Annotated in this window: 108 protein-coding genes (2 of these 108 only partly in view); 7 read left to right on the top strand and 101 right to left on the bottom strand. The window is 40.6% G+C overall.

What is annotated here, in order from left to right; translation table 11 throughout:
• The 23 genes from minD to rlmH all read right to left on the bottom strand — a co-directional run.
• Positions 1-54, bottom strand: partial view of a septum site-determining protein MinD gene (gene minD, locus DXB39_RS02605; protein WP_022243811.1) — the start only. The gene continues 738 nt to the left of window position 1, outside the view; 54 of the gene's 792 nt are visible here — the first part of the coding sequence; the start codon lies at positions 52-54; the stop codon falls past the left edge of the window.
• A 22-nt stretch (positions 55-76) separates the two neighbouring features.
• Positions 77-754: a septum site-determining protein MinC gene (minC, locus tag DXB39_RS02610; RefSeq protein WP_117841052.1), complete on the bottom strand. Its 678-nt coding sequence runs from the start codon at positions 752-754 to the stop codon at positions 77-79.
• Between the two features lie 18 nt (positions 755-772).
• The gene (locus tag DXB39_RS02615) at positions 773-3634 is read right to left on the bottom strand and encodes a penicillin-binding transpeptidase domain-containing protein (protein WP_117841051.1); all 2862 of its coding nucleotides are present in this window, start codon (positions 3632-3634) and stop codon (positions 773-775) included.
• Positions 3627-4145 (bottom strand): rod shape-determining protein MreD, encoded by a 519-nt coding sequence (mreD, locus tag DXB39_RS02620; RefSeq protein WP_022243808.1) that lies wholly within the window; start codon positions 4143-4145, stop codon positions 3627-3629. Before mreD ends, DXB39_RS02615 begins: the two co-directional genes overlap by 8 nt.
• Positions 4145-5002: a rod shape-determining protein MreC gene (gene mreC, locus DXB39_RS02625; protein WP_117698377.1), complete on the bottom strand. Its 858-nt coding sequence runs from the start codon at positions 5000-5002 to the stop codon at positions 4145-4147. The genes mreD and mreC overlap by 1 nt, the downstream gene beginning before the upstream one ends.
• A 9-nt stretch (positions 5003-5011) precedes the next feature.
• Complete coding sequence (locus tag DXB39_RS02630) at positions 5012-6028, bottom strand: rod shape-determining protein (RefSeq protein WP_022243806.1); 1017 nt, start codon at positions 6026-6028, stop codon at positions 5012-5014.
• 19 nt (positions 6029-6047) lie between these two features.
• Entirely contained in the window at positions 6048-6725 is a 678-nt protein-coding gene (gene radC, locus DXB39_RS02635) for a RadC family protein (RefSeq protein ID WP_117698378.1), read from the bottom strand.
• A 62-nt stretch (positions 6726-6787) separates the two neighbouring features.
• Positions 6788-8089: a methionine gamma-lyase family protein gene (locus DXB39_RS02640; RefSeq protein ID WP_117841050.1), complete on the bottom strand. Its 1302-nt coding sequence runs from the start codon at positions 8087-8089 to the stop codon at positions 6788-6790.
• A 90-nt stretch (positions 8090-8179) separates the two neighbouring features.
• Positions 8180-9130 (bottom strand): tRNA (adenosine(37)-N6)-dimethylallyltransferase MiaA, encoded by a 951-nt coding sequence (gene miaA, locus DXB39_RS02645; protein ID WP_117841049.1) that lies wholly within the window; start codon positions 9128-9130, stop codon positions 8180-8182.
• A gap of 6 nt (positions 9131-9136) precedes the next feature.
• Positions 9137-11110, bottom strand: a complete 1974-nt coding sequence (gene mutL, locus DXB39_RS02650) for a DNA mismatch repair endonuclease MutL (protein ID WP_117841048.1) — start codon at positions 11108-11110, stop codon at positions 9137-9139.
• A gap of 17 nt (positions 11111-11127) precedes the next feature.
• The gene (mutS, locus tag DXB39_RS02655; protein ID WP_117841248.1) at positions 11128-13752 is read right to left on the bottom strand and encodes a DNA mismatch repair protein MutS; all 2625 of its coding nucleotides are present in this window, start codon (positions 13750-13752) and stop codon (positions 11128-11130) included.
• Positions 13753-13810: 58 nt separating this feature from the next.
• Positions 13811-15418, bottom strand: coding sequence for an NAD(P)/FAD-dependent oxidoreductase (locus DXB39_RS02660; RefSeq protein WP_117841047.1), 1608 nt, complete (start codon positions 15416-15418; stop codon positions 13811-13813).
• Complete coding sequence (locus tag DXB39_RS02665) at positions 15415-16659, bottom strand: NAD(P)/FAD-dependent oxidoreductase (protein WP_117841046.1); 1245 nt, start codon at positions 16657-16659, stop codon at positions 15415-15417. Before DXB39_RS02665 ends, DXB39_RS02660 begins: the two co-directional genes overlap by 4 nt.
• 101 nt (positions 16660-16760) lie before the next feature.
• A complete protein-coding gene (locus tag DXB39_RS02670; protein WP_117841045.1) occupies positions 16761-17138 on the bottom strand; it encodes a hypothetical protein in 378 nt (125 codons plus the stop codon).
• Between the two features lie 85 nt (positions 17139-17223).
• A complete protein-coding gene (locus DXB39_RS02675; protein WP_117841044.1) occupies positions 17224-18882 on the bottom strand; it encodes a putative polysaccharide biosynthesis protein in 1659 nt (552 codons plus the stop codon).
• A gap of 29 nt (positions 18883-18911) precedes the next feature.
• Positions 18912-20024 (bottom strand): DUF3048 domain-containing protein, encoded by a 1113-nt coding sequence (locus DXB39_RS02680; RefSeq protein WP_117841043.1) that lies wholly within the window; start codon positions 20022-20024, stop codon positions 18912-18914.
• A 15-nt stretch (positions 20025-20039) separates the two neighbouring features.
• Positions 20040-20537 (bottom strand): rRNA maturation RNase YbeY, encoded by a 498-nt coding sequence (ybeY, locus tag DXB39_RS02685; protein WP_022243795.1) that lies wholly within the window; start codon positions 20535-20537, stop codon positions 20040-20042.
• Positions 20534-21715, bottom strand: coding sequence for a hypothetical protein (locus DXB39_RS02690; protein WP_117841042.1), 1182 nt, complete (start codon positions 21713-21715; stop codon positions 20534-20536). Before DXB39_RS02690 ends, ybeY begins: the two co-directional genes overlap by 4 nt.
• A complete protein-coding gene (locus DXB39_RS02695) occupies positions 21702-22700 on the bottom strand; it encodes a PhoH family protein (protein WP_022243793.1) in 999 nt (332 codons plus the stop codon). The genes DXB39_RS02690 and DXB39_RS02695 overlap by 14 nt, the downstream gene beginning before the upstream one ends.
• Positions 22687-23946 (bottom strand): sporulation protein YqfD, encoded by a 1260-nt coding sequence (locus DXB39_RS02700; RefSeq protein ID WP_117841041.1) that lies wholly within the window; start codon positions 23944-23946, stop codon positions 22687-22689. The genes DXB39_RS02695 and DXB39_RS02700 overlap by 14 nt, the downstream gene beginning before the upstream one ends.
• A 9-nt stretch (positions 23947-23955) precedes the next feature.
• Positions 23956-24246 (bottom strand): YabP/YqfC family sporulation protein, encoded by a 291-nt coding sequence (locus DXB39_RS02705; protein ID WP_227700104.1) that lies wholly within the window; start codon positions 24244-24246, stop codon positions 23956-23958.
• 27 nt (positions 24247-24273) lie between these two features.
• Entirely contained in the window at positions 24274-25581 is a 1308-nt protein-coding gene (locus DXB39_RS02710) for a pyrimidine-nucleoside phosphorylase (protein ID WP_199534928.1), read from the bottom strand.
• Positions 25582-25627: 46 nt separating this feature from the next.
• Positions 25628-26110 carry a 23S rRNA (pseudouridine(1915)-N(3))-methyltransferase RlmH gene (gene rlmH / locus DXB39_RS02715; protein ID WP_117841040.1) on the bottom strand — a complete coding sequence of 161 codons (483 nt, stop codon included), beginning with the start codon at positions 26108-26110 and terminating at the stop codon, positions 25628-25630.
• 102 nt (positions 26111-26212) lie between these two features.
• Here rlmH and DXB39_RS02720 point away from each other — a divergent pair, with 102 nt between their 5' ends.
• Positions 26213-26692 carry a hypothetical protein gene (locus DXB39_RS02720; RefSeq protein WP_022243788.1) on the top strand — a complete coding sequence of 160 codons (480 nt, stop codon included), beginning with the start codon at positions 26213-26215 and terminating at the stop codon, positions 26690-26692.
• Between the two features lie 46 nt (positions 26693-26738).
• Entirely contained in the window at positions 26739-27317 is a 579-nt protein-coding gene (locus tag DXB39_RS02725) for a xanthine phosphoribosyltransferase (protein ID WP_117698389.1), read from the top strand.
• Positions 27318-27385: 68 nt separating this feature from the next.
• Here the strand turns inward: DXB39_RS02725 and DXB39_RS02730 are convergent, their stop codons facing one another.
• The 19 genes from DXB39_RS02730 to DXB39_RS02820 form a co-directional block, all read right to left on the bottom strand.
• Positions 27386-28513, bottom strand: coding sequence for a chitobiase/beta-hexosaminidase C-terminal domain-containing protein (locus DXB39_RS02730; RefSeq protein ID WP_117841039.1), 1128 nt, complete (start codon positions 28511-28513; stop codon positions 27386-27388).
• Between the two features lie 9 nt (positions 28514-28522).
• Positions 28523-29365, bottom strand: coding sequence for a bifunctional methylenetetrahydrofolate dehydrogenase/methenyltetrahydrofolate cyclohydrolase FolD (gene folD / locus DXB39_RS02735; protein WP_117841038.1), 843 nt, complete (start codon positions 29363-29365; stop codon positions 28523-28525).
• Between the two features lie 8 nt (positions 29366-29373).
• A complete protein-coding gene (locus DXB39_RS02740) occupies positions 29374-31044 on the bottom strand; it encodes a formate--tetrahydrofolate ligase (protein WP_117841037.1) in 1671 nt (556 codons plus the stop codon).
• A gap of 40 nt (positions 31045-31084) precedes the next feature.
• Entirely contained in the window at positions 31085-33712 is a 2628-nt protein-coding gene (locus tag DXB39_RS02745) for a DNA translocase FtsK (protein ID WP_117841036.1), read from the bottom strand.
• A 13-nt stretch (positions 33713-33725) separates the two neighbouring features.
• Positions 33726-34598, bottom strand: coding sequence for an undecaprenyl-diphosphate phosphatase (locus DXB39_RS02750; protein WP_199535111.1), 873 nt, complete (start codon positions 34596-34598; stop codon positions 33726-33728).
• Between the two features lie 89 nt (positions 34599-34687).
• Positions 34688-35515: a ClpP family protease gene (locus DXB39_RS02755; RefSeq protein WP_117841035.1), complete on the bottom strand. Its 828-nt coding sequence runs from the start codon at positions 35513-35515 to the stop codon at positions 34688-34690.
• A 106-nt stretch (positions 35516-35621) separates the two neighbouring features.
• Positions 35622-37079 (bottom strand): glycogen synthase GlgA, encoded by a 1458-nt coding sequence (glgA, locus tag DXB39_RS02760; protein ID WP_117841034.1) that lies wholly within the window; start codon positions 37077-37079, stop codon positions 35622-35624.
• Between the two features lie 18 nt (positions 37080-37097).
• On the bottom strand, positions 37098-38381 hold the full coding sequence (locus tag DXB39_RS02765; RefSeq protein ID WP_022243779.1) for an O-acetylhomoserine aminocarboxypropyltransferase/cysteine synthase family protein: 1284 nt from the start codon (positions 38379-38381) through the stop codon (positions 37098-37100).
• 90 nt (positions 38382-38471) lie between these two features.
• The gene (locus DXB39_RS02770) at positions 38472-39200 is read right to left on the bottom strand and encodes a YebC/PmpR family DNA-binding transcriptional regulator (RefSeq protein ID WP_022243778.1); all 729 of its coding nucleotides are present in this window, start codon (positions 39198-39200) and stop codon (positions 38472-38474) included.
• 33 nt (positions 39201-39233) lie between these two features.
• A complete protein-coding gene (locus DXB39_RS02775) occupies positions 39234-40142 on the bottom strand; it encodes a hemolysin family protein (protein ID WP_022243777.1) in 909 nt (302 codons plus the stop codon).
• Positions 40143-40208: 66 nt separating this feature from the next.
• Positions 40209-40556, bottom strand: a complete 348-nt coding sequence (locus DXB39_RS02780) for a type II toxin-antitoxin system PemK/MazF family toxin (protein ID WP_022243776.1) — start codon at positions 40554-40556, stop codon at positions 40209-40211.
• A gap of 64 nt (positions 40557-40620) precedes the next feature.
• A complete protein-coding gene (gene alr, locus DXB39_RS02785; RefSeq protein WP_117841033.1) occupies positions 40621-41790 on the bottom strand; it encodes an alanine racemase in 1170 nt (389 codons plus the stop codon).
• Between the two features lie 21 nt (positions 41791-41811).
• Positions 41812-43299 (bottom strand): NAD(P)H-hydrate dehydratase, encoded by a 1488-nt coding sequence (locus tag DXB39_RS02790; protein ID WP_117841032.1) that lies wholly within the window; start codon positions 43297-43299, stop codon positions 41812-41814.
• Between the two features lie 3 nt (positions 43300-43302).
• Complete coding sequence (locus tag DXB39_RS02795; protein WP_022243773.1) at positions 43303-43956, bottom strand: hypothetical protein; 654 nt, start codon at positions 43954-43956, stop codon at positions 43303-43305.
• A gap of 11 nt (positions 43957-43967) precedes the next feature.
• Positions 43968-44618, bottom strand: a complete 651-nt coding sequence (locus tag DXB39_RS02800; RefSeq protein WP_022243772.1) for a redox-sensing transcriptional repressor Rex — start codon at positions 44616-44618, stop codon at positions 43968-43970.
• A 77-nt stretch (positions 44619-44695) separates the two neighbouring features.
• Positions 44696-46684, bottom strand: a complete 1989-nt coding sequence (gene abc-f / locus DXB39_RS02805) for a ribosomal protection-like ABC-F family protein (RefSeq protein WP_117841031.1) — start codon at positions 46682-46684, stop codon at positions 44696-44698.
• 115 nt (positions 46685-46799) lie between these two features.
• Entirely contained in the window at positions 46800-48008 is a 1209-nt protein-coding gene (locus DXB39_RS02810; protein WP_117841030.1) for an NADP-dependent isocitrate dehydrogenase, read from the bottom strand.
• 18 nt (positions 48009-48026) lie between these two features.
• Complete coding sequence (locus tag DXB39_RS02815) at positions 48027-48686, bottom strand: GntR family transcriptional regulator (protein WP_117698399.1); 660 nt, start codon at positions 48684-48686, stop codon at positions 48027-48029.
• A 17-nt stretch (positions 48687-48703) separates the two neighbouring features.
• Entirely contained in the window at positions 48704-50086 is a 1383-nt protein-coding gene (locus tag DXB39_RS02820; RefSeq protein ID WP_022243768.1) for an isopropylmalate/homocitrate/citramalate synthase, read from the bottom strand.
• Between the two features lie 186 nt (positions 50087-50272).
• Here DXB39_RS02820 and DXB39_RS02825 point away from each other — a divergent pair, with 186 nt between their 5' ends.
• Complete coding sequence (locus DXB39_RS02825) at positions 50273-50476, top strand: alpha/beta-type small acid-soluble spore protein (RefSeq protein ID WP_022243767.1); 204 nt, start codon at positions 50273-50275, stop codon at positions 50474-50476.
• Between the two features lie 130 nt (positions 50477-50606).
• On the opposite strand, the gene DXB39_RS02830 is transcribed toward DXB39_RS02825, so the two are convergent.
• From DXB39_RS02830 to DXB39_RS02845, 4 genes are all read right to left on the bottom strand, one after another.
• On the bottom strand, positions 50607-52673 hold the full coding sequence (locus DXB39_RS02830) for a methyl-accepting chemotaxis protein (protein WP_117841029.1): 2067 nt from the start codon (positions 52671-52673) through the stop codon (positions 50607-50609).
• Positions 52674-52815: 142 nt separating this feature from the next.
• Positions 52816-54876 carry an ATP-dependent DNA helicase RecG gene (gene recG, locus DXB39_RS02835; RefSeq protein ID WP_117841028.1) on the bottom strand — a complete coding sequence of 687 codons (2061 nt, stop codon included), beginning with the start codon at positions 54874-54876 and terminating at the stop codon, positions 52816-52818.
• Positions 54877-54887: 11 nt separating this feature from the next.
• Complete coding sequence (locus tag DXB39_RS02840) at positions 54888-56567, bottom strand: DAK2 domain-containing protein (RefSeq protein WP_117841027.1); 1680 nt, start codon at positions 56565-56567, stop codon at positions 54888-54890.
• 15 nt (positions 56568-56582) lie between these two features.
• Complete coding sequence (locus DXB39_RS02845; protein WP_022243764.1) at positions 56583-56942, bottom strand: Asp23/Gls24 family envelope stress response protein; 360 nt, start codon at positions 56940-56942, stop codon at positions 56583-56585.
• Between the two features lie 222 nt (positions 56943-57164).
• Between DXB39_RS02845 and rpmB the strand changes: the two genes are divergently transcribed.
• A complete protein-coding gene (gene rpmB / locus DXB39_RS02850; RefSeq protein WP_117698403.1) occupies positions 57165-57350 on the top strand; it encodes a 50S ribosomal protein L28 in 186 nt (61 codons plus the stop codon).
• Between the two features lie 298 nt (positions 57351-57648).
• Here the strand turns inward: rpmB and DXB39_RS02855 are convergent, their stop codons facing one another.
• The 17 genes from DXB39_RS02855 to proB form a co-directional block, all read right to left on the bottom strand.
• Complete coding sequence (locus tag DXB39_RS02855; protein ID WP_022243763.1) at positions 57649-58095, bottom strand: GerW family sporulation protein; 447 nt, start codon at positions 58093-58095, stop codon at positions 57649-57651.
• 36 nt (positions 58096-58131) lie between these two features.
• Complete coding sequence (locus DXB39_RS02860; protein WP_117841026.1) at positions 58132-59100, bottom strand: DUF2953 domain-containing protein; 969 nt, start codon at positions 59098-59100, stop codon at positions 58132-58134.
• 2 nt (positions 59101-59102) lie between these two features.
• Complete coding sequence (locus tag DXB39_RS02865; protein WP_022243761.1) at positions 59103-59444, bottom strand: hypothetical protein; 342 nt, start codon at positions 59442-59444, stop codon at positions 59103-59105.
• A 44-nt stretch (positions 59445-59488) separates the two neighbouring features.
• Positions 59489-59941, bottom strand: a complete 453-nt coding sequence (locus tag DXB39_RS02870) for an NUDIX hydrolase (protein WP_022243760.1) — start codon at positions 59939-59941, stop codon at positions 59489-59491.
• Between the two features lie 133 nt (positions 59942-60074).
• Positions 60075-61553, bottom strand: coding sequence for a peptidoglycan D,D-transpeptidase FtsI family protein (locus DXB39_RS02875; RefSeq protein WP_117841025.1), 1479 nt, complete (start codon positions 61551-61553; stop codon positions 60075-60077).
• On the bottom strand, positions 61477-62865 hold the full coding sequence (locus DXB39_RS02880; RefSeq protein WP_117841024.1) for an FtsW/RodA/SpoVE family cell cycle protein: 1389 nt from the start codon (positions 62863-62865) through the stop codon (positions 61477-61479). The genes DXB39_RS02875 and DXB39_RS02880 overlap by 77 nt, the downstream gene beginning before the upstream one ends.
• A gap of 13 nt (positions 62866-62878) precedes the next feature.
• The gene (locus tag DXB39_RS02885) at positions 62879-65131 is read right to left on the bottom strand and encodes a peptidase U32 family protein (protein ID WP_117841023.1); all 2253 of its coding nucleotides are present in this window, start codon (positions 65129-65131) and stop codon (positions 62879-62881) included.
• A gap of 71 nt (positions 65132-65202) precedes the next feature.
• Entirely contained in the window at positions 65203-65718 is a 516-nt protein-coding gene (locus DXB39_RS02890) for a cell division protein ZapA (protein WP_117698409.1), read from the bottom strand.
• Positions 65719-65813: 95 nt separating this feature from the next.
• Positions 65814-66806, bottom strand: a complete 993-nt coding sequence (ruvB, locus tag DXB39_RS02895; RefSeq protein ID WP_022243755.1) for a Holliday junction branch migration DNA helicase RuvB — start codon at positions 66804-66806, stop codon at positions 65814-65816.
• A gap of 12 nt (positions 66807-66818) precedes the next feature.
• On the bottom strand, positions 66819-67436 hold the full coding sequence (ruvA, locus tag DXB39_RS02900) for a Holliday junction branch migration protein RuvA (RefSeq protein WP_117841022.1): 618 nt from the start codon (positions 67434-67436) through the stop codon (positions 66819-66821).
• Positions 67400-67909 carry a Gx transporter family protein gene (locus DXB39_RS02905; protein WP_117841021.1) on the bottom strand — a complete coding sequence of 170 codons (510 nt, stop codon included), beginning with the start codon at positions 67907-67909 and terminating at the stop codon, positions 67400-67402. The genes ruvA and DXB39_RS02905 overlap by 37 nt, the downstream gene beginning before the upstream one ends.
• Before the next feature lie 8 nt (positions 67910-67917).
• On the bottom strand, positions 67918-68295 hold the full coding sequence (locus DXB39_RS02910) for a NusG domain II-containing protein (protein ID WP_117841020.1): 378 nt from the start codon (positions 68293-68295) through the stop codon (positions 67918-67920).
• A complete protein-coding gene (gene miaB, locus DXB39_RS02915) occupies positions 68296-69735 on the bottom strand; it encodes a tRNA (N6-isopentenyl adenosine(37)-C2)-methylthiotransferase MiaB (RefSeq protein ID WP_117841245.1) in 1440 nt (479 codons plus the stop codon).
• Positions 69736-69766: 31 nt separating this feature from the next.
• Positions 69767-71011, bottom strand: a complete 1245-nt coding sequence (locus tag DXB39_RS02920; protein WP_117841019.1) for a glutamate-5-semialdehyde dehydrogenase — start codon at positions 71009-71011, stop codon at positions 69767-69769.
• Between the two features lie 12 nt (positions 71012-71023).
• Positions 71024-71611, bottom strand: a complete 588-nt coding sequence (locus tag DXB39_RS02925; protein WP_117841018.1) for a 5-formyltetrahydrofolate cyclo-ligase — start codon at positions 71609-71611, stop codon at positions 71024-71026.
• A complete protein-coding gene (locus DXB39_RS02930; RefSeq protein ID WP_022243748.1) occupies positions 71583-71810 on the bottom strand; it encodes a DUF896 domain-containing protein in 228 nt (75 codons plus the stop codon). Before DXB39_RS02930 ends, DXB39_RS02925 begins: the two co-directional genes overlap by 29 nt.
• A gap of 4 nt (positions 71811-71814) precedes the next feature.
• Entirely contained in the window at positions 71815-72669 is an 855-nt protein-coding gene (gene proB / locus DXB39_RS02935) for a glutamate 5-kinase (RefSeq protein ID WP_117698413.1), read from the bottom strand.
• A 174-nt stretch (positions 72670-72843) separates the two neighbouring features.
• On the opposite strand from proB, the gene DXB39_RS02940 reads away from it, so the two are divergent.
• Positions 72844-73875, top strand: coding sequence for an FAD:protein FMN transferase (locus DXB39_RS02940; protein ID WP_330416447.1), 1032 nt, complete (start codon positions 72844-72846; stop codon positions 73873-73875).
• An 8-nt stretch (positions 73876-73883) separates the two neighbouring features.
• Here the strand turns inward: DXB39_RS02940 and DXB39_RS02945 are convergent, their stop codons facing one another.
• The 7 genes from DXB39_RS02945 to rsxC form a co-directional block, all read right to left on the bottom strand.
• Complete coding sequence (locus DXB39_RS02945; RefSeq protein ID WP_117841016.1) at positions 73884-75281, bottom strand: MATE family efflux transporter; 1398 nt, start codon at positions 75279-75281, stop codon at positions 73884-73886.
• Between the two features lie 82 nt (positions 75282-75363).
• The gene (locus tag DXB39_RS02950; RefSeq protein ID WP_117698415.1) at positions 75364-76155 is read right to left on the bottom strand and encodes an RnfABCDGE type electron transport complex subunit B; all 792 of its coding nucleotides are present in this window, start codon (positions 76153-76155) and stop codon (positions 75364-75366) included.
• A gap of 13 nt (positions 76156-76168) precedes the next feature.
• Positions 76169-76744, bottom strand: a complete 576-nt coding sequence (rsxA, locus tag DXB39_RS02955) for an electron transport complex subunit RsxA (protein ID WP_022243743.1) — start codon at positions 76742-76744, stop codon at positions 76169-76171.
• A gap of 14 nt (positions 76745-76758) precedes the next feature.
• Entirely contained in the window at positions 76759-77481 is a 723-nt protein-coding gene (gene rsxE, locus DXB39_RS02960; RefSeq protein WP_022243742.1) for an electron transport complex subunit RsxE, read from the bottom strand.
• Positions 77481-78089 (bottom strand): RnfABCDGE type electron transport complex subunit G, encoded by a 609-nt coding sequence (locus tag DXB39_RS02965; protein WP_117841015.1) that lies wholly within the window; start codon positions 78087-78089, stop codon positions 77481-77483. Before DXB39_RS02965 ends, rsxE begins: the two co-directional genes overlap by 1 nt.
• Positions 78082-79029, bottom strand: a complete 948-nt coding sequence (locus DXB39_RS02970; protein ID WP_022243740.1) for an RnfABCDGE type electron transport complex subunit D — start codon at positions 79027-79029, stop codon at positions 78082-78084. Before DXB39_RS02970 ends, DXB39_RS02965 begins: the two co-directional genes overlap by 8 nt.
• Before the next feature lie 21 nt (positions 79030-79050).
• A complete protein-coding gene (gene rsxC / locus DXB39_RS02975) occupies positions 79051-80379 on the bottom strand; it encodes an electron transport complex subunit RsxC (RefSeq protein ID WP_117841014.1) in 1329 nt (442 codons plus the stop codon).
• Positions 80380-80575: 196 nt separating this feature from the next.
• On the opposite strand from rsxC, the gene DXB39_RS02980 reads away from it, so the two are divergent.
• A complete protein-coding gene (locus DXB39_RS02980) occupies positions 80576-81682 on the top strand; it encodes a ribonuclease H-like domain-containing protein (protein ID WP_117841013.1) in 1107 nt (368 codons plus the stop codon).
• 123 nt (positions 81683-81805) lie between these two features.
• On the opposite strand, the gene DXB39_RS02985 is transcribed toward DXB39_RS02980, so the two are convergent.
• From DXB39_RS02985 to DXB39_RS03060, 16 genes are all read right to left on the bottom strand, one after another.
• On the bottom strand, positions 81806-82579 hold the full coding sequence (locus DXB39_RS02985) for a CheR family methyltransferase (RefSeq protein WP_022243737.1): 774 nt from the start codon (positions 82577-82579) through the stop codon (positions 81806-81808).
• A 20-nt stretch (positions 82580-82599) separates the two neighbouring features.
• Positions 82600-83691 carry a 30S ribosomal protein S1 gene (gene rpsA, locus DXB39_RS02990; protein ID WP_117841012.1) on the bottom strand — a complete coding sequence of 364 codons (1092 nt, stop codon included), beginning with the start codon at positions 83689-83691 and terminating at the stop codon, positions 82600-82602.
• Entirely contained in the window at positions 83672-84550 is an 879-nt protein-coding gene (ispH, locus tag DXB39_RS02995; protein ID WP_022243735.1) for a 4-hydroxy-3-methylbut-2-enyl diphosphate reductase, read from the bottom strand. The genes rpsA and ispH overlap by 20 nt, the downstream gene beginning before the upstream one ends.
• Position 84551: 1 nt before the next feature.
• The gene (gene cmk / locus DXB39_RS03000) at positions 84552-85217 is read right to left on the bottom strand and encodes a (d)CMP kinase (RefSeq protein ID WP_117841011.1); all 666 of its coding nucleotides are present in this window, start codon (positions 85215-85217) and stop codon (positions 84552-84554) included.
• A gap of 36 nt (positions 85218-85253) precedes the next feature.
• A complete protein-coding gene (locus DXB39_RS03005) occupies positions 85254-86489 on the bottom strand; it encodes an NAD(P)/FAD-dependent oxidoreductase (protein WP_117841010.1) in 1236 nt (411 codons plus the stop codon).
• A complete protein-coding gene (locus DXB39_RS03010) occupies positions 86482-87411 on the bottom strand; it encodes a MurR/RpiR family transcriptional regulator (protein WP_022243732.1) in 930 nt (309 codons plus the stop codon). Before DXB39_RS03010 ends, DXB39_RS03005 begins: the two co-directional genes overlap by 8 nt.
• 73 nt (positions 87412-87484) lie before the next feature.
• Complete coding sequence (locus DXB39_RS03015) at positions 87485-88126, bottom strand: hypothetical protein (protein WP_117841009.1); 642 nt, start codon at positions 88124-88126, stop codon at positions 87485-87487.
• Positions 88127-88366: 240 nt separating this feature from the next.
• Positions 88367-89785, bottom strand: coding sequence for an oxaloacetate decarboxylase subunit alpha (locus tag DXB39_RS03020; RefSeq protein WP_117841008.1), 1419 nt, complete (start codon positions 89783-89785; stop codon positions 88367-88369).
• 10 nt (positions 89786-89795) lie between these two features.
• Positions 89796-90947 carry a sodium ion-translocating decarboxylase subunit beta gene (locus tag DXB39_RS03025; protein WP_117697187.1) on the bottom strand — a complete coding sequence of 384 codons (1152 nt, stop codon included), beginning with the start codon at positions 90945-90947 and terminating at the stop codon, positions 89796-89798.
• Positions 90948-90957: 10 nt separating this feature from the next.
• Complete coding sequence (locus DXB39_RS03030; RefSeq protein ID WP_022243728.1) at positions 90958-91323, bottom strand: biotin/lipoyl-containing protein; 366 nt, start codon at positions 91321-91323, stop codon at positions 90958-90960.
• 28 nt (positions 91324-91351) lie between these two features.
• On the bottom strand, positions 91352-92086 hold the full coding sequence (locus tag DXB39_RS03035) for an OadG family transporter subunit (protein ID WP_117841007.1): 735 nt from the start codon (positions 92084-92086) through the stop codon (positions 91352-91354).
• Between the two features lie 13 nt (positions 92087-92099).
• Entirely contained in the window at positions 92100-93536 is a 1437-nt protein-coding gene (locus DXB39_RS03040) for an acyl-CoA carboxylase subunit beta (protein WP_117697184.1), read from the bottom strand.
• Positions 93537-93677: 141 nt separating this feature from the next.
• Complete coding sequence (locus tag DXB39_RS03045; RefSeq protein WP_243005991.1) at positions 93678-94940, bottom strand: D-alanyl-D-alanine carboxypeptidase family protein; 1263 nt, start codon at positions 94938-94940, stop codon at positions 93678-93680.
• A gap of 91 nt (positions 94941-95031) precedes the next feature.
• Complete coding sequence (gene scpB, locus DXB39_RS03050; protein WP_117841006.1) at positions 95032-95601, bottom strand: SMC-Scp complex subunit ScpB; 570 nt, start codon at positions 95599-95601, stop codon at positions 95032-95034.
• Between the two features lie 23 nt (positions 95602-95624).
• Positions 95625-96374: a segregation and condensation protein A gene (locus DXB39_RS03055; protein ID WP_022243723.1), complete on the bottom strand. Its 750-nt coding sequence runs from the start codon at positions 96372-96374 to the stop codon at positions 95625-95627.
• 107 nt (positions 96375-96481) lie between these two features.
• Positions 96482-97339 carry a metallophosphoesterase gene (locus DXB39_RS03060; RefSeq protein ID WP_117841005.1) on the bottom strand — a complete coding sequence of 286 codons (858 nt, stop codon included), beginning with the start codon at positions 97337-97339 and terminating at the stop codon, positions 96482-96484.
• A gap of 98 nt (positions 97340-97437) precedes the next feature.
• Between DXB39_RS03060 and DXB39_RS03065 the strand changes: the two genes are divergently transcribed.
• Complete coding sequence (locus DXB39_RS03065; RefSeq protein ID WP_117841004.1) at positions 97438-98700, top strand: D-alanyl-D-alanine carboxypeptidase family protein; 1263 nt, start codon at positions 97438-97440, stop codon at positions 98698-98700.
• 8 nt (positions 98701-98708) lie between these two features.
• Here DXB39_RS03065 and cls read toward each other — a convergent pair whose 3' ends face one another.
• The 15 genes from cls to pulA form a co-directional block, all read right to left on the bottom strand.
• A complete protein-coding gene (gene cls, locus DXB39_RS03070; RefSeq protein WP_117697179.1) occupies positions 98709-100244 on the bottom strand; it encodes a cardiolipin synthase in 1536 nt (511 codons plus the stop codon).
• A 146-nt stretch (positions 100245-100390) separates the two neighbouring features.
• On the bottom strand, positions 100391-101281 hold the full coding sequence (locus tag DXB39_RS03075) for a S8 family peptidase (protein WP_117841003.1): 891 nt from the start codon (positions 101279-101281) through the stop codon (positions 100391-100393).
• A 238-nt stretch (positions 101282-101519) separates the two neighbouring features.
• Complete coding sequence (locus tag DXB39_RS03080; protein ID WP_117697175.1) at positions 101520-103613, bottom strand: polyribonucleotide nucleotidyltransferase; 2094 nt, start codon at positions 103611-103613, stop codon at positions 101520-101522.
• 293 nt (positions 103614-103906) lie between these two features.
• A complete protein-coding gene (gene rpsO, locus DXB39_RS03085) occupies positions 103907-104173 on the bottom strand; it encodes a 30S ribosomal protein S15 (RefSeq protein WP_022242572.1) in 267 nt (88 codons plus the stop codon).
• Between the two features lie 144 nt (positions 104174-104317).
• Complete coding sequence (locus DXB39_RS03090; RefSeq protein WP_117697173.1) at positions 104318-105436, bottom strand: C40 family peptidase; 1119 nt, start codon at positions 105434-105436, stop codon at positions 104318-104320.
• A gap of 174 nt (positions 105437-105610) precedes the next feature.
• A complete protein-coding gene (locus tag DXB39_RS03095; RefSeq protein WP_022242574.1) occupies positions 105611-106534 on the bottom strand; it encodes a bifunctional riboflavin kinase/FAD synthetase in 924 nt (307 codons plus the stop codon).
• A 32-nt stretch (positions 106535-106566) separates the two neighbouring features.
• The gene (truB, locus tag DXB39_RS03100; RefSeq protein ID WP_117841002.1) at positions 106567-107499 is read right to left on the bottom strand and encodes a tRNA pseudouridine(55) synthase TruB; all 933 of its coding nucleotides are present in this window, start codon (positions 107497-107499) and stop codon (positions 106567-106569) included.
• A 12-nt stretch (positions 107500-107511) separates the two neighbouring features.
• Positions 107512-108462 carry a DHH family phosphoesterase gene (locus tag DXB39_RS03105; protein ID WP_117841001.1) on the bottom strand — a complete coding sequence of 317 codons (951 nt, stop codon included), beginning with the start codon at positions 108460-108462 and terminating at the stop codon, positions 107512-107514.
• 35 nt (positions 108463-108497) lie between these two features.
• A complete protein-coding gene (rbfA, locus tag DXB39_RS03110) occupies positions 108498-108860 on the bottom strand; it encodes a 30S ribosome-binding factor RbfA (protein ID WP_022242577.1) in 363 nt (120 codons plus the stop codon).
• Positions 108861-108883: 23 nt separating this feature from the next.
• On the bottom strand, positions 108884-111841 hold the full coding sequence (gene infB, locus DXB39_RS03115) for a translation initiation factor IF-2 (RefSeq protein ID WP_117841000.1): 2958 nt from the start codon (positions 111839-111841) through the stop codon (positions 108884-108886).
• A 15-nt stretch (positions 111842-111856) separates the two neighbouring features.
• Positions 111857-112174, bottom strand: coding sequence for a L7Ae/L30e/S12e/Gadd45 family ribosomal protein (locus DXB39_RS03120; protein WP_022242579.1), 318 nt, complete (start codon positions 112172-112174; stop codon positions 111857-111859).
• A complete protein-coding gene (gene rnpM, locus DXB39_RS03125) occupies positions 112161-112439 on the bottom strand; it encodes an RNase P modulator RnpM (RefSeq protein ID WP_022242580.1) in 279 nt (92 codons plus the stop codon). The genes DXB39_RS03120 and rnpM overlap by 14 nt, the downstream gene beginning before the upstream one ends.
• Entirely contained in the window at positions 112426-113586 is a 1161-nt protein-coding gene (gene nusA, locus DXB39_RS03130; protein WP_117840999.1) for a transcription termination factor NusA, read from the bottom strand. Before nusA ends, rnpM begins: the two co-directional genes overlap by 14 nt.
• Before the next feature lie 51 nt (positions 113587-113637).
• Positions 113638-114105 carry a ribosome maturation factor RimP gene (gene rimP, locus DXB39_RS03135; protein ID WP_022242582.1) on the bottom strand — a complete coding sequence of 156 codons (468 nt, stop codon included), beginning with the start codon at positions 114103-114105 and terminating at the stop codon, positions 113638-113640.
• 144 nt (positions 114106-114249) lie between these two features.
• Positions 114250-115343 carry the final stretch of a type I pullulanase gene (gene pulA, locus DXB39_RS03140; RefSeq protein ID WP_117840998.1) on the bottom strand. Its footprint extends 1624 nt past the window's final position, so the window shows 1094 of its 2718 coding nt (coding positions 1625-2718); the start codon falls outside the window, past its right edge; it ends in the stop codon at positions 114250-114252.

Below are 115343 nucleotides of genomic sequence, written 5' to 3' on the forward strand. Positions count from 1 at the left end.
TGTTGTCTTACCAACACCGCCTTTTCCTGATGTAATAACAATTACTTCGCTCATGATTTATTCTTCCTCCTAAATCTTATATATTCATTAATAATCCACTTGTAATCGGTTCGATTAGTATGGAATCATCCATAACAACAGCTACCTGCGGTTCTAAAGTCTTCCGCCGGTTCTTAATGGCACTCAGTGGTCCGCGGTCAGAGCTTCTTCCAATTACATTACCTATTTTAATCTGTACCGGGTCCATATCAAGGGCAGCTACAAAGGTATGCTCATCTCCTGCCGCTCCAGCATAGGCATTGCCACGAAGCGAGCCTAATACCACAATATTTCCTTTTGCAATAATTTTTGCACCTGGGTTCACATCGCCAAGTATAACAATGCTTGTCTTACATTCGATGACTTGTCCACTTCGCAGTGTTCCCTTATAGAATTCACCGGTTCTTCCAGACTGGCTTTCATCAAATTCCTGAATCTTTCGGGCACAGATTTCATCCCGCAGAGAATTATTATCTAAAATACATACCACATCAATGCTGGTATTCCGACTGATCAAATCAACGATTGCAAGTTCTTCTTCCTGACTTAATTTCCTGCCCTCAAAAGACAAGGCAATTCTGGCATTTTTAAAGAATTTGTCGGATTCTTTAAATTTATGAAGTATCTCGTCTAATAGCTCCTGAAATGGAATTCTATCATCTAAAATCAGATTGATTCCATGGGGATTACTCTTTAAAACAACTGGTTGCGACATATACTTCCCTCCTGACATTTAATCATTAAAGGCATTGGCAGCAGCTCCAACATCTTCTGCCTGACCATCTAACAAGGTAGATGTATCCTCCAAATGGAAATAATATTTATATACTGATGCAGCAAGTTCTGCAGTATTGGCTGATGTATATCCGTATGCAATACGGGTTGCAATGGAAATCTCAGGATTATTATATGGTGCATATCCTACATATAACGCATGGTTTGGTCTGGTTGGTACCTGCTGTGCCGTACCTGTCTTACCGGCCGAATCCACACCAAGCCCCTCAAACTGTTCATGCGTTTCTACCACCATTTTCATACCGGAATGAATGGTATCCCAGGTACTCTCTGAAATATTGTCCATCGTGTTCTTTACGGTCGGTTCATAGGTTTCTAATACGTTACCATCGGAATCTGTAACCTGTTTTAACAGGGTATAATTATATACGGTTCCACTGTTTGCAACTGCGGTTACATAACGGGATAACTGTACCGTAGTAAAACTGTTGTTACTCTGTCCGATTGCAGAAGTAATCGGGAACTCTGTGGTCTGCTTCGGTTTACTTTCTGCAATTTCAATTCCGGTTTTAGAATCAAGACCATACATGGATGAGTATTTATTAATCATTTCCACACCATGGTCTTCATTATAAGTTCCATTTACCATACTTAAATCGTAACCAACTTTATAAAAGAAATAGTTACAGGAATCTCTTAATGCCTCTGAAACATTGATGGAACCGTGACTGCTTGGATAAATCCAACATTTTGGTCCATTTGCCACTTCTTCAAACTGTCCTTTATCCAAAATAGTTGTACCAGGTGAAATAATACCCTCAGTAAGTCCTGCTGTTGCAGTAACCATCTTAAAGGTAGAACCAGGTGCCGTCGTCTGCTGTGTTGCATTATTATAGAACGGATTTGATAAATCCTGATACAGCAAATTATAATAATTACTGTCTACTGTATTTGCCAGACGGTTGGTATCATAGCCCGGATAAGTAACACAGGCCAACAGTTCGCCGGTCTTTACATCTGTAATGACACAGGAGCCGGAACAAGGATCCAATGCAAGCTGTGCCGGTGTAATCTCAAGATTCTTCACCTTTTCTTTTATAAAATTAAAGGCACTGATGCTGCCGGACTGTAACCCACTTACTGCCGTGTCATCATAGTTTAACACTTTTTGGTCAAAAAGTGCAAGACAAAGCTGCGTTCCATTAATCAGGTCATCGTGAATCATGTACTTATACATAATTTTTGAAAATCCCTTATCTGATGCCAGTTCTTCTACAATATAGCTGACCAGTGCATCATAGATTTCGGAAGAATCAGAATACTTCTCGTCTACGGAAAACTTCGTGATATCAATCCATTTCTGGCTGATAGCATAATTTAAATATTCATTTACACTGATTTTATTACCTGCATAATTTTTATAAGTTTCATCCGATTTGTCAATGGAATCTGTAAGCAAAATTTTATTATTGACCAGCATTTTCGGAATATAGGTCATATAATCCTGCATTTCCTCAGGCAACTCATCCACTGGAGTTGCTGCTGAACTGCTAAGGCTGCTTTCCACCTGGGCTAATACTGTTTGCTGTTTACTTCCAAAGGCACTGAAAATCTGTTTTTCTACATCGGAAGCATCTTCAGTACTAAAGTGGTTTAAATCCAATACATTATTATTAATCAATGCAAAATACACATCATCAATTGGAATCAGAATATCGGACGCTGTTCCGGCTGCGGTATTATATTCTTTGATATTCACAATTTTAGAATATAAAATTCCGGCAATTTCCTGTTCCAAAAGATTATAAACCGCTTCCTGCAAATCTTTATCAATAGAAAGATAAACATCATTTCCAGCCTGTGGCTCAATCCGCTCGGTTGTCTCCATTACTTTTCCAAGGCTGTCTACATAAACGGTTTCACTGCCCTTTTTACCCTGCAGTGTTTCGTCCATAACCTGCTCAATTCCGGATTTTCCAATGACATCATTTAAAGAATACTCATCATTATCAGCAGATAATTCATCATATTCTTCCTGGGAAATCTTTCCGGTATATCCGATAATATGGGAAAAATACTCGCTGTCTACATATTTTCGGATGGTATCTTCCGAGATATCCACACCCTGCAATGCATTCATATTTTCTGTAATATATGCTACGGTTTCATCACTAACATTTTGGGCAATGGTTGTGGAAATATACTTCTGATAGCTGTTTTCTGCAATGGCACAACGCAATACAACGATCCGGTATAAATCTTCTCTGGCATAATCATCTTCCGATAAATCATAGCCATTCTGGTCACTGGATCTGCAAAGATAATCCATTACCTGCTTTGGGGTTGCTTCTGCTTCGTTATATTTCAGTTTCTTATTATAGACTAAATCATCTGCAGAAGAATGTCCATAAGTGTCAGCAAGGAAACGCTTTAATGTGGTTCCCTCTACCGTATAATAATAGTTCCCGTCATCATCCAGTCCGATTTCAAAATCATTTTCAATGACATCGCCGTTTTTATCCAGCTCTTTGATAATATTGTAAAGTTCTGTATTAAGAGCCTCATTCTTTTCTGAAGTCTTGTCATAAGAACCGTTATCCTCAATGGTTACGCTGTTTGCCAGTTCGTTGTAGGCTAAAAGATTACCATTACGGTCATAAATATTGCCACGGGAACCATTTAAGATACGTGGTTTCTGGATTTTTAAACTGTAATTATCCTGATACTCTTCACCTTTGATAATCTGAAGGTAAAATAGTCTGCCTATCAGAGTCGATGACAAAAGAATCATGACAACGCAGAGTACAAATATTCTTGATTTTGCAACTTTATGAAGTATTTCTTTCAGTGTATCAAACAAATTTCGCTGCACTCCTTTTTTCAATACGCTCTAACCGCTGGTTAATTTTCAAAATAATGAAATATAAAACTACAGAAATCAAAAGCGTGTATACAAGTTCCGGTATGATAATGTGTAACATATAATATCCAATTGCAAACTGCTTGCGGAATAAAAACCGGAAAAAGTAGATAAACAGATTATAAGATAAATCACTTCCGGCAATCAAAAGCATTGGAAGCTTAATATCGTCCGGGTAAAACATCTTCTTAAAGCATCCATTTAAGAAGCCTGCATACATATATAAAAGGGCATAAAATCCAATCATCTCCCCAAAAAAGATATCTATCAGCAGTCCACTGAAGAAACCGATAAATATCCCTTCTTTTCTTCCGCGCATAAATCCAAAAGATGCACAGACCACAATCAGAAGATTCGGGGAAATAGACGCAAAGGATAACGCCTTAAATAATGTGCTTTGCAATAAAAAGCATACAATAATAATTAATGTAACGGTGATTTTTCTTCTCATCAATCAGACCCCGTTTCCTTTTTGTCAAGTATAACCAAAACCTGCTGAAGATGTTCAAAGTCAACTGCCGGAGTAATGGTTCCTGATTTGGTCAGGTGGTTGGAATCTTCCGAAATACTGCTGACATATCCAACCAGAATGCCCTGCAGATATTTGTCACTGACATTGGAAGTTACAATCTGATCTCCTATCTGAACCTTGTTCTCACTGTCGTTTAATCCGGAGAACTCGATTACCTGGTCTTCATTCATACTCTGAAGATTACCATTTATGATACAGTTATCTGACGTATTTAATATCATACCGTATACCTTGGCAGAATCATCAATCACAGAACGCACCTTTGCATAATGTGGTCCCACATCAATAACAATTCCTACCAGTCCGTTTCCGGCAATAACATTCATATCTACTTCAATTCCATCTTTAGAGCCTTTGTCAATGGTGAAGATGGAAAACCAGTTGCCTGGATCCTTTCCGATAACATTTGCTCCGGTTTTCTTGTAATCCGAATACTGCTGGTCTAAAGCTAACAGTTCCCTTAAATTATCCAGTTCATACTGTTCTAATTTAATGGTGTTTAATTCGTTGGTCAGTTCTTCTACCTGTCCCTTCAACTGTTCGTTTTCTTCCATGACGTCATTCAGATTTTTTAAATTATCTGCCTTGTCAGAAAGCCATGTACCAGCATAATTGATTCCCTTCTGCATTGGTTCAAAAATTGCACCGGCAATCGAATTCAACGGTCCGCCACCAAGATTCAATGAAAAACTGACATACATTGCCAGAATACATAATGCGGTCATGGACAATAATATATACTTTGTTGGAATTTGATGTTTTGGTCTACGTCTCATTTTATGCCTCTATTTATATATTTTGGACTTCATACTGAATCCTAAATGTTTATATTTTTCATCTGAAACAATCTTATTCAATCCGCGAACTGCACATTCTTCCGGATTCTCGCAGGAATTTACCTTTATATTGGTAATCTCAGTAAATAATTTATCCAGATTATGTATTTTAGAACCGCCACCAGTAATATAAATACCGGAATGAATAATATCCTTTGCAAGTTCAGGCGGAGTCTTCTCCAAAATCATTTTAATAGAGTTACAGATAGAATTAAGATTATCCTTAATTGCAGCATAAATGACTTCTGCAGTAATCTCCATCTCAATCGGCAGACCACTGACTACGTCACGGCCAACTATAACCATACTCTTTTCCATGCCAGGTGTACCGGAACCAAGTTCTTCTTTTAAAGTCTTAGCAGTTTTGCGCCCAATCACAAGATTAAAGTTCTTTTTGATATAACTGCTGATGGAGTCATCAATGCGGTTTCCACCAAAATGCAGTAAGTCACTTAATACAAGTCCACCCAGGGAAATTACTGAAATTTCTGTGGTATCTGCTCCGATATCTACAATCATGGCTCCGGTCGGCTCATTAACATCAAGTCCCAAACCAACAGCATCAGCCAATGGCTTCTCACATAAAAGGACAGACTTCGGTTTCATTTTGCTCTTATAAAAGATATCAAAGAAAGCTTTTTTCTCAACTTCCGTAATATCTGTTGGTACTGCAACGATAAATTCTGCACCACGGGTCTTGCCCTTTGCGTGTTTTTCTAAAAATTCCTGTATCATGGTCTGCATATTATTAAAATCTGCAATAACACCACAGATAATCGGAAAAGAAACCTGAATCTGCTCCGGTGCCTTCTCATACATTGCATACGCTGCATCACCATAAGCATACATCTGATTCTTATTTATGATGGCAATCGTATTTTTTTCATTTAGTATTTTCCCAGTTGCCTTGCAATATACCTTCATATTAGAGGTTCCAAGATCAATTCCATAAATGTTATTCGACATTTCTTTCTCCCTCCGGAAATCATAGCATTTCCTGTTCTTTAAAACTAAAATATTTTTTATCACCAATAATAATATGATCAGCAAGCTCAATTCCAAGAAGCCTGCCGCCTTCTACTATCTTTCTGGTAACTTCAATGTCCTGCCTGCTTGGTAGCGGATTTCCACTGGGATGATTATGCACTAAAATCACATGTACTGCATGATATTCAAATGCTTTCAAGAAAATCTCCCTCGGGGAAATCAGTGAGGCATTTACTGTGCCGATTGAAAGAATGGAATCTGCAATCAGATGACACTTTGTATCAAACATGCAAAGCATCAGATGTTCCTTTTCTTCATGCCGAAGCTGCTCCATATAATAGTCTGCTACGGAAAAAGCATTCTGCATTACAACTGTCTGCTGGCGTCCGGTCTGTGCAATCCGTTTTGAAAGCTCTGCAATACACTTTAACTGGATTGCTTTTACTTTCCCGATACCCGGAACCTCCTGTAATTCCTTAAGACTCATCTGATAAAGCCCTAAAAGATTTCCGGTGCGTTTGCTCAATACATGCTTTGCTACTTCTGTTGAAGAACTTCCATTTGTGCCACAGCGGATAATTACCGCTAAAAGCTCTGCATCCGATAGGGATGCCGCCCCGGATTTCAAGCACTTTTCATAGGGCTGTTCGGAGACTGGCAGATTTTTTGCCGTCATATTATAACCTCTTTCTACTCTCACCGGTAACCCATTTCTTCCAAAAAGGCATATACTTTATATTAACACATCATATCTTCATTAACAAGTTTCTGTTCATAAAGTTTTTGTAAAGACATCAGGATTCCAAGTTTTGCATGATACCAGGTCAGTCCACCCTGAAAATATACGGCATACGGCTCTCTTAACGGACCATCGGCACTTAATTCAATGGAGGAACCCTGTACAAATGCCCCGGCAGCCATAATGACATCACTGTCATAGCCCGGCATTGCCCATGGCTCCGGTGTTACATAGCTGTCCACCGGCGCTGCAGCCTGAATTCCTTTGCAGAATGCAATCAGACCTTCCGGGCTGTTTAAGGTAACTGCCTGAATAATATCGTGACGGCTCTCTGTACCATTCGGTACAACGGCAAAGCCCAGTCTTTCGTAGATATTTGCAGCAAAAATTGCACCCTTTAATGCACCTGCTGTAACTACCGGTGCCTGAAACAGTCCCTGATAGAAAGAAGAAATTACATTTAAGGAAGCACCCACTTCTTTGCCGAGTCCCGGAGAAGTCAGGCGGTATGCTGCATTTTCCACACATTCTTTTTTGCCGACAATATAGCCGCCGATTGGTGCCAGTCCGCCCCCCGGATTCTTAATCAAGGAACCTACAATCATGTCTGCTCCTACATCCAGTGGCTCTCTTTCTTCTACAAATTCACCGTAGCAGTTATCTACCATACAGATAACGTCCGGTTTTATGGATTTGATAAAGGAAATCAGTTCTCCAATCCGCTCTACGGATAAGGTAGGTCTTGTCTGGTATCCCTTGGAACGCTGAATGGTCACAAGATGTGTTTTCTCATTGATTGCTTTTTTGATATTCTCATAATCAAAGCTGCCATCGGAAAGTAAATCTACCTGGCGGTAAGTAATGCCATATTCTGCCAGTGAGCCTTTGGATGGTCGGATACCGATAACTTCCTCTAAGGTATCGTACGGTTTTCCTACCGGTGATAATAATTCGTCCCCCGGTCTTAAATTTGACATCAATGCCAGTGCCAGTGCATGGGTTCCACAGGTAATCTGCGGACGAACCAGAGCATCTTCTCCATGGAAACAGCTTGCGTATACTTTTTCCAGTGTATCTCTTCCCAGATCGTTATATCCATATCCATTGGACATGGCAAAGCATTCTGCGGAAACTCTGTTTTTCTGCATGGCATCAATTACTTTCATCTGATTATATTCTGCTGTTGCATCAATTGCTGCAAAACGTTCTTTTAATTCATCCTCTATCTTTTTTCCAAAACGGTATACTTCTTTGCTGATACCCATTTCTTCATATTTCTTTTCAATCATTTCTTCTCTCATCATTTTCCTCGTCTTTCCGGCTGCAATTTCTTTCTAAATTACAGCAAGTCTATCATATAATGTTCTCTTTCTTTTTGTATGAATAAAAACTTAAGAAATAATAGCTTTTTCCTTAAGTATCTTTATCATGTATGCAAGAATTGCCTCATTTTTATAATCAAACTCATTTTTGTTAAGCCAGATAACATCCCGTTCCCGTTTAAACCATGTAATCTGCCGTTTTGCGAAATGTCTTGTTTCCCGCTTGATAATATAAACTGCTTCTTCCAAAGAATAACCGCCATCAAGATAGGATAACATTTCTTTATAGCCAATTCCCTGCATTGCCACCATATCTTTGGTGCAGCCCATTTCCTTTAAGCGGCGGACTTCTGCTTCCAGTCCATCTTCTATCATTTTATCTACTCTGGCATCGATTCTTTTGTATAAGTGGCTGCGCTCATCATTTAATACAAAATAGGCAAAATTATAAGGTGAAGTCCGCTTCTGCTCTTTTGCATTATGCTCAGAAATTTTTCTACCGGTCTCCTGATAGAATTCCAACGCACGGATGACGCGTTTTCTGTTATTCGGATGGATGGCTTCGGCAGATTCCGGGTCCACTTCCTTTAACCGGTCATGAAGATACTGATTGCCATGTTCTTCTGCCAGCGCTTCCAACTCTTTCCGGTATGCACTGTCACTTTCCTGTTCCGTAAAATCAATATCATTTAACAGAGCCTGAATATAAAATCCGGTGCCGCCGGCGATAATCGGAATCTTTTCGTGGGCATATATTTCATTTAAATATTTTTGGGCATATTCCTGAAATTTTACCACATGAAATTCATCGAAAGGCTCTAATTCATCCACCAGATAATGACGTACACCATCCATTTCTTCCGGTGTGATTTTTGCGGAACCTATATCCATATATTTATACACCTGCATGGAATCGGCGGAGATAATCTCTCCGCCAATGGCCTTTGCAAGCTGAATGGATAATTCTGTTTTTCCTACTGCAGTAGGACCTGTCAGTACTACAATTGGTTTCTTCATCATCTTTTCCTACACAATCCGCTTGAATTTTTTCTCAATTTCATATTTTGACATGGCAATAATCGTTGGTCTTCCATGTGGACAATTATATGGATTATCAAGCTGCATCAAATCCTTCATAAGCTGTTCCATTTCCGGCAGGCTTAGTCGCTGGCTTCCCTTTACTGCAGCTTTGCAGGACATGGATGCGATTTTATCTAAAATAACATCCGTCGTTGCCCGCTCGGATATGCCATCGGTAAGCTCGTCTAACATTTCAATCAATACATCCCTGGTATTCAGCCGGTAAAGATTACCCGGAACTCCGCAGATACTGTATTCTGCACCACCAAAGTGCTCAATTTCGAAACCTAGCTTCGTAAACTGTTCTTTGAATCGCTCCAGTACTTCTGCCTCACGCATGGATAATGTTATGACAATCGGCGGGCTGATAGCCTGAGAAGTAAACTCTTTCTTCTCAAACTGCTTTTTTAATTTTTCATACATGACTTTCTCATGGGCAGCATGCTGGTCTACAATAAACAGTCTGTCATTATATTCTACCAGCCAGTAGGTATCAAAAAGCTGTCCGATAATCTTCTGCTTTGCCATCTCCTCTTCTTTTAAGAAAGAACCCTGTTCATAGCTTCCTTCCGGCTTTGCTCCGTAGGTTTCTTCCTCCCGGAGGACATAGGCTTCTTTTGCCAGTTCTTTTTCCGTTTCTTTTTTCGATTGTTCCGGAAGCGGCTCTTTCTGAATCCGTTCTTCCATCATATCTTCCGGTGGCATTGATTTTATCGTATCAAGAAGCTTTTCCTGTGCCGCAGAGCTGACTGACCCGGTTCCCATTGGTCTGCTGACAGGATATTTTATTTCGTAAGGACTGTCTTTTCGTACTGCCTTCCGGATTTCTTCCAAACGTTTCTGCTCAAATGGCTCCGGCATTACCTTCTCTATCTTAGGAACTTCCATCTCGTTTTTCTTTGGTGTATCCACCGGAACTTCCGGTATAATATCACGGTGCACTAGCGCTGCCGATAAAATACTCTGCACTTCCCGGTACAGCTCCTGCTGGTTGGAAAAGCGAAGTTCCATCTTAGTGGGATGCACATTTACATCCAAAAGACTGCTGTCAATCTCAAAATAAAGTACCGTAAAGGGATACTGATGCTGCATCAGAAACGGTTTAAAGGCATCCTCTATAGCTTTGGATAAAATCTGGCTCCGGATAAATCTGCCATTGACAAAATATAATTCGTAGCCCCGGTTTCCTCTGGAAATCATCGGCTTTCCAATAAATCCACTGACTTTAAAAAGCTCGCTTTCATGTGCAATCGGAAGCAGCGCTTTTGTAATATCCCTTCCGTATAAATGGTAGATAATATCCTTGATATTTCCATTTCCGGATGACTGCAGTTTTACCTGATTATTCATAATAAATTTGAAAGCTACGTCTGGATGGGATAAAATCATCCGCTGCATCAGTTCATGAATATAGGTGCCTTCTGTCTGGGCGGATTTTAAGAATTTCTTTCTTGCCGGTGTATTATAAAAAAGATTCCGTACAATAAAAGTGGTTCCATCCGGCGCACCGATTTCTTCTAAAGAGACTTCCTTTGAGCCTTCAATGAGATAACGGGATCCGGTAAAATCACCGTTCGTCTTTGTAATGAGTTCCACCTGACTTACTGCTGCGATACTTGATAATGCTTCACCTCGGAACCCTAAGGATGTAACGGTAAACAAATCTTCTACGGATTTAATCTTACTGGTGGAATGACGCAAAAATGCCAAAGGAATCTGTTCCCTTTCGATTCCGCAACCATTGTCCGAAATACGGATAAAGGATATTCCACCTTCTTTGATTTCAACCGTTACTGCACTGGAACCTGCATCTATCGCATTTTCCACTAACTCCTTTACCACCGAGCTTGGTCGTTCGATGACTTCTCCTGCCGCAATTTTATCAATTGTTTCCTGACTTAACAGTGCAATCTGTGGCATAACGCCATCCACCTCCTTTACCATCTGTTTTTTACTTTATTCTGTAATTCGTATAACTTATTCATTGCTTCGATTGGTGTCATCTGACCCAAATCCAGTTCTTTTAATTCGTTTAATATCGTATCGTTGTCCATGGTATCAAGCAGTGAAATCTGTTCTAAATCCACCTCGTCTAACTTCGGTTTGCTGCGTTTACTGCTTCCCTCCGCACTGATATTCTGAACGATTTCCGTAATATCATTATTACTTAATTCTTCTACAATTTCTTTGGCACGCTCAATGACATTATCCGGCACTCCCGCAAGCTTTGCTACCTGGATACCGTAACTCTTATCAGCTCCGCCTTTTACAATCTTGCGCAGGAAAACGATATCATCACCCTTTTCTTTTACTGCAATGCAGTAGTTATTTACGCTGTTTAATTTGCCTTCCAGCTCCGTCAGTTCATGATAATGGGTTGCAAATAATGTCTTTGCGCCAAGAAGCCTTGGATTACTGATATGCTCTACCACTGCCCAGGCAATACTCAATCCATCAAAGGTACTGGTTCCACGTCCGATTTCATCTAAAATCAAAAGACTGTTGGAAGTGGCATTCCGTAATATGTTTGCCACTTCTGACATTTCAACCATAAAGGTACTCTGTCCGCTGGCGAGGTCATCAGAAGCCCCTACTCTGGTAAAAATACGGTCTACAATTCCAATTTTGGCTGATTTTGCCGGAACAAAGCTTCCGATTTGAGCCATCAGTACAATCAACGCACTCTGTCGCATATAGGTGGACTTTCCTGCCATATTCGGACCGGTAATAATGGACACACGGTTGCTGCCATTATCAAGATAAGTATCATTTGCCACAAACATTTCATTCTGAATCATCCGTTCTACTACCGGATGTCTGCCATCTTTGATGTCGATAAGACCTTTTTCGTTTAATTTCGGACGGCAGTAATTATTCTGTTCCGCTACCGTTGCAAGAGATGCAAATACATCAATCTGCGCCACTGCTTTGGCGGTCTTCTGGATACGGACCACCTCATCCGCCACCTTCTGGCGGACTTCCCGGAACAGTTCATATTCTAAGACAATCAGCTTGTCTTCCGCACCTAGGATAACATCCTCTAATTCTTTTAATTCCGGTGTAATAAAACGCTCAGCATTTGCCAGAGTCTGCTTTCTGGTGAAATAGTCCGGCACCATGTCTTTAAAGGAATTGGTTACTTCAAGATAATAGCCAAATACTTTGTTATATTTGATTTTCAGATTCTTGATTCCGGTTTTCTCCCGCTCTTTTGCCTCCAAATCAGCAAGCCAGCTCTTTCCATCTGTCTTGGCTTTCCGCAGGCGGTCCACCTCTTCGTTATAGCCCTCTTTTAAGATGCCGCCGTCATGAAGGGTAAGTGGCGGTTCTTCCGCAATGGAGCGTTCGATTAATTCGTATAATTCATCCAACGTATCCAGCTGCTCATATAAACGTTTTAAAAGTGGTGACTGAAAATCACTCATCAGTGTCTTAATCGGTGGCAGCATATGTATGGAATTGCGAAATGCAATCAAGTCCCTTGGATTTGCGGTCTGATAAGTAACACGGGTAATCAACCGTTCCAGATCATAGACCGGATTTAAATATTCCCGGATTTCTTCTCTTGTGATGGCATTGGTATTAAATTCGTCAATGGCATCATAACGTTCTTCTATTTCCGTACGCTCAATTAATGGCTGTTCCACAAAGCTTCTTAAGGTTCTTGCTCCCATGGCTGTCCTGGTCTTATCCAATACCCAAAGGAGAGAACCACGCTTTTGCTTTTCCCGGAGGGTTTCAACCAGCTCTAAGTTTCGTCTGGTAGAACTGTCAATAATCATGAATTTTCCGGTGGTATACGGATGAATTGCCACCAGATTGGAAAGGGTTGTTTTCTGTGTCTCGTAAAGGTATTTTAATAATGCACCGGCTGCAACGACGCCGCTGTCATAATCTGCAAGACCAAGTCCTTCTAAATCCCTGACTTTAAAATGATCCTTTAAAGTCATCTGTGCTGTCTCATCAGAAAAATACCATGCATCCAGAGAATAAATTACGATTCCCATACGGTTTTTCATATCATCGATATCAATTCCGCTGATATAAAATGCTTCATTACAGATGATTTCTGTCGGCTGGTATTTATTGACTTCGTCCAATAATTTCCGTTCCGAATCCACTTCTGTCACATAGTAATCTCCGGTGGTAATATCTGCAGAAGAAATACCATAATGGTCACCGATATATGCGATACACATAATATAATTATTTTTCGTTTCATCCAGTGCCTGTGCATTTAAAGTAGTTCCCGGCGTTACAACTCTTGTTACTTCACGCTTTACCATTCCCTTGGCAAGCTTCGGGTCTTCCACCTGCTCACAGATAGCAACCTTATAACCTTTTTTCACCAGTCTGGTCAGATAAGTTTCTGCTGCATGATATGGGATTCCACACATGGGTGCCCGTTCCTCTGCACCACAGCTCTTTCCGGTTAAGGTAAGCTCTAATTCTTTTGATACAACCTTTGCATCATCAAAAAACATTTCATAAAAGTCACCCAGACGGTAAAACAAAATACAGTCCTTGTATTCTTCATGCGTTTTTAAATAATGCTGCATCATTGGTGTATATTCCGTCAATGTTCTGTATCTCCTTTTCTGTTTCAAAACACCTGTTGTTTTAATCTATTTTAAGTCTTGCATATTTTCCTGCAATTGCTTCCGCTACTTTCAATCCGTCCATGGCTGCTGACATAATACCGCCGGCATAACCGGCACCTTCTCCGCAAGGGTAAATGCCTGCAATATTACTTTCAAAGGATTCATCCCTTGTAATCCGCACCGGAGAGGAAGTTCGGCTCTCCACACCGGATAAAATGGCATCCTCCCTGTTATAGTCCGGAATGTATTTCGGAAAGAGCTCCATTCCTGCCTGAAAAGATGCTGCTAATTCTTTTGGAAAAATTTCCCTGAGATTTGCAAATGTATGTGCACCCTTTGTGGTACTTTCAAAAGCCCCATATCCTGTGGATATGCGATTCTCTTTAAAATCTCCGTAAAGCTGCTGCGGAATTGCTCCGTTTCCAATGCGATAGGCATTTTTTTCCAATTTCCGCTGAAAATCAATTCCAGCTAACGGTCCATCCCCTTCAAAATCATCCGGTCGAACCGATATGATAATGGCACTGTTGGCATTCTGCCCGGCTCTTGCATGATAGCTCATGCCATTGACTGCCAGCATACCTTCCTCCGAAGAAGCATTTACGACATAACCACCCGAACACATACAGAAAGAATATACCCCGCGGTGATTCTCAAGATTTGCGGTCAGCTTATAGGATGCAGCAGGCAGCAGGGCATTTTTATGTCCGTTATACTGGCATGCATCAATCATCGCCTGCGGATGCTCTACACGAAATCCCACCGCAAATGCTTTGGCTTCCATCATAAGTCCCGCTTCCTGTAACATTGGGAAAGTATCTCTGGCGGAATGTCCGATTGCCAGCACCAGAACGTCTGTTGCTACTTCCTTTTCTCTGTTAATCCGGATGGCTTCTACTTTATCTTTCTTCCCATTCAGCGTAATGTCTGTAAGCTGGCTGAAAAAGCAGTAAGTTCCACCCATTCGTTCAATTTCCAGCCGGATGTTTTTTACGACTGTTTTTAAAATATCAGTTCCGATATGAGGCTTATTTATATATAAAATTTCTTCCGGAGCGCCCATTTTCACAAAGATTTCTAACACTTCCCGGTTTCTTCCTGCCACATCTTTTACCAACGTATTTAATTTCCCATCGGAAAAAGTACCTGCTCCGCCTTCACCAAACTGTACATTCGTCTTTGGATTTAAGATGCCGTCCTTCCAGAACCGTTCTACTTCAACAGTCCTCTCTTCCACACTGCTTCCACGCTCCAAAATAATTGGACAATAGCCATGCTTTGCCAGTTCATAGGCACAGAACATTCCTGCCGGACCGCTTCCTACAATAACCGGTCTGTGGGACAGCTGTTTCTCTCCGGCATCCGGGAAATGATAATGTATATCCTTTGCTTTACTGATATTGGAATTTTTATTCTTATGTAAAATCATAGCTTCCTGCTTCAATTCCACATCCACTGTGTATACAAAGGAAAGTTCATTTTTTCTTCTTGCATCAATGGATTGCTTTTGAATCTGATAACGGATCAGATCCTTTTCATTTTTTAGATGAAGTGTTTTGATAATCTGTCTTCTTAACATCTCTTCCGAATGTTCAATCGGAAGCTTTAACTGATTTACTCGTATCATGATAACTCCCTTGCCACATGTATCCCGGCTACTGCGCCGCTGCTCCATGCCCATTGCAAATTATAACCACCGCAGATTCCGTCAATATCCACCATTTCTCCGGCAAAATAAAGTCCCGGACAAAGCTTTGACTCCATGGTTTCTGCATCTATTTCATCAGTGTCTACGCCACCGGCAGTCACCTGTGCCGTATCAAAGGTATTCCAGTCAGTAATATCCACCCGGAGTCCCTGCACTGTATCTATAAATCTCTCTAATTCTTCTGTCTGCAGCCGGTTCGCATATTTTGCAGCTTTTATATGTGACTCTTCTAATAATACCGGAATTAATTTTTCCGGGAAAAAGCCGATTAAGGCTTCCCTGATGTGTTTTTCATCTGCTTTCTTAAATCTTTCCTTGAAATAGGTTAAGCACTGTTCTTTCTCCCAGAATGGCACAAAATTAAGTGTTGCATAGACTTTTTTCTGTTCTGATAACGCTCTTGTGGCAACTCTTGAAAGCTGAAATACCGGAATACCTGATATTCCATAATTCGTAAGCTGCAATTCTCCCTGTTCGCTGCATACATGCGTGCTTTCTATGTATAAATTGACCTTTACATCTGCACGAATTCCTGCAATATCAGCAAAAAATGACTGTTTTCCCTTCAATCCGATAAGCCCCGGTACTAAATCTATGATATGATGTCCCAGACTTTCAAGATATAGGAAACCGCTTCCGTCACTGCCACTTTTCTTTAAGGTCTTACCACCGGTTGCCATTATGCATTTTGTTGCATAAAAATCACCGTCCTTGGTATGAAAAGTGAAGCCCTTTGCGGTCTTTTCTATGCCTCTTATGCCACAGCCACAGACCACTCCAACGTTCTGTTTCTTTAATTCCATCAGCAACACATCCCTGATTGCAGTTGCCTGCTCGCTCTGAGGATAATATCCGCCGTTACGCTCCTTTGGATATATGCCAAGTTCTTTAAAGAACTGCAGTGTCTCTTCCAGTCCAAACTGCTCAAATACAGGTGCAACAAAAGCAGGGTTCTGTCCGTAATATTTGTCCACACCCTGCACTTTATTTGTATAATTACATTTACCGTTTCCGGTTGCTAAAATCTTCTTACCAGGTACTTCGTTGTGCTCTAAAATAAGAACTTTTGCACCGTTTCGTGCCGCCATAATGGCTGCCACCAATCCGGCAGCACCTCCACCGACTACAACGACACCTATGCGTTCTGTATGCTTATTCATGCCAATTATTTACTCTTCTCTCTATTTCTTTTGGACTGCTATGCAATCAGACCTATTCAGCCTTTTAGATTGTATCATAACAGTCTGAAACAATCAACTTTTTAACTGGAATAGCTTTCTAAGAAACGGTATAAATCTTCCAGTGTATCAAAGGTTTTTCCATTGCTGATTTCTTTTTTCAATTCTTCCGGCAGTCCCTGATACGCAATTCCAGTATACATGTATAAGGCATCCTCTTCGCCGAAATAGACATTCAGGTACCCGTCCTCTTCCCGGATAACAAATGCTTTTTTATTCTGAATGTTTGCACTTTCCACGCTATCCTCGAATTGCTCCGTCTCAGCTTCCTGAATCTCTATTATTTTTTCTTGTTCTTTTTCATTCAGTTTCAGATAATACTGTCTTCCACCAATCCATGCAGAGATAGATAATACCAGTGCTCCAAGGAAAAAAGTGCGCATACGTTTTGTGTTTTTCATATTCATCACCACAAACAGTATGCGCAGGTTTTTTCTTTTTATACAATTTTTTCAGGAATTCTATGTTTTGCCCTTTTATTGCATTTTATAATAAATGTAATTTCTTGGCAATGCGGACGAGAAGGTAGCCCTTCGGGAATTTCTTTAGTTCTTCCTCGCTTAAACCTTTTAATAATAAAAGCATTGCACCATATACAACAGCACCAATTCCAATGGCAAGTATGGCTGCAACCGCATTTACTTTAATTATAGCAAAAATACCATTGTAAACGCCAAAGACTACGACGCCCATAATGGCAGAAGCTGCCACCGGGATTAAGAAAGTTTTCACAACTTCCTGACGATAACCACTGTATTTCCGCAAAGACATTGCATTAAAGAGGCACATAAAGAATGCAAATAATGCATTGGAATATACCACTGCATAAATACCAAGATGTAAACCAAACATCATCACCAAAAGTACAATCAGATGCAGTCCCAATGCGATAGCCGCATTTTTAACAGGCTCTCTCATCCGGTTAATCCCCTGTAACAATCCATTAGATAATGTGGAAAGAGAATAGAACAAAATTGCAACAGCTCCCGTTGTAAGCATGGTTGCTGCAGTAGTTCCGGTGCTGCCATAAAGATGCAGCAACTTTAATATCGGTCCTGACAGCACTGCAATTCCAATGGTACAAGGGAATGCAATTACCATAATAAAGCGGATTGCAATATTAATCTGGCTTCGTACGGACTCTCTGTCCTTTCTTGCATACGCACCGGTAAGATTTGGTACACAGGAAGCCGCCATCGCAGAAGCAATGGAAATCGGAATATTGATAATGGTCTTATATTTTCCGGAAAAGATTCCCCACCAGACATCAATATCATCCGGCTTATAGCCCTGTAGTTCCGCTACGTTCTTATAGATACCCTGATCTAAAATTGCACTGATATTATAAATTGTGGTACTTAAAAGTACCGGAACAATGGTCATAATCAGTACACGAAAGACATTCTGATAGGATTCTGTTTTGCTGCTGGTATCCCGGCGCATCTGTCGTTTAAAAATACGTTTGTATGCCAGAAACAACATTCCAAGGAATAAAAGTGCAAACACTGCTCCCATATTGGTACCCAGTGTTCCACCTGCAGCACCGTAAGCAGAGCCATACTTTTCCTTATTTCCAAGCACTGCTCCGATTCTTGCCCCATATCCATAGAGGATATAGGCAGCTGCAATACTGACAATCGCATTGACAATCTGTTCGATAATCTGTGAAATGGCACTCGGCATCATGGTACCAAGTCCTTGGAAAAATCCACGTAAGACTCCTAATACAGCAACTACCAATATCGTCGGTGCCAGAACCTTCAACGCAAAAATACTAAGGGGCGTATTCAGCATGTTTGTGAAGAATGACGCACCAAAGAAAAGAATCAAACTTGCAGTAAGTCCGGTACCGGTTGCTAAAAGCAGGGCCCCTTTTACAATTCGATATGCATTTTTTCTTTGCCCCTTCGAGACACGGGCAGATACCAGCTTGGATACCGCCAATGGCAGGCTGTATGCAGAAATAATCAGCAGGATATTATAAATTTCAAAGGCTGCACTGTAATAACTGTTACCGGTATCTCCAATGATATTGGTCATCGGGATACGATAGAGCAGACCGATTATCCTGCTGACTATAGAGGCAATTGCAAGAATGGAACCCTGTACTAAAAAGTTGGAGTCACTCTTTTTTCCTGAACTCATAAATTTACCTCAAGTAATTTTCGAAATAATTATTTAGCGGAAGGTGGTGTAAACTCATCTTCTGTTGCATAGATATTTAATTTCTTCTCCATATCATTTAACAATACACATACCATGGTTTTACCCTGGTTCAATGTGATTTCATTACCAGAAGCGTCATAGTATCTGGTTGGCTCGTTTTCGCTTGCTTTCTTCCATGTCACATCAATTACTTTACCGTTAGTAATATATTTTCCGGTTCCTTCACCGGTGCTCTCAACATCCAGATAACCGTGTGCATCATCTAACTTGGTATAATCGCAGTACTGAAGCAGAATGTTCTTAAAAGCAAGCTGTGTGCCTGTATTTTCATCCATATGCTCTTTTTTATACTGGAAACGATAGTATAAACCATCTTCACTGTTATATACAAACCAAGGATTGTTTATATAATATCCCGGCTGAACCACTGCTGCATCTGCTCCGTCTGTAAGTTCAATTTCTTTTTCATCATCTTCATTAAACTGATAATGTCCTGCATAATCGGAAGGCAGCTCGGTATCATAACCTTTTAATTCAATTCCGGCATCAATACCATCTGTGCTTACAAATGCATTGTGTGGAGCCTTTCTTGACTTGTCACGATAGAAAGTAGCAGAATCAATGGCACCCTCTAAACCGTTTAAGTCCTCAACTTTGCCACTCTCTAACAGCTCAGTTGCGTAAATTGCCTGTCCGTAATGAATATAAATTGCATCAAATTCCATTGCATAATATGCATAGTAGTGACGACAGCTTCTTACCGAACCAATCTTGTCTAATCCGGAGTAATCCTGGAAAATTGGCATCAGACGGGTAATTCCTCCTTCAGCAGGAGCTTCGTAAAGTACGTCTGCCTGCGACAGTCCATACTGTGGCAATGCATCATTGGTATTTCCAATCATGATTGCAACCGGTTTCTTCTTTGCTAAATCTTTATCAATCCATTCACCGGTCAGGTAACTTCTTGCCATACCATCTTTGCCGGTTTCAGTTTCGGTTTCAGGTTCTGCTTCAGAAACGGTTTCTGTCGGTTCCGGAGCTTCCTCTTTTTTCTTACATCCAGCTAAAAGACTGGTTGCCATCAGTGTCATACATAAAACAATACTTAATCTCTTTTTCATGATGTTCCTCCATTTTTATCTTAAAATATTTAAGCATTCTAAAATCTCGCGCTGCTTTCCTTCCATCACTGCAGCTTCCTGCTCTTCCATGTGGTCGTAACCAAACAGATGCAACATACTATGTACAATCAGAAATGCAAATTCTCTTTGCATGCTGTGACCATATTCCTCTGCCTGTTCCCTGACCTTGTCCACAGAAATAATAATATCCCCCAGCAGAATTTCCCCTGTATCCGGATTAAAGCAATCCTCCGTCTGATTCTCTATCTGGGAAAAATCTCCCGGTACATCATATTCTAACATTGGAAAGGATAAAACGTCCGTCGGGCGGTCTATCTCCCGGAACTCTTTATTAACCTTCCAGATACCTTCGTTATCTGTCAACGTAAGGCTGATTTCTGCTTCAAAAGGAAAATGCTCATGTTCCATTGTAAACGATATTACATCTTTTGCAAGTGTTTCATAATCAAAATCGAAGGTAACCTCCGCTTCTTTTTCTATCGCAAGGCTCAAAATAAATCCGCTCCTTTCGTTAAAAACTCTCTGATTTTAATAAACTGGTTCATGCCAAGATTCGCTTCATCATATAATCCGGCAGCCGATTTTTCGTTTAATGTCTGATAAATAATAATATCATGATTCCAGCTGTTCTTCACGGTTTCCTTGTCCAAAAGTTCAAATTTGGTAACAATACTGTCCACAATATGTACGATTGCGGACTCTATGGAACTAATAGCATTTAATTCACCATTGTATTCACTTAGAATCTTAACCACGTTTTTCGGGAAACAGTTAATCTCAGCAAGACGAACTCCATTTTCTACAAACGGTTCTCCCTCCAGCTTGCCAATCCGGTAGTAAAATCCTGCCGCAGCTACCGTTTTATCATCTGCCCCAAGCTCCTTTGCACATTCTTCTGCCACACTCGAAACTTTACGGGCATGTGCATAATCAATTTCCGAATAGTTTTTAATCTCCTGTACCAGCGGAAAATTTTCTGCAATAATTTCAGCTAAAGTACGTTCTTTTTCATGCTTCGTATAATAATACAGCCTGTCTGCAAAAAAGTACGAAAAAACTGCAGTCAGTATCATGCTGCATCCTGCGGATAAGTACTGATGATAATTGATTTCAAAGCTGCTGATGTAATAGAAGATACTCGGAACAGCAAACGACAATGCAACGGTCATGATGCATCCATAAATTTTATATTTTTTCTGGCTGATTACCATAAGCAGAATTCCGGAAAGTACCGTCAGCATAGTATATGCCGCATATTCATAAAAACTGCCGCTGGAACACATGCAAAGCAGTGTATTAAAATAAATTCCGCCTAAAATACCAATCAGCTCATTTCCGCCACAGGAAAGAATCATGACCGGAATCATGACCGGTGCCATATATGCCGGCATAAAAAAGAAACCCACATAACAGGCTGCTGCTGCAAGAAAGCAAAGAAACAGCTGATGAAAATCACTTTTTTCATTCCGGTTCAGATGCCCTCTGATACGTTCCATTTCAATCACTGCAATCAGCAATGGCAGATATAAAGCATTTATAAAAACAAGCACCAGTACACGGTCTATGGTAAACTTGCAGATTATTGCCAGAAAAACAGAATAAATCGCAACGGAAATAATGATTCCCAGCATACGAATCATTCTTTTGGGTGAAAATCTATCTTCCTTCATTTTTCGTTACTCTTTTCGTTCTTTTATTTGCTTTTGATTCATAATCGTCATAGGCTTTTACAATCTTCTGTACCAAAGGATGTCTTACTACGTCAGCACTGGTCAATTTACAGACGGATATCTCATCTACATTGCGAAGTACACGTAATGCCACATCCAGTCCCGACTTCGTTCCCGGAGCCAGATCCTTCTGGGTAGCATCTCCGGTCACCACAACCTTGGAACCAAATCCAATACGTGTTAAAAACATCTTCATCTGTGCCGGTGTAGTATTCTGTGCCTCATCCAAGATAATAAATGCATTATCTAAGGTACGGCCTCTCATATAAGCCAATGGTGCGACCTCAATAAGCCCCTTTTCCATATTCCGCTGAAAGCTTTCTGCTCCCATAATCTGATACAGTGCATCATACAGCGGGCGAAGATACGGATCTACCTTGCTCTGTAAATCTCCTGGAAGAAATCCTAATTTCTCACCGGCTTCAATTGCAGGACGGGTTAAAATAATACGATTTACTTCTTCATTCTTAAATGCAGTAATTGCCATTGCCATGGCAAGATAAGTCTTTCCGGTTCCGGCAGGCCCGATTCCAAATACAATCATCTGCTTACGGATGGCATCCACATAAGCCTTTTGGCCTAAAGTCTTTGGTTTCACCGGTTTGCCGTTTATCGTATGGCAGATGCAGTCCTTATCGATTTCTACCAACGAGCCTTCTTTATGTTCTCCCAAAAGAGAAAGTGTATATGCAACCTTCTGCTCATCAATCATGTTTCCTCTCTCTGCCAGTTGTAAAAGTTCTGCAAACACCTTGCATGCACCCTCTACATTTGCGGTATCTCCAATGACTTTGATTCCTTCATTGCGGGGCACTACCGTAACATTTAAGGTCCGTTCAATCAATTTTATATTATGGTCAAATTGTCCGAAAATATTGGAAACATGCTCTGCCGGTATATCAATTCTTGTTTCATTCAAGCTCATTTAATACTAGCCCTTCCTCTGTGTCTTCTGTATCAGGTGCTGTAAGCTGTTCCGTTTCGTGTCTTAAAGCAGCTTTTGTGCGCACTTTGATGATTCCTTCCATGATACAGTTTTTATCGTCCATATCTATAATAACATTTTTTTCTAAAATTTGAATATTTTTTTCTGCTAAATGTGACAAATAAATATTAAAATTTTCTGTAGCAACCGCTTCTGCCTGCTCTTTCGTATAAATTGCCTGTTCTGTCCGATACTCTTTTAAAGTACTAGAATAGATTCCAAGTGGCAGATAAAAGTCCCCGTGGAGGCAAAGCTGTTTATAATCCGTGGTTTTGTCTGCACATTCAAATTCACCGCTTAATGCCGGAAGTGTTATTACTTTTCCAAAGAAATCAATGGAATACCGTTTCTTTTCTGCACCGGTCATTCTTTTTTCTTCATGGACAAGGGAAAATTTATCATGGTATGGATATTCCGTCAGTAGATATATATCCGCATCCGCATTGCAATATTCATAGGCATACTGTTCCCCGCTGTCATTGGTCAAATCAATCCTGCCACTTACTAATATATCTCCTGCCTTTACTGCATCGCCGTTCTTTACTAGTGGGGTTCCATTTCTTGTAACAATGGATTCCACTGTCGCATCCTCTTCTGCTATCAGGTCTGAAGCTTCATACGGCAATTCTTCCATTGCTTCCTGCTGTACCAGATTTTCCTTGATTAATACCGTCATTTTCGTTCCGTAAATCTGTACCGATGCCCAGATGATTTCCGGAAACTGTGCCCGCAGATCCCGTTCTAACTGTTCGCAGTCAATTGTACGAATCCGGTCTCCGTAACCACAATCCTCCTCATCAAGAAATGTTAAAACGGTTTCTGTCGTAACAGATGAATTACCATCTACCTCCACATTCCAGAGAAATCGTGATAAAAACCACACCAGACCAGCTGCAAGAATTACTCCCATCAGGAGGCATTTTCGTTTCCGGTAACGGTTCATCCAGAACGGAAATCCTATTTTGCGCAGAATCCGAATCCTGCATCCGGTCTTGCTTACGAACGGACGGATACTCCAAAATGCACGAATGCTGATAAAAAAGCGATAAACATCTTCCTCTTTTCGAAGATTCCAGATTAAAATATTGTGATTGCCACACAGATTTAAAAATCGTTCCGGGGCATAACCACTTAAGATTACCTCAAGGTAACCGCCTATATATTTAAACAGGGAAAGTGTTGTCATCGAAAACCTCTATTCATACTCAATACTTTGGATGATTCCTGTTATTTTCATCTCTTCATTCGTATAATAGGAAATGTTGAGATTTTTCCCACGAACAAGAATCCGGCAGCTTTTCGCCTGAATCCTGATATATTCTTTCTCGTATTCTAAGATTCCCTTATAATTTTCCAACAGCAGTTCCCTGTTACCCATAACGGTTACAATTGCTGCCCGGTAGACTAAGTCTTTCGGCAGTTCTAAGGATTCCACCATATGATTTTTAAAATCTTTTTTTAACTCTTTCTTATTGTTTTTCCTCATATATAACTATATGAGTTTTTTTCTTTTCTATGCGGTAATATATTTTAAAACTGTTTCCGGTGCATCCAGTGGCTCTTTACTGAAAAGAAATGCATTTTGAACCAGTTCCTTTGCATCGTTGCATTTTGCTGCATCATTACCATATAATTCGGCCAGACATTCTCCTTTTTTTACGCTGTCTCCTATTTTTTTCTTAAGGCGGATACCGGCAGTTAAATCAATCTGACTCTCCTTTGTCTCTCTGCCGCCGCCAAGGCTCATGCAGGCAGTTCCAATTGCCATAGCATTTAAAGCTTCTACATATCCATCTTCCGGTGCGGTGATAGTTTCTGTAATTGCTGCTTTTGCCAATAACTGCGGATGATAAACCTGTTCCTTTCTGCCACCCTGTGCTTCTACAAAGTCTGCAAATTTATCCAGTGCTTTTCCGCTTGCAATGACTTTCTCCATCCTTGTTCTTGCTTCTTTTTCATCTTCTGCCACACCGGCAGCCTTTAACATAAGATACCCTAATGCATAGACAACATCCATCAGATCCTTTGGCCCTTTTCCATTCAATGCTTCAATGGCTTCCTGCACTTCCACAATATTGCCTACTGTATTGCCAAGAGGCTGTGACATATCTGTAATAACCGCATAAGTTTTCTTTCCAGCACCATTTCCGATGGCCACCATAATCCGGGCAAGTTCCTCTGCCTTTTCCACAGTCTGCATGAATGCACCGTTTCCGGTCTTTACGTCAAGGACAATAGCATCCGATCCGCTGGCTAATTTCTTACTCATAATGCTGCTGGCAATTAAGGATTTCTCCGCTACCGTAGCAGTGACATCCCGGAGTGCATACAGCTTCTTATCTGCTGGTGCAAGATTAGCAGTCTGTCCAGCAATTGCAACGCCAACCTCTGATACCTGCTTTAAAAAGGCTTCTTCTGATATGGAAGTGCTGAATCCTTCAAAGCATTCTAACTTATCAATGGTTCCACCGGTATGACCCAATCCTCTTCCGGACATTTTTGCTACCGGAACACCCAGTGCAGCAATGATTGGTGTCAGAATCAGGGAGGTCTTATCTCCTACACCACCGGTGCTGTGTTTATCCACCTTTACGCCTTTAATACCGGATAAATCAAGCACATCTCCGCTATCCCGCATAGCAAGTGTTAATGCCAGTGTCTCATCGTGATTCATTCCCTGAAAACAGATTGCCATCAGCATGGCTGACATCTGATAATCCGGAATTTCACCGGTTGTAAATGCATTTATCATCCACTGGATTTCTTCTTTGCTTAAAGCAGCTCCTTCCTTTTTCTTTAAAATGAGGTCGTACATCCTCATAAAATCTCCTCCTTTTATCCGTTTCTTCTATTTATGATACGGTTGCTTATTTGTGATACGGTTCATGATTGATAATCCGATAGCTCCGGTATAACTGCTCCAATAAAATAACACGCATCAGCTGGTGCGGAAATGTCATCTTCGAAAAGCTTATTTTTTCATCTGCACGTTTTAATACTTCATCCGCAATTCCAAGGGAGCCTCCGATCACAAGAACGATATGGCTGTTGCCCTTTACCATCAAGTCACTGACTTTTTCCGATAAAGCAACAGAATCCAGCATTTTTCCGTTGATTGCAAGGGCAATGACGTAGCAGTTCTTTCCCTCTAAATATTTTAAAAGACGTTCCCCCTCTTTATGACGAATCTGCTGTTCCTCTGCCTCGGATGCTCCATCCGGTGTTTTCTCATCTGCCACTTCCACAATTTCAAGCTTACAGTATCTGCCCAGTCTTTTTTCGTACTCGGCAATGGCATCCCTGAAATATTTTTCTTTGATTTTTCCTACGCATAATATTGTTATCTTCATACTTGCAGTATACCTTATTTCAGAAATACAGACAAGGTTATTGTATCGTCGGATAAAATCACTTATAATAGTATTATTATAACGAAAGGTCAGGTACATAACATGGTATACAAGGAGAAAGATGCCCAGCTGGAAGATAATCGTTCTACCGCTTATACATTCCTTGGAGTTGGAATTGCCGGTCTGATTTTTGTCATTCTTTTTGCTCTGGACATCATCAAATTACCAATGGCTGATTATATGCGTGTTATTATGATTGTTGTAATGTCTGTTCTGTTTGTTATTTTTCTTGGAATCGGAATTACACATTTCCGTAAAATCAACCAGATGTCTGCGGATGCAGATATGGAAAGCAGACGCACCAGCGAAATTATGGAATGGTTCTCTTCAAACTATACTGCGGAAGAAATCGACCATGTCAGTGGTGCTGACAGCGAGCCTTCCATGGAGCAGCGTTACTTTATCCGTTCCGACAAAATTGCCGCACTTCTTCATGCTAAATTTGCCGGTCTGCCGGAGGATTATGAAGAACATATCTTAGAAAAGATTTATGCCGCTTACTATTCAGACAACAATGAATAAACAGCAGATTTCTGCTTAAATATAATACAATCAAAGGAGTAACAAAATGAAATTATTAGAAGACAAAATTCTTGCAGAAGGAATCGCAGAAAGCGAAAACATTTTAAAGGTTGACAGCTTTATTAATCATCAGGTGGATCCTGAATTAATGAAGAAAATGGGCAAAGATATTGCAGAACATTATAAAGGAAAAGGTATCACACGTATTGCTACCATCGAAAGCTCCGGTATTGCTCCGGCTCTTATGGCTGCAGAAGCATTAGGCGTTCCACTTGTTATTTTAAAGAAACAGCCTTCTAAAATTTTAAATCATGATTTATATCAGACTGTTGTAACTTCTTATACCAAAGGAACCAGCTATGAATTAACCATTTCCGCAAAATACATCAGCGAAAATGACCACATTCTTATCGTGGATGATTTCCTTGCCAACGGCGAAGCTGCTACCGGTGCTATCCGCCTAATCCGTAAAGCACATGCCACCATCGCAGGTGTCAGTGTCTTAATTGAAAAAGCATTCCAGCCTGGTCGTGAAAAATTGGAGGAACAGGGCATCGATGTTTATTCTTTAGCAAGAGTATCCAGACTTGACAAGGGTGTCATTGAATTTGTAAAAGAAGACTAATTTTTAAAATCCCCGGAACGAAGGCAGATAAGAAACATTCTTATCTGCCTTTGTTCATCTGCCATAGCTTATTCCGGCAGATAAATGTAATTATATCTTATCACCGGGCTTGCCAGTCCATGGTCATCTACCACAAGAATAGACAACACATTATTGCCCTGTGGCATTTCAAGTGGTTCACTGTATACATCAGAATCCTGTGTTGGTGTTGAGCCATCCCAGGTATAGTAAGCAGTGGAACCAGCGGGAACCTGTATACTGATGCTCTGCGCATCATAATATGTTCCGGCCGCAGGTGTTACATTAGCAGAATCCGGAGCTTCAAAAGTAATTTCATAATCTGCTTCTGCAATCTCACTATAAAAGCCTCTTGCGTCCTTTGCTACTGCTTTGATGGTATATTCTTTCTCATCCTCTAAAGAAATCGGTTCTGTATATTCCATTCCCTTTTCAATCGGAGAATCACCGTTTAACGTATAATAAATGGTACAGTCTGAGTCTGCCATTAGTTCAATTTCAATCGTATCATTGTATTCCCCGGCTTCTTCCGAAAACTCCGGAGCCTTTACTTCATAATTATCAAACAGCGCTTTTATTTTATCAGAGTCTGATTGTTCATATAAATCCTGTAGTTTATCATATTCCTTTTGCTTATCATATAAGGCAATCAGCATCTGATACGCTTCTTCATTGTTCTTATCAAGGGTAAGTATCTGTAACAAATACGCTTCTTCTGATGTTTCATCTTTTCGGAGACGGTACAAATCAGCCATCCGCAGTAATACATCCACATTATCCGGCTGCAATTTCTCAGCCTGTTCAAAATAGGTCAATGCCTTGGTATAATTCTTCTCTTCCGTGTAACTGATTCCCTTCTGATACTGATAATCAAAAGATTTCTTATGGCTGTTCTGCACCAGCAGAACAATAACTACACCAATGATTGCAATAGTAATCAGAACTGATACTGTAATCAGAAGTCTTTTCTGTTTCTTTTTCTTCTGGCTGTTTTTCAATGATTTTTTCTTCTTTCCGTTGGAAGAGGTATTCTTATTCGGTTTATCGTCTTCTTCTAATAATTCTTTTAAAATATCCTCTTCCACATTATAATCCGGAACAATCTGTGCTTCTTTTCCACATACAGAACAGTACACACAGCCTAATTTTATTTCTGCTCCACAATTTGCACACTTCATAGCCTTCTCCTATTCATGTCTCATAGCTTCCACACAATTGTTCATTAACATTGCAATGGTCATTGGTCCGACTCCACCCGGAACCGGTGTAATCGCACTACAAAGCTGCTCTACTTCATCAAATTTTACATCACCGGAAAGTTTATTGTTCTCATCGCGATGAATTCCTACATCAATGACAACTGCACCATCTTTTACATAGGATGCATCAATAAATTCTTTTTTCCCAATTGCAACAATCAGAATATCTGCCTCTTTACAGATTTCCTTTAAATTACGGGTTTTTGAATGCGTTACTGTAACAGTTGCATTCTCACGCAGCATTAAGATTGCCATCGGTTTTCCAACAATATTGCTTCTTCCAACGATAACACAGTGTTTTCCCTCAATATCAATGTCAGAACGCTTCAGAAGCTGGATGATTCCGGCAGGTGTGCAGGAAATATATCCTTTCTGTCCAATCATCAATGCGCCGACATTTTCCGGATGGAAACCATCTACATCCTTCTTCGGAGAAATGGCACGGATTACCGCATCCTCATCAATGCCCTCTGGCAATGGAAGCTGTACCAAAATGCCTTTTACATGTTCTTCTTTATTCAATTTATCGATTAAAGCCAGTAATTCATCCTGGGAAGTCTCTTCCGGAAGCTCATAAGAAAGAGAATCTATCCCAATATATTCACAGGCACGTTTTTTGTTTCTGACATATACACTGGATGCAGGGTCATTTCCCACCTGGATTACAGCAAGTGCTCCTGTGATTCCCTGTTCCTTTAACTGTGCTACTTCTTCTTTTAATTCATCTTTTATTTCAGCAGAAATTCTTTTTCCATCAATTAATAATGCCATGATACCTCCTAAAATAATCCTGTAATTACGCCATCATTGGTTACATCAATATTATTTGCAGCCGGTACTTTCGGAAGTCCAGGCATGGTCATAATAGAGCCGGTAATAGCTACTACAAAGCCTGCTCCGGCAGATACATATACTTCACGGACATTTACGGTAAAGCCAGTCGGTCTGCCAAGCTTTGATGCATCATCAGAAAGAGAATACTGGGTCTTTGCCATACATACAGGGAAATTGCCCATTCCCATTTCTTCAATGTGTTTTAATTCTTTTAATGCAGCCTTACTGTAAGTTACATCATCTGCTCCATAAATCTCAGTTGCAATCGTCTTAATCTTATCCATAAGAGACATCTCATCGTCATACAGAGGTTTGAAATGTGCTTCTTTATGATCTAAAGTATCCAGTACTTTCTTTGCAAGTTCGATTCCGCCTTCGCCACCTTTTTCCCATACTTCAGATAATGCGAATTCACAGTTTCTTTCCTTGCAGAAGTTCTCTACAAATGCAATTTCTTCTTTGGTATCGGTTACAAAGGAGTTTAAGGTAACTACTACCGGTACACCAAATTTTTGAAGGTTCTCGATATGTTTCTCTAAGTTTACAATTCCCTTCTTTAAGCTTTCCAAATCTTCCTTTGCAAGGTCTGCCTTTGGAACCCCACCGTTATATTTTAATGCACGGATGGTTGCTACCAGTACAACTGCATCCGGTTTAAGTCCAGCCTTACGGCACTTGATATCAAAGAATTTCTCAGCACCAAGGTCAGCACCAAAACCGGCCTCTGTAATTGCAATATCACCTAATTTTAAAGCTGTCTTTGTAGCGCGGACACTGTTGCATCCATGAGCAATATTTGCAAATGGTCCACCATGAACAATGGCCGGGTTGTGCTCTAATGTCTGAATCAGATTTGGTTTGATGGCATCTTTTAAGAGTGCTGCCATGGAACCGGTTGCATGTAAATCATCTGCCGTAATCGGATTTCCGTCAAAGGAATAGGCAACTATGATTCTGCCCAGACGGCGTTTCAAATCTTCCATATTGTCCGCCAGACATAAAACAGCCATAATTTCAGATGCCACTGTAATGATGAAATGGTCTTCACGTACCATACCATCCATCTTGCTTCCAAGACCGATTACAATATTTCTAAGTGCACGGTCATTCATATCCATACAACGTTTCCATACTACCTGACGTGGGTCAATTCCAAGCTGGTTGCCCTGCTGGATATGATTATCTAATAATGCTGCCAACAGGTTATTTGCGGATGTGATTGCATGGAAATCTCCGGTAAAATGCAGATTTAAATCTTCCATCGGAACTACCTGCGCATATCCACCACCTGCAGCTCCACCTTTGATTCCAAAGCACGGTCCTAAAGACGGCTCACGAAGTGCAAGTACCGCTTTTTTACCAAGTAAAGCCATCGCCTCACCAAGTCCGATACTTGTTGTGGTCTTTCCTTCGCCGGCAGGTGTCGGGTTAATAGCTGTTACAAGAACCAGTTTGCCATCTTCCCTGTCTTTTACAGACTCCCATAATTCATCGGAAATCTTTGCTTTGTATTTTCCGTAAAATTCCAGCTCATCCTCGTTTATTCCGAGCTTCTCAGCCACTTCCTTAATATGTACCAGTTCTGCTTCCTGTGCAATTTCAATATCTGACTTCATCTTCATTTCCTCCTCATGGATTGTATTCTATAAATCTTTCTTAATTACCCTCTTCAATAAATGCTTCCAGCTGTTCCGGAGACATTAACACCTGTCGCGGCTTGGTCCCTTCATCCGGTCCTACTACACCAGCTTCTTCCAGCTGATCCATAATTCTTGCCGCCCGGTTAAAACCAACTTTAAAATAACGCTGAATCATTCCGATGGAACCTTTATCTTTATCAATCAAAAGCTTTGCAGCATCCAAGAAATAAGCATCTCTGTCATTTCCATCACCAGATGCCGCATCAGCACCAGTGCTTGCGGATACAGAAATATTGTTCATCCGCTCTTCAATATCACTACTGTAGCCTTCCCCCTCATTGTGTTCCTTTAAGAATTCAACCACATCTGATACCTCTTTATCGGATACAAACGCACCCTGTACACGAAGCGGTTTCTGTAAGCCCTGCGGATAATAAAGCATATCGCCTTTTCCTAAAAGCTTTTCCGCACCGTTCATATCAAGAATGGTTCTTGAATCCACACCGGACGTTACAGAAAATGCGATTCGGGATGGCATATTTGCTTTAATCAGTCCGGTAATGACATTTACGGAAGGACGCTGTGTTGCAATGACAAGATGGATTCCTGCGGCTCTTGCAAGCTGCGCCAACCGGCAGATAGCATCTTCCACATCCCCCGGTGCAACCATCATCAAATCCGCCAGCTCGTCCACAATAATTACAATCTGCGGCATCTTCTTTGGCTTATCCGGGTCATCAATATCTTTGATTCCTTCTATTTTCTGGTTATAGCCCTTCAGATCACGGACACCGTATTCTGCAAATTTCTGATAACGGTCTGTCATTTCAGCTACCGCCCAGTGCAATGCACCTGCCGCCTTCTTCGGATCTGTAACAACCGGAATAAACAGATGTGGGATTCCATTGTATACACTTAACTCAACCACCTTCGGGTCAATCATGATAAGCTTTACATCCTCCGGATCTGCCCGGTACAAAATACTCATAATAATTGTATTGATACAGACAGATTTACCGGAACCGGTAGCTCCTGCAATCAATAGATGCGGCATCTTTGCAATGTCCGCAATCATGACTTTTCCGGCAATATCTTTTCCGGCTGCAAAAGCAATCGGTGATTTATTGGCATGAAATTCCTCTGACTCTACCAGATCACGGAACATAACCGGAATACTTTCTTTATTCGGCACCTCGATACCAATGGCTGCTTTACCCGGAATCGGTGCTTCAATACGGATATCCGCCGCCGCAAGATTCATCTTGATATCATCGGACAAATTTACGATTTTGCTGACCTTTACACCCATTTCCGGCTGGAATTCATATCTCGTTACTGCTGGTCCGCAGTTGATAGCCGTAATTGTAATATTAATTCCAAAATTCTTTAGAGTCTCTTTTAATTTTGCTGCTGTCTGATTCAGATAATCCCTGGTATCACCAGAAGCACCTGTATTTCCTTTTTTCAGCAAATCTACCGGCGGGAATACATATCTGCCACCGGAACTTTCCTGTTTTACGATGGATTCTTCTACTGCCGCTACTTCATCTTCGATTTCCATCTTATCCTGCTTTTTATTTTTCCTTGGCTTTTCTTCGTCCATTGCAGGTTGCACCGGTTCTTTTTGCATATAGCTTTCTGTCTTTTCTGCAACAGGTTCCGGCTCAAACGCAGGTTCAGATGCAGGCTGAATGATCGGTTCTACCGGTTTTACCTCTGCTCTGTGTATCGTTGCCACCGGCTCATTCAGTGTGTGAATTACCGGCTCCCGCCATACCGGCGGTTCCACTCCCTGGCTGCCGTTGGTTGCCGTAAGTGCAACTTTATTTTCTTCCTGTACCACAGGCATATCTTCGATATCACTCAAAGTAATTTCATTAATATCATCTGATTTAACTTTCTTTTTATCCGGGGATGGTAATTTGGTATCCAATGCCACACCACTTACCTTCTTCTCCATCCGCCGTCTTGCCTGCTCTTTTTCTCTTTCTTTCTCCCGCTCCTCCCGGCGTTCCTTTGCTGCATCCATTCGGCGGATTGCATCATCCTTGGCAGAATCGTAAATGACTTTTCCGCCTTTTTGCATGCCCTTCATAATAGAACGTTCCGTAATCAGCACCAGGGAAATTATCAAAACGATAATATCAATGACATAAGTACCCGGCACACCAAAATTCGGACACAGAAGCTGTTCTAATAATCCACCGATTATACCGCCACCAGCCTTATTTTCAAAGCCATAGCGGAAAGCGGATATTGCTCCTGCTTCCTTGCTGCTGTCTGTTACCATCTGCACAAACAGGCATAAAAAGGATACAAATAATACCGCCGCTACAATTTTGACTGCTGCTACTTTATTTTCCCGGTTAGACACTGTGAACACCACGGCTAAAAAGAAACAGATTGGGAATACATATGCCATTAATCCAAATATTCCAAAGAAAAAGGAACTGACTCCGCTTCCGATTTTTCCACCGATTCCAAAATTGGCAAGCAGCAAAACAATACAGACTGCCAGTGCAATCCAAAGAATCACTTCATTCCGGAAGGATTCCTGCTGTTCCCGCTGTTTTCTTGCCTTTGATGCTGTTGTTCCCGTTGTTTTTTTCTTCTGAGTTGTCTTTTTTCTAGTTCCAGTTGCCATTTCAATCTCCCGTTTACATATAGAAATATCCTCCAATTGATACCAGTCCCATTATGAGACAGTAGATGGAAAATATCGTGAATTTCTTTTTGCGCACTACTACCAGCATGGTCTTAATGCAGATATAACCGACTATCGCTGCCACCAGCGTTCCAACTATGTAATTCAAAATATCTGCAGACTGTAATGCTGCAAATTCAACATCCTTAATCTCTACTACCAGTGCTCCAAGTATTGCCGGAATAGACATGATAAAAGAATATTTTACCGCAAATTTGCGGGTCATTCCGGTAGAAAGACATGCTGTGATTGTGGTTCCTGACCGCGATAAGCCCGGCATGGTTGCGATTCCCTGACTGATACCGATTAAAAATGCATTGGTATAAGTTACCTGCTTTGGTGTCTTGCCGCCATCCGGAATCCGGTCTGCAATAAATAAAAGTACTGCCGTAATAATAAGGCAGATTCCAGGAACCAGTAAAATCTGCTCTGCCGCAGACACCAGATCTTTCGCTGCAATTCCAATAATTCCGGTTGGAATCGTGGAAACAATGACAAGCATCACAAATTTCCGGTAACTATTATGCACGATTTTACGGTATGGTAAATCTTCTTTTGTTATCACACGTTTAAAAAAGGTTGCCACATTTGCAAAAGAATCACCAATAATGGCAAAGCCTTCTTTAATCATGCGGAATATATCCTTATAATATACAATAAATACGGCAATCAGTGTTCCGATGTGAAGCAGAATATCAAAAAACATTCCGCCGGTTTCTATTTGAAAAAACTGTTTAAATATTGCCAGATGACCGGAACTGCTTACCGGCAGAAATTCGGTTAATCCCTGTATCAGACCTAATAAAACAGACTGTAATAATGACATAGCTGCCTCCTTGGTATCTCTCACTACAGTTACTTGTATAAAATTATCAACACTGTGCATTAGTATACCATATTTTGATGCGTTTGTCATTACAGGCATTCGTTTTTCTGTTCTCGTATAATCTCATGCAATTTATGAAGTGCCTGGTCGATTCCCCCCACTTCGTCAATCAGTCCTTCTTTTACTGCATCCGCTCCTACAAGAATGGTTCCCAGATCCTTTGCCAGCATGGTGGTATTCATCATGAGCTGCTCTAATCTTTTTTCATCCGCTCTGCTGTGAGATGCTATAAAATGAATAATCCGATTCTGCATCTGCTGGAAATAATCATAAGTTGGCGGTGCTCCGATTACTGTCCCGCTCATACGCACCGGATGGATGACCATGGTTCCCGATGGCACAATAAAAGAATAGTCCGTTGAAACCGCCAGCGGCACACCAATGGAATGACTTCCGCCTAAGACAAGGGACACTGTCGGTTTACTTAAGGAAGATAGCATTTCTGCAATGGCAAGTCCGGATTCCACATCACCGCCTACTGTATTCAAAAGCACAAGAACACCGTCCACCTGGTCAGAATCTTCTATTTCTGCAAGCTTCGGCAGTACATGCTCATATTTCGTTGTCTTGGTATTGGAAGAAAGACATTCATGACCTTCAATCTCACCAATCACCGATAATAAATGAATCTTCTGATGCCATCGGCTGTCAGATAAGGAAATCTGCCCGGATTCCCTGATCAGTTCCTGATCGTCTAACTGTTCCTTTTTCGATTCATCTTTTTTCCGTTCTTTGTTTTCTGTTTTTTCTGGTTTTGATTCTGTATTTTGTAATTCTGCATTTTTGTTTTCTGCATTTTTCAATTCCACATTTGGGACTTTTTTCTTTGGCAGCACTTTGTTTTCTTTCTGCTCCATATCAGATGCTCCCTTCTTTCTGTCTGGATTATTTTTCGCTACTCGCTGAAAAAATAAGACAGGCAGTTTTACACTGTCTGTCTTATTATCTACATGATATTCTTTTTTATACCGGCCAGCCCTTTAAATAATTGTAAAGGTTCTCATAACGGCACTTAGAACTCTTCCAGGAGAAGTCTTTTGCCATGCCACGGTCAATAATCTGGTTCCACTGTTTCTTCTTGTCAAAGAAAATGTGTTTGGAATAATTAATGACAGAAAGCATTTCCTCCCCATTGTAATTACTGAATGAGAATCCATCTCCGGTATTCTCATATTCATTATATGGAACAACAGTATCTTTTAATCCACCAGTCTCGCGGACGATTGGCACTGTTCCGTAGCGGAATGAAATAAGCTGTGTCAGTCCACATGGCTCAAACCGGGATGGCATTAAGAAGGCATCGGCAGATGCATATAACTTATGTGCCAGGTCATCGGAGTAACAGATATTTGCAGACACACGATCCGGATATTTCCATGCATAATAACGGAACATATTCTCATACTGACCTTCACCAGTTCCGATTACTACAAGCTGTGTAAAGTCATCTACGATACGGTCGATAACGAAGTTAATCAAATCTAAGCCCTTCTGGTCAGTCAGACGGGAAATCAGACCAATCATATATTTCTTCTTATCTACGGTCAGTCCTAAGTCTTCCTGTAATTTCAGCTTGTTATTGACTTTCTTTTTACGGAATGACTCAGCATCATAGTTACAGTAAATCTTATTATCTGTTGCCGGGTTGTAAACCTGATAATCGATACCGTTTACAATTCCCTGCATATCATAATGACGGGCGGAAAGCAGACCATTTAAACCCTCCCCATAATATTCTGTCTGAATCTCATTGGCATAAGAATCACTGACTGTGGTAATGTAGTCTGCATAAACCAGACCACCCTTTAACATATTAGCATCTTTCTTATATTCCAGCTTATCCGGTGTAAAAAGTGATGCCGGAAGTCCGGTTAACCCCTGCATGGTCTTAATATCCCATACACCCTGGAATTTTAAGTTATGAATAGTCATAACAGATTTCATACCCCAGAAGAACATATCTCCCTGAAACTCGTTTTTCAGATATACCGGAATGAGACCTGTTTCCCAGTCATGACAATGGATAATATCCGGCTGGAAGCCGATAACAGGAAGCATAGATAATACTGCCTTATCAAAGAAACAGAATTTTTCGATATCCTGTCTGATATTTCCATAAGGTGAAAAACAGTCAAAATACTCTTTATTATCAATAAAGTAATATGTAATTCCATCTAATTCATATTTTAATACGCCCACATATTTGCTTGGGATATAAGAACCTGTTCCCATGTAAAAATGTGTTACATATTCAAACTGGCTCCGGAAATGTTCCGGTATACAACTATAGTTTGGAATTACCACACGAATATCCCAATACTGAGGGTCAAATTCCTTTGGCAGTGCACCACACACGTCCGCAAGCCCTCCGGTTTTAATAAATGGTACACATTCTGATGCTGCAAATAGAATTTTCTTCATTTTGCTACCCCTTTCTGCTTATACATTCTCCAATGCCTGTTCCAGGTCTGCAATGATGTCTTTTACATTTTCTGTTCCAACGGAAAGCCGGATTAAATCCGGTGCTACACCTGCTTCAATCAACTGCTCATCTGTCATCTGACGATGTGTATGGCTGGCAGGATGCAGGACACAGGTTCTGGAATCTGCTACATGTGTTACAATTGCAGCTAATTTCAGATGATCCATAAAGGATACGGATACTTCCCTACCACCCTTTAAGCCAAATGCAATAACACCACAGGTGCCATTTGGCATATATTTTTCTGCCAGTGCATGATATTTGTTATCCCTTAAGCCCGGATAATCTACCCATGCCACTTTATCATTTGCATTTAAATATTCTGCTACCTTCTGGGCATTTTCACAATGTCTTGGCACTCTTAAATGTAAAGTTTCCAGCCCGACATTCAGTAAGAAAGAATTCATTGGGGATGGAATGGAACCAAGGTCACGCATAAGCTGTGCTGTTGCTTTTTCGATATAAGCCAGCTTACCAAATTTCTGAGTGTATACAATTCCATGATAAGATTCATCCGGCTGTGTCAGTCCCGGATATTTATCCTTATATTTCTCCCAATCAAAATTACCACTGTCAACGATACATCCACCCACTGCCATGGCATGTCCGTCCATATACTTGGTAGTAGAATGAGTTACGATATCTGCTCCCCATTCAAAAGGTCTGCAGTTAATCGGTGTTGCAAATGTATTATCTACGATAAGTGGTACCCCATGTGCATGGGCAACATGTGCAAACTTCTCAATATCAAGTACTACAAGGGATGGATTAGATAAGGTCTCCGCAATCACCGCCTTGGTATTTGGTAAAAATGCCGCTGAAAGCTCTTCTTCCGATGCATCCGGATCCACAAAGGTACAGGAAATTCCCTGTTTCTTAAGTGTGGTTCCCAGCAGATTAAAGGTTCCACCATATAAGGAGCTGGATGCCACAATATGGTCTCCTGCTTCACAGATATTAAATACTGCAAAATAGTTGGCTGCCTGTCCGGATGAGGTCAGCATTGCTGCTATACCGCCCTCTAAATCTGCAATCTTTGCAGCTACTGCATCATTGGTCGGATTCTGAAGTCTCGTATAAAAATATCCGGCTTCCTCTAAATCAAATAACCGTCCCATCTGGTCACTGGTATCATACTTAAATGTAGTGCTCTGGTAAATCGGTAATACTCTCGGTTCCCCCTTGGTTGGTTTCCAGCCAGACTGAATACATTTTGTCTCAATCTGATAATTCTCTTCCATCTTTCCTTCTCCTTTATACCATATGTAATATATTATTAGAAAATACCTGCATCTATCTATCATTGTCTCTGATAAATGCAGGTATCAGTTTTATTCCTCCCAGTTGTGATATACTTCCTGTACATCATCATCTTCATCCAGAAGATCTAGGATTCTCTGGATATTGGTAATATCTTTCTCGTCTGTTAAAGAAACATAAGTCTGAGGAATCATGGTAACCTCAGCACTTGCCATTGGAATATTTTCTGCTTCCAAAGCTTCACGTACTGCACTGAAATCATCCGGTGCTGTAATTACTTCAAAGCTGTCTTCCTCTTCTGAGAAATCCTCTGCTCCGGCATCCAATGCCATCATCATCAAATCGTCTGCATCCATATCGCAGTCTTCCTTGGCAATGATAATCTGACCCTTCTGGTCAAAAAGGTAAGATACACAGCCCTGTGTTCCGATATTTCCCTGACCCTTTGTAAATGCATTCCTTACATTTGCAGCGGTACGGTTCTTGTTATCGGTTAATGCGTCTACAATAATTGCAGTTCCGCTTGGACCGTATCCTTCATAAGTAACCTGTACATAATTTACGGAATCACCGTCTCCGGCTGCTTTTTTAATACCACGCTCGATGGTATCGTTTGGCATATTATTCGCCTTTGCTTTTGCAATTACATCTCTTAATTTACTGTTGTTAGCAGGGTCTGCTCCACCCTCTTTTACCGCAATTGCAATTTCACGTCCTATAATTGTAAATATTTTTCCTTTTGCCGCATCATTTTTCTCTTTCTTATGTTTGATATTGGCAAACTTGGAATGTCCTGACATAATAAATCCTCTTTTCTATCCGTATTTCGTGTATTATTCTACCATTTTTTCATCCTGCTGACAAGTCGCAGTGTCAGACTCGGCAGATTCTGACCTTTCTGGAACAACATGTACATATTTTATCATCTTATCTTCCACGGAAAGTACTTCGAAAATATAGCCTTTGTATTTTACTTCAAAGACTTCGTGCTCCGATGGAATTTTATCAATAAGCGAAATCAGAAGGCCATTTAAGGTGTCATAATCCTCATCTTCAAAATCAAGATTCAGTGCTTCCCCTACTTCCTCTAACGGTGTCATTCCATTCATTACAAATGTTCCGTCCGGTTTCTTCTCTATATAGGTATCTTCCTCATCATGTTCATCTAAAATATTTCCGACGATTTCCTCTAAGATATCCTCCATGGTGACCAGTCCGGCTGTCTGACCATATTCATCCACAACAATTACCATATGCTCTTTTGCTGACTGCATCTCCTGAAACAATGCATTGATGTTGCGTGTCTCCGGTATAAAATCCACCGGACGGATTAACCCGTCAATTTCCTTAATCGGCTTCTTTAAAAGCTCCGGTTGTCTGCTGTAGGATAAGGTCTCTTTGATATGTAATACTCCGATAATATTGTCTATGGTATCAGAGTATACCGGCATTCTCGAATAATGGCTGTCTATCACCAGAGTGATTACATCTTCAAAAATGTCATTTCCATCCAGTGCAGAAATATTTTTACGGTGTGTCATAATATCACCGGCTTCTTTATCACCAAATTCAAAGATATTATGTATCATCTCCGCTTCATTTTCCCGAAGGACTCCCTGCTCATGGCCTTCATTTACCATGGAAATAATTTCTTCCTCTGTTACATCCTCGGAATCTTTGAATGGAAGTTTATGAAAAATTTTTTTAAAAAATCCTGTATTCGGACTCCCTCCGTCATCCATTTTTGAATACTCTCCTTTTTATACATATTTCTGAAAAATATAACATTTTAGGCAAAAATAGTCAAGTTATGTATATAATTCCAGACTAATCTTCAGTGCTTTGTCGATTTTCGACAGAATTTTTCCATCCAGATGACACACCTTATCTTTTAATCGTGTCTTGTCAATGGTACGAAGCTGTTCCAATAAAATAACCGAATCTTTTACAATGTCATATTCATGACAGGACAGCTCCACATGGGTCGGCAGCTTCGCTTTATTCATCTGTGATGTGATTGCGGCACAGATAACCGTAGGACTGTGCCGGTTTCCTACATCATTCTGTATAATCAGAACCGGTCTGATTCCGCCCTGTTCCGAGCCTACTACCGGTCTTAAATCCGCATAATAGATATCTCCTCGTCTGATAATCATAATATACACTCCATAGAATAGGTTTTACTGAAAGTATTACCAATTTTATCGAGTGTATACTGTTCTAATCCTGAAAATAATCTTTCTGTTCTACTTCTTTGTTGTTTTCGAAATAGATTCTTGGAATACGTTTGCCAAGACAGCAGACAAATTCATAATTGAATCTGCCGGATAAATCCCCGATTTCTTCCGCTGTAATGATTTCATCGCCGTCTCTGCCAAGAAGTGTTACCTCTGTTCCAACGACAACATCCGGCACATCCGTAACATCCACCATAAACTGATCCATGCAGACTCTGCCAAGAATCGGTACTCTTTTTCCCTGAATCAGTACAGAACCTTTGTTAGATAAAGTTCTCGGATAACCGTCTCCATAACCGACCGGAATCGTTGCCACCTTCGTCTCTCTGGTTGTGGTATAGGTTCCACCATAGCTGATTTCCCTTCCAGCCGGCAGTGTCTTTACATAAGAAACATGACTCTTTAATTGCATTAACGGGTGCATTGGCAGTCTGTCTTTTTGCACTTCATCCGATGGCCAGAGTCCGTATAATGTAATTCCCGCTCTTACAATGTCCATATTTGCTTCCGGCAAATCAATAATTCCTGCACTGTTTGAACAGTGTGCATGATGGAAAATAACGCCTTCTTCTTTGCACATTGCAATCATTTTCTGAAACAGTTCAAGCTGCTTATGGGCACCCGTTTTATCTTTTTCATCTGCCCTTGCAAAGTGGGTAAAAATCCCCTCCATTATTATATGTGGCAGCTTACTGATTTGCGCTATCTCTCCTGCATTTTCTTTTTCCACCTGATAACCAATCCGGCTCATTCCAGTATCCACTGCAATGTGAATTGCCACATCCTGATTTTTCTTTGTTGCAGCTTCAGAAAGTGCAACTGCCATATCATACGTAAATACGGCAGGCTCTAATTTCTGTTCTACAATAATCTCATATTCATCTGGGAATGCAAAACCAAGAATCAGAATCGGCTTCTTAATTCCATGATTTCTTAAAATTACGCCTTCTTCCACTGTGGCCACACAGAAGCCATGGAGATACGGAAGCGGCTCTAATACACGGGCAAGTTCCGTTGCACCATGTCCGTATCCATCTGTTTTAATTACCGCAAACATGCTGGTATCTTTCTTTAAAAGCCGGTGCATTGCCTCCATATTCTCAATGGCCGCATCCAGATTCACGCTGGCATATACCCTGCTATATCTTTTCATTTCATTCACCTCAAATTATTATTATGACAACACATCGGATAATCCGTTTATAATTTCGCCTGCAGTCAGTCCATGCTTTGAAACTGTTTTGCTCCGTTCATCTGCTGCCGCCGCATGTACATATACCCCAAGCGGTGCCGCCTGCTCTGCAGATAAGCCCTGCGCCATCAGACTTCCAATAATTCCGCTCAGTACATCACCACTTCCCGCAGTAGCCATTCCGCTGTTACCGTTCCGGTTAATAAATGTTTTCCCATAAGGAATTGCCGTTACCGTTCTGCTGTCTTTCAAAACACAGATTACATTATATTCCCTTGCGAAATCTTCCGCAACCTGCTCAATATTTTCTTTGATATAGGAAACGGCAAGCTGTTTTAACCGGGACATTTCCCCCAGATGTGGCGTTAATACCAGTTCTGTATGCGGGCGAAGAAGCTGTTCGGTCTGCTCTGCTATGATATTTAATGCATCGGCATCTACTACCATTGGTACTGCCGCATTCTTAAGTACCGTCTTTACAATACTGTGTGCCACATCACTTTTGCCAATTCCAGGTCCTAAAATAATAACATCTGCCCAGGACAGACATTCTATCAGTTGCTGTGTATCAGCCTTTTTTGCAGAATAGGTAGTAAGAATTGCCTCCGGCACTGCTGTCTGTAAGATAATACGGTTTTCTTCCGGTGTATATATTCTCACCAGACCACAGCCACTGCGATAAGCTGCCTTTGCTGCAAGAACCGCCGCACCTGCCATATTCACGCTTCCGGCAACCAGAAGGACTTTTCCAAAGGTTCCCTTGTTCGAATCAGCAGCACGATTATTTAAAAAATTTAAATCTTCCTTTGTGATTGCATAAGCTGCAGGTCTTTTATCTAACCAGCTTTCTTCTCCAATTCCGATATCCTTAACCGTAATATTTCCGCAGTATTCTGCACCAGGAAATAACACCATTCCGGTCTTGCAGTAAGCAAAGGTTACGGTATCATCTGCTTTGAATGCACCACCCAATACAGCTCCATTATCTGCCGAGACACCGGATGGTATATCCACCGCCAGCCGGTGGGCACTGCTCTGGTTTAGCCGTTCCATCAAGTGCACCAGTTCATCATCTAATTTTCGTGATAATCCTATACCAAATAACGCATCAATAATCAGGCTGTAGGAATTTACATCCTCCATTTCATCAATAAATGGTACACCATATGATGTCAAGATTTCATACTGTTCTTTTGCCTGCTTTGAAAAATGTGCTTTATTTCCATAGAGATATACTTCAACCGGAATGTGGGATAAGTATAACAATCTTGCAATTGCCATACCATCGCCGCCGTTATTTCCGGTTCCACACACTACCAGCACGCGGTTACATGAAATTTCTTTTTCCTGTATTACTTCTATCGCAGAAAGTGCTGCCCGCTCCATTAGAACCATGGATGGCACTTTAAAATGTTCGATTGTATTGGTATCACATGTTTTCATTTCCCGGGAATTTACAAGATATTCCATAAATTAATTCCTTTCGTCCGCATTTTCCACCGCTTTTTTTCCCTGCAGACGGTCTTCATCTTCCTGCCGCAGATCAAATATATTTAAAATATCCACACCAAAAATATCATGCATATAAGAATAAATCTGCCGGTTGTTGATTTCACGGTTCTGTTTTTTGATGATATTTTTCTTAAGTTCTACCCTTACCTTATCAATCCAGGCCGTAATTTCATCTGCTTCTTTACTGTTCTGTCTTAGTCTCTCATAGCAGTAACGCATGCTTTCTAACATAAGTTCCTGATTTGCACTATTTATATTTCGTGGAAGTTCAATTAATTCATCCTCAATTTCTTCCATTTTGACATTGACTTCATCAATCAGTCTCTTGTCTTCATCTAATTTTCTGGAAGAAATATCCCCCTCATTTTCCTCATGAGTTCCTTCCATGTTGACAACAATGCTTTTCATCAACCGATTCTTTGTCTTTTTCAGTTCTTTCAAATCATTATTAAGCTTTCCCTGCTGTTCTAACAACTGATTTACCTTTTCTTCCAGCTGCTTGATTTCACTGGTTTTTCCGCTTAAAGCAAAAAGCCTGTGCCATTTCTGATCCAATACAAGTATTGGTACTTTTCTGCTTTCTAATGCTTCCAGAAATTCCTTGTCATCTTTCATGCAAAACACCTCTATTCCAGCGTTTCCTTTTTCCTTTTGTTCTTTGTCATATTATAGGATAACTGCATCAGGCTGTCTGATAAATGTACATTTTCCACTACAACATTTTCATCCAACACTTCCAGATCCACATGGGCAAAATTCCAGATTGCATGTACACCAAGGCTTACCAGCTGGTTTGCCACAGCATCTGCCTTTTCTTTCGGCATAGTCAGTGTAGCAATATCTACCTTATGTGTCTTTACAAATTCTTCCAGTTTATCAATCATTTCGATTTTATTGCCACGAATGGATTTTCCGCATAACTCCGGATTCACATCAAACAATCCTACTATGACGAAGCCGAGTTTTTCAAACTTCACATAATTGGCAAGTGCCTGTCCTAAGTTACCAGCTCCAATAATAATAATATTATGCTGTTCATTTAATCCCATAATCTTTCCGATTTCTTCATACAGAAATTGTACATTGTAACCATATCCCTGCTGTCCAAAACCACCAAAATTATTTAAATCCTGTCTGATCTGCGATGCGGTCACTTTCATTCTTGCACTCAGTTCATTCGATGAAATACGTTCTACCCCTTCATCTAAAAGTTCCCCCAGATATCGGTAATATCTTGGCATTCTACGAATTACTGCCTGTGATATTTCTTTGCTCATTCTGCCAGTTCCTCCTGCTCTCAATACCCTACAATAATTATAGTTTCTTGCCGAAAGGATGTCAATGTGTTACAACTTTAACAATCTTTCTGTAAACTTAATTCTTCCCATTTTGCATAGAGTTCTTCCAGAGCTGCCTCTTCCTGCATCTGCTCCTCATGGATTTTGTTTAATTCATAGGAATTTGATGCTACCTCCGGCTTTGACAGTTCATCATTTAATGCTTCTAACTTTGCCTCTCTCTTAGCAATTTCATCTTCTGTACGCTTTAATTCGTTTTCCAGCTTACGTTTTGCTGCCTGCTGTTTCTTCATTTCTTCCCAGCTTAACTTCTGTTTTCCTCCGCTGGATATCTGCTCTGTTCCATTATTTTCTCCAGTTCCATCGGAAACAATGACATTTCCTTTTGCCCCTGAATTGTCTGCACGATCCTGTGTAGCTGTGCCAAACGCCGCTAACTCCTGAACTTCCTTTTTCTCCAGATAATAATCGTAATTTCCAATATAATTTAGAATTGTTTCATTCTTTAAATCAAGAATTCTGCTGGCAGTTTTATTAATAAAATAACGGTCATGGGATACATAAAGCACCGTTCCGGTATAGGAATTGATGGCTGACTCTAAAATTTCCTTTGACATAATATCAAGGTGGTTGGTCGGCTCGTCTAAAATTAAGAAGTTCGCATTGGATAACATCAGTTTTGCCAGTGAAACACGGCCTCTTTCTCCACCACTGATATCACGAATCCGCTTAAACACATCATCATCCGTAAATAAAAATGCTGCTAACACATTTCGAATCTTCGTTGCCTTCAGATTCGGATAAGCATCTGCAATTTCATCAAATAACGTCTTATCCGGGTCTAAATTCTGATGCTCCTGATCGTAATATCCGATTTCCACATTGCTTCCAAGCTTTATCTCCCCGGCATCTGCGTCTACAATTCCATTGATTATCTTTAAAATGGTGGTTTTCCCGGTACCGTTATTTCCGATTAAAGCAACTTTTTCCCCTCGCTTAATCTGAAAATCAATGTTTGAAAACAGTTTATGCTCGTAAGATTTTGAAAGTCCTTTCACCGAAAGTACATCATTTCCACTGGTAATTTCCGGCTCCAATGTAATATGCATATCTGTTTTTTCATCGATTGGCTTCTCAATACGTTCTATTTTATCCAATGCCTTCTCACGGCTTTCTGCACGCTTAATGGACTTTTCCCGGTTAAAGGATTTTAACTTGGATATTACTTCTTCCTGGTGCTTGATTTCCCGCTGCTGGTTATAATACTGTCGCAAAAGACTTTCCCGCTGTATTTCCTTCTGCCTCGCATATGCGGTATAATTTCCCGGAAATACCGTTGCCGTATGGCGGGATATTTCCACTACCTTCGTAACAATCCGGTCTAAGAAATAACGGTCATGGGCTACGATAATTACGGCTCCTTTATAATTCAAAAGATAGTTTTCAAGCCATGCAATCGATGCCATATCAAGGTGGTTGGTCGGCTCGTCGAGCATGATAATATCAGGCTTTGTCACCAGAAGTCTGCCTAATGCCACTCTGGTCTTCTGTCCTCCGGATAACTCTGACATTTTCTTTCCGAAATCATTTTCCGAAAAACCAAGTCCCTTTAACACACCGTTTATCTCACTGCGAAAAGTCAGTCCGCCCTCTAACTCAAAGGCATGGCTGAAACGGTTATACTGCTCCATATATTTCTCTAATTCATCTGCGCTTACATGCTGCATGTCTTCTTCCATTTTACGAAGCTTTTCTTCTTTTTCGATTAATGCATCGCAGGCATGAAGCACTTCATTATAAATGGTCTCGTTGCTGTCTTTATCCTGATACTGGGCAAGATAACCGATGGTTTTTCCTTTTGCAACGGTTACCTCGCCACTGTCCGGTGCCAGCTCTCCCACTATAATTTTCAATAACGTAGATTTGCCGGCACCATTGATGCCGACAATTGCTGTTTTCTCATTATCTTCTACATGAAAAGAAACATTCTGTATTATGGTGTCTGTCCCAAAGGATTTACTGATATTCTGACAGGCTAAAATCATGGAAGTCTCCTCACTTTTTCTCTTCGCCCCATAAGTAAAGCATTCTTTACAAGGGGCTTTTTATAGCTGAAAATTCCGGGACGGCACACTATTCTGCCCTCCCGGAGTATAAAATTTATAACATTTTCTCTAATGTAGCACGGATTGCCTTGATAAAGTCTTCACTGTTTAATACAGTCGGATTTTCAATTGTAGTAATCAGTGCAAGGTCTTTGGTCATCTTTCCGGATTCAATCGTATCTACACAGGCTTTTTCCAGTTTATCGGCAAATGTGCTTAACTCCTGGTTGCCATCTAATTCACCTCTCTTACGAAGTGCTCCGGTCCATGCAAAAATAGTTGCTACGGAGTTGGTGGATGTTTCTTCTCCCTTGAGGTGTTTATAATAGTGACGCTGAACTGTTCCGTGTGCAGCTTCATATTCATAATATCCTGCCGGTGATACCAGTACGGAAGTCATCATGGCAAGGGAACCAAATGCAGATGATACCATATCACTCATAACATCTCCATCATAGTTCTTACATGCCCAGATAAAGCCGCCCTCTGCTTTCATCACACGGGCTACCGCATCATCGATTAAGGTATAGAAGTAGGTAATTCCTGCTTCTTCGAATTTTTCTTTATATTCCGCATCAAAGATTTCCTGGAAAATATCTTTGAAAGTATGGTCATACTTTTTGGAAATGGTATCCTTGGTTGCAAACCATAAATCCTGTCTGGTAGAAAGTGCATAGCTAAAGCAGCTTCTTGCAAAGCTTTCGATAGAATCATTTAAGTTATGCTGTCCCTGGACAACACCTGCTCCGGTAAAGTTATGAATCAGCTCTCTTGTTTCCGTTCCGTCCTCTGCTGTATAAACCAGTTCACATTTTCCCGGTCCCGGAATCTTCATTTCAGAAGCCTTGTATACATCACCGTAAGCATGTCTTGCAATGGTAATCGGTTTCTTCCAGTTCTTAACACATGGCTCAATTCCCTTTACAACGATTGGTGCACGGAATACCGTTCCATCTAACATTGCACGGATAGTTCCATTCGGACTCTTCCACATTTCCTTTAAGTTGTACTCCGTCATACGTGCTGCATTTGGTGTAATGGTAGCACATTTTACTGCAACACCGTATTTCTTTGTTGCATTTGCAGAATCTACAGTTACCTGGTCATCCGTTTCATTACGATGTTCAAGACCCAGGTCATAATATTCTGTGTTCAAATCAATAAATGGTAATAACAGTTCATCCTTAATCATTTTCCAAAGGATTCTTGTCATTTCGTCTCCGTCCATTTCAACCAAAGGGGTAGTCATTTTAATTTTGTCCATCTTTCTATCCTCCATTTACTATTTCAGCAGATTGTCCCAGCCATAATTATCCATATTTTCAATAGTATTTAACATATGACTTGTCGCAAGCAGTTCTGCTTCTTTTGCATTGTGCTGCTTCAATGCTTCTACAATCTTTTTATGTTCATCATTTGATTTTACCACACGATCCGGCATTGACAAAGTGATTTTTCGAACTCTTTCCACATAATGATGAAATGCAGACAATTCATGCTTTAACATTTTGCTTCCGGAAGCTTCATAAAGCACCTCATGAAACTTATTATCCAGCTCCAATATCTGTGCATAATTTTCCTTCTTAGCATGAAATTCCACCAGAAAAATGTTTTCTTCCAGTTCCGCTATCTGCTCCTTGGTAATTCTGTCTGCCGCCCACTTTGTGCAAAGTCCCTCCAGCCGTGCACGGATTTCATAGATATCTTTTACGTCTTCTTTCGTAATTCCCTCTACGAATGCTCCGCGGTTTGGAATGATTCTGACGAGTCCTTCCAGTTCAAGCTGCCTTAAGGCTTCTCTTACCGGAGTACGGCTGACACCCAGTTCATCACCCAGGGTTTTTTCTTTTAATTCTTCATCGCACTTGTATTTTCCGGATAAGATATTTTCACGAATCGTATGAAATACTCTTCCGCTTAAAGAATATCCTTCTTCGCCCACGATAAAGCCTCCTTAATTTATAATACAATTCCGAGTTTTTTACAACAGTCAGTTATCTGTACTACAAGTTCGTTATCTGTAATTACAGTTACACGTCCCTCATCATACTGCTCGTCTACCCACTGTTTGATGGTCTTTACCAGTTCCGAATTCTTATCTACTTTACGGTCATCACTGAGACGGTAATAGGTATTAATCCAGTGTGCAATTCCAGCAAGTCCTGATGTATTGGAAACAGATACCAGTGCCGGACGATTTAAGAATTTTTCGGTATCAAAAATGTTATAAATTTCTTCATTTTTCAAAAGTCCGTCTGCATGGATACCTGCTCTTGTAACGTTAAAATTACTTCCGACAAATGGTGTACGGCTTGGAACCTTATAATTCAATTCCTTCTCATAATATTCTGCCAGTTCTGTGATAACTCTGGTATCCATTCCATCCAGGGTACCCTTTAACTGCGCATATTCAAATACCATTGCTTCCAGAGGTGTGTTACCGGTTCTCTCACCAATACCAAATAAGGAACAGTTTACGCCGGATGCACCGTAAAGCCATGCTGTGGTCGAGTTATTGACTGCTTTATAGAAATCGTTGTGTCCATGCCATTCAATCAATTCAGAAGGAACTCCTGCATGTGTGGTAAGTCCGTAAATGATACCCGGTACACTTCGCGGAATTACTGCTCCCGGGAAGTTTACACCATATCCCATGGTATCGCAGGCACGAATCTTAATCGGAATATTGTATTCTTTCATTAACTTCATCAGCTCTAAGCAGAACGGAATTACAAATCCGTAAATATCAGAACGTGTAATATCCTCCAAATGACATCTTGGACTGATTCCAGTCTCTAAACATTCACGAATCACACTTAAGTAAAGATTCATAACTTCGCTTCTGGTCATTTTCATTTTATAGAAAATATGATAATCGGAGCAGCTTACCAAAATACCGGTTTCACGCAGTCCCAAATCTTTTACCAGCTGGAAATCCTGTTTGCTGGCACGGATCCAGCTGGTGACTTCCGGGAATTTATAACCACGCTCTAAGCATTTATATACGGCATCACGATCCTTCTTGCTATATAAGAAGAACTCGCTCTGACGAATTTTACCCTTTGGTCCGCCTAATTTATGTAAGTAATCATAGATGGTTACAATCTGTTCTGTGGTATATGGTGCTCTTGACTGCTGACCATCACGGAATGTTGTATCAGTAATCCAGATATCCTCCGGCATATTATGCGGAACGATTCTGTCATTAAATGCAATTTTCGGAATTTCCTCATATGGAAAAAGATTGCGGAATACATTTGGTTCCTCAACATCTACAAGCTGATAAAAATGCTCTTCCAACTGTAATAGATTAGTTTTTTCATTCATAACGACTTCTCTCATGGAACACACTCCTTTTGATTCACAAATATTCTTGAATAATTGTATACAATTATACTTGTATGTGTCAAGAGCTTTTTCAAGATTATTCCAAAAAAGTGAATATTTATTAGTATTATCCTTTTTTATCGGTAGATACTAGTATTGTAACCATTCGGTTATATACAAATGCTAAGGAGGAAATTTACTATGTCTAATCGTTCGAAAAAATCTTCTGTTCCAGAAGCACAAAGTGCATTAAACCGTTTCAAATTCGAAGTTGCAAGTGAGTTAGGTGTACCACTGTCTGAGGGATATAATGGGGATTTAACTTCCCGTCAGAATGGTTCCGTAGGCGGTTATATGGTAAAGAAAATGATTGAGGCGCAGGAAAAGCAGATGGCTGAACGTTAACGCATCTTTTTCATTGCACGCTTAGATGTCAGAAGAGGCTGTCCACCGGAATCGGTGAACAGCCCCTTTCTCAGGTTCTCCCTTTTCTTTCTATATCATTTTTCTATCATGACACATGCAGTAACACTTATTACAATACGAATTTTCCGACAACCTTTTTTAATTCTCCGGCAATCTTTTCCTGCTGGGAAGACATTTCAGACACTTCTCCAACAACTGCAGATACTGAATTTACAGACTGCATAATCTGTCCACTATTATCCACTGTATTCTGGGAAGATTCCGCCACACTGGACACTGCCTGGCTGACCTCGTGAATGATTGTCTCAATATTTGTTGCCATCCGGGCAATATCATTGGAAAATTTTTCAATTGCCTGGGCATCATCTCCATACTGCTGTGCTACATTGACGAAAGTATCGTAGTCCGGTGCGACCGTATCTGTCACGAAGTTTAACATAGACTGTGACTGTTCCACAATTCCGCTAAAGGCATGTTCTACTTCGCCAATTGTTTCTTTAATCTTATTAACTGCTGCTGTAGTCTCACCTGCCAGATTGCCAATTTCTCCGGCAACAACTGCAAATCCCTTTCCCTGTTCTCCTGCCCGGGCGGCCTCAATGGAAGCATTTAAGGACAGTAAGTTAATCTGATCTGCGATTTCGGAAATCACTTCTGCCAATGCGCCAATGGATTTTACAACATCTGCATTCTTAATACTCTCCTCCAGACCAGCTCTGTTCTGCGCTGCAAGCTTATTGGCAAGTTCATAAGCATTGCGGCTGGTATCTTCAATTCCATTTGCACGCTTCTTAATTTCTCCTGCCAGCTCCAGACTCTTTTCTGTCTCAGAAGCCAGCATATTAACAGAGGAATTCACTTCCTCTACCGCAGCATTTACTTCTTCCGTCGCTGCACTGGAAGATGTCATATCGGAATTAACCTGATTCATCAGTGACTCTATCATCTCATAATCCTTCTTTAATTCCTCTACCGAACGCTTCAGTTCAATGCTGGAATCACTCAGAAGTTTTGCATGACCACTGATTTTTGAAATCATGTCCTTATTATTTCCATACATTTCATTTAAAGACTGTCCCATTGCTCCCAGTTCATCACTGCGTCTGCTCTCAAGCGACTGTACTTTAAAGTTACCCTCTGCCAGCTGTACAGCAAAGTTCTTAACTCTATTAATCTGTCTGGAAACTGATTTTACCTGTGATAAAATCACAAGTATCATAATAATAAGAATCACTGCCGCAATGATTGCCAACTTAATCCCAAGGCTGATAACCGGCGCATTCAGCTCTGAATTTTCAATCGCAATTCCAAGCTTCCAGTCCAGATCCGGAATTGTCTCATAATATACTGTATATCCGGTAATTCCTTCTGTAAAGCAGGCTTTTCCACTATCAGAATCTAACATTTTTGTTCCTACTTTAGCAAGAGAACTATTTTTAGAATCCGTTATTTTCTCATTCATGATTTTACCGGAATCCTGTGTATAAAGATAGGTTCCATCCGATGAAATCAGAAATGCTTTTCCTGTTTTTCCTACTGACATCTGGCTGACCAGATTCTGAATCTCATCCAGCGTAATATCAACAGTTACGCATCCCATATAAGTTCCATCTGCATTATACATCGGTGCAGAACAGTTTACCATATCACAGTCTAAAACCTCATCATGATATGCCTTTGTAAACTTTGGTTCTGTTTCACCATCCGAAACAATCTTGTAGAAATCCCTGCTTACATAATCATAAGAGGACTGGCTCCTGTCATAAGTCAGAATCGGCGTATCTCCATCCTTATATACATAAGGTCCTACAAAACGCTGTTTGGAGTCATACTTATTCGGTGCAAAATAAATTCCGGCACCATAAATAAAATCCTCCTCATAAATCATGGTATTTAAGAAATTAACATATGCCAGCAGTTCCTCATTTTCATAAGTAATCCCAACAATTCCAGCCATATGTTTTGCAAGGCTTGCCGCAGACTGCATCTGTGACTCTACCTCTGTCTTCTCGTTTTCCAGACTCAGCGTCATTTCCTTCCCAATCTCATCGTCAATAATCTGCTTACTGGAAAATACACTGACTGCCCCTAATACAGCCATACCAAGAATCAGTACCGGGAGCATTGCACTTAACATTTTCGTGCTAATTTTCTTCCCTTTTTTCTTCTTAGCCATAAAAATATATCCCCCGCCTTCACTAAATTGTAATTTTGTACTTATTGTATCAACATTTAGGCAATTTAGCAATAAAAACGAGGGATTTTGCGTTAATTTTCGTAAACTTTTCACAAATTATTCCTTAATTTTTCGAAACTTTCTAAATATTTGTGCTGTATTCTGTCATTTTGTACGCATTTTTCAGTGTTGTTTCAAGTCTCATGTCTTTTTCGCAATCGTTTAAGTTACACTTTTCGACATATTCTTTTGCTTCTTCGGATGCAATAGAAAGCATATCGGCATCCGAAAAGACATCTGCAATTTTAAATTCCATTAAACCACTCTGACGTACCCCGAAGAAATCTCCTGGTCCACGCATTTTCAAATCTTCACTGGCAATATAGAATCCATCATTAGAGCCCGCCAGAATATTCAATCTCTCTTTGGCATTCTTTCCATTGGAAGAATTCATAAGAATACAATAGGATTGTGCATTTCCTCTTCCGACACGTCCCCGCAGCTGATGGAGCTGTGCCAGCCCGAAACGCTGTGCATCCTCAATCATCATAACAGTGGCATTCGGCACATTCACACCTACTTCCACTACCGTTGTAGAAACCAGAACCTGGATTTCACCAGTGACAAAGGCTTCCATTACTTTATTCTTTTCTGCCGGGCGCATTTTTCCATGAAGTAATCCTACGCTGATTCTGTCTCCATAATATTGTTCTAATTTCTTTACATATGAAGTAACATCCTGCAATTCCAATTCCTCATTGGCTTCTACCAGAGGACAGATGATATATGCCTGATGTCCTTTTTGAACTTCATCTAAAATAAAATTCCAGGATTTCTCCCGCATTTTCGGTCCAACGACACAATTTTTGACCGGAAGACGTTCTGCCGGAAGTTCATCTACTACCGAGATGTCCAGATCTCCGTAAAGAATTATTGCAAGGGTCCGCGGAATCGGAGTCGCACTCATAACCAGTACATGTGGCAGCCGGCTGCTCTTATCTGCCAGCGTCTCCCTCTGTCTTACCCCGAAACGATGCTGTTCATCCGTTACTACCAGCGCCAGCTTCTTATAAAGTGCCTTTTCCTGTATCAATGCATGGGTTCCAATTATCATGGCATTCTGTTCTGTTTCCATTCTCGCATATGCTTCACGTTTTTCCTTTGTGGTCAACGAACCGGTAAGAAGAATAACAGGAAAGTCCAGTTCAAACATGGCAATCCATTTCTGAAAAGTGTCATAATGTTGTCTTGCCAGAACTTCAGTTGGTGCCATAATAGCAGTCTGATAACCTTCATGAGCAAATTTTGCCATAATAAGGAATGCAAGAATGGTCTTACCGGAGCCTACATCCCCCTGTATCAACCGCTGCATGGCATAAGGACTGTATATATCCTTTTCCAGATCTTCCAGTGTTTTCTTCTGGGCATTTGTCAGTGGAAACGGAAGCTGTTCTGCCACCACTTCAATAAATTCATCCCTTACTACCGGAAATCCATTCGGCGTCTGCTCATGATGTTCCTTAAACCGCTGTATCTGCAGCAGAAATAAGAAAAATTCGTCAAAAGCAAGACGTTTTCTTGCTCCGGTCAGTTCTTCTAAATCTGCTGGAAAATGCACTTTTTCCAATGCCTCTCTCAATCCCATAAACTGATGGCGGGCTAAGATTTCTTCCGGAATATATTCACCATCTTCTTTTACACTGTCAAGGGCTGTACGTACAAGCTTACCAAACTGTTTGCTGGATATGCCTTTAGTCAGCGGATATACCGGCTGAAGTGATATCTGCATTTTCCTGTATTCATCCGGCTTCCACACTGCCGGCTGTTCCATGACATATTTCTTATTTTTTAAGGTCAGCTTTCCATATAATATTACTTCCGGTTCCCGGTTCAGCTGATTACAGATATAGGGCATCCGAAACCAGACTGCCTCTACTTTCCCTGTTCCATCACTAAACTGTGCAGTAGATATCTGCATGGCTCTGGTACTTCTTGTTACCGGAGAAGAACACAGCCGTACATGAAAAGCATAGACTTTCTCCGGCTCTGCCACACTGATATGCTCCGGCTCCGGCATCTGCTTATAATCCCTTGGAAAAGCAAGGAGTATATCCCCAACGGTATATACTCCAAGTTTTTGCAATATTTTTTCAGTTTTTGGTCCAACTCCATTCAATTCCTGAATGGGTGCATTTCTGTCCATAAACACTCCTGTTACTCTACTGATATTACATAATAGTAAATTGGCTGTCCGCCAAAGTGAATCTCCACTTCTACCTCAGGATACTTCTCTTCTAAAGCAGCACCTAATGCATTGGCATCTTCTTCTGTTACTTCTTCACCATAATAGATACAGATAATCGCAGATTCTTCATCTACCATCTCAGCAACCATATCTTCTGTAGTGCTCTTGATATCCTTACCAACAGCAAGGATGCTCTTGTCGCCAATTCCCATATAATCGCCCTGTTTAATCTCTTTGTCATCGATTACGGTATCACGAACTGCATAAGTTACCTGACCGGTCTTTACATTTTCTAATTCCTCGGTCATACGCTCTGCATTTTCCTCTGCCGACTGATCCGGAATAAAGTTAATCAGTGCTGTAATTCCCTGTGGAATTGTCTTGGTTGGAATAACAATAATCTTCTTATCTTCTACTAAAGATGCTGCCTGATTTGCAGCCAGTACAATATTCTTATTATTCGGAAGAATAAAGATGTTATCTGCATTCACATGGTCGATGGCATTTAACATATCCTCGGTACTTGGGTTCATGGTCTGACCACCTTCGATGATATAATCCACGCCAAGTCCGTTGAAGATTTCATTGACACCGGCACCAATGGATACGGAAATGAAGCCCATTTCTTTTCTTGGTTCCTCTGCCTTTTCTTCTTTTTGGGTTTCTTCCTCTTTCTGCTCTTTTGCGAGTTTCTCAGCATCCTTGATTAATTTTTCCTGATGCTCTTCACGCATATTATCAATCTTGATTTTGCTTAATGAACCATGTTTCAATGCTTCCTGGATGGCAAGACCAGGGTCATTGGTATGTACATGGGTTTTCACAATCTCATCATCTGCCACAACAACGATAGAATCACCAATGGACTCTAAGAAGTTTTTATATTCATGCTCCTGCTTCTCTGTTAATGGCTGATTTAATACAATGATAAATTCGGTACAATAACCAAACTTAATATCAGCTTCTGTCTCAGCAGTAATCTTCATAACACCTGCAGATGCTGCAGAACCTTCAATGCTGTAATCAATTTCTTTGCCAATCAGGGAATCATAACCGCCCTTTAATACCTGAACCAGTCCCTGTCCGCCGGAATCTACTACGCCAGCCTGTTTTAATACAGGAAGCATATCCGGTGTCTTGCTTAACACATGGTCTGCTTCTTTAATAACTTCATCTACAAAGAATACAATATCATCGGTATCATCACAAAGTTCTAATGCTTTGTTGGCTGCCCCCTTAGCAACAGTAAGAATCGTTCCTTCCTTTGGTTTCATAACTGCCTTATATGCAGTCTCAACAGCCTTCTGCATAGCTTCTGTCAGAATCACTACATCAAGCTCATCATATTCTGCAATCACCTTGGTAAATCCACGGAATAACTGGGAAAGGATAACTCCTGAGTTTCCTCTTGCTCCTCTTAATGAACCCGATGAAATTGCCTTTGCAAGTTCCTTCATGGTCGGATTTTCAAGCTCGCTTACTGCCTTTGCTGCTGACATAATTGTCATAGACATATTGGTTCCTGTATCTCCATCCGGTACAGGGAAAACATTCAGTTCGTTAATCCACTCTTTCTTTGCTTCGAGATTCTTTGCTCCGGCCAAAAACATTTTAGCAAATACCGCAGCGTTTATTGTACTTACTTCCACTTCAACAGTTCCTCCTTAATCAATCACTCTGACGCCTTCAACTAAAATGTTGACTTTCTTAATCTGCATTCCGGTAAACTCTTCCACTTTATATTTTACCGTATGAATCAGATTGTCTGCTACTGTCTCAATACTTACGCCATAGGCAACAATTACATGGAAATCAATTGTAATTTTATTATTTTCATCCACATCCACATTTATACCATGTGTCAGATAATCTCTCTTTAATAATTTAACCAGGCCATCTTTCATATTAACTGCAGCCATTCCCACAATGCCAAAGCACTCAACTGCAACAGAACCGGCATAGGTTGCAATTACTTCATTATCAATTACGACTTTACCTAATTCGTTTTCCATTTTACCTGTCATTCTATAACCTCCAATTAAAATTAATCTTCTCGCATTTCCGCCAGTATATACATAACATGAACTATATTATAACCTCTTTTTCTGAAAAAAGAAACAGTATTTTTCTTTATTTTCAAAAAATGCAATTTTTTTCTTGCATTCTGTCTGTATTTCTGTTAAGATAGCTTTGTTGTGAGCTTGTGTCATAACAGGCTTAGTGAAGAATTTAAAGGAGGTGCTATCATGGCAAAATGTGCAGTTTGTGGAAAAGGCGCTCATTTCGGTAACAATGTGAGCCATTCTCATAGAAGATCTAATAGAATGTGGAAATCAAACATCAAATCTGTAAAATGTAAAGTAAACGGAACTCCAAAAAGAATGTACGTATGTACTTCCTGTTTAAGATCCGGATCCGTTGAAAGAGCTTAATTAGCATTTTCTATCTGGACTGTCCTTTTGGACAGTCCTTTTTTTACTTTACAGGAAATTACTTACAGCAGAAAAGATTATACCCTATCAACAGCAATATCAATATAATAATAATCCCAATCACGTCACTTGGAATAATAAACATAAAAAACATGCCAAATCCCACCATGAAAAAGGAATACCCCATCAAGCGTTTCATGTTTTTTCTCCAATCAAAAAGACATATACCATTATAGTATATGCCCTTCTTTTTCACTTAGCACGCTGTACGTTCTTCTGTTACTATTCTATACTGTTCTTATTCTTCATCCTTATTTACTGCATCAGATAAAATTTCATTCATCTCAGACTCTGCTGCTTTCTTGGATTCTTCATCTAACTTTGCAGTTGCTGCCTCATCCTTCTTTCCCCTGGATGCAAACTTATTTACGAAATCTGGTACCATATCAAGAATTTTGGTCACACCATCCTGATTCTTAATATTTACAAGCTTGGTGGTGCCATTCTGAATGACAAGAACCGCACTCGGTGTAATCTTTCCACCCATTCCTCCTGCTCCGTTGTTCTTCTTCTCCTGTGAAAATGCACCTGCGCCTACACCAAAGGATACATCCACTAATGGAAGAATGATGGTATCTCCGATATGAATGGCATCTCCTACAACCGTCTTGGTTGTAATGAAGCTGTCCATTCCTTTGAATAAAGATTCTACCGTATTGCGAAATGTGTTATTACTGTCTGACATAATAATTCCTCCTGATTCTACTTCGTATTGATTCTGTTAAAATTGCTTTATAAAGTGTTTCACATCCGGATTTCTCCAGATTTGAATTGCAGCCTTTAATAAATGAATCACCTGTATCCGTCCCCTTATATCCCAGCTGCCTTCGATATAAAAACGTTCTGCCTCAAAATCCGGCATAATAGATACCTTATCATAATATAAAAATGGTAATACGCTGAGCACTGCTAAAACCTGTCCTGTGGCTGCCGGATCTTCCATACCATAAGCAACATCTGCCTTCATATGCTTTGGTCCGTATTTTTTTAACAGCCCTATTACATCACCCAGGACAAACCGAACGGCACTTCTATTCTGCTCATCCTGTATCCACTGATTCACTTTTTTTATTTTACTGCCGATATTTTTTAATTTCTGCGGAATTGCTTTTATCTTTTCTACTATCGAGCGTATTGTCTTGCTGATTTTACCAAATACGGAAACAAACTTTTTCTTATATGTCTTCTTATGGTGTTTCTGTTCATACTGTTTTTCCGTCTGTTCTTCTTGCACTTCAGCCGGTGGATTCTGTTCTTCCAGCCCCGTTACATCTATCTTTTTTTCAATCGCCGGTGCTGTTTGTTCTTCCGGCTTCTGACGTTTCTGCACTAAGTCTTTTTCCAGTTCCTTATGGGATTTTTCCCCGGATTTCTTTTTCTGCTTTTTCTTTACTTTCTTTTTTTCTAATTTCTTTTTGGATTTTTCATCCGATGGATACTTCCATGCTTTTATGCCAAAAATCTTTAAAACTGCAAGCCGCTTTCCCTGCTCCATTAGAAAGGAAAAACGCAAAGCCATAAGACACCATGCTCCATGCACTTTTAACGTAGTCTGTCCCTGCCTTGTCTCTCCACGAATCCGGTAAGATACCGGAGCAAACAGCAAAAGCATGATAAGTAAAACCAGTAAACCTAATATGCATAATAATATTATGCCCAGGATTTTCAAAATAGATAACAGCACTGTCATCCTCATGTCTCCATTTCAGTATTTTTACGAGTCTGCTGTTTCAGTACAAATTTACGCACTTCAAATGTTCCTGTTTTATGATAAATATCATTCACAATTGCTGCTGACATCTCTAATGCTGCGTCATATCCTTTTTCCAGACCGATAATAAAAAGTTCTTTCTTCGGATATGCCTTTTGTAATAAATCTGTTGCCGGTATAATATCCAGAAGATTCTCTTCATTTGACGGAAGGGTCAGAAGATAAAGCGACGGCTGTGGCACATTCCGCTCCACTCTGCTTTTTACCTTTGCTTCCTGATTTTTCAGCCTTTCTCCCAGATATAAATTAGAATACCAATGCATGCTACACCTCATATCTGATTTAAAAAAGCAGTCAGATGGCTGCTCTAATAATATTTGTGGGTTCCCCACAGATTACACTTTTTCAAATCCAGATATTCATTATAAGCTTTTTCCAAAATCTGCTTCTCATTGGCAAATTTTAAAAGATGATAGGCTTCATGATATTTATAATATCCGGAATCTACAAAGAACTCTTCACGTTGTGGCTTACTGTAATAACTGTCTGCCATCATCAGATACCAATGTACCTGTTTCTCCACCGTATCTTCTGGCACAGTAAAGCTATACTGGCTCTTCCCGACATATTTGATTATGGATGCATCTACGCCCGTTTCCTCCAATACCTCTCTTGCTGCGGTATCTTTGAATTCTTCCCCGGGTTCTACTGTTCCCTTTGGAAGCACCCAGCCTTCGTACTTATTCTTATAATTCTTATAAAGAACAAGCACCTTACCCCGAAATATTACCACACCACCACAACTTGTTGCTTCAATCATTGCAATACCTCCTGATGTGGTCACTACCTTTTGTTTAACAAACAGTATACCCCTTTTTTCATAAGGATGCAACAATCCATTTCAGAAGTCCCGGATGATTCCTGACGCAGCATGTCATCCTATCTGTTTTCATTTATCTGTAATATACATCAAAAACCTGTTTTGCTGCTGGAACTGCAACGGTACTGCCTGCACCTGCACCTTCTGCAATTACAACAACTGCAATATCTTCCTTATCCTCCCGGTGTGCATATCCAACAAACCAGGAATGGCTTTCTCCCTTATTGTTATTAAACTCTGCGGAGCCAGTCTTGCCGTATGCAGTATAACTCTGCCCATTTAACTTGGATGCAGTACCATCTGCAACTACACCTGCCATAAATTCCTGCATGGTCTTTGCTTCTTTTTCCGAAAGAAGCTGCTTGCTTGCAGCCGGCTCATATTTCTTTACTTCTATACCATTTTCATTTTCCGTATGGTCTACCACATAAGGTTTCATCAGAATTCCATCGTTGGCAATTGCACTGGTAATCAATAACATATGGAGTGGTGTTACCAGCGTCTCTCCCTGTCCGATTGCCGTCTGCATTTTCATACTTTCCGGGGATTCATCTGTTAATTTAAACTGACTTTTACTTGTTTCAAAGTTTCCCGGCAGTGTCTTATCAAACATCAGATTTGAACAAAGGTCCGAAAGAGAATCTGTGTCCAAAGATAATCCGATATTGGCATAAGATGAATTACAGGAATTTGCAAAGGACTGCTTCAAATCCTGCGTTCCATGCACGGCATTATTATAACAGTGTATTGTAAAATCATTCTCTGTAATACTTCCGTTACAGCTATAACTGTAATTCTCATAATCCGGATTTTCCCGGATATATTCTAAAGTTGTAATTATTTTAAAAGTAGAACCAGGCGGATATAATCCCTGGGTCGCCCGGTTTAAAAGAACCGAGTTATTATTATCTTCTGAAATAATGGAATCCCAGTCTGCCGCAATAGTATTCGGGTCAAAATCCGGTTTGGACACCATGGCAAGCACTTTTCCGGTGGAAGGCTCCATCACAACAACTGCACCATCATAATTACCCAATGCCTGATATGCAGTTTCCTGCAAAGTGGAATCCAACGTGGTAACCACATTGTCTCCCATGCTTTTTTCATCTTTAATCTCGTTAAACATACGCTCTAATACAAAAGAATGGGAACGTAAAAGATTAAAGTTCATATTGGATTCAATACCTGACTTTCCATTGGTGGAAAAACCGACCACATGCGCATACATATTACCATAAGGATATTTTCTGGTTTCATTACCGGCAGCATCCACTACGGTCTCGGCTAAAACTTTGCCATCTGCTGACATAATCTTTCCTCTGACCACACGGTCTGCAAAAGTATCCTGCCTGCTATTATATGGACTATTGATAAAATCTTCGCTTTTTACCATCTGAAAATATACCATATATCCCATCAGGCAGATAAAGATAGCAAGGAAAAGATAAGTAATCACTGCAAATTCTTTATTCTTACTAACTGAGGTCCCTGACTTCTGTTTCGAATCCCGATTTTGCTTTCTTTTTTGCTGATTTATATTCTCCTTTTTCATTATGTGACACTCCTTCGTCTTCCCGCAAAATATATAATCCCTGAATAATGCCAAATATAATCAATGTACTTAACATGGAGCTTCCTCCATAGCTGACTAACGGAAGGGTTACTCCGGTGGATGGAATAAATTTTGTTACTCCGCCAATGGTTAAGAATACCTGAAATCCGTAAATCGTTCCAAGTCCAAGTGCCACCAGCTTATAAAAGGAATCCTTTAACTGCATGGCAATATTTAAAAACATCAGGAAACAGCTTACACAGACCAAAATCAGACACAGAGCAAACATTCCACCCAGTTCTTCTGAAATTGCTGCAAAAATAAAATCCTGCTCTACTACCGGAATTTTATTTGGCATGCCCTGATATAACCCCAGACCGAAAAAGCCTCCGGTCCCGATTGCAAAAAGTGACTGGCAGATCTGATAGCCCTCTTTGTCAATTACTTTTAGAGGTGTTTTCCATGCCACCACACGGACTCTGACATGGTTAAATAATTTATAGGCAATTACTGCCGCTACACTTCCCGCCAGCAGTCCACCAGCAAAATAGAGTGGTTTTCTCGTTGCCACATAAAGCATTGCCATATAAGCCACAAAGAAAATCAATGCGCCACCTAAATCCCTGGATAATACCAGAATCAATACATGCAGTGCTGCAATCAAAGTGGTAATTACCACCTGACGGAATTCCGTTGATTTATGATACATGGCAGCCACAAAAAACACAAAAAGAATCTTAATAAATTCAGACGGCTGTACCGTAATTCCTGCTATGGTAAAGGAAATCTTTGCTCCATAGCTGGTGCTTCCTGCGATACATACAATACCAAGTCCCACAATACCGATTGCCGCATAAATCCAGGTAAGATTCCGGAAAAATCCCATCCTCCGTATCATCACCGGAATCACAAGGGAAATCACACAGGATACCGCTGCAATCGCAAACTGCTTGATAGCATGTCCAAAATTCAGGCGAGTCAGAATAATAAACCCGATAATCATAAGCATACACATATTATTAACCAAAAGACTTGAAGCCGTCGGATAACATAATTTGTACACATTCCGTACCACAACAAGAAGAATTATCTGCGCCAGATAAAAAATAAAAGTATATGCATCCTCTGTCACCGCAAATATAACTAAATATGCCGTAAAATGAATCGCATACAAAATTCTTGCCTGCCGCCTGAATTTCTTTTCCTGTTTTCGTTCTGATATATTCCGGAATACCGCAAAACATTCATATGTATACACGGAAAACAGAATAATCAGTGCATATTTTGATAACTCCACAATTAAATGAACCATAAATACCTCTGCTTTATTCTACGCCTCGTTTAAAATGACCATTGGTGCATTCCATTGGCAGCTGCCCCAAAATGCCACCATTTTTATAAATATCGCCATAAATTGTTAAAATCTGTTCTGTCTCTTCTTCCGTCTCTGTCGTAAAGGAAAGTCTCACGGCAGCCGGTGCAATCTTTTTCACGGTTGCGTCTTCCTTAAAGAGGCAGACCGGAAGCGAATTATAAATTACATTATAACATTCCGGGCAGAAATTTTTCACCGGAAAATGTACCGAATAACGGTCTTTTAAGGTCAGCACGTCAGGCTGATGCATACAGCCCAACGTGTTCTTATGAATACACTGTGCCGTTATCATAAGCGGAAGTCTGCCATAGATAATCATTTCAGACCGGCTGTTTTCTCTTCTTAAAATCTCCTTCCGGTTCAATTCCACCGGAATTGTATCCTGCATCATTCCAAGATGATAAAAATATTCTGCTGCTTCATTGGAATAGGTATATAAATTACTGTCGGATACCATCTGCCAGTTTTCATTGCCCCATTCCTTTATAAACGCAATCTCATCAAGACTCCGCACCATAATACCATCTAATGGAAGCTTTTTTAGCTCCGGCATGATTTTTTCATAAAAAAGACTGGTCTGCTGCCGGAAAATAAACGGGAATACATAAAATGCTTTCTTACCGGATGCCTGTACCCTGTCTATATCCTCACTTAACTTGCGGATCAGATTTTCTCTTGTATACAACATACAATCAAGATAAACCGTATCCACGAAATCGGCTTTTAATACTGCCGGAAGCTGTTCTGCGTCTTCAATCAGTACCCGGACTTCTGTGGATGAACCGGCGGATTGTTGTCCAGAAGTCTGTGATAATGACTGTCCGGAAATCTGCTTTTCTTTTATGGCATTTCCTGTTGTCTGCCTATCTGTTTCAGAGGAAGAAGTTTCCACCAATTCTGGAAGCGTTCTTTCATAAGGTTTCAACAACGCTTCTTCTAATGCTTCCAACGCACCTCTTCGCAGCTGGTTCAACTGGTTTACCGGCATAAAAATATCATCATCCATTGTAACTTCAAGCTTTTCAAAAACAAATGGTGTATTTCCGGTCTTTGTAACCTTTTCTGTTACAACTTCTTTCGTCAACGGACGATTCTGCGCTACAAGAACCATATCTCCCTGATAAAAAACTTTTATTTTTCCATATTGCACTTCTATCTTAGCAGGGCATTCTTTATTTAATATTAACTTTCCTTTAATCTTTTCTTTTAATTCTGTGTCTACATATTCTCTACGGATGTTATCCTGAAGAACACCTTCTCTCTTATTATGGGAAGCACTCTCTCCGCTTAGCATATCACTGTCATTATGATGATAGTAATATCCGTTGGTAAAGCCACCTCGGTTTCCAAGTTCTAAAAGTGCCCTGATATCCTTCTTCTCCACCGGAATACGGCTTCCATCCAGATAGGAATCCATATATTTTCGGTAAATACTTACTACACCGGCAGCATACTCCGGTGTCTTCATCCGTCCTTCTATCTTAAAGGAATATACCCCATGGTCTGCCAGTTCATACAAAAATGGCAGTGTACACATATCCTTAAGGCTCAGAATCGGTGTTGCATGATGTCCGGTAAGACTTTTTTCTCCCTGCAATACTTCATAGGAAAGGCGGCATGGCTGTGCACATCTGCCACGGTTTCCGCTTCTTCCGCCGATGATACTACTGAAAAGGCACTGTCCGGAATAACAGTAACACAATGCGCCATGAATAAAGCTTTCCAGTTCCACGCCTACTTCATCATGGATTCTTTGAATTTCTTCTAAGGACATTTCTCTCGCTGTCACCACACGCTCTACACCCTGTTCCTTTAAAAGCCTGGCTCCCTCTACATTGGTAATGGTCATCTGGGTACTGGTATGTATCGGAAGATTTGGAAAATGAGTTTTGATAAACTCCATAACGCCCATATCCTGCACGATGACAGCATCTAATCCCGCTTCATAATAAGGGTGCAGATAATCATAGAGCTGTCCTAATTCATATTCTTTTAACAGAGTATTCACCGCAAGAATAATTTTGCGTCCATGAATATGTCCGAAACGGATTGCTTCTAATAATTCTTCTTTGTTAAAATTATTGGCATATGCTCTTGCACCGAACATACTTCCGCCAAGATATACGGCATCTGCTCCGGCATGAATGACTGCCTTTAATGTTTTCAAGGAACCTGCCGGTGCTAAAAGTTCTAACTCTTTCATCTTTCCTCATCTCCTATGGCAACAAAAGGGACAGATAAATGTCTGCCCCCTTTCATAGTTTTTATTCTCTATTACGCTTTCTTTCCGGAAGGCTTTTCCTCTTTCTTTTCTTCCGTATGGTCTGTTTTCTTTTCCTCTGGTTTTTCAGTTTTTTCCGGTTTTTCAAGTTTATCTACTTTACCAAGTAAAGCATCTTCTAAGGTTGCTTCTAATCTGGTCTTATTTAAAAGCAGCTCTTTATTTTCTTTTTCCAGATCCTTTAATGACTTGGCATCACTTTCCATGCGGATCTGGTTGGAAATCAGTTCATGCTTTAAATCATAGATTTCACGGTCTTTTACCTCTAAATCCTGCTCTAATTTTTCAACCTGATTTTTCGCTTTGAAGTAATCATCTGCAATGTTCAATGCCAGCAATGTGGAACGCATATCACTTGGAATTCTCTTATATTCATCCAGCATTTTAAATTCTGCAATCTTATCATTGATATAAGTTGCTACCTTCTGTAAATACTCCTGACTCTCATATCCACTTAAAGTATATACTTTTCCATCAATAATCACTTCTGTATTATTTTTTGCTGCCATTTTCATTTCCTCTCTGCGTATCTGCCTAAAAATATTCTCTGACTACTACATATAGCATATTATAGCTATAAATCTGTCGAAAAACAACTATTTTCTTAGCCCTCTATTCCAAAGTGATGATATGCAAATTCTGTTGCGACCCTTCCCTTTGGTGTCCGGTTGATAAATCCATTCTTTACAAGATATGGTTCATAAACATCCTCTATGGTTCCGGCATCTTCCCCAATCGCTGCCGCAAGGGTATCCAGCCCTACCGGACCACCCTGGAATTTTTCAATAATCGTAAGCAAAATGTTCCTGTCATTCTGGTCTAATCCCATCTTGTCTACTTCCAGTAAATCCAGTGCAAAGGATGCTACTTCTTTGGTAATTTCACCATTGTACTGCACCTGTGCAAAATCACGCACCCTCTTTAAAAGGCGGTTGGCAAGACGCGGCGTTCCTCTGGAACGGCGTGCCAATTCGATTGCACCTTCCTCATCAATCTTTACCTCTAACTTTTTTGCAGAATGGACAATAATTGTCTTAAGTTCCTCCACATTATAAAATTCAAGATGATGAACCACTCCAAAACGGTCTCTTAAGGGTGCCGATAAAAGTCCGGCTCTGGTAGTGGCACCCACCAGCGTAAAATGCGGTAAATCAAGGCGGATTGAACGGGCAGTTGCGCCTTTTCCCACCATAATGTCAATGACATAATCCTCCATGGCAGGATATAATACTTCCTCTACCTGCCGGTTCAGACGATGAATCTCATCTACAAATAAAATGTCACCTTCTGCAAGATTACTTAAAATAGCTGCCATTTCTCCCGGCTTTCCAATTGCCGGACCGGAAGTGACTTTCATATGTACACCCATTTCATTGGCAATAATGCCGGCAAGAGTAGTCTTACCAAGTCCCGGAGGACCATAAAACAATACATGGTCTAAGGACTCTCCACGCTGTTTTGCAGCCTCTATATACACTTTAAGATTTGCTTTTGCTTTCTCCTGACCAATATATTCATCCAAGGTCATCGGACGCAGTGTTTTTTCGATTTTGATATCTTCATCCTGCATCTGCGTTGAAATTACACGTTTTTCCATTTTCTGCTCCTCTTATAAGAATGCCATCTGCTTCAATGCCAGTTTTAAAATATCTTCTACCGAACTGTCTTCCGTAATTTCAATATCACGAAGAACCTTCAAAGCCTCTGTGGAAGAATAACCCAGTGAAACCAGTGCCTCTACTGCTTCATTGCGGATTCCTTTTAAGCCGTTACCAGAAACAGCTTCCTGTGTATGGCTTAATTTCTGTTCAAAGGCATCCTCTAAACTAAGCTTGTCTTTTAATTCTATAATCAACCGCTGTGCCGTCTTATTTCCAACACCTGGAGCTTTTGCAATTGCTTTTGCATCATCAGACAATACTGCAAAACGCAAATCATCCGTTGACATGACAGAAAGAATTGCCAGTGCACCCTTTGGTCCGATTCCGGATACACCAATCAGCAATTTAAATACATTCAAATCATCTCTGGTAAGAAAACCATATAAAATAAATGCATCCTCTCTGACACAAAGATAAGTATAGATTTTTACTTCTTCGCCAACTCCCGGTAGCAGAGATAATACCTGTCCCGGAATATAAATATTATAGCCGATTCCGCCATTTTCAACGACAATATGATTCTCTGCCACTATTTCGGATAATTCGCCTTTGATATATGAATACATAATCTTCCTCCTACTTCCTTTGCCACAATTCCAATCAGGGCACCCGTCACAAAGCCTGCAATCAATAAAACCGGCATATAGTAAATGACATGGTATGAACTTACCAGAAATCCTGCTACGATAAGCTGACCCATATTATGTATGATTCCGCCACAGATACTGACTGTAACTACATGAAAACGGTTTATCCGAATCAGAATAAACATAAGTACAAAGCTTAATAATCCGCCGGCAAGTCCATAACAGATGCTGACCAAATTTCCAAATAAAATTCCGGTAAGCACAATACGAAGCACCGATACACAAAGAGCCTCTCTCCAGCCAATCAGATACAGCATCAGCACCGTAACAAGGTTGGCAAGTCCAAGCTTTACTCCCGGTATTCCAATGGCAAAGGGCAATATTGCTTCCACATAACTTAATATCATGGCCAGTGCCAAAAACACGCCAAGATATGCTACACTTTTCTTCATGCTTTCACCTACCCTGCCACATCATCCAATGTATTTTTCTGCTCACTTTCTACGGTTACTACAACCCGGTTTGGCAGACAGATAATGGATTCTTTATCTTTGGAAATTGCGTTCTGATGCATACACAACTGATCCGGGCAGTCCGCCTCAAGCATATAGGCAGTCCCATTTTCAATCGTTACGATATTGGTAACTTTTCCATCTATTTTAATTGGAATCTCTTTATTTTCTGACAGGGAATATCTGCCATATTCACTGCCATTTACCGTAATGATAATACTGTCACCGCTTCGTAATGCAGAGGTCATTCCCACATAAAACACCAGAATAACTACTGCAAGAATTCCCAGCAACAGAATATCATTTTTTCCAAAACGACGGTTCATTTACTCTGCAACCTCTCCCATATAATAAAAGCCTTTGCATTCTTTTAAATGTACCGGTACGATAGTTCCAATCATGGATACATCACCCGGCAGATGTACCACTGAGTTATTGGATAATCTTCCGGTTACAAGGCCTTCCTGCTGTTCATCTAATTCTTCAACTAATACATCCTGCACGCTTCCGGTTAATGCTCCGGCTTTCTTTGCGGAAATCTCCTGTACCAGTTTTAACAGCCGGTCAAAACGGTCTTTTATCACATCTTCCGGAATCTGATTTTCCATTTTGGCAGCAGGCGTTCCGGTACGTTTTGAATAAATAAACGTAAACGCGCTGTCATACTCTACCTGTCTTACCACATCCATGGTCTCTAAGAAATCTTCTTCGGTTTCTCCCGGGAATCCTACAATAATGTCGGTTGTAATTGCCAGATCCGGCATTGCTTTTTTGATTTTTTCAACCAGTGCAAGATAATGCTCCTTGTCATAGTGACGGTTCATTTCTTTTAACACTCTGCTGCTGCCGGACTGAAGCGGCAGATGAAGATGTCTGCAGATTTTCTTGGAATTCTTCATTACTTCAATCAGTTCATCGGATAAATCCTTTGGATGGGATGTCATGAACCGGATTCTTTCCAGACCTTCAATCTTTTCTACTTCCTGTAAGAGCTGTGCAAAGGTCACTGGTGTATCTAAGTTCTTTCCATAGGAATTGACATTCTGTCCTAAGAGCATAACCTCTACTACACCATCTGCTACCAATTTTTCAATTTCTCTTATGATATCCTGCGGTTTTCTGCTGCGTTCTCTTCCTCTTACATATGGCACAATACAGTAACTGCAGAAATTATTGCAGCCAAACATAATATTAACACCGGACTTAAAGCTGTATTTCCGTTCTACCGGAAGTTCTTCTACAATTTCTTTCGTATCATCCCAGATGTCAATCACCATTTTCTGCTCTTCAAAGCAGCGTACCAGAAGTTCTGCAAATTTAAAGATATTATGGGTTCCGAAAACCAGGTCTACAAAACGATAACTCTGTTTTAATTTTTCCACAACCTCCGGTTCCTGCATCATACAGCCGCATAATGCAATCATCATATCTTTATTCTTTTTCTTAAAGCCGCTTAAATATCCCAGACGTCCGTAAACCTTATTGTTGGCATTTTCACGTACGGTACAGGTATTATAAATGACAAAATCTGCTTCCTCGGAATCGGTCTCTTCAAAACCTACGGTCTCTAAAATTCCACATAACTTTTCGGAATCTCTGGCATTCATCTGGCACCCAAAAGTTGTCACATGAAAGGTGAGCGGTCTGCCTTTCTTCCTGGAAATCTGCGTCACATACTGCTTTGCAAGGTCCATAAAATAAAATTGTCTCTGCGGTTCCATTACCGGAACTTCACCGGTGTGATTTATCTTTTCTATTTCTCTCATTTCTTTTCCTGTTTTCTTAATATTTTTCTTATTATTCTCTGATCTGGCCATCCCCATAAATGATATATTTGGTGGTCGTCAGTGATTCTAAGCCCATCGGTCCTCTGGCATGCAGCTTCTGGGTACTGATTCCGATTTCTGCCCCAAAGCCAAACTCAAATCCGTCGGTAAAACGTGTGGATGCATTCACATAAACAGCAGCAGCATCAATCTCATTTAAGAACTTCTGCGCATGCTCATAATTATTGGTAATGATTGCTTCCGAATGTCCGGTATTATATTTATTGATATGTGTAATGGCTTCATCAATATCTGAAACTGTCTTTGCAGAAATAATATAATCCAAATATTCGGTGCCCCAGTCTTTTTCTGTTGCAGCCACTGCATCTTTTGTAGCTTTCTGAACCCGCTCATCCCCACGGATTTCTACATGGCTTTCGGATAATTTTGCAGAAAGGCGTGGCATCAGTTCATCTACGATGCTCTCATGCAGCACTAAAGATTCACAGGCATTGCATACACCGATGCGCTGTGTTTTGGCATTATTAATGATATTCACCGCCATATCAAGGTCTGCGGTTTCATCCACATAAATGTGGCAGTTACCGGTACCGGTCTCAATCACCGGAATTGTAGCATTTGCTACCACAGCACGAATCAGTCCTGAGCCACCTCTTGGAATCAGTACATCCACATACTCATTCATTTTCATAAATGCAGTAGCAGTTTCCCGGCTGGTATCTTCGATTAAAGAAAGCACTCCTTCCGGCAGCTGGTTATTACTTAAAGTTTCATTGATGCTCTTTACGATTGCCATATTGGAATGAATGGCATCACTTCCACCTTTTAAAATCACGGTATTTCCAGTTTTAAAGCACAAAGCAAAGGCATCTGCTGTTACATTTGGACGTGATTCATAAATAATTCCAATGACACCTAATGGTACACGCTTCTTTCCAATCATAAGTCCATTCGGGCGCTGTTTCATGGAAAGGACTTCTCCTACCGGATCTTCTAATTCTGCTACCTGGCGGATTCCTTCTGCCATCTGTGCAATACGCTCTTTATTTAACATCAGACGGTCTAAAAGTCCCTGATGCATTCCGGCTTCTCTTCCTGCATCCATATCCTTCTGGTTTGCTGCTAAAATAGCATCGGTATCTTCTACTAAATGTTCTGCAACTTCAAGCAAAATCTTTTCTTTTTCTTTCATGCCCATATTCCGCATGATGACTTCTGCTGCTTTTGCTCTCTTACCTAATTCCTGTAATTCCATAATTCCCTCCTGCTACTTATTTTCGTCTCTGTTATCCGTTACTTTATAAATCTTCTCCGGTGTTACAAGATAATCCATCAGAATATCATAAGCCTCCATAGGTACCTGTTCTGCAAGCTGACAGGATAATGCAATTCCAACCCGGATTACTTTCTTATTTTTCTGAAAAAAACGATCATAAAAGCCCTTACCATATCCGCTTCTTCCACCGTTAATATCAAAGACCAGTCCCGGTGTGAATACAATTGTTTCCTCCTGCTCAAGTTCTGCTAAATCCATCGCCGGTATCTCATCCTTTGGCTCCATCACATGAAAATACCCTTCCTGAAAATCATCTGTACTATTGACTTCACAAAAATCCATTTCTTCTCCACGTACCCGGGGAAAAGCTGCTCTTTTTTGAATACTTTCTTTAAAAAAAGGCAATAAAGAAGCTTCTTTCCCAAGGGGATAATAAAAGAAACAATTTTGTGCTTTCTGAAAGATTTCCCAGGTACTGATATTCTGACAAATCCTTTGGGATTCTTCTCTTACAATATTCTCCGGCATTGCATTTCGCAGTGTCTTATACTTAGTTCTGATGCTTGCCTTTGTTTCCATATTTTTCTCCCAGATTGGTTACCGTTCCATCTGCATTTACCATATCAATATTATCTAACTGTCCCTTCAGATTCCGCTTTACACTTGCTATGTATTCCTTGCGAAGTGCTGCCTGTTCTTCCTTTTCTTCCGGTGTCAGTCCTTCTTTCTGGGATTTATGATATAATTCATTGATTCTTGCTATTATATTTTCAATCATCTTTTTACTCCATGCTTTCTTCTACATAATCTGCAATATAGAAATCATCATTTTTATTGGCTTTGAAAAAGGTTCCCACCTGTTTTCCTTCGAAAATCTGATGCAGAACTCCCACATCCTTTGCATTGGCAATAATCATATCTGCTCCGGATAAGGTTGCAATCCTTGCTGCCGTTAATTTGGTGGTCATTCCACCGGTACCAACATCACTACCTACTGTATCTCCTGCCATGTTTTCAATCCGATTATCAATTTTTTCTACTACCGGTATCAATTCGGCTTTTGGATTCTTTCTCGGATCATCCGTATACAACCCGTCAATATCAGATAAAAGAATCAACAAATCTGCTCCTACCAATGAGGCTACAATAGCCGACAGGGAATCGTTATCACCAAACTGCATCTCATAAGTAGATACGGTATCATTTTCATTTACAATTGGTATAATTCCCATTTCAAACAATTCTTCAAAAGTATTCTGGGCATTTTTTCTCGACACGTTATCAACCATAGTTTTTTTTGTCATAAGAACCTGTCCCACATTCTGGTGGTACTCTGAAAAAAGCTTTTGATAAGTCATCATAAGTCTCGCCTGTCCCACTGCCGCACATGCCTGTTTTACAGCTATTTTCTCCGGTCTTTCTTTGAATCCCATGGACTGTCTTCCTACTGCAATAGCCCCGGAGCTGACCAGGCATACATCCATGCCCTGATTCTTAATATCACATAATTCTCTTACCAAACGTTCCAGTTTTAAAAGATTTAATTTTCCAGTCTCTTCGTGTAAAAGAGATGAAGAACCGATTTTTACAATTACACGCTTCTTATTCTTTAATGTTTCACGCAACTGTGTATCCATTTTTCCGCCTCTTAATCATCTACGGCATATTCACTATCTGAATGCCGATTATAATTTTTTATTCATATGCATACATTTTATACTTTATCATACCTTTCGAAAAAAATCATCTGTAAATTTTATCTTCCTTGTGCTATGCTTGTGCTATATGATTTTAAAAGAACCGGAGTATACATGATGAAAACAAAAAAGACGATATTTTCTTATAAATTAACCTGCAGTTTACTTGCTTTCTTTCTCTTCTTCTGCTCCTTCTCCTTCGTGGGATGCGGACGCAGCAAAGAACCCGTTTCCAAATCTGATTTTTATTTTAATACAGTCATTACTATTACACTATATGGAGAAGAAAATGCTTCTTATATTGATGACTGCTTCAAGCTTGCTTCCCATTATGAGAACCTTTTCAGCAATACCATCGCAGACAGCGATATCAGTAAAATAAACAATGCTGGTGGCACACCGGTTACTGTGGATGATGATACGATTGAATTATTACAAAAAGGTATTTATTATGGTGATTTAAGCCTGGGACAGTTCGATATCACCATTGGTAAATTGTCTTCCCTCTGGGACTTTCCAAATAACAGCGGTACGGTTCCATCTGAATCTGATATTGAAGCCACACTTTCCACCATCGACTATCATGCGATTGTTATTAATGGAAACGAAGTTAGTCTTTCCAATCCGGATGCCATGATTGACTTGGGAGGCATCGCCAAAGGTTATATTGCTGATAAAATGAAAGATTATTTAAATGAAAAAGACATTACCTCCGGCATGATTAACCTTGGAGGCAATGTCCTTACGCTGGGTGATAAACCAGATGGAAGCAACTATAATATCGGTATCCAGAAACCATTTTCCGATGACGGCACTGCCATTGCCAGTGTTGAAGTCTCTGATGAAACGGTAGTAAGTTCCGGTGTTTATGAACGTTATTTCTATGTGGGTGATAACTTCTATCACCACATTTTAAATCCGAAAACCGGTTATCCTTATGACAATAACCTGCTGGGTGTCACCATTATCTGTCCGAAATCCGTAGATGGTGACGGACTTTCCACCACCTGTTTTGCTTTAGGATTAGAGGACGGCATGAAGCTGATAGAATCCTTGGATGACACGGAAGCCATTTTTATCACCGACGATTACGAACTTCATACCACTTCCGGCATCGGCAGCAATATTCCATTTCATGGAATGTAAACATAATCCTATTGCTGCTCCATAACCATATTGTTGACCCAGATTTTCTTCTTTACCATAACATATCCGATGATGCATTTTATAATCTCTATCAACTGACAGGATAAATAAATAGATACGATCGGAACTCCTGTAAATCTGGTTAACACAAATGCCAGTGGAATATCTACCACCCAGATATAGACACTGTCAAAAAGAAAGGTAATGACTGTCCTGCCACCGGAACGCAGTGTGAAATAGGTTGCATGCATAAATCCATATAACGGCATGCAGGCTGATGCAATCCGGATAAATTGTTTTGCCAGTCCACGTACTTCTTCTGTCGTATTGTATATTCTTGGAAAGAACGGAGCAATCGCAAACATGCAGGCTCCTATAACAAAACAACAAAATACAGAAAATACAATCATCTTGCGGTCCGTATCCACCGCCTCTTCCAATTTACCAGCACCAAGCTGCTGTCCTACAATGATGGATATCGCACTTCCCAACGCAATAAATACAACATTAAAAAGATTGGCTACTGTATTTGATATATTAAATCCAGCTACAACAGCAAGACCTCTTGTGGAATAACACTGCATCAGGACTGCCATTCCTCCAGCCCATAAAGTCTCATTTAAAAGCAATGGTGTTCCTTTTATGATAATCTGTCGTACCAGTGTTCCCGGTATTTTAAAATCACGGTAAGCTCCTACAATAAAATGATTCTTATCTGCTCTCGCATGGGTCCACAAGACAACAATAATGCATTCCACAACTCTTGCCAATACGGTTGCTGCCGCTGCACCTCTTACTCCTAATGCAGGCAGTCCAAATGCACCAAATATTAATACATAGTCAAATATCAGATTTACTGCTACAGAAGCAATTCCGGCTTTCATCGGAAGAACCGTTTCTCCTGTTTCACGTAATGTCTGGGCATATGCCTGAATCAATGCAAAAGGAACCATGGATGGCATTACCGTCTGTAAATACTGTTTTGCATACAATAATGTAGCTTCAATATCTCCCGTGCTTCCTCCTTCATGCAAAAACAGCCGAATTAACGGTTCATTTGCAAAGCCAAATATCAGCATCCATATGACTGCTAAGAAACCACAGGCTACAATTTTAAAACGGAAGGCATTCCGCACTCCTTTATGGTCCCCTTTTCCATAAAACTGTGCCCCAAAAATGCCTGCACCGGATACTGCTCCAAAAATACAGATATTGTAAACCAGCATCAACTGATTGATGATTGCGACACCGGACATCTGCTCCGTTCCAACCAGTCCTACCATGATATTGTCCAAAAGACTCACAAAGTTAGTGATGGCATTCTGTATCATAATTGGAATAGCTACCAGCAGAACCATTTTATAAAAATCTTTATTTCCAATATACTTTTCTCTAAATTTTCTCATATCCAATCCTTATATAACATCAACTACGCAAAACGGGACTGCCAAATCAATGACAATCCCGTTCTTTCTATCACAGAAACGATTATAAAATAATCTTCTTCGGACATTTCTCGGCACAAATGCCACATCCGGTACATTTCTCCTGGTCGATATAAGCCACATTATCTACGACATGAACTGCATCATTTGGACAGTTCTTCTCACAGAGATGACAGCCAATACAACCTACGGAGCAGGCTTTCATAACGTCTTTGCCTTTATCCTTGGAACTGCACTGTACCAGATGCTTTGCTTCATATGGTACCAGCTCAATCAAGTGCTTCGGACAGGCTGCAACACATTTTCCACATGCCTTACATACTTCCTTATCCACCTTTGCAATACCATCTACAACATGGATTGCATCAAACGGACATGCCTTTACACAGTTTCCAAAGCCAAGGCAGCCATAGCTACAGCTCTTTGCTCCGCCGCCCGGAATAAATGCCATAGCAGCACAATCTTCTACTCCGGTATATTCATAATCATGACCGGCTTTTTCACAGGTTCCTGCACATTTTACAAAGGCAACCTGCTTTGCGCCTTCTTCTGCAGCAACTCCCATGATTTCACCGACTTTTGCTGCAACCGGCGCACCACCAACAGGACATCCATTGACCGGGGCATCACCTTTTACAATAGCAGCTGCAAGACCGGAACATCCGGCATAACCACAACCACCACAGTTATTTCCAGGAAGAACACCAACAATTGCTTCTTCCCTTTCATCTACTTCTACTTTGAACTTTTCTCCGGAAACGCCGAGGAAAAATCCAATAAAAAGTCCTACGCCGCCTACAATAACGGCTGCAATAATAATTGCCTGTACACTCATCTTTTCTTTCCTCCTAAATCATTCCTGAGAAGCCCATAAATGCAATGGACATCAGACATGCTGTAATTAACACAATTGCTGTTCCTTTAAATGGCTTAGGGATATCATTATATTCAATTTTTTCACGAATTCCTGCCATAATTGTAATAGCAATAAAGAATCCAAATGCGGTTGCAAAACCGTTTACAACGCCCTCTAAGATACCATACTCTTTGGTTACGTTGGTAAGTGCTACACCTAATACTGCACAGTTGGTTGTAATCAAAGGAAGATACACTCCAAGGCTCTTATAAAGAGCAGGCATGGATTTCTTTAAGAACATTTCTACAAACTGTACCAGTGCTGCGATTACAAGGATAAATACAATAGTCTGTAAATACTGTGTTCCCGTCGGAATCAGTATAAACTTATAAATCAATGAGGTAACAAAGGAGGATATCGTTATGACAAAGATAACGGCTCCACCCATTCCAGCAGCGGTCTCTGTTTTCTTTGATACACCCAAGAAAGGACAGATACCAAGGAACTGGCTTAATACTACGTTATTTACAATGGCCGAACCAATTGCAATCAATAATAATGTCTGCATCTGTCATATTCCTCCTATTCACTTTTTTCCTCTGCATCTGCAGCTTTCTTCTCTTTTTCGCTGCAGGTTGCAGACATGCTACATCCGGCACAGTCTCCACTGATACAGCCGGCAGGCTCTGCCAGTGGTTTGCCTTTTGCTTCCATCTTCTGACGAACAATACTCATTAAAGCAACTAAGAATGCCAGTACCAAGAATGCACCCGGTGCCATAACAAAGATATTGATTGGTGTATACCATTTCAGTGAAAGAATCTGGAATCCAAACAACTGTCCTGCACCTAAAATCTCACGGACAATACCGATACAGGTTAATCCGAAGGTAAATCCAAGTCCCATACCAACACCATCTAAGATAGACAATACAGGTGGATTTTTAGATGCATAGCTTTCTGCTCGTCCAAGGATAATACAGTTAACAACAATAAGAGGGATATATACACCAAGCTGTTTAGCCAGTGCCGGTGTATAAGCCTTCATAATAAATTCTACAATGGTTACCAAAGATGCTACGATAACAATGTATGCCGGCATTCTGACACCATTTGGAATTGCTTTACGGAATAAGGAAATCAACAGGTTAGAGAAAATCAATACCACTGTTGTAGATAACCCCATTCCCAGTGCATTCATTGCTGATGTGGTTACTGCCAGTGTCGGACACATACCAAGCATCAGTACAAAGGTAGGATTTTCTTTAATCAATCCGTTATATACGCGTTCTAAATACTTATTCATTATTCAGCGCCTCCTTCCAATTCATTCTGGAAGTATGTAATGCAGGCATTTACACCATTGGTCATTGCTTTTGATGTAATGGTTGCACCGGAAATTGCTTCAATCTCGTTATCAGCAGATGGTGCCTGTTTCACAACGGTAAAGCTGTCTACATTCTTATTCTTATACTGTTTGGAGAAGTCTTCTGTCTTTGCCTTGTCTCCAAGTCCAGGTGTCTCTGACATACTGGTAACGGAATAGCCGTTTACGGTTCCATCATTCTTTATGCCAACAGAAAATGTGATATTACCCTGGCTTCCGTCTTTAGCTGTTACAGTAATCACATAGCCTAATACATTGCCATCTTTATCTAATGCTTCCTGCACACCATTGATTTCATCACTGTAACCATTCTGCTCTAACAGGCTGGCTGCGGCTTCTGCATCAAAATCATAGGTGGAAAAAGAATCTGCATCTTCAAACACTGCTTTGTATGCAGCCTGTGCAGTTGCCTCTTCTGCCTTTGCAATCGGATCCTTGGTAATCTCATATACCAGTCCGAGAATAAATCCGATTACTACGGTAAATACGGTTAAAATCAACGCGTCATGTACAATCTTCTTATTCATGCTGCTTTGCCTCCTTTACCTGTCCAAAGGCCTTTGGAATTGTAATCCTTTCAATCATAGGAACCAGAAGGTTGCTTAAAATAATTGCAAAGGATACACCTTCTGCGTTTGCTCCAAAGATACGGAATAATCCGGTAAGAATACCTAAAAGAATTCCATATAAAATCTGTCCCTTCGGTGTGATCGGTGATGTTACATAGTCGGTTGCCATAAAGAATGCACCAAGCATTAATCCACCACCACAAAGCTCAGCAACGATATAGTCGATGTCAAAGCCATGTCCGCCGAACAAGCTGATAAATACTACAAATGTAATGATATAGGTTCCCGGAATCCGAAGTGTAATGACACCCATCAGGATTAAGAACATTGCTCCAATTAAGATAGCAATAGCGGATGTCTCTCCGATGGTTCCGGCGGTCTTACCAATTAACATATTCATGGTATTAACAGCTCCAACGCCCTGTTCTCTGATCAGAGCCAGTGGAGTTGCTCCTGAATATCCATCTACAGTAAAGTTTGTCATGTCTGCGGCAAATGCTATCAGTAAAAAGCATCTTGCACCCAGTGCCGGGTTCATAAAGTTCTGTCCCAGTCCGCCAAACATCATTTTAACAATAACGATTGCAAATACACTGCCGATTACAGCTTCCCACCATGGAAGGGATGCCGGCAGGTTTAATGCAAGTAACAGTCCGGTAACTACCGCACTTAAATCACTGACGGTATTCTTCTTATGTACAATCAGATTGAAAATCCACTCTGATGCAATACAGCTTGCAACAGATACCAAAATCAATACTGCTGCTTTATATCCAAAATTAACAATACCAAATATACTTGTTGGAAGCAGAGCTATAATTACATAAAGCATGATTCTGCTTGTTGTATCTTTGGCTCGTACATGTGGTGATGATGATACATGATATAACTCACTCACAATAGTCCACCTCTTTCTTTGTTATTTATTTTTTTTCTTTTCAGCAAGAACCTGTTTTTTCATTGTCTTAATAAGCTGTGCTAACGGACGTTTTGCCGGGCAGATAAAACTGCAGCTTCCACATTCCACGCACTCAAGACCATGCCATTTTTCAAATCCTGCCATATCTCCATGCTCTGAGAATTTAGATAATCTGGATGGAACAATCTGTTCCGGACATGCTTCTACGCAACGCCCACAATTGATGCATGCTGTTGCATCTGCATCTGCTTCTGCCACTTCATCTTTGGTCATACAAAGGAGTGCTGAGGTAGTCTTGGTTGTCGGCACATCTAATCCGAACATTGAAAAGCCCATCATTGGTCCACCGGAAATAATTTTCTCCGGCTGCTCTTTAAATCCACCGGCAGCATCTAAAAGTTCCTGGAAACTGGTTCCGATTAAGAACTCAAAGTTACCCGGCTCTTCTACTGCATCACCGGTAACTGTAAAGATTCTGCTTGTAACAGGTTTTCCTTCTTTTACTGCATGGTATACGGCAACCATGGTTGCAACATTATCTACGATACATCCTGCATCTGCCGGAAGCATCTTGGAATTAATTGCACGTTTGGTTACTGCATAAATAAGCTGACGTTCACCACCCTGTGGATATTTTGTCATAAGAGGTGCGACCTCCATACGAGGCTCATCTTTCGTTAATTCTAATAATTTTGCGATACAATCCGGTTTATTATTCTCGACTGCAAATACACCCTTGGCATGTTCAAACATACTGAGAATGATACGCATGCCTTCTACCAGTTCTTCCGTGTGGTCTAACATGATGCGGTAATCAGATGTCAGATATGGTTCACACTCTGCACAGTTGGCAATAATATAGTCGATTTTTTCCGGTTCCTTCGGAGATAATTTTACGTGGGTTGGGAATCCTGCTCCACCCATACCAACAACTCCCGCTTCTTTTATACGGTTAATAATTTCTTCTTTGGAAAGAGCACTGACGTCTTCTACTGCCTGATACTCTACCTCCTTAAATTCACCATCGCTTTCAATTACAATGGAGTTCACCATATCACCTGTTGGAACTCTTCTTGGCTCAATTTTCTTAACAGTTCCGGATACGGACGCATGGATTGGTGCAGATACGAAGCCGCCTGCTTCTGCTATCTTCTGCCCTTTCAAAACGGAATCTCCTACCGCTACGATTGGTGTTGCCGGTGCTCCAATATGCTGCGATAACGGATATACCAGTTCACCTTTGGGTAATAATTCACGTATTGGCTTATCTTTTGATAAATCCTTTCCTTCGAAAGGATGGACGCCACCTTTAAATGTCATTAAACCCATCTTATGTGCCCCTCTTTCTATGATAGTATTGCACTGCATATGCAATGCGTTTAACATAAAATGTATTATAACACAAATTAGGATTTTTTGACACACTAAAAAGATTTTTTCTCAATATTTTTGTCGATTTTAAACAAGGAATGATTACTTTTTTCCCATACATCGTGTATAATAAAAAAATAACAGGAGGACAGATATGAAAACAATTGTACATGAAATTCCATATAGTCCGGCTTCGAATTTAGATGAGGAAATATTCACTGCTTCCTCTGTCTTTTTCGATATCGAAACTACCGGATTTTCCCCGGCTCATACCAGTCTTTATCTGATTGGATGTGCCTATCACATAGAACAGATGCTTTATATCAAACAGTTTTTTGCCGAAACACCGGAAGAAGAAAAAGAAGTACTTGAGCAGTTTCTTTTGCTATTAGACGGTTTTGATACAATTATCACTTTCAATGGAATCGGCTTTGATATTCCTTATCTGAAAGCAAAATGCAATACTTATGAATGTAACGAGCACTTTGCTGATTTTACTTATGTGGATATTTTCAAATCCATTTCCCAGATAAAGCATATTCTCCAGCTGCCAAATTACAAGCAGAAGACCATCGAAGCTTTTCTTGGTATTGGCAGGGATGACTTATATTCCGGCGGTGAATTGATTGAGATCTATCATTCGTATACCAGGGAACCACGTCCGGATAAATTGGAAATTCTTCTGCTCCACAACTACGAAGATGTTCTGGATATGCCTGCATTACTTCCCGTCTTATCCTATGTCCATCTGTTTTACGGACAGTATTTATCCTGCAGTGCTTCTGTTTCTGAATATACAGATTATAAGCAACAGAAAAAGAAAGAACTGATTCTTTCTATTGAGCCGGAATTTCCATTTCCAAAGCATATTTCCTGCCGCATGGGTTCTGTTTATTTCTATGCAAAGGGCAAAAAATGCACCCTCTCCGTCCGTTTAGAAGAGGATGCTCTGAAATATTTCTTTCCAAATTATAAGGATTATTATTATCTTCCGGCTGAAGATACTGCAATGCACAAAAGTGTAGCATCATATGTCGATAAAGAACACCGCAGACAGGCTACCGCTGCCACCTGCTATACCCGGCATGAAGGAAGCTTTCTTCCACAGTACGAAGAGCTTATTTCTCCTTCTTTTAAACACGACTATAAGGAAAAAATTTCTTACTTTGAACTTACGGAAAAATTTCTTTCATCGCCGGAGCTTATCAAAAGTTATGTAAATCACTTGTTAGACGCTATAAAAAACAAGAAAATTAAGTGATACCTACCTTATACGCCGCAGTGTGCATCCTCGCGGAGCGTTTTTTACTTTACAGGAAAGCAATTTCCTGTAAAAAAAGACCTCTTTCCCAATTTTGAGAACGAGGTCTTTACTATGTCATTATTATTTCTGAAAGAAAAATGACTGATGCCTTTTTAAATTCAACTCACGATAATTCATAATCTGCTCTGTACTTCCGATAAATAACATTCCATCTTTTGCCAAAGAATCATAGAACTTGCGATAAATCTCGTCTTTTGCTTCTTCTGTAAAATAAATTACTACATTTCTGCAGACAATCAAATGACAACCTGATGGATATGGATCCCGCAAAAGATTATGTTCCCGAAATTCTACATGCTTTTTGATTTCATCGGAAATCTTATAGGATTTTCCTACCTGTGTAAAATACTTACGCTTCAAATCATCCGGTACAGATTCAATGCTCTTTTCGTTATAAAGTCCAACTCTTGCTTTCTCAAGTACCTGTTTATCAATATCAGTAGCAATTATATGTATCTGGTTCAGCGGAACATGCTTTGATAAAGCCATTACAAGAGAGTATGGCTCATCTCCGGTAGAACACGCTGCACTCCAGATTTTCAAATTGCTGCCAAACTGTTTTATAAGTGCCGGGAAAACCTCTTCGTCCAAAAACTTCCACTGTTCCGGGTTCCGGTAAAATTCCGAAACATTAATAGTCAGGAAATTAATAAACTGGTCAAACTTCTCTTTATCTGTATGAAGCAGATGTACATACTCATCATAGGACTGAGCCTTATTCTTTACCAAAAGGCTGTCAATCCTACGACGCATCTGTTTCTCTTTGTAAGCATTTAAGTCAATCGTGGTCATTGCATATATATCTTTTTTAAACTTTTCATAGCCTTCAAACATATATGCTACCTCCTACCTTATTATTCTTCTGTAGGAACTTCTTCTGTATCAGCTTCCTCTTCTGGCAGAAGTGCTTTCATGCTTAAGCTGATTTTCTTGTCTTCTTCATTAAAGTCAACTACTTTAGCTTCTACTTCCTGACCTACTTTTAATACATCAGAAGGTTTCTCAACATGCTCTTTAGAAATCTGGGATACATGAAGTAATGCATCTACTCCAGGAGCTAATTCTACGAATGCACCAAAGTCTGTCATTCTTGCAACAACACCTGTTACCACATTACCAACTGCATATTTCTCTGCAGCATTATTCCAAGGATTCTCATCCTCAAATTTCATGCTCAGTGCAATCTTACTCTCATTGATATCTTTGATGAATACTTTTACAGTATCGCCAACTTTGAATACTTTCTTAGGACTTTCAACACGTCCCCAGGACATTTCAGAAATATGTAACAGTCCGTCTGCTCCACCAAGGTCGATGAATGCGCCAAAGTCTGTTACGTTCTTTACTGTACCTTCTACAACATCACCAACATGGATTCTCTCCATGAGTTCTTTCTGTTTTTCAGCTTTCTCTGCTACTAAAAGCTGTTTTCTGTCACCGATAATTCTTCTCTTTCTTGGGTTGAACTCAGTGATTACAAATGAAATTTCCTGTCCTTCATACTTAGATAAATCTTTCTCGTAAGTATCTGATACAAGGCTTGCAGGAATAAATACTCTTGCTTCGTCAACTACAACACTTAATCCACCGGATAATACCTGTGTAACCTTTGCGGTAAGCACTTCCTGATTGTTGAATGCTTCCTCTAAACGCTTGCTTCCTTTTTCAGCAGCAAGACGTTTGTAAGTAAGAAGTACCTGTCCTTCTCCATCATTTACCTTTAAAACTTTGGCTTCCATAGTGTCACCTACAGATACAACGGTGGTCAGGTCTACATTTGCTTCGTTCGTATATTCATTACGTGTAATAATTCCGTCTGACTTATATCCAATATTAAGGATGATCTCATCTGGCTTAACACCGATAACGACGCCTTCGACTACCTCTCCATTTCTTATTGTTTTAAAAGATTCTTCCAACATTTGTTCAAAACTCATTTCTGACATTATTTTGAACCTCCTCAATAATTTTATTTGGGGTAGATGCCCCTGCGGTAATACCTACGTTATCAATGGTCCGAAGTACTGCCGGATCCAAATCATCTATGGTTTGTATATAGTAAGTATTTGCACATTCGTTTTTACATATTTCAAATAACTTCTGTGTGTTGGAACTGCTCTTCCCACCAACCACAATCATTGCTTCAACTTCTTTTGCCAAAGCCCTCGACTGGGTCTGCCGCTCTTCCGTTGCATTACAGATTGTATTTAAAACAATTATATCATAACCTTTTTTATTTATAATTTCAACTAATTCTTGAAATTTATTGTAGTTAAATGTCGTTTGTGATACGATACAAACCTTTTTTCCTGCTGAAACCCGGAAATTTTCTGCTGCTTCCCTCGTTCCAATTACCGTAATTTCCTCTTCATTTCCCCATCCACGGATTCCTTCTACCTCCGGATGGCTGGCATTTCCGATAATTACAACATGATAACCGGCATCTCCATATTCCCGTACATGACGATGTATCTTCTTTACAAAAGGACAGGTGGCATCCACGATATGGTAACCGGCATTTTCTAATGTCTGATATATTTTTTCGCCTACACCATGGGAACGGATGACGATGGTTCCTTTTTCTGATTCTTCTATTTCTGAAATATCATGGATTACGGTTACGCCCTTTGCCTCTAAATCCTTTACCACTTCTTCATTATGAATAATCGGTCCGTAAGTATAAATCGGGTCTTTTATTCCATCCTTTGTTTCATCGTTTGTTTCAAGCTGTGCATAAACCATATCTACTGCACGCTTTACGCCAAAGCAGAAACCTGCACTTTTTGCAACTCTGACATTTTTCATATTAACATTTTTCCCTATAAATATTTTTGATGGTTTCTACCACTTCTTCAATTCCCATATCCGAAGAATCTACAAGAATGGCATCTTCTGCCTGCTTTAATGGTGAAATTTCCCGATGCATATCCTGATAATCACGGTCCGCAATATCTTTTTTAATCACTTCCAAATCACAGGCAGCACCTTTTTCCTGCAATTCCTGATATCTTCTCTCGGCTCTTGTTTCAACACTTGCAGTAAGATAAATCTTTACCTGGGCATTCGGCAGCACACAGGTTCCGATATCTCTTCCATCCATGATAACATCTTTATCTGCTGCAAGCTTCTGCTGTAATTCAACCAGTTTTTTGCGGACTTCCTTATAAACACTGGTGGCAGATGCCATTTTTCCAACTTCTTCTTTCCGGATTTCTTTGCTGACATTCTCACCGTTTAAAAGCACCTGCTGTTCTCCGTTCTCATAGGCAATAGATACTTCCACGGTTTTACAGGCATCTGAAATTGCTGCCTCATCTTCCTTTGCAATGCCATTTCTCATAAAATACAATGCCATACTCCGATACATGGCTCCTGTATCTACATATATAAAAGAAAGTTCCTTTGCAAGCTGTTTTGCTATAGTGCTTTTTCCGGCTCCTGCCGGTCCGTCGATTGCTATATTAAAGCTCATTTCTCATCCTCCGATTTTTCTGCTTTTTTATTCTCTTTATTCATTTCCAATGCTGCTTCCTGCCAGATATCCGGTAGACCAGGCAATCTGCAGATTAAAGCCGCCGGTAAATGCATCCAAATCCAATACCTCTCCGGCAAAATAAAGATGCTTTGTTAATTTTGATTCCATGGTCGATGGATTTACTTCTTTTACAGAAACACCGCCCTTTGTAATAATGGCTTCCGAAAAGCCCCGTAAACCAGTCAGTGTAACCGGGAACTTCTTTGTCAAGTCCACCAGTCGCTGCCGTTCCTCTTTGGTTACTTCATTGACACGCTTTTCTGCTGGAATCTTAGCAAGTCTTAAAATAATCGGCAGGAATTTGGACGGATATAATTTTTCAATTCCATGAATCACCTGCCGGTTCTTTGCCTCTTCAAAGTCCCTTAAAATTCTGTGATCTAACTGTTCTTCCGAGAGTGCCGGTTTCCAGTCAATGTATAATTGCAACGGCTGTTTTCTTACCGCATCATTTACCACACTGCTGGCGCTTAACATCAGAGGTCCACTTACGCCAAAATGGGTAAATAACATTTCTCCAAAAGCTTCATACAAAAGCTTTTTGCCCTGATAAATGCTCGCCTTTACATTTTTCAACGATAGCCCCTGCAATTCTTTGACATATTCCTCTTCTGCGTTAAAAGGCACAAGGGATGGACTGCAGGTTTTTATGGTATGTCCGCAGGCTTCTGCGAAACGATAACCATCCCCGGTAGAACCGGTAGATGCATAAGAACAGCCGCCTGTTGCAATAACTACTGCATCTGCCGGCATTTTCTTTCCCTCTGCAGTAATTACTCCATGTACACAATTCTCCGATACCATAAGCTTTTCTACCGCTGTATGATACATAATCTTTACTTTATGTGCATCCAGGGAGCGTTTTAAGGCTGCAATGACATCCGATGAATGGTCTGATACCGGAAATACACGGTTTCCCCGTTCCACCTTTACCGGTGTTCCATTCTGTTCAAAGAAATCCATGACCCGGAAATTGTCATAAGAATAGATTGCGCTGTATAAGAACTTGGAATTCCTTGGAATGTTTGAAAATAGTTCTTCCGTATCACATGCATTGGTAAGGTTGCATCTTCCTTTTCCGGTAATGAATAATTTTTTCCCGATTTTCTCATTGCGTTCTAACAATACGACCTGATGTCCCTGCTCTGCCGCAGCAATTGCTGCAAAACAGCCCGCCGGTCCACCACCGATTACAAGTACCTTACTCATCTGCATCTCCTAATTTGGCATATCTCATTTTGATTTTATCATCAATATAATTAATTTCATCATTTTCATATACCTGATATTCATTCCAGATATCCTCCAGGGTCTCCAATGTCTTGGCAACCTCACCCTGCTTCTTCATACACAAAGCAACAATCAGTGCGTTGATAACACTAAGCGGTGCCACCAGAGAATCCACAATAGATGCCATATCACTTCTTGCAATCAGATTACAGGAAGAATATAAATTCATTGGGGAATGCACACTATCTGTTAATGTAATTACTTTTGCATTCCGGTTATTGGCAAATTCCATTGCCTTTAAGGTACGCATGGAATATCTTGGAAAACTGATTCCGATAATGACATCATCCTTACTGATTCGCACCATCTGTTCAAATAATTCACTGGAATTATTGGTCTGAAGCAATGTCACATTTTCAAACATCAGATTAAAGTAAAACGCCATAAAAGCTGCCAGTGGAGCGCAGCTTCGTATTCCAACAATATAAATATGTTTTGCTTTGATAATGGTATCTACTGCCAGTTCAAAAGCATGCTCATCAATATGTTCCAAGGTATCCTTAATTTTCTCCTGATCCGACTGCAATACCGTTTCTAATATATGCGACTGGCTGATTCTTCCATAAGTCACTTCCATACGCTGAATGGAGTTGAGCTTATTCCGAACCATCTCCTCTAAAGCCTTCTGAAATTCCGGATAACCCTTATAGCCTAAATGTGTAGCAAATCGTACTACAGTCGATTCGCTCACACCTACTACCTGTCCCATTTTTGCTGCCGTAAGAAATACCGCCTTATCATAATTATCCGTAATATAGGTTGCTAATATTTTCTGTCCTTTGCTTAAACTTCCATAACATTCGTTGATTCGACTGGTCAAATCATTGGTATTCCCATTCATAGTTCCTTCTTCTCGATTCTACAAATATTTTGCATTTTTTATGTCGTTTTAACATCTTTTTGCAGGATTTTCGTCAGTTTCCATGTCGTCTGGCAATTTCCTGCTTCTGCTTGGAGGCGACATAAGTCCCCAAGTCGAGATTTGCCTGCTTTACCGTACATCCTACAATCACTTTCGTTTCATCTACCGGCTCCTGACGAACAGCCATACCGGATAACTGCACTTTAAGCCTGCTTGCTTTATCTTCAAACGTCAAATGAAACGGTCCCATGGAAAGATAATTCATATCCGGCATCCCCACAAATGACACTCCGGTAGCACTGATATCCTTCACAACCACAGAACGATTTGCTCTTGTACTGTCAATGGACAACATTCCATCCAGTCCCAGATACTGGCGATACGCCTGTCTGCGGTTCCATTTTATTCCTTCACGCTTGCATACAATTGCATGATATTTTTCTTTTCCTGCCTGGACGGTCTGCATTCTGCACCCCTCCCATATCAGCGGTTTGATTCCATCTTCCATATAAATTACACTGATATGCACCTTATCTCCGGAAAAATTAATAATTTTTCCATCATAACGTATTGGCTCAATTAATAAAATGCCTTCTTTTCCAAAAGCAACTGTACTATCATATTCTGCTGAAGCATTCTCCACTTTCACCAGCACCTGCACCGGCTCCCCTGTCCCCAATTCATACAGTTTCATTGTCCTTCACCTTTTTCCTCTCCAAATACCGTGAAAGAACTGCCACAATATTTTCAAATGCTTTGCAATTAAAATTGTCTACCCCATGACAAATCATGACTTCATCATAGCAATCTTTTGTCCTCTTGTCCATAGAATTTTTATGTAATTCTGATATTCCATTATACCAATCAAAAGGAAAACAGCTACAGACATATTTGTCTGTAGCCGCTTCTTTACTGCTATAGATAGCAAGGTACCCTATACCGGATATGCTCCGTTCTTTGTATCTGCAATTGTTGTATCAACTTTCGTCTGCTGTGCCTGACGATATTTGAAGAACTCAGTAGCAACCTGTGGGAATAATGCATAAGATAATACATCTTCATCCTGCTGTTTGTACTGTTTCATTTCAGCTTCAATCTTATCTAATTCAGGCTCAAGTAAGTCTGCCGGACGGCAGGTAATTGCCTTATCTTTGTCAGCACCAAGAACCTTATCCACAACTTCCGGATTGAAAGGTTTTACAGTCTGACCATATTTTCCAAGAAGAATATCCTTGGTCTCTTTGGTAGCAACTTTGTAACGCTCACCCATTAATACGTTAAATACAGCCTGTGTACCAACAATCTGGGAAGAAGGTGTAACAAGTGGTGGCTCACCAAGGTCTTTACGAACGCGAGGTACTTCAGCCAGTACTTCTTCGTATTTATCTTCCTGTCCCTGCTCTTTTAACTGGGAAATCAGGTTGGATAACATTCCACCCGGTACCTGATATAACAAAGTCTTGATATTAACACCAAGTACCTTTGGATTCATCAGGCCGCTGTCTAATGCTTCCTCACGCATTGGGCGGAAGTAATCAGCGATTTCAGCCAGTTTGTTCTGGTCAAGACCAGTATCATACTGTGTTCCCTTGAATGCTTCTACCATAACTTCGGTTGCAGGCTGGCTGGTACCAAGTGCAAATGGTGACATTGCGGTATCGATAATGTCACATCCAGCTTCTACTGCTTTCATGTATGTCATGGAAGCAACACCGGAAGTATAATGTGTATGCAGTTCGATTGGAAGGCTGGTTGAAGATTTCAGAGCCTGAATCAGTTCGGTTGCTTTCTGAGGAACCAAAAGTCCTGCCATATCCTTAATACATAAGGAATCAGCACCCATGTCTTCTACTCTCTTTGCCATTTCCATCCAGTAATCCAAGGTATAAGCATCTCCTAATGTATAGGATAATGCAACCTGAGCATGTCCTTTTTCTTTGTTACATGCTGTTACTGCTGTCTGAAGGTTACGAACATCATTTAAGCAGTCAAAAATACGGATAATATCAATTCCGTTTGCAATAGATTTCTGTACGAAATACTCAACCACATCATCTGCATATGGACGATATCCCAAGATATTCTGTCCACGGAACAGCATCTGAAGTTTTGTTTTCTTAAATCCATCTCTTAATTTACGAAGTCTCTCCCATGGATCTTCTTTTAAGAAACGAAGGCAGGCATCAAATGTTGCTCCGCCCCAGCACTCTACTGCATAATATCCAATTTCATCCATTTTCGGGATAATTGGAAGCATCTGTTCTGTTGTCATTCTGGTTGCAATCAGAGACTGATGTGCATCACGAAGAACAGTTTCTGTAATTTTTAAAGGTTTTTTCATTTCTTCTGACATTTCTATCCTCCTATATACCAAAGATTGCCATAAATACACCGGCAGCTACTGCTGTACCGATAACACCGGCAACGTTTGGTCCCATTGCATGCATAAGTAAAAAGTTTGTCGGGTCTTCTTCTGCACCGACCTTCTGCGATACACGCGCAGCCATAGGCACGGCGGAAACTCCGGCAGAACCAATCAACGGATTAATTTTTCCTTTGGTAATCCAGCAAAGCAGTTTTCCAAAGAGAACTCCGGCTGCAGTACCAAACATAAATGCAATCAGTCCAAGAGCAACAATCTTAAGTGTGCTGAAATTTAAGAATGCTTCTGCACTGGTAGATGCACCAACGGAAGTACCCAGAAGAATAACTACGATATACATCAAAGCATTGGATGCTGTATCTGTAAGCTGTCTGACTACACCAGACTCACGGAAGAGGTTACCAAGCATAAGCATACCAACCAACGGAGCGGTTGTCGGAAGAATCAGACATACAATTGTAGTAACTACGATTGGGAACAAAATCTTCTCCAGTTTGGATACCGGACGAAGGTTCTCCATCTTGATTGCACGTTCTTTCTTTGTTGTAAACAGTTTCATAATTGGCGGCTGAATAATCGGAACCAAAGACATATAAGAATATGCTGCCACCGCAATCGGTCCCATCAATGCAGCCTGTCCTAATTTACCGGCAAGGAAGATAGAGGTCGGACCATCTGCTCCACCGATAATAGATACGGCTGCTGCTCCCTTGTCATTGAATCCCATCAGAATTGCAAGCAGGTAAGCTCCGAAAATACCGAACTGTGCTGCTGCTCCTAAAAGGAAGCTGATTGGGTTTGCAATCAAAGGGCCAAAATCTGTCATCGCACCAACTCCAAGGAAAATCAGAGAAGGTAAGATTGACCACTCATCCAGAGTATAGAAATAATAAAGTAAACCACCGACACCATTGCTGGTCTCTTCCGGACTTGCAATAATGTCCGGATAAATGTTAACCAGAAGCATACCAAATGCAATCGGAACCAAAAGAAGAGGTTCATAACCTTTCTTGATTGCCAGATATAAGAATACGCAGGCAATTACAATCATAAGGTAGTTACCCCAGGTCAGGTTAAAGAATGCAGTCTGATGCAGGAGGTTACTCATTGTGTCTCCAACATAACTTAACATAATTTTCCTCCTAGTTGTTCATTGTAGCAAGTAATGCTCCTGCTTCTACGCTGTCACCAACTGCAACTTCGATGCTTGCAACTGTTCCGTCTTCCGGTGCAACAACAGGAGTCTCCATTTTCATAATTTCAAGAATCAGAACTGCATCACCTTTCTTTACTGCTGTTCCAGGCTGAGCCTCAATCTTGAATACTTTTCCGGCTGCTCCGGCTTCAATCTTAATGCTTCCTGCTCCGGCTGCTGCCTTAGGTGCTGCTGCTTTTGCTGCAGGAGCTGCTGCTGCCTTTCTTGGTGCAGCTACAGGTGCAGATGCTCCGTTCTCTTCTACGGTAACATCATAAACATTTCCATTTACTGTAATTGTATAGTTTTTCATCTTTATATCCTCCTAATTATTCTTCAAACTATCTTCTCTTAATGGAACGTACTACAAATCCATCTGTAGAACTTCCTGTTGCTGCCGCAATTGCAGCAGAGATAACTGCAACAAGTTCCAAATCATCCTGAACCAGCTCTTCTTTCTGAGCAATCTGTTCTACTACTTTATCTTCTTTTGCAGCAGTTGCATCAGCCGCATTCTTTTTCTTATTCTGTAAATAAGGAATAATGCGGAATGCATAAATAATAATACTGATTAAAATTAAGATTACAAATACGGTACCCATGCCCATAAGTGTATTCATTCCGGCTTTGCCCATTTTCTCGCCAAGTGAATATACCTTGTCAAATGTCATACTGGTAAGTTCCGGTGTGTCTGTAGTTGTATCAAATACAACAGTAAAACTCAAATCACGGTTGGTATAATTCAATATCTGTTCCATTACCATTGTCTTATTTGACTCTGTCATGGTAAAGTCACCAAATCCCTGGAAATCTCCTTCGTCAGCAACAGCTTCTTTCCAACTGCTATAGAAGTTGTAGTTTACTGCATCGCTCTTCTCTGAAATGGAAGAAAGAGCATTATCAATATCAGCTTCTGACACAGTAGTTATCTGCTGTACTGTCTGTTGTACTGTATCCTTCCACTGGTCATAGGTGCCTCCATTGAATGTTATTGAAGTCTGATCTGTCTTACCACAGGCCGTTATAGAAAATGCAAGCACGAAAACACATACAAGCATCCACAATTTTTTCTTCATAAGATTCACCTTTCTATTTTGTTCCATGTTTCTTATATGGAGTATCCATACGTTTTGTAAACAGCATTTCAAAAGCTGCTACAAGATATTTTCTGGTATCAGCAGGCTCAATAATCAAGTCTACATATCCTCTCTTAGCTGCAGTTACAACATTAGACTGTAATGCCTCATATTCTTTTGCTTTCTCTGCAAGCTTGTCTGCATCAGCATCTGCATACATAATCTCTGCTGCAAGACGTGCATCCATCATACCGGTCTTAACATCCGGCCATGCGTATACAAGGTCAGCACCGATTGCTTTGGAGTTCATCATTACTGCTGCACTTCCGTAAGCATTACCGGTAAGCAGGCTAACCTTAGGAACGGTAGCATTTGCAAATGCATATGTAAGTTTAGCCAAAGCTTTTGCAAGTCTTCTTTCGCTGCATTTTGTTGCTGTAAATCCAGCCACATTGGTAAGAGATAATACAGGAATATCAAATGCATCACAGAACTGGATGAATTCAGAAGCTTTTTCACAGCCTTTTGCACAAAGTGCTGCATCATGCTCTGCGACTTTCTTTCCTTCTTCATCATATTCTTCTGTGCAGTTAGCAACAGCACCGACAGTCAGTCCGTTTAACTGGATGAATCCGGTTACCATGCTCTTTGCATAATCCTTCTTTGTCTCTAAGAAATTGTGATTATCAGAAATCTCGCTTAATACGAAACGAGGATCGCCTTTCATGGTATCTACATTTTCGCATGCACGGTTCAAATCATCTTCACAGTCTTCCATATAACCATTCTCTGTGTTATCTGCCGGAAGCATGCAGACCAATTCACGAATCTGTGCAAAGATTTCTTCTTCAGAACCTGCCATATCAATGACGCCGGTCTCTGTGCTCTGGAAATCTGCAGAAGAAGTATCACATTTTCCAACGTAATTTCCTTCGATTGCGTTTGGTGCATTTACAAACATTTTGGCTTTATCAGCTTCCATATATGCAAAATCACATAATCCAGGTACTACGGTAAGTCCGCCGCCACAGTTGCCAAATACAGCACAAATCTGTGGAATTACTCCGGATGCCATAACCTGTTTTTCATAAATCATTCCTAATGCATTCAAAGCATCTACTGATTCCTGAAGACGAACTCCGGCACAATCCAAAAGTCCGATTACCGGTGCACCCATCTTCATCGCCCTGTCATAAACAGCTGCAATTTTCTTTGCATGCATCTCGCCAATTGTTCCATTTAATACGGAAGAATCCTGACTGTAGACAAATACCAGATTACCATCAATCAGACCATGTCCGGTAATGACACCATCTGATGGCGTAGCTTCATCTGCCAGATTAAAATCCGTATTTCTTGCGGTTACCAGAGAACCTATTTCCATAAAGCTGTTTTCATCCAGCAAACGGCAAATTCTCTGTTCTGCTAAGTTATTACTTCTGTTGCTCATCTCTTAGTCCTCCATCTATTTTAGAAAAAATAAAATTTTTCGCTAGGGTAATTGTAGTACATTGACCAAAACTTTTCAATAGCAAATTGTTAATTTTTTCACAGATTTTACATATCGCATTTTATGGCTGATTTTCTGACTTTATAAAGAAAAAAGGTCAACCATTCTGAGGCAGCTGTAGCGGTAATCCCATGCCGGAACACTGTCTTTTAAGACAAGTTCTTCCTCTCTCACCACCTGCCCGTTCAGTATATACTTAAGGGTTCCAACAGTAGTTTCTGCTTCCACCGGAGCCTCAAGTCTCTGCTTTCTCTCCAATTTAAATTCAATGGATTCATCCTTACGAAGCAGTATATTTTCTATCTGTTTTTCCTCTGTCCTGTTCTGAACCTCTGTCATCTTAATTCTGCTATAGTCTTCTGTCTTTGCCCCACTTATCTCAAGAGGACATTCTGCTTCCTTGGGGATTTCCAACTCCAGAAGATTTACCTTTTCAAATGAATCAATTCCATACTGCATCAGCTGTTTTGTGTCTGACCATTTATAATTCTTATTGTTTGGCCAGCCGCAGCCCAAAAGTGCCACCACATAGGTACGGTCATCCCGCCGCAATGCTCCCACATAACAGTATCCGGCATTGCCCGTAAAACCGGTTTTACCACTGATTGCTCCGTCCATTATCGTAAGGAAACGGTTGTGATTATTGCAGCTATAGTTTCGTGTTCCTTCTATATTAGAAAAGGAATAGGACGGTGTCTGCGTAATTTCAAGAAAAGTCTCTTTCATGGGAGACTCATTGATGCAATAGCTCATAATCCGGGCAAGGTCGGCTGCTGTCGTTCCATGGAATCCGTTTTCATCTTCCTTATCCAGTCCGTTTGGCGTAATGAAATAGGTATCCATGCAGCCAAGCTCCGCCGCCTTCTCATTCATCAAGCCAGCAAATGCCTCCACACTTCCTGCCACATGTTCCGCAATTGCCACTGCCGAATCATTGTGGGATTCTAACATCAGAGAGAAACAAAGGTCTTTTAATAAAAACTGTTCCCCACTTGCTCCATTCAGCTGCACATCCGGCTGGGAGGCTGCATAATCAGAAAATGTAACCACGTCATTTAAATCTGCATGCTCTAAGGTTACAATCAATGTCATAATCTTTGTCGTACTGGCATTTGCCCGGCGCACATCCTCTTCTTTTCCAAACAAAATACGCCCTGAATCCGCATCCATTAAGCATGCAGACAGCGCGTACAAATTCTTTGGTTCTTCGATTTCTATTTCATTTTCTTCCTGCGTTTCATCCGGATTATCCTGTGGCAGCGGTTCTGCCGGAATATGATTGGAACTAAAAAATATAAAAAGCAGAGATAATGCTGTCATTTTCTTCCACCGTCTCTTTTTCATGACCGCTCCAAAATACATTTTCTCTGCATTCTATTCATTTCTTTCTATGATTATACTTCGATTATACTTCCGCTTACTACATTCCCTGTTGCTATACTTCAAGCTTCATTTCTGCTTCCTGTTCAGCCTGATGCTTGAATTCTTCCACCTGGTCTTCATTCAGCACCGGGAGTTCATCGATGGAATGCACACCAAAGCTCCGTAAGAATTCCTCTGTTGTGCCAAATAGCATAGGTCTGCCCGGAGCATCCAATCTTCCCACTTCATTGACCAGATTATATTCCACCAGTTTGCTTACTGCATGGTCGCAGGATACGCCACGGATTTTTTCAATCTCCGCCTTAGTGATTGGCTGCTTATAAGCAATGATGGATAAGGTCTCTAACAGTACGTCTGTAAGGACACGCTTCTTCGGCTGTTTTGCAATCCGAATCAGATATTCATACATTTCATTCTTCGTACACATCTGATAAGCACCGTCCAGTTCGATAATCTGGATACCTCTTTCTTCCTGCTCATATTTCTGCTGGAGTGCTTCTATTTTCTTTTTGGTTTCCTGTTTGTCTAATTCAATTGCATTGGCAATTTTATCCAATTCTACCGATTCCCCCATGGTAAATAAAATTGCTTCTATAATTGCTTCATAATTCTTTTCTTCCATTACTACCCTCATATAATAAGAGCCTAGGCTGCAACCTTGGACTCTATTCTGATATCATCAAATATTTTATCCTGATAAATGGTTATCTTGCCCATCTTCATCAGCTCAAGCACTGCAAGGAAGGTCACGATAATCTCCATCTTGCCACACTGTGCTTCTAAAAGACTGCGGAAGCTGAAATGTGGATGTGTCATTGCATACTGCTCTAAATATACCATTTTATCGGACAGTGATACTTCTTCTTTCTCAATCTTGCCAAATTTGGAACGAACCGGGTCAATCTTATCTTCCTGCTTACGCATGATGGATTTGAAAATATCATTCAATTTCTTCAATGTGACATCTGCCATCAGTTCCTCTAAATCCACCGGCTCTTCATAGGCAGCTACCTCGTCTGGAATCGTCGGCTCCTTAAACATCACCTTTTCCGCATCCATCTGACGGTCTTTTAATTCATAGGAAATGCATTTATACATCTTATATTCCAAAAGCTGTTCTACCAGTTCTGCTCTCGGGTCTTCTGCTTCCTCTTCTTCTGTCTCTTTTGCCGGAAGAAGCATCTTTGATTTAATATCAATCAGTGTGGCTGCCATAACTAAGAACTCACTCATAACATTTAAATCCTGCCGCTTCATTTCCCGGATATATTCCATATACTGATTGGTAATCTCCACAATTGGGATATCATAGATATTTACTTTATTCTTATCCAGCAGATGAAGGAGCAAATCCAACGGTCCTTCGAACACCTGCAGCTTTACTGTTAATTCCATTTCAAAACCTCTCCATTCTTTCCTAGCACATCTATTTTAACGGTATCTAAGAAAAAACGCAAGTGTTTTCACAAGATTTAGTGTTTTTCACAACTTTATACCACAAATCAAGCAATATCTTGTGGTTTTATAACCATAAACACAAGTTCCGCCCGGTTAAAGATTCTGATATGAAAGGTATGGGTTCCAAGCCCCCGGCTTACGATTACTTTCTTTCCCTCAAAATCAAAGGCTCCTGCATCATATTTCGGGAACCACTGAAACTGCGGAGAAATCAGGCTTCCAACACCCGGAATCCGTATCAGTCCTCCATGATTATGTCCGCAAAAAGTCAAATCCGCTCCCCAGTCTGCATATTCCTTCGCATATCTTGGATTGTGTGCTAACAGCACCTGAAATGTATCTTCCGTCTGCTCCGGAAGCGTTTTCTCAAGATAATCCTGTGGAAGTGGCACATCCACTCCTTTTTTATAACAGGACAATGGAATTTCAAGCCCGGTAACCACCAGTTCTCCAAAAGCTTCTGTTTCATTATGTAGTACATGGATGCCAAGCTCTTTTACCTTATTTTCAAAAGCGAAAAATTTCTCCTGATACTCACTTTTTCTTATGTGGGCACGGGATTCATGATTTCCGTAAGAATAATAAACCGGTGCAATCCTGCACAGCTCTTCCAATATCTTTAACGCTGTCTCATAGGTGTCACTTTTCCTGCTAACCACCATATCTCCTGGAATCAGAATCAGATCCGGCTGTCCACTTCTAATTGCATCTAAAAGCCGGATGTTGTCTTTTCCATACTGAAAACCATGCAAATCTGCCAGTACTGCTGCCTTATATTCTCTTTGCACTTTACCACTTTTTATCTCATAATCCGTTCTTGCAAATTTTTTTAATTCCTGCCACTGCCAGATTATGTAAACCAAAATCACACATGCTATTACAATAATGATTTTTAATAACATCTTTCACCTCTTTGCATCAACAAAATAAACCATGCTTTATCTGCATATTTCTTTCTCTTCTCTATTAAAATGTAATAGAACATACCGGAGGTATTCTTATGCATACCATTCTTTCCATTTTCATAAGCCTGTCTCTTCTTGGTCCGGCCTTTTTACCAATGGCATCACAATTTTCTGTTCTTGCAGAAAACGAAACTCCTGCAGAATCCAACAATCCATCCCCTGATGCTTCCATGCCAGATGCTTCCAATCCGGATGCTGCTTCCGATGCATCTGCTCCGGTCGCATTGTCCGCTCCCAGTGCTCTTTTAATGGAAGCATCTACCGGAACTATCATCTATGAAAAAGATGCTCATTCCATCCTGCATCCTGCCAGCATTACGAAAATCATGACGCTGATTCTGATTTTCGATGCTCTGGACACACAAAAAATTTCCTTAGATGATGTTGTCACAGTTTCGGAACATGCTGCAAGTATGGGCGGTTCCCAGGTCTTCTTAGAGCCGGGTGAAACCCAGACCGTTGATACCTTGATAAAGTGTATCAGTGTTGCCAGTGCCAATGACGCCTGCGTTGCCATGGCAGAATTCATTGCCGGTTCGGAAGATGCCTTCGTTGCCCAGATGAATGAGCGGGCTGCCGGACTTGGTATGAAGGATACCAACTTTGTTAACTGCTGCGGTCTTGACGTTGACAATCATATGACCAGTGCCTATGATGTTGCTCTAATGTCCCGGGAATTAATCACAAAATATCCGCAGATACATAATTATTCCACCATCTGGATGGAAAATATTACCCATGTCACGAAAAAAGGGTCTTCCGAATTTGGTTTAACCAACACCAATAAGCTCATCAAACAATACGCCTATGCCACTGGATTAAAAACCGGTTCCACCGGTCTTGCCAAGTACTGTGTCTCAGCCACTGCTGAAAAAGATAACATTAAACTCATCGCAGTCATTATGGCTGCACCGGATTATAAAGTGCGTTTTGCTGATGCGTCCGCCCTTTTAGACTATGGTTTTTCCGTATGCCGGCTCTATCAGGATACCACACCGCCCGCTCTGCCGGAATTATCAGTACGGGGTGGCACTGATAAAAAGGTCAGTCTTTCCTATGAAGGAACCTTTTCATATCTTGATACTGCAGGAAATGACTTAAATCTTATTGAAAAAAAGCTTTCTCTTCCAGAAGAAATAAAAGCTCCGGTAACACAGGGAAAAGAAGCCGGCACACTTTACTATACATTAAATGAAAAAGAAATCGGCTCCATCCGTGTCTTATATGATACTACAATTCCAAAAGCTACCTATCAGGATTATTTTCGTAAGACGCTTACTTATTTCTTCTCCCTGTAAAACCTTTTCTACAAAAGCGGGGCCAGCAGACGCAGACAGGTCTGTATCATCCGTACTCCTACAAATCTGTGTTTGCAGAATTCCAGATCAATCTGCTGTGACTGTCCGATTACCGCAAGTGCATCTTCTTTTAACTGCAGCACTGCCTCGGTCTTATAGCACCAGACTCCGCATTCAAAATGCAGATACATACTGCGGTAATCCAGATTGATACTGCCTACGGTAGCAATTTTATCATCACAGACAAAACTCTTTGCATGAATAAATCCCGGTGTATACTGATAAATCTTTACACCACTTTCAATAAGAACACCATAATCTGCCTGTGTCAGAAGATAAACAAATTTCTTATCCGGAATTCCAGGTGTTACAATCCGCACATCCACACCACGTTTTGCCGCATTCTGAAGGCTTACCAGCATTTCATGGTCAATAATCAGATACGGGGTGAAAATGTAGACATACTTCTGTGCTGAATTAATAATGTTCATGTATACATTCTCGCCGGTATTTTCGTGATCTAACGGTGTATCACTATACGGCTGCACATATCCAACGGATGGAATCTTTGCCACATAGTCTGCATCCGGCCGGAACTTCTCATAATCCTCCGTGGAATTTATTATATAATTCCACATTTCAAGAAACATACAGGTAAAGCTCCATACCGCTGCACCTTTCATACGGATTCCGGTATCCTTCCAGTATCCAAACCGCTCAATTTCATTGATATATTCATCTGCAATATTGATTCCACCAGTAAATGCAACATTTCCATCAATAACGAGGATTTTTCTGTGGTCACGGTTATTCATAATGACAGCAAGTCTCGCCCGCAACGGATTAAACGCCGCACATTTAATTCTGATTTTCTGCAATTCCTTATAGAAATTATTCGGCAGTGTCGTAATGCAGCCAACATCATCATAAATCAGACGTACTTCTACGCCCTCTTCCACTTTTTCCTTCAAAAGCTGAATCAGCTCCCGGAACATCTTTCCATCATCTAAAATAAAATATTCCAGAAAAACAAACTTTTTCGCTTTCCGGATTTCTTCTAACATAACTGGAAACATTTCTTCTCCGGACGGATAATAATTTGTTGCTGTATGTTCATAAACTGGAAAATGCGCCCAGTCACTGATATATGAAGACTGTCCAGCGGCAACCGAATCTTCTTCTGCCAGCCGTTCTCTGCACGCTCTATCTTCTGTAAGAAGCGGTTCTACTTCCTCATTTACACGGTTCATTTTCTCTCTTGCCTTTCTGGTGAGTTCCGGTCTTCCAAATACCACGTACAGCAATAATCCGAGCAATGGAAACATCAGAATAATAAATACCCATGCCAGCCGGTATGCCGGATTCATTCTTCGATTTACAACGAATAAAGCTACGATAAATGCAAGTATATTGAGAATCAGGTTGATGTAAGTAGACATTTTACCAACTTCCAGCAGCAGATAAAATAAATATCCAAACTGAAGTAAAATAAGTAAAACTGTGATAAAAAGTCTGCTGATTAAAACTTTAACTATTTTCTTCACCTTATTCCCTCCTCTTTCTTTTCTACCCCTTGTTTTATGCGTATTTTTCATTTTACCGCATTTTCTCCCAGAAATCAAATGTCCGGCGTATTCCTTTCCCTCTGTCTCTTTCTCTCTGCTTTTTATCTCTTCCATGTTCTTTTATTTTATCGAATCAGCTGCATGACATCCAGTCTCCCCCAGCCCTGTGCATGCTTGGATTTTCCGGTATCTACACTCGTCTCATAAAGCCGCAGTTTTACTTCTGCCGGTTTTAGATTTGGATAACGGCTTAAAAGCACCGCGACCGCCCCCGCCACCACCGGTGTTGCCATAGAGGTTCCACTTTTCATCTCATAACCATTTCCCATCCGCTTACAGCTGACAATCGCTGTTCCAGGAGCCACTACTTCCGGTTTCATAATGCAGGCTTCCGTCGGACCTCTCCCACTATACCCACGCATCAGACCCAGATTTTTTACTTCTCCTTCCTCATCATCACTGCTGCCTACCGTTATAATCTTCCGGCATAGCCCCGGTATCGTAATACTCTTATCCTTTGGTCCGTTATTTCCGGCAGCGGCAACCACTACAATTCCTGCATCCCAGACTGCTTCAATTGCTGCTAACAATTCCTCCTGTTCTTCCCTTCTTGCCGAAGCAAGCATTCCTACGGAAATATTTAAGATTCTTATATTCATTTTCCCATAATTTGCAATCAGCCATTTTAATGCAGATACCACCAGTCTGGTATTTCCCTTTCCCATACGGTCTAATACTTTTATCGCATATATCGCTGCTCCCGGTGCCATCCCCCGGTAACGTCCATGAGAAGCAAAACCGGAACCTGCAATAATTCCGGAAACATGGGTTCCATGACCGTTATCATCATAAAGTATCTTCTGATCACCTACATAATCACGAAATCCTCTGATTCTTTGTCCAAAATCAATATGAGTTCCAATTCCTGTATCCATCACGGCTACCGTGACATTATTTCCAATATATCCTAGTTTATGAGCTTCATTCACCCTTGTAATCTGTCTGACCCGTTCCATACTGCACCATTTTATGTTTTCTTATAATATATGCAGTGCAGCATTTTTGACCACCTGCAGTGCTTTCCGGATACCCGAAAAAAGTTTACCCAGCAAACTCGGCTCTTTTTTTCTGCTAGACTTTTTTCTTCGCTACTTACGTAAAAAGGCGTATACCCTTGTGGATTTTCATCCGCAAAAGCATACGCCTTATTTTATTTATGTGAGTATTGAAAAATCACATGCCACGAATCTGCAATTAGTTCTGAGCAGGAACATCCTTGATGGAGAAGCTGATTCTTCCCATTCTGTCTTTGCCCATGCAGATACAGGTTACTGTATCACCAAGAGTCAGAACATCTTCTACATGTTCGATTCTCTCTTTTGCAATCTTGGAAATGTGAACCATTCCCTCTTTGCCCGGTGCAAATTCAATGAATGCACCAAATTCTTTGATGCTTACTACTTTACCAGTGAAAATCTGACCTTCTTCGAAATCAGTTGTAATGATACGGATCATGTCAGCAGCTTTCTCAAGCATTGCTTTATCGGTACCACAGATGCTTACTGCACCTTCATCATTGATGTCAATCTTAACACCAGTGCGGTCGATAATCTCGTTGATTGTCTTACCCTTCTGACCTACTACATCACCAATCTTAGCCGGGTCAATCTGAACCTGAAGAATCTTTGGAGCATACTGTCCAACTTCTTTTCTTGGCTCAGCAATTGCTTTGGACATAACTTCGTCCATGATATAAAGTCTTGCTTCCCTGGTTCTTCTGATTGCTTCTTCTACGATAGGTCTTGTTAATCCGTGAATCTTAATATCCATCTGGATTGCAGTAATACCGTCATGTGTACCGGTTACCTTGAAGTCCATATCTCCGAAGAAGTCTTCAAGTCCCTGAATATCGGTTAATACGATGTAATCATCATCTGTCTCACCAGTTACCAGACCACAGGAAATACCTGCAACCATTTTCTTAATCGGAACACCTGCAGCCATAAGTGCCATACAGGATGCACAGGTAGATGCCATAGAGGTAGAACCATTAGATTCAAAGGTCTCGGATACGGCACGGATTGCATATGGGAATTCTTCTTCAGAAGGAAGAACCGGAACCAATGCTTTCTCAGCCAGTGCTCCATGTCCGATTTCACGACGTCCCGGTCCTCTGGAAGGTTTTGTTTCTCCAACAGAGTAGGATGGGAAATTGTAATGGTGCATATATCTCTTGGTGGTAATATTCTCATCTAATCCATCGATTTTCTGAACTTCAGATAATGGAGCTAATGTTACAACATCACAGATCTGAGTCTGTCCACGGGTAAACATAGCAGAACCATGTACTCTAGGAATAATATCAACCTCAGATGCCAGCGGACGAATCTGGTTGATTGCTCTTCCATCCGGACGTTTGTGATCTTTTAAAATCATCTTACGAACGGTCTTCTTCTGATACTGATATACAGCCTCGCCAACTAATGGAAGCCACTCTTCGTTATCTGCAAATGCCTCTTCCATTTTCTCTGTTACTTTACGGATATTTTCTTCTCTGGTCTGTTTGTCGTCAGAGAATACTGCTACTTCCATCTCATCCGGTGTAACAATCTCACGCATAGCTGCAAACATTTCCTCTGGAACTGCACAGCTTGTATATTCATGTTTTGGTTTACCAACTTCGTTTACCAGTTTCATAATGAAATCATTAATGGTCTGATTGATGTCGTGTGCCATGTAAATTGCTTCAATCATTTTATCTTCCGGAATCTCATTTGCTCCGGCTTCAATCATGATTACTTTCTCTCTGGTAGAAGCAACCGTCAACTGTAAATCACCATTGTCCCAAACTTCCTGGGATGGGTTGATTACAAATTCACCATCTTTCATTCCGACCTGTGTCATAGCACATGGTCCGTCAAATGGGATGTCCGAAATGCAGGTTGCAATCGCAGAACCAAGCATTGCTACGATTTCCGGACGGCATTCCGGGTCAACGCTCATAACGAGGTTGTTTAATGTTACATCATTACGATAATCCTTTGGGAATAACGGACGCATAGGTCTGTCAATTACACGGGAAGTAAGAATTGCATTCTCAGATGCTTTTCCTTCTCTCTTATTAAATCCGCCAGGGATTTTTCCTACTGCATAAGATTTCTCTTCGAACTCTACGCTAAGAGGGAAAAAGTCGATTCCGTCTCTTGGCTTTTCAGATGCTGTTGCAGTAGATAATACAGTGGTATCACCGTAGTGCATGAATGCACATCCATTTGCCTGTTTACCCACACGGTTAATATCAACCGTAAGAGTTCTTCCGGCAAGTTCCATTGAATAACTCTGGTACATATCATTTCTCCTTTTTTGTATACAGGATATTCCTGCTTATTATGGCAGAAGTTCCGAAATGGTGCTGTTTGCAGCCATCCGGAGGTGTATCGACCGAAACTACTGATTAACACAATCTGTAATTGCACTAATCAGTGGTCTCGGAATCGTCCTTCTGCCGTTCTTACATTGTCATCCATAAGACTCTGTACTTGCAGTTCCTTACAGATATCCGGCAACCTGTGGAAGCCTAGCAACCGAAAAATAGAGCGGACAACTCCGCTCTATTCTATACGGTTTCCTTTTACAAGAAATTACTTTCTTAAACCTAAACGTTCGATTAAAGAACGATATCTTTCAATATCAACTTTCTTTAAGTAAGCCAGTAAACGACGTCTCTGACCAACCATCTTTAAAAGTCCTCTTCTGGAATGATGATCCTTCTGATTTACTTTTAAGTGCTCATTCAGCTCATTGATTCTGGCTGTTAAAAGTGCAACCTGTACCTCTGGTGAACCTGTGTCTGTAGCAGTTTTACCATATTCTGCGATGATTGCTTCTTTTCTTTCTTTTGATAACATTTACGTTTCCTCCTTATATTTTCTTATCGCCTGATAATCAGTAAAAGGTCGGAGTGTCCATCTACCGAATATCGGCTAAATCATACCTAACAAATATAACATACTACTTATTATTTGTAAACAAAATTCTGTTAGTTTCCTTATCTAGTTTCCTAATACACGGACAACACATACTGGTGAACGATAATATGCATTGGAAATCTTGATTCCGGTAGAAGGTGAACTTGCATGAACAATCTGACCATTTCCGATATAGATTGCCACATGGTTGATGCCCTTACCGCTACCATAGAAGAACAAATCTCCCGGCTGTGCTTCGGATGCACTGATTCTGGTTCCGCATCCTGCCTGTGCTCTGGATGAGTGTGGCAGATATACGCCATAATTTGCATATACGGATAATACGAATCCGGAACAGTCCGCTCCTCTGGTAAGGCTGGTTCCGCCCCATACATATGGATTACCGACAAACTGTGTTGCATAAGCCACCAGTGATACTCTTGTATCTGAAACACCCTGACCATATTTTAATTCTGTCATGGTCTGTGCCTTTGGCAGCTGCTGTGAAATCTCTACATAGTCGGTACTTGCATATCCTACATCACCATCTAAGTCTACTTCCACCCAGCCATCATACTGATTTAAAACCTCTAATTCTTCTCCTTCCGGCATCAATGCCAGTTTGGTACAATCGGTATTCATCTCAGCACGTACATTTAAAGTCTGTGTTGTAACGGTTGCAATGGTCTTCATTACTTCCTGGGCTTTTGCTACAGCTGCCTCTCCGGTAATGATATATTCTGCTTTTACATATCCGGTTACCTGACCAGATTCAATTTTAAGCCACTCGCCATCGTCCTCTAATATTTCACATCCGGCATCGTTCTGCATCTTTCCTACGATATCAGAATTGGTATCCGGCTGTTCCCTTACATTTAAACTGCTGTCAACCTGTGCAATACCAAGATTGGTATATCCACAGATTGTTGTATCTGCTGGTACCGCTGTATCGGTTGCTGCTGTATCTGCAGGTACCGTTGTATCGGTTGCTGCAGCATCCTCAGACTGTCCTTCCATCGTTGTAACAGTATTGGTTGCTGAAACAACAATATCTGTATTATAATAGGAATCCATTGTAGCAAATATTCCTGCATTTAAGCCGGAACCTGCTGATGTCTGTGCAGCTGCGCCACCCTCAAGCGCCACTGTAAGTCCACAGGTAAGAATAAATGCTGTTGTCTTCCACTTTCTATTGTTCTTCATAAAAATATGCCTCCTGACATTGTAACGATGCAAAATGCACCCTGCATTTCCGCATCTGTTCGAATCAATATGCTTCTCCATATTTTAAGATTATAGCAACGTGATTTCATAATGTCAACATAAATATGTAACAATTATGTAACAATTGTTCGAAATTTTACGAAATTCATATATTTAATGCTGCTGTACATAAAATCTGCCATAGGCAATATCCTGTTCGAGCTGTTGCTTTAAAGCCTCTAAGGATTCAAACTTCATCTCGCTGCGCTCTCTGCTCCGGAAGCAGACACGCACTTTCTTTCCATAGAGATTCTCATTAAAATCAAAAATATTGGTTTCCACTGCCACCGGATTAACCCCTTCGATAGTCGGCTTACATCCCACATCTGCGATTCCATGATACGTCTTATCCCCTACTACAACATCACAAACATAGACGCCAAACGGCGGAAGCAGTTTGTTTTCCGGCGGTATGATATTTATGGTCGGGATTCCAAGTACCTTCGCGCCCATTTCTCTGCCATGTATTACAACACCTTCCACAAAATAATCATAGCCAAGAAGGTATTTTACTTTTTCCATATTGCCCTTTTCTACTTCTTCCCGGATAAAGGTACTGCTGATATCCCGATTCTCATACTGAACCTTATCTATTACCTTAAGTTCATAATGCAGCTTCTTCGCATATATTTCCAGCAGATGGTAATCTCCTCGGCGGTTATGTCCGAAATGAAAATCTGTTCCAACCACAATGCCACGGATTTTCATGGAAGAAGCCAGCATTTCAATAAATGCTTCCGGTTCCATGGTCATGACTTCTTTGGTAAAAGGATATTCAATCAGATAATCAATGCCCTGCTCTTCACAGATTGCAACCTTCTCTTCATTCGTCGTAAGCACCTTCTGGACTTCATTTATCCTGCCCGGTCTCGGCGGAATGGCAAAGGTAAATAGTACCGTTGCACAGCCTTTATTCTTCTGCTCCATCATATGTTCTAATAAAGTCTCATGTCCTCTGTGCAGACCGTCAAATTTGCCAAGGGAAAGCACGCATTCTTCTTCAATATGAAATTCTGTTGTTCCATGTATATACTTCATTTTTTATACCTGCTTAAATGTCTTTTTCCTTCTCATTGCTGTGTAAAGAAAAGTTTTACCGGCTTAAACAGCCTGTCCGCTGTACGGTATTCATATATTCCAACAAAATGATTTGCATTGTCATACACTCTGACTTTTTTGCAGTCATCTTCTTTATAAAAAGAAGCAAGCGTATGCTCTATCGTCTCTGCCTCTGCTATCACAGGCAGCGGCAGCTTATTTCCATTATATAAAAGTGCAGTACTATCTTTGCGGCTGTGAATCTGTGGCAGATTTTTAAATACGGTATCAATGGGATATAAAATCTCTTCTATCTTACCACTTTTCATTATTGTCTCAATTTCCTGCAGTGTTTTTGCATCTTCTATTTGAAAATCTGAAACTCTTGTCCGTACCAGGTACTCCATACAGGCTCCACAACCTAATTTTTCTCCGATGTCATGGCACAATGTCCGGATATAAGTTCCTTTGGAACAGTGCACCCGCATGGTCACTCGCGGCAAGTCGATTGATAAAATTGCAATATCTAATATCTGAACCTTCCTTGCCTTGCGTTCTACTTCCACACCGTTTCTTGCTAAGTCACATAATTTCTTTCCATTGACCTTCAGTGCAGAATACATCGGCGGAATCTGTGCATATTCTCCCACAAAGCTTTCAATACACTGCTTTACTTCTTCTATGGAAAGATTTACCTCGGATTCCTTTAATATGGTTCCTGTCATATCCTGGGTATCCGTTTCTTTTCCCAAAAGCATGACTGCCTCGTATACCTTGTCCTTATCAGTTAAAAGGTCACAGACTCTGGTTGCTTTTCCTATACATACAGGAAGTACGCCCTCCGCATCCGGATCAAGCGTACCTGTATGTCCAATCTTTTTCATTTTTAAAATTCCACGCAGCTTTGCAACTACGTCAAAGGACGTAAATCCTTTTTCTTTTCTCACATTAATAATTCCGTCCATACGTTATCCTGTCTATTTCAAAAGCTGTTTTTCAACGTCCTTTACGATTCCCTCAAGAATCTCTTTGGCATTGCCTTCTATGGTTGCTCCGGCTGCCCGTATATGACCGCCTCCACCATAGGACATCATAATAACTGCCACATCTACCTTACCACTGGAACGCATGCTTGCTTTAAAGCTTCCATCCTCATTTTCGTAAAGAAAGATTGCAGCTTCCACATCTTTAGTAGCACGAAGCTGCTGTACGATTCCTTCTAAATGTTTCGGAAGAACCTGGTATTTTTCCATTTCTTCTTTTGTTACGATAGATGCAATGCATTTTCCATCTAAAAAGAGCTGGCTGTCCACCAATGCCTGACCCAAAATCCGGTTCTGCTCGTAAGTTTTCTCATAATAAGTCTTATCCACGATACGGCTGAAATCAATTCCCATTTCCATCAGCCTGCCGGCAATGTTCATGGTCTTTGCGGAAGTACAGGAATACTGGAACACACCGGTATCATGCACAATTCCCACATAAATACATTCTGCAATTTCCTTTGTAATCTTCTCTTCATCTATGAGTTCATATACAAGCTCACAGGTTGAACTTGCCTCCGGGAAAATGTAGTTTGCATCTGCAAAGCTCTGATTGCTGATATGATGGTCAACACAGAAGGTGCGTTTTGCTGCATGAAAATATTTCACTGCATTTCCCAGTCGTTTCTCATCACCGCAGTCCAATGCAATAAATAAATCGTATGGCTCTTTTTCTATATAAGAGCTGTCAATTTTATCTGCATTTGCAAGGAATTTGAAAATGTTTGGAATCGGTTCCAGATGGAGTTCCACTTCCATTTCCGGATGATATTTTCTGATATAGTTATATACTGCTAACGTGGAACCTACACAGTCTCCGTCAGGTTTTACATGACCGGCTATTGCTACACGCTTCACATCATAAAGCTGTTCCTCTAATTTCATTGGCAACACCTGCTCTCTTTCTCTTCGGATGAGGCTTAGGACTCTTCCTGTCCAATCACCTCATCAATTTTCTTTGACATGTTTACACCATACTCAATGGACTGATCCAGGATAAACCGAATCTCCGGAGTATTTCTTAAATTGATACTTTTTGCGAGGGCATGACGAATATACCCTTCTGCACTATTAAGACCTTTGATTGTATTATTCTGAGCTTCTTCGTCTCCGAATACACTGATATACGCCTTACAGGTTTTTAAATCCGGTGCCACTTCTACGGCAACCACGCTGGTCATCGGCGCAATACGCGGGTCTTTTACTTCACTCCGGATAATGTTGGAGAGTTCTCTTTGAACTTCTCCATTTATCCGCATATTTTTCATACTATTTTTTTGCATAATTTTCCTGTCCTTCTATCAGATTATCTGGCAACCTCTACCATCTTATATGCCTCTACCTGATCCAGTTCTGCAATATCATTAAATCCTTCGAATACAAGACCACACTCATATCCGGCTTTTACTTCCTTCACATCGTCCTTGAAACGTTTCAGGGAAGCAAGATTTCCTTCAAATATCTGTGTTCCCTCACGGGTAATACGGACTTTACATCCACGCTCAAAGTTACCATCCAATACATAAGAACCTGCAATGTTACCAACACCGGATGCTTTGAAAATCTGACGAACTTCTGCATGGCCGATTACTTTTTCTTCGTATACAGGATCTAACATTCCCTTCATAGCAGCTTCTACGTCTTCAATTGCGTTATAGATAACTTTATACAGACGGATATCTACACCTTCATTTTCAGCAGTAACCTTTGCTGTAGGGTCCGGTCTTACGTTAAATCCAATGATGATTGCGTTAGATGCAGATGCTAAAGTAACATCAGATTCGTTGATTGCACCAACACCACCATGGATAATCTTAACCACAACTTCGTCGTTGGAAAGTTTTACAAGACTCTGTTTTACGGCTTCTACAGAACCCTGGACGTCTGCTTTAACGATGATATCCAGCTCTTTTACATCTCCGGACTGAATCTGTGAGAACAGATCATCTAAAGACATTCTGGAACGGGTCTCCTCTAACAGTTTTGCCTTTCCTTCGGAAATATATGTCTCTGCAAAGTTTCTTGCATCTTTTTCACTGTCACATGCTACGAATGTTTCTCCTGCATCCGGTACACTGGAAAGTCCTAAAATCTCTACCGGCATGGATGGTCCGGCTTCTTTTACTCTTCTTCCTTTATCGTCAATCATGGCACGCACTTTACCATATGCACTACCACAGGCAATCGGCTCACCAACTGTAAGGGTTCCCTTCTGTACTAAAACAGTTGCTACAGCTCCTCTTCCTTTATCCAGCTGTGCCTCAATGATAACACCACGGGCTTTACGTTTTGGATTTGCCTTTAATTCGCTGACTTCTGCTGTTAATAATAACATTTCCAATAACTGGTCAATACCTTCGTGGGTATGAGCAGATACCGGTACAAAGATGGTGCTTCCACCCCAGTCTTCCGGAATCAGTTCGTATTCGGATAACTCCTGTTTTACTCGGTCGATATTGGCATTTGGCTTATCAATCTTATTGATTGCTACTACGATTTCAATTCCGGCTGCTTTAGCATGGTTAATTGCTTCTACCGTCTGTGGCATGACACCATCATCTGCTGCAACTACAAGAATTGCAATGTCGGTAGATTTTGCTCCACGCAGACGCATTGCGGTAAATGCTTCATGTCCCGGTGTATCTAAGAAGGTAATCTTCTGTCCGTTGATACTTACCACATATGCTCCGATATGCTGTGTGATACCACCAGCCTCACGGTCTGTTACATGTGTATTACGGATTGCATCCAGAAGGGATGTTTTACCATGGTCAACGTGACCCATTACACAGACAACAGGTGGTCTTGGAACTAAATCTTCTTCTCTTTCTTCATCCTCTTTTAAAAGCTCTGCAATTACGTCTACCTTTTCTTCCGGCTCTGCAATACAGTTAAATTCCAGTGCAATTTCTTCTGCACTGTCATAGTCGATTTCCTGGTTTACGGTAACCATCTGTCCCTTCATAAAGAGCTTCTTGATGATTTCAGAAGCCTGAACCTTCATCTTATCTGCCAATTCCTTAATCGTCATACGCTCCGGCAGGGATACGCTGCGGATGGTATCTTCTTCCTTTGGTTTCGGCTGTGCAGGACGTTTCTTCTTACCGCCGTTTTTCTCAAGATTTACATATCTTTCCTGTTTCTTGCTTCCTAACTTATCGTGCTCCTGCACCTGTTTCTTACGGGTATTGTCACGGTCACGATTCTCACGGCTTTCTTTTCTTAAATCGTCCGGTCCTGCCTGAATCGCTTCTTTATTGAAACGGTTTAATTCCTGATCGAATCTTCCACCATTTCTTCCGCCTCTTCCATTTCTGTCGCCTTGTGGACGGTTATTATTGTATGGTCTGTCTCCCTGTGGGCGGTTATTGTTGTACGGTCTGTCTCCCTGCGGGCGGTTGTTATTGTACGGTCTGTCTCCCTGCGGGCGGTTGTTATTATACGGTCTGTCTCCCTGCTGACGGTTATTATATGGTCTGTCCCCCTGCGGGCGGTTGTTATTGTACGGTCTGTCTCCCTGCTGACGGTTATTATACGGTCTGTCTCCCTGTGGGCGGTTGTTATTATACGGTCTGTCTCCCTGTGGACGGTTATTGTTGTATGGTCTGTCTCCCTGCTGACGGTTATTGTTAAAGTTTCTTGTCTCCGTCTTCTTCTCTTCTGTTTTCACTACCGGTTTCTCCTGAACAGTTTTTGTTTCCGTAGTCTTTACTTCTGCAGTTTTCGTTTCTGCTGGTTTTACTTCTGCAGCCTTAACTTCTGTTGCCTTTACCTCTGCCGGCTTAACTTCTACAGCTTTTACTTCTGCAGGCTTTGGTGCTGCCGGTTTTGCAGGCTGAGCTGGTCTTGCAGCCGGTGCCGGCCTTCTTGCTTCTCCGGTCTTGGCATTGGTGTGATAAGCCTGACGTCTGCTTCCCGGATTGGTCTTGCTGTTCTGTGGGTTAAATACAGCAGAAATGCTTGCTTTTTTCTTTGGTCGAGCCGGTGCCTCTGTTGATTTTGCCTCGCCTGCAGCTTTTGTTTCACCTGCTGGCTTTGCTTCTGTTGCAGCTTTTGCTTCGCCTGCCGGCTTTGTCTCTGCTGCTGGCTTTACTGCTGGTTTTGCTGCTCCGTTTACTTTAGAACGCACCAGCTTCTGTGCATCTTCATCTATACTATTGCTGGATGTCTTTACTTCATACTGGGTTCCTTTTAAGGAATCCAAAACATCCTGCGGCTTTATATTTAATTCTTTTGCGAGTTCATATACTCTGAGTTTTGACATATATAACTACCTCCGTTATTCAGTTGTTAACAGTTTCAATTGCTTTATGACGGCTTTGGCAAGACCTTCGTTGGTAACTGCCAATGATGCCCGAAATTCTTTTCCAATATGATGTCCGAGACTCTCCTTATCAGCATAAGCATAAAATGGCACTTCATAAAAGCTGCACATATCACGGAAATGTTTCTTCGTATTATCTGAAGCATCTCCTGCGACAATGACCAGATGAGCCTTTCCTTCTTTTACCGCTTTCTCTGTTGAAAATTCTCCGCTTGCAACATTTCCTGCCTTGGCAGAAAGTCCAAGCATGGATAACACCTTATCTTGTTTCAATATTCTGCATCTCCTTTTGCAACTCCTCATATATTTCTTCCGGAATCGCCATTTTCAAAGATCTTTCCAAGCCCTTTGTCTTTTTTGCTGCCAAAAAGCAATCCATATTCGGACAGATATATGCGCCTCTTCCATTCTTCCTTCCAGTGGAGTCCACTACAAGTTCATCTTCCGGCGTATGAATAATCCGAATCAGTTCTTTCTTGCTTTTCATTTCCTGGCATCCTACACATTTCCGCATAGGAATCTTCTTATTCGTTGCCATCTATGAACTCACCATCTCCTGTGTTTTCTTCTTCATAACCTTCCTCATAACCCTCTTCATACTCCTCATCATAGTCCTCGTAATCATTTTCATAATCCATGAATTCACCGGACTCTCTTGCCTGTGTCTCACTCTTGATATCAATCTTGAATCCGGTCAGTCTTGCAGCAAGTCTTGCATTCTGTCCTTCTTTACCGATAGCAAGGGATAACTGATAATCCGGAACAACAACCTTTGCGCTCTTCTCTTCGCCATCTGCGATTACGGAAATAACTTTTGCTGGGCTTAATGCGTTCTCGATTAACATAGCAGGATTCTCATTCCAGTTAATGATATCAATTTTCTCACCGCGTAATTCACTTACGATAGCATTTACCCTGGCTCCGTTCATACCTACACATGCTCCTACCGGATCTACATCAGGGTCATTGGAGTAAACAGCAATCTTTGTTCTGCTTCCTGCTTCACGGGCAATACTCTTAATCTCTACAATACCATCCTTTACTTCAGTAACTTCTGCTTCAAACAGACGTTTTACTAATTCCGGATGTGTTCTTGAAACCATAATCTTTGGTCCCTTTGGTGTAGATTTTACTTCCAGAATATATACCTTGATACGTTCGGTCGGTTTGAATACTTCACCCTTTACCTGCTCATTTTCAGTAAGAATGGCATCTGCTTTACCAAGATTAATGGAAATATTTTTTCCAACATATCTCTGTACAATTCCGGTTACAACGTCTTTTTCCATGCTGTAATATTCGCTGTAAATTGCTTTTCTTTCTTCCTCACGAATCTTCTGTAAAATTACGTTCTTTGCATTCTGTGTTGCAATACGTCCAAATTCTTTGGATTTAACTTCTACATTTACCACATCACCAAGATTGTACTCAGAATCAATCATGCGTGCATTTGCAAGGCTGATTTCTGTTACATCATCTTCTACTTTTTCCACTACGGTCTTCTCAGCAAGCACATGGAACTCGCATGTTTCCGGGTCAATATTTACTTTAATATTATCTGCCTTTCCAAAATGGTTTTTGCATGCAGTCAGCAGAGAATTCTCAATTGCCTCAAGTAAAGTCTCTTTGCTGATATTTTTTTCCTGCTCCAGTATTGTCAATGCTTCCAACAACTCGTTATTCATTTCTTTATCCTCCTATATACTTATTTTCTAAGTTGTATGCTATGTTAATGATTAAAAATCGATGGCAAGACGGATTAATGCAATATCCTTCTTATCAAATACCTTCTGTCCATAAGATTCGTCTTCAATTGTTACGGTATTCTCATCATATGCACTTAAGACTCCACAAAATTCCTTTTCATGATCTATGGCACGATACAGACGTATCTCCACTTCTTTTCCCATAGAACGGACATAGTCCTTTTCTTTCTTCAACGGTCTGCCAAGTCCCGGCGAACTCACTTCAAAAATATAAGAGTCTTCCACATAATCTTCCCGATCCAGAATCTCATTCATTTCCCGTGCTACCATTTCACAGTCATTGACGGTAATTCCGCCTTCCTTATCAATGTAAGCCCGTAAGTACCAGTCGGAACCTTCCTTGACATATTCCACATCTACCAGTTCAAAATGATACTTATCAACGATTGGCTGAATGAAGCTTTCTGTCTTCTGTTCATAAATTTCTTTTCTGGACATGTAACCACCTTTCCATCTGCTTAAATTTTGTTCTAAACATGAATTGAGAGTGGACGCAACGCCCACTCTCAAAGCCTAAATCATCATGTACTGTATTATTATAGCACTATTTTCTTAAATTGCAAGATTTTATTTCCAAATTATCTACTTTCTGCCGGCTTTTCCTGCCTTTTTCTGTGACCAGACAGAACATGTTCCAATCACTACGGCAACCAGAATTGTAAATACATATGCCATCCATGCTGGTAATGTTCCTGCAGATACTACTGCTGTGCTGCCGTTTCCATCACCTTTTACTAAAATCAATGCAGAAACCGGAGCTACTTCTGCTGTTCCAGAAATTGTTTCAATCGTATCTGTTCCTGCTAAGGTATCATTAATGCATACATTCCAGTTTCCTTCCGGAAGAGTTACTTCTTTTTTCTCATTATTGGCATTGAAGATCACATACATTCCATCTGCTGTCTCTCCGTCAACATCACCAGTAATTGCAAACGCTACTACATTATCATCTAAATCTTCTACCGGAGTCACATGTGCTTTTACATCCTCTGCATTGTCAAGGCGAAGCACCGGATGTGCCTTACGGAATGCAATCAGTCCTTTATAATACTGGTAAACATTCTGATACTGTTCATCTTCCAGATTGCTCCATTTTAAGCTGTTTACTGAATCTGGTGAGGCATAGCTGTTTTCATCAAGACCACCATCTGCTTTCACTTTGCTTCTTAAGAATTCTTCTCCTGCCTGCATAAACGGAACACCCTCTGCCGTCATATAAATGGCTGCTGCAAGATTGTTCATGCGGATTCGCTCCTCCACGGAAGCTTCCGGAGTAGAACGGATAATACGATCCATCAGGGAAAGATTATCGTGACAGGATGCGTAGTTAATGGACTGGGAAGGTGTAGTACACCATTCAGGCGATAATCCCATAAAGCATTTTTGTAAGGTCTTCTCTTTGCCATTTGCTCCGGATACAAAACCTTTTTCTGTAGTTGAAAATGTATTTCCTTTTAACAAATCTCTTAACGTATCACTGAAAAAAGCCATTTCCGGTACTTCCGTGGAATTGGTCTGTGTTGTCATGGAATATCCTTCTTTGGTAAGGCTTGTCTGCATCGACCATCCTTCTCCGTAGAAAATAACATCTGGGTGGTCTTTGTGCACTTCCTCGATAACCTCGTTCATGGTTTCCGTATCCAAAAGTCCTACCAGGTCAAAACGGAAGCCATCAA

Origin of the sequence: Roseburia sp. OM03-7AC (genome assembly GCF_003462625.1) — a bacterium.
Classification (GTDB): Bacteria; Bacillota; Clostridia; order Lachnospirales; family Lachnospiraceae; genus Roseburia_C; species Roseburia_C amylophila.

Excerpts from the sequence above, each read along its gene's own strand:
- minC (WP_117841052.1), bottom strand. The coding sequence starts at position 754 with ATGTCGCAACCAGTTGTTTTAAAGAGTAATCCCCATGGAATCAATCTG.
- mreD (WP_022243808.1), bottom strand. The coding sequence starts at position 4,145 with ATGAGAAGAAAAATCACCGTTACATTAATTATTATTGTATGCTTTTTA.
- mreC (WP_117698377.1), bottom strand. The coding sequence starts at position 5,002 with ATGAGACGTAGACCAAAACATCAAATTCCAACAAAGTATATATTATTG.
- DXB39_RS02630 (WP_022243806.1), bottom strand. The coding sequence starts at position 6,028 with ATGTCGAATAACATTTATGGAATTGATCTTGGAACCTCTAATATGAAG.
- radC (WP_117698378.1), bottom strand. The coding sequence starts at position 6,725 with ATGACGGCAAAAAATCTGCCAGTCTCCGAACAGCCCTATGAAAAGTGC.
- DXB39_RS02640 (WP_117841050.1), bottom strand. The coding sequence starts at position 8,089 with ATGAGAGAAGAAATGATTGAAAAGAAATATGAAGAAATGGGTATCAGC.
- miaA (WP_117841049.1), bottom strand. The coding sequence starts at position 9,130 with ATGATGAAGAAACCAATTGTAGTACTGACAGGTCCTACTGCAGTAGGA.
- mutL (WP_117841048.1), bottom strand. The coding sequence starts at position 11,110 with ATGCCACAGATTGCACTGTTAAGTCAGGAAACAATTGATAAAATTGCG.
- mutS (WP_117841248.1), bottom strand. The coding sequence starts at position 13,752 with ATGATGCAGCATTATTTAAAAACGCATGAAGAATACAAGGACTGTATT.
- DXB39_RS02660 (WP_117841047.1), bottom strand. The coding sequence starts at position 15,418 with ATGATACGAGTAAATCAGTTAAAGCTTCCGATTGAACATTCGGAAGAG.
- DXB39_RS02665 (WP_117841046.1), bottom strand. The coding sequence starts at position 16,659 with ATGAATAAGCATACAGAACGCATAGGTGTCGTTGTAGTCGGTGGAGGT.
- DXB39_RS02670 (WP_117841045.1), bottom strand. The coding sequence starts at position 17,138 with ATGAAAAACACAAAACGTATGCGCACTTTTTTCCTTGGAGCACTGGTA.
- DXB39_RS02675 (WP_117841044.1), bottom strand. The coding sequence starts at position 18,882 with ATGAGTTCAGGAAAAAAGAGTGACTCCAACTTTTTAGTACAGGGTTCC.
- DXB39_RS02680 (WP_117841043.1), bottom strand. The coding sequence starts at position 20,024 with ATGAAAAAGAGATTAAGTATTGTTTTATGTATGACACTGATGGCAACC.
- DXB39_RS02690 (WP_117841042.1), bottom strand. The coding sequence starts at position 21,715 with ATGAAGGAAGATAGATTTTCACCCAAAAGAATGATTCGTATGCTGGGA.
- DXB39_RS02695 (WP_022243793.1), bottom strand. The coding sequence starts at position 22,700 with ATGAGCTTGAATGAAACAAGAATTGATATACCGGCAGAGCATGTTTCC.
- DXB39_RS02700 (WP_117841041.1), bottom strand. The coding sequence starts at position 23,946 with ATGACAACACTTTCCCTGTTTAAATATATAGGCGGTTACCTTGAGGTA.
- DXB39_RS02705 (WP_227700104.1), bottom strand. The coding sequence starts at position 24,246 with ATGAGGAAAAACAATAAGAAAGAGTTAAAAAAAGATTTTAAAAATCAT.
- DXB39_RS02710 (WP_199534928.1), bottom strand. The coding sequence starts at position 25,581 with ATGAGGATGTACGACCTCATTTTAAAGAAAAAGGAAGGAGCTGCTTTA.
- rlmH (WP_117841040.1), bottom strand. The coding sequence starts at position 26,110 with ATGAAGATAACAATATTATGCGTAGGAAAAATCAAAGAAAAATATTTC.
- DXB39_RS02720 (WP_022243788.1), top strand. The coding sequence starts at position 26,213 with ATGGTATACAAGGAGAAAGATGCCCAGCTGGAAGATAATCGTTCTACC.
- DXB39_RS02725 (WP_117698389.1), top strand. The coding sequence starts at position 26,739 with ATGAAATTATTAGAAGACAAAATTCTTGCAGAAGGAATCGCAGAAAGC.
- DXB39_RS02730 (WP_117841039.1), bottom strand. The coding sequence starts at position 28,513 with ATGAAGTGTGCAAATTGTGGAGCAGAAATAAAATTAGGCTGTGTGTAC.
- folD (WP_117841038.1), bottom strand. The coding sequence starts at position 29,365 with ATGGCATTATTAATTGATGGAAAAAGAATTTCTGCTGAAATAAAAGAT.
- DXB39_RS02740 (WP_117841037.1), bottom strand. The coding sequence starts at position 31,044 with ATGAAGTCAGATATTGAAATTGCACAGGAAGCAGAACTGGTACATATT.
- DXB39_RS02745 (WP_117841036.1), bottom strand. The coding sequence starts at position 33,712 with ATGGCAACTGGAACTAGAAAAAAGACAACTCAGAAGAAAAAAACAACG.
- DXB39_RS02750 (WP_199535111.1), bottom strand. The coding sequence starts at position 34,598 with ATGTCATTATTACAGTCTGTTTTATTAGGTCTGATACAGGGATTAACC.
- DXB39_RS02755 (WP_117841035.1), bottom strand. The coding sequence starts at position 35,515 with ATGGAGCAGAAAGAAAACAAAGTGCTGCCAAAGAAAAAAGTCCCAAAT.
- glgA (WP_117841034.1), bottom strand. The coding sequence starts at position 37,079 with ATGAAGAAAATTCTATTTGCAGCATCAGAATGTGTACCATTTATTAAA.
- DXB39_RS02765 (WP_022243779.1), bottom strand. The coding sequence starts at position 38,381 with ATGGAAGAGAATTATCAGATTGAGACAAAATGTATTCAGTCTGGCTGG.
- DXB39_RS02770 (WP_022243778.1), bottom strand. The coding sequence starts at position 39,200 with ATGTCAGGACATTCCAAGTTTGCCAATATCAAACATAAGAAAGAGAAA.
- DXB39_RS02775 (WP_022243777.1), bottom strand. The coding sequence starts at position 40,142 with ATGGATGACGGAGGGAGTCCGAATACAGGATTTTTTAAAAAAATTTTT.
- DXB39_RS02780 (WP_022243776.1), bottom strand. The coding sequence starts at position 40,556 with ATGATTATCAGACGAGGAGATATCTATTATGCGGATTTAAGACCGGTA.
- alr (WP_117841033.1), bottom strand. The coding sequence starts at position 41,790 with ATGAAAAGATATAGCAGGGTATATGCCAGCGTGAATCTGGATGCGGCC.
- DXB39_RS02790 (WP_117841032.1), bottom strand. The coding sequence starts at position 43,299 with ATGGAATATCTTGTAAATTCCCGGGAAATGAAAACATGTGATACCAAT.
- DXB39_RS02795 (WP_022243773.1), bottom strand. The coding sequence starts at position 43,956 with ATGAAAGATGACAAGGAATTTCTGGAAGCATTAGAAAGCAGAAAAGTA.
- DXB39_RS02800 (WP_022243772.1), bottom strand. The coding sequence starts at position 44,618 with ATGAGCAAAGAAATATCACAGGCAGTAATTCGTAGAATGCCAAGATAT.
- abc-f (WP_117841031.1), bottom strand. The coding sequence starts at position 46,684 with ATGATTTTAGCCTGTCAGAATATCAGTAAATCCTTTGGGACAGACACC.
- DXB39_RS02810 (WP_117841030.1), bottom strand. The coding sequence starts at position 48,008 with ATGGACAAAATTAAAATGACTACCCCTTTGGTTGAAATGGACGGAGAC.
- DXB39_RS02820 (WP_022243768.1), bottom strand. The coding sequence starts at position 50,086 with ATGAGAGAAGTCGTTATGAATGAAAAAACTAATCTATTACAGTTGGAA.
- DXB39_RS02825 (WP_022243767.1), top strand. The coding sequence starts at position 50,273 with ATGTCTAATCGTTCGAAAAAATCTTCTGTTCCAGAAGCACAAAGTGCA.
- DXB39_RS02830 (WP_117841029.1), bottom strand. The coding sequence starts at position 52,673 with ATGGCTAAGAAGAAAAAAGGGAAGAAAATTAGCACGAAAATGTTAAGT.
- recG (WP_117841028.1), bottom strand. The coding sequence starts at position 54,876 with ATGGACAGAAATGCACCCATTCAGGAATTGAATGGAGTTGGACCAAAA.
- DXB39_RS02845 (WP_022243764.1), bottom strand. The coding sequence starts at position 56,942 with ATGACAGGTAAAATGGAAAACGAATTAGGTAAAGTCGTAATTGATAAT.
- rpmB (WP_117698403.1), top strand. The coding sequence starts at position 57,165 with ATGGCAAAATGTGCAGTTTGTGGAAAAGGCGCTCATTTCGGTAACAAT.
- DXB39_RS02855 (WP_022243763.1), bottom strand. The coding sequence starts at position 58,095 with ATGTCAGACAGTAATAACACATTTCGCAATACGGTAGAATCTTTATTC.
- DXB39_RS02860 (WP_117841026.1), bottom strand. The coding sequence starts at position 59,100 with ATGACAGTGCTGTTATCTATTTTGAAAATCCTGGGCATAATATTATTA.
- DXB39_RS02865 (WP_022243761.1), bottom strand. The coding sequence starts at position 59,444 with ATGCATTGGTATTCTAATTTATATCTGGGAGAAAGGCTGAAAAATCAG.
- DXB39_RS02870 (WP_022243760.1), bottom strand. The coding sequence starts at position 59,941 with ATGATTGAAGCAACAAGTTGTGGTGGTGTGGTAATATTTCGGGGTAAG.
- DXB39_RS02875 (WP_117841025.1), bottom strand. The coding sequence starts at position 61,553 with ATGAAAAAGGAGAATATAAATCAGCAAAAAAGAAAGCAAAATCGGGAT.
- DXB39_RS02880 (WP_117841024.1), bottom strand. The coding sequence starts at position 62,865 with ATGGTTCATTTAATTGTGGAGTTATCAAAATATGCACTGATTATTCTG.
- DXB39_RS02885 (WP_117841023.1), bottom strand. The coding sequence starts at position 65,131 with ATGAAAGAGTTAGAACTTTTAGCACCGGCAGGTTCCTTGAAAACATTA.
- DXB39_RS02890 (WP_117698409.1), bottom strand. The coding sequence starts at position 65,718 with ATGGCAGCAAAAAATAATACAGAAGTGATTATTGATGGAAAAGTATAT.
- ruvB (WP_022243755.1), bottom strand. The coding sequence starts at position 66,806 with ATGGAAAAACGTGTAATTTCAACGCAGATGCAGGATGAAGATATCAAA.
- ruvA (WP_117841022.1), bottom strand. The coding sequence starts at position 67,436 with ATGTATTCATATATCAAAGGCGAATTATCCGAAATAGTGGCAGAGAAT.
- DXB39_RS02905 (WP_117841021.1), bottom strand. The coding sequence starts at position 67,909 with ATGAAGAAAAGTGTAGCATATCTTGGCGTGTTTTTGGCACTGGCCATG.
- DXB39_RS02910 (WP_117841020.1), bottom strand. The coding sequence starts at position 68,295 with ATGAACCGTCGTTTTGGAAAAAATGATATTCTGTTGCTGGGAATTCTT.
- miaB (WP_117841245.1), bottom strand. The coding sequence starts at position 69,735 with ATGAGAGAAATAGAAAAGATAAATCACACCGGTGAAGTTCCGGTAATG.
- DXB39_RS02920 (WP_117841019.1), bottom strand. The coding sequence starts at position 71,011 with ATGGAATTACAGGAATTAGGTAAGAGAGCAAAAGCAGCAGAAGTCATC.
- DXB39_RS02925 (WP_117841018.1), bottom strand. The coding sequence starts at position 71,611 with ATGGAAACAAAGGCAAGCATCAGAACTAAGTATAAGACACTGCGAAAT.
- DXB39_RS02930 (WP_022243748.1), bottom strand. The coding sequence starts at position 71,810 with ATGATTGAAAATATAATAGCAAGAATCAATGAATTATATCATAAATCC.
- proB (WP_117698413.1), bottom strand. The coding sequence starts at position 72,669 with ATGGATACACAGTTGCGTGAAACATTAAAGAATAAGAAGCGTGTAATT.
- DXB39_RS02940 (WP_330416447.1), top strand. The coding sequence starts at position 72,844 with ATGATGAAAACAAAAAAGACGATATTTTCTTATAAATTAACCTGCAGT.
- DXB39_RS02945 (WP_117841016.1), bottom strand. The coding sequence starts at position 75,281 with ATGAGAAAATTTAGAGAAAAGTATATTGGAAATAAAGATTTTTATAAA.
- DXB39_RS02950 (WP_117698415.1), bottom strand. The coding sequence starts at position 76,155 with ATGAGTGTACAGGCAATTATTATTGCAGCCGTTATTGTAGGCGGCGTA.
- rsxA (WP_022243743.1), bottom strand. The coding sequence starts at position 76,744 with ATGCAGACATTATTATTGATTGCAATTGGTTCGGCCATTGTAAATAAC.
- rsxE (WP_022243742.1), bottom strand. The coding sequence starts at position 77,481 with ATGAATAAGTATTTAGAACGCGTATATAACGGATTGATTAAAGAAAAT.
- DXB39_RS02965 (WP_117841015.1), bottom strand. The coding sequence starts at position 78,089 with ATGAATAAGAAGATTGTACATGACGCGTTGATTTTAACCGTATTTACC.
- rsxC (WP_117841014.1), bottom strand. The coding sequence starts at position 80,379 with ATGGGTTTAATGACATTTAAAGGTGGCGTCCATCCTTTCGAAGGAAAG.
- DXB39_RS02980 (WP_117841013.1), top strand. The coding sequence starts at position 80,576 with ATGAAAACAATTGTACATGAAATTCCATATAGTCCGGCTTCGAATTTA.
- DXB39_RS02985 (WP_022243737.1), bottom strand. The coding sequence starts at position 82,579 with ATGTTTGAAGGCTATGAAAAGTTTAAAAAAGATATATATGCAATGACC.
- rpsA (WP_117841012.1), bottom strand. The coding sequence starts at position 83,691 with ATGTCAGAAATGAGTTTTGAACAAATGTTGGAAGAATCTTTTAAAACA.
- ispH (WP_022243735.1), bottom strand. The coding sequence starts at position 84,550 with ATGAAAAATGTCAGAGTTGCAAAAAGTGCAGGTTTCTGCTTTGGCGTA.
- cmk (WP_117841011.1), bottom strand. The coding sequence starts at position 85,217 with ATGAGCTTTAATATAGCAATCGACGGACCGGCAGGAGCCGGAAAAAGC.
- DXB39_RS03005 (WP_117841010.1), bottom strand. The coding sequence starts at position 86,489 with ATGAGTAAGGTACTTGTAATCGGTGGTGGACCGGCGGGCTGTTTTGCA.
- DXB39_RS03010 (WP_022243732.1), bottom strand. The coding sequence starts at position 87,411 with ATGAATGGGAATACCAATGATTTGACCAGTCGAATCAACGAATGTTAT.
- DXB39_RS03015 (WP_117841009.1), bottom strand. The coding sequence starts at position 88,126 with ATGAAACTGTATGAATTGGGGACAGGGGAGCCGGTGCAGGTGCTGGTG.
- DXB39_RS03020 (WP_117841008.1), bottom strand. The coding sequence starts at position 89,785 with ATGTCAGAAGAAATGAAAAAACCTTTAAAAATTACAGAAACTGTTCTT.
- DXB39_RS03025 (WP_117697187.1), bottom strand. The coding sequence starts at position 90,947 with ATGTTAAGTTATGTTGGAGACACAATGAGTAACCTCCTGCATCAGACT.
- DXB39_RS03030 (WP_022243728.1), bottom strand. The coding sequence starts at position 91,323 with ATGAAAAACTATACAATTACAGTAAATGGAAATGTTTATGATGTTACC.
- DXB39_RS03035 (WP_117841007.1), bottom strand. The coding sequence starts at position 92,086 with ATGAAGAAAAAATTGTGGATGCTTGTATGTGTTTTCGTGCTTGCATTT.
- DXB39_RS03040 (WP_117697184.1), bottom strand. The coding sequence starts at position 93,536 with ATGAGCAACAGAAGTAATAACTTAGCAGAACAGAGAATTTGCCGTTTG.
- DXB39_RS03045 (WP_243005991.1), bottom strand. The coding sequence starts at position 94,940 with ATGAAAAAGAGACGGTGGAAGAAAATGACAGCATTATCTCTGCTTTTT.
- scpB (WP_117841006.1), bottom strand. The coding sequence starts at position 95,601 with ATGGAAGAAAAGAATTATGAAGCAATTATAGAAGCAATTTTATTTACC.
- DXB39_RS03055 (WP_022243723.1), bottom strand. The coding sequence starts at position 96,374 with ATGGAATTAACAGTAAAGCTGCAGGTGTTCGAAGGACCGTTGGATTTG.
- DXB39_RS03060 (WP_117841005.1), bottom strand. The coding sequence starts at position 97,339 with ATGTTATTAAAAATCATTATTGTAATAGCATGTGTGATTTTGGTTTAC.
- DXB39_RS03065 (WP_117841004.1), top strand. The coding sequence starts at position 97,438 with ATGCATACCATTCTTTCCATTTTCATAAGCCTGTCTCTTCTTGGTCCG.
- DXB39_RS03075 (WP_117841003.1), bottom strand. The coding sequence starts at position 101,281 with ATGGAACGGGTCAGACAGATTACAAGGGTGAATGAAGCTCATAAACTA.
- DXB39_RS03080 (WP_117697175.1), bottom strand. The coding sequence starts at position 103,613 with ATGTACCAGAGTTATTCAATGGAACTTGCCGGAAGAACTCTTACGGTT.
- rpsO (WP_022242572.1), bottom strand. The coding sequence starts at position 104,173 with ATGTTATCAAAAGAAAGAAAAGAAGCAATCATCGCAGAATATGGTAAA.
- DXB39_RS03090 (WP_117697173.1), bottom strand. The coding sequence starts at position 105,436 with ATGAAGAACAATAGAAAGTGGAAGACAACAGCATTTATTCTTACCTGT.
- DXB39_RS03095 (WP_022242574.1), bottom strand. The coding sequence starts at position 106,534 with ATGAAGTATATACATGGAACAACAGAATTTCATATTGAAGAAGAATGC.
- truB (WP_117841002.1), bottom strand. The coding sequence starts at position 107,499 with ATGGACGGAATTATTAATGTGAGAAAAGAAAAAGGATTTACGTCCTTT.
- DXB39_RS03105 (WP_117841001.1), bottom strand. The coding sequence starts at position 108,462 with ATGAAATTAGAGGAACAGCTTTATGATGTGAAGCGTGTAGCAATAGCC.
- rbfA (WP_022242577.1), bottom strand. The coding sequence starts at position 108,860 with ATGCAAAAAAATAGTATGAAAAATATGCGGATAAATGGAGAAGTTCAA.
- infB (WP_117841000.1), bottom strand. The coding sequence starts at position 111,841 with ATGTCAAAACTCAGAGTATATGAACTCGCAAAAGAATTAAATATAAAG.
- rnpM (WP_022242580.1), bottom strand. The coding sequence starts at position 112,439 with ATGGCAACGAATAAGAAGATTCCTATGCGGAAATGTGTAGGATGCCAG.
- nusA (WP_117840999.1), bottom strand. The coding sequence starts at position 113,586 with ATGAATAACGAGTTGTTGGAAGCATTGACAATACTGGAGCAGGAAAAA.
- rimP (WP_022242582.1), bottom strand. The coding sequence starts at position 114,105 with ATGTCCAGAAAAGAAATTTATGAACAGAAGACAGAAAGCTTCATTCAG.